Source organism: Jannaschia formosa (assembly GCF_003340555.1).
GTDB lineage: Bacteria > Pseudomonadota > Alphaproteobacteria > Rhodobacterales > Rhodobacteraceae > Jannaschia > Jannaschia formosa.
In genome coordinates, this window is sequence record NZ_QPLJ01000010.1 from 1 (window position 1) to 108,814 (window position 108,814).

At 69.9% G+C, this 108,814-nt stretch carries 113 protein-coding genes and 2 tRNA genes (1 of these 115 cut by a window edge); 51 read left to right on the plus strand and 64 right to left on the minus strand.

What is annotated here, in order from left to right:
• Positions 1 to 456: 456 nt before the first annotated feature.
• Positions 457 to 531, minus strand: a tRNA-Val gene (locus DR046_RS11860).
• A 121-nt stretch (positions 532 to 652) separates the two neighbouring features.
• On the opposite strand from DR046_RS11860, the gene DR046_RS11865 reads away from it, so the two are divergent.
• Positions 653 to 1,537 (plus strand): 5'-methylthioadenosine/S-adenosylhomocysteine nucleosidase, encoded by an 885-nt coding sequence (locus DR046_RS11865; RefSeq protein WP_115382607.1) that lies wholly within the window; start codon positions 653 to 655, stop codon positions 1,535 to 1,537.
• 79 nt (positions 1,538 to 1,616) lie between these two features.
• Here DR046_RS11865 and lon read toward each other — a convergent pair whose 3' ends face one another.
• A complete protein-coding gene (gene lon / locus DR046_RS11870; protein WP_115382608.1) occupies positions 1,617 to 4,016 on the minus strand; it encodes an endopeptidase La in 2,400 nt (799 codons plus the stop codon).
• Positions 4,017 to 4,313: 297 nt separating this feature from the next.
• Between lon and DR046_RS11875 the strand changes: the two genes are divergently transcribed.
• Entirely contained in the window at positions 4,314 to 5,300 is a 987-nt protein-coding gene (locus tag DR046_RS11875) for a hypothetical protein (protein WP_115382609.1), read from the plus strand.
• Between the two features lie 51 nt (positions 5,301 to 5,351).
• Here the strand turns inward: DR046_RS11875 and tgt are convergent, their stop codons facing one another.
• On the minus strand, positions 5,352 to 6,482 hold the full coding sequence (tgt, locus tag DR046_RS11880; protein WP_115382610.1) for a tRNA guanosine(34) transglycosylase Tgt: 1,131 nt from the start codon (positions 6,480 to 6,482) through the stop codon (positions 5,352 to 5,354).
• 302 nt (positions 6,483 to 6,784) lie between these two features.
• Between tgt and DR046_RS11885 the strand changes: the two genes are divergently transcribed.
• The 4 genes from DR046_RS11885 to DR046_RS11900 all read left to right on the plus strand — a co-directional run bounded on the left by DR046_RS11885 (position 6,785) and on the right by DR046_RS11900 (position 11,615).
• Positions 6,785 to 7,162, plus strand: a complete 378-nt coding sequence (locus DR046_RS11885) for an SUF system Fe-S cluster assembly protein (protein WP_115382611.1) — start codon at positions 6,785 to 6,787, stop codon at positions 7,160 to 7,162.
• A gap of 60 nt (positions 7,163 to 7,222) precedes the next feature.
• Complete coding sequence (locus tag DR046_RS11890; RefSeq protein WP_115382612.1) at positions 7,223 to 8,911, plus strand: mechanosensitive ion channel family protein; 1,689 nt, start codon at positions 7,223 to 7,225, stop codon at positions 8,909 to 8,911.
• 91 nt (positions 8,912 to 9,002) lie between these two features.
• Entirely contained in the window at positions 9,003 to 10,232 is a 1,230-nt protein-coding gene (locus tag DR046_RS11895) for a glycerophosphodiester phosphodiesterase family protein (protein ID WP_115382613.1), read from the plus strand.
• Positions 10,233 to 10,442: 210 nt separating this feature from the next.
• Positions 10,443 to 11,615 carry an FAD-dependent monooxygenase gene (locus tag DR046_RS11900; RefSeq protein ID WP_115382614.1) on the plus strand — a complete coding sequence of 391 codons (1,173 nt, stop codon included), beginning with the start codon at positions 10,443 to 10,445 and terminating at the stop codon, positions 11,613 to 11,615.
• A gap of 49 nt (positions 11,616 to 11,664) precedes the next feature.
• On the opposite strand, the gene DR046_RS11905 is transcribed toward DR046_RS11900, so the two are convergent.
• The 3 genes from DR046_RS11905 to DR046_RS11915 all read right to left on the minus strand — a co-directional run bounded on the left by DR046_RS11905 (position 11,665) and on the right by DR046_RS11915 (position 13,927).
• Positions 11,665 to 12,795: an aminotransferase class V-fold PLP-dependent enzyme gene (locus DR046_RS11905; protein ID WP_370816211.1), complete on the minus strand. Its 1,131-nt coding sequence runs from the start codon at positions 12,793 to 12,795 to the stop codon at positions 11,665 to 11,667.
• 126 nt (positions 12,796 to 12,921) lie between these two features.
• Positions 12,922 to 13,368, minus strand: coding sequence for an Lrp/AsnC family transcriptional regulator (locus tag DR046_RS11910; RefSeq protein ID WP_115382615.1), 447 nt, complete (start codon positions 13,366 to 13,368; stop codon positions 12,922 to 12,924).
• A gap of 103 nt (positions 13,369 to 13,471) precedes the next feature.
• Complete coding sequence (locus DR046_RS11915) at positions 13,472 to 13,927, minus strand: Lrp/AsnC family transcriptional regulator (RefSeq protein ID WP_115382616.1); 456 nt, start codon at positions 13,925 to 13,927, stop codon at positions 13,472 to 13,474.
• Positions 13,928 to 14,053: 126 nt separating this feature from the next.
• Between DR046_RS11915 and ilvC the strand changes: the two genes are divergently transcribed.
• The 3 genes from ilvC to DR046_RS11930 all read left to right on the plus strand — a co-directional run bounded on the left by ilvC (position 14,054) and on the right by DR046_RS11930 (position 16,777).
• Positions 14,054 to 15,076 carry a ketol-acid reductoisomerase gene (gene ilvC, locus DR046_RS11920; RefSeq protein WP_115382617.1) on the plus strand — a complete coding sequence of 341 codons (1,023 nt, stop codon included), beginning with the start codon at positions 14,054 to 14,056 and terminating at the stop codon, positions 15,074 to 15,076.
• A gap of 169 nt (positions 15,077 to 15,245) precedes the next feature.
• Positions 15,246 to 16,466, plus strand: coding sequence for a S8 family serine peptidase (locus DR046_RS11925; protein WP_115382618.1), 1,221 nt, complete (start codon positions 15,246 to 15,248; stop codon positions 16,464 to 16,466).
• 68 nt (positions 16,467 to 16,534) lie between these two features.
• Positions 16,535 to 16,777 (plus strand): hypothetical protein, encoded by a 243-nt coding sequence (locus tag DR046_RS11930; RefSeq protein ID WP_115382619.1) that lies wholly within the window; start codon positions 16,535 to 16,537, stop codon positions 16,775 to 16,777.
• 15 nt (positions 16,778 to 16,792) lie between these two features.
• On the opposite strand, the gene DR046_RS23645 is transcribed toward DR046_RS11930, so the two are convergent.
• Positions 16,793 to 16,963 carry a hypothetical protein gene (locus DR046_RS23645; RefSeq protein WP_167767087.1) on the minus strand — a complete coding sequence of 57 codons (171 nt, stop codon included), beginning with the start codon at positions 16,961 to 16,963 and terminating at the stop codon, positions 16,793 to 16,795.
• A gap of 86 nt (positions 16,964 to 17,049) precedes the next feature.
• On the opposite strand from DR046_RS23645, the gene DR046_RS11935 reads away from it, so the two are divergent.
• Both DR046_RS11935 and DR046_RS11940 read left to right on the plus strand, forming a co-directional pair.
• Complete coding sequence (locus tag DR046_RS11935) at positions 17,050 to 17,961, plus strand: DMT family transporter (protein ID WP_115382620.1); 912 nt, start codon at positions 17,050 to 17,052, stop codon at positions 17,959 to 17,961.
• A gap of 32 nt (positions 17,962 to 17,993) precedes the next feature.
• On the plus strand, positions 17,994 to 19,442 hold the full coding sequence (locus DR046_RS11940) for a TrkH family potassium uptake protein (protein WP_115382621.1): 1,449 nt from the start codon (positions 17,994 to 17,996) through the stop codon (positions 19,440 to 19,442).
• 72 nt (positions 19,443 to 19,514) lie between these two features.
• Here DR046_RS11940 and DR046_RS23650 read toward each other — a convergent pair whose 3' ends face one another.
• The 3 genes from DR046_RS23650 to DR046_RS11950 form a co-directional block, all read right to left on the minus strand.
• A complete protein-coding gene (locus tag DR046_RS23650; RefSeq protein ID WP_167767089.1) occupies positions 19,515 to 19,664 on the minus strand; it encodes a hypothetical protein in 150 nt (49 codons plus the stop codon).
• A gap of 67 nt (positions 19,665 to 19,731) precedes the next feature.
• Entirely contained in the window at positions 19,732 to 20,202 is a 471-nt protein-coding gene (locus DR046_RS11945; protein ID WP_115382622.1) for a DNA polymerase III subunit chi, read from the minus strand.
• On the minus strand, positions 20,195 to 21,667 hold the full coding sequence (locus DR046_RS11950) for a leucyl aminopeptidase (protein WP_115382623.1): 1,473 nt from the start codon (positions 21,665 to 21,667) through the stop codon (positions 20,195 to 20,197). Before DR046_RS11950 ends, DR046_RS11945 begins: the two co-directional genes overlap by 8 nt.
• Before the next feature lie 136 nt (positions 21,668 to 21,803).
• Here DR046_RS11950 and lptF point away from each other — a divergent pair, with 136 nt between their 5' ends.
• The 6 genes from lptF (at position 21,804) to rsmA (ending at position 29,280) form a co-directional block, all read left to right on the plus strand.
• Positions 21,804 to 22,925, plus strand: a complete 1,122-nt coding sequence (lptF, locus tag DR046_RS11955) for an LPS export ABC transporter permease LptF (protein ID WP_167767090.1) — start codon at positions 21,804 to 21,806, stop codon at positions 22,923 to 22,925.
• Complete coding sequence (gene lptG, locus DR046_RS11960) at positions 22,922 to 24,019, plus strand: LPS export ABC transporter permease LptG (RefSeq protein WP_115382624.1); 1,098 nt, start codon at positions 22,922 to 22,924, stop codon at positions 24,017 to 24,019. The genes lptF and lptG overlap by 4 nt, the downstream gene beginning before the upstream one ends.
• A complete protein-coding gene (locus DR046_RS11965; RefSeq protein WP_115382625.1) occupies positions 24,019 to 26,145 on the plus strand; it encodes an LPS-assembly protein LptD in 2,127 nt (708 codons plus the stop codon). Before lptG ends, DR046_RS11965 begins: the two co-directional genes overlap by 1 nt.
• A gap of 22 nt (positions 26,146 to 26,167) precedes the next feature.
• Positions 26,168 to 27,388, plus strand: coding sequence for a peptidylprolyl isomerase (locus DR046_RS11970; RefSeq protein WP_167767091.1), 1,221 nt, complete (start codon positions 26,168 to 26,170; stop codon positions 27,386 to 27,388).
• Positions 27,381 to 28,340 (plus strand): 4-hydroxythreonine-4-phosphate dehydrogenase PdxA, encoded by a 960-nt coding sequence (gene pdxA, locus DR046_RS11975; protein ID WP_115382627.1) that lies wholly within the window; start codon positions 27,381 to 27,383, stop codon positions 28,338 to 28,340. The genes DR046_RS11970 and pdxA overlap by 8 nt, the downstream gene beginning before the upstream one ends.
• Before the next feature lie 103 nt (positions 28,341 to 28,443).
• The gene (rsmA, locus tag DR046_RS11980) at positions 28,444 to 29,280 is read left to right on the plus strand and encodes a 16S rRNA (adenine(1518)-N(6)/adenine(1519)-N(6))-dimethyltransferase RsmA (RefSeq protein WP_209313576.1); all 837 of its coding nucleotides are present in this window, start codon (positions 28,444 to 28,446) and stop codon (positions 29,278 to 29,280) included.
• A 21-nt stretch (positions 29,281 to 29,301) separates the two neighbouring features.
• On the opposite strand, the gene DR046_RS11985 is transcribed toward rsmA, so the two are convergent.
• The 5 genes from DR046_RS11985 to DR046_RS12005 all read right to left on the minus strand — a co-directional run bounded on the left by DR046_RS11985 (position 29,302) and on the right by DR046_RS12005 (position 32,918).
• Positions 29,302 to 30,108, minus strand: a complete 807-nt coding sequence (locus DR046_RS11985) for a DUF4167 domain-containing protein (RefSeq protein WP_115382629.1) — start codon at positions 30,106 to 30,108, stop codon at positions 29,302 to 29,304.
• A gap of 132 nt (positions 30,109 to 30,240) precedes the next feature.
• Entirely contained in the window at positions 30,241 to 31,038 is a 798-nt protein-coding gene (prmC, locus tag DR046_RS11990; RefSeq protein WP_115382630.1) for a peptide chain release factor N(5)-glutamine methyltransferase, read from the minus strand.
• Positions 31,035 to 32,090 carry a peptide chain release factor 1 gene (prfA, locus tag DR046_RS11995; protein WP_115382737.1) on the minus strand — a complete coding sequence of 352 codons (1,056 nt, stop codon included), beginning with the start codon at positions 32,088 to 32,090 and terminating at the stop codon, positions 31,035 to 31,037. Before prfA ends, prmC begins: the two co-directional genes overlap by 4 nt.
• A 52-nt stretch (positions 32,091 to 32,142) precedes the next feature.
• Complete coding sequence (locus DR046_RS12000; protein ID WP_115382631.1) at positions 32,143 to 32,538, minus strand: DUF6314 family protein; 396 nt, start codon at positions 32,536 to 32,538, stop codon at positions 32,143 to 32,145.
• Positions 32,535 to 32,918: a diacylglycerol kinase gene (locus DR046_RS12005; protein WP_209313577.1), complete on the minus strand. Its 384-nt coding sequence runs from the start codon at positions 32,916 to 32,918 to the stop codon at positions 32,535 to 32,537. The genes DR046_RS12000 and DR046_RS12005 overlap by 4 nt, the downstream gene beginning before the upstream one ends.
• Before the next feature lie 61 nt (positions 32,919 to 32,979).
• On the opposite strand from DR046_RS12005, the gene purB reads away from it, so the two are divergent.
• From purB to DR046_RS12020, 3 genes are all read left to right on the plus strand, one after another.
• Entirely contained in the window at positions 32,980 to 34,284 is a 1,305-nt protein-coding gene (gene purB / locus DR046_RS12010; RefSeq protein WP_115382633.1) for an adenylosuccinate lyase, read from the plus strand.
• Between the two features lie 141 nt (positions 34,285 to 34,425).
• Positions 34,426 to 34,596, plus strand: coding sequence for an adenylosuccinate lyase (locus DR046_RS12015; RefSeq protein WP_115382634.1), 171 nt, complete (start codon positions 34,426 to 34,428; stop codon positions 34,594 to 34,596).
• 59 nt (positions 34,597 to 34,655) lie between these two features.
• Positions 34,656 to 35,030, plus strand: a complete 375-nt coding sequence (locus DR046_RS12020; protein WP_115382635.1) for a DoxX family membrane protein — start codon at positions 34,656 to 34,658, stop codon at positions 35,028 to 35,030.
• On the opposite strand, the gene guaD is transcribed toward DR046_RS12020, so the two are convergent.
• On the minus strand, positions 34,946 to 36,283 hold the full coding sequence (guaD, locus tag DR046_RS12025; protein WP_115382636.1) for a guanine deaminase: 1,338 nt from the start codon (positions 36,281 to 36,283) through the stop codon (positions 34,946 to 34,948). The two genes, DR046_RS12020 and guaD, sit on opposite strands and share 85 nt — an antisense overlap.
• A gap of 179 nt (positions 36,284 to 36,462) precedes the next feature.
• Between guaD and mgtE the strand changes: the two genes are divergently transcribed.
• Both mgtE and DR046_RS12035 read left to right on the plus strand, forming a co-directional pair.
• Positions 36,463 to 37,854 carry a magnesium transporter gene (gene mgtE / locus DR046_RS12030; RefSeq protein ID WP_115382637.1) on the plus strand — a complete coding sequence of 464 codons (1,392 nt, stop codon included), beginning with the start codon at positions 36,463 to 36,465 and terminating at the stop codon, positions 37,852 to 37,854.
• A gap of 59 nt (positions 37,855 to 37,913) precedes the next feature.
• Positions 37,914 to 38,099, plus strand: coding sequence for a hypothetical protein (locus DR046_RS12035; RefSeq protein WP_115382638.1), 186 nt, complete (start codon positions 37,914 to 37,916; stop codon positions 38,097 to 38,099).
• 12 nt (positions 38,100 to 38,111) lie between these two features.
• On the opposite strand, the gene recN is transcribed toward DR046_RS12035, so the two are convergent.
• From recN to DR046_RS12130, 20 genes are all read right to left on the minus strand, one after another.
• Entirely contained in the window at positions 38,112 to 39,764 is a 1,653-nt protein-coding gene (gene recN, locus DR046_RS12040; RefSeq protein ID WP_115382639.1) for a DNA repair protein RecN, read from the minus strand.
• 73 nt (positions 39,765 to 39,837) lie between these two features.
• Positions 39,838 to 40,875: a hypothetical protein gene (locus DR046_RS23255; RefSeq protein WP_135227296.1), complete on the minus strand. Its 1,038-nt coding sequence runs from the start codon at positions 40,873 to 40,875 to the stop codon at positions 39,838 to 39,840.
• A gap of 73 nt (positions 40,876 to 40,948) precedes the next feature.
• Positions 40,949 to 41,779 carry an outer membrane protein assembly factor BamD gene (locus tag DR046_RS12050; protein WP_115382641.1) on the minus strand — a complete coding sequence of 277 codons (831 nt, stop codon included), beginning with the start codon at positions 41,777 to 41,779 and terminating at the stop codon, positions 40,949 to 40,951.
• A 93-nt stretch (positions 41,780 to 41,872) separates the two neighbouring features.
• Positions 41,873 to 42,787 carry a UDP-3-O-acyl-N-acetylglucosamine deacetylase gene (gene lpxC / locus DR046_RS12055; protein WP_115382642.1) on the minus strand — a complete coding sequence of 305 codons (915 nt, stop codon included), beginning with the start codon at positions 42,785 to 42,787 and terminating at the stop codon, positions 41,873 to 41,875.
• Between the two features lie 403 nt (positions 42,788 to 43,190).
• Positions 43,191 to 44,789 carry a cell division protein FtsZ gene (ftsZ, locus tag DR046_RS12060; RefSeq protein ID WP_115382643.1) on the minus strand — a complete coding sequence of 533 codons (1,599 nt, stop codon included), beginning with the start codon at positions 44,787 to 44,789 and terminating at the stop codon, positions 43,191 to 43,193.
• A 257-nt stretch (positions 44,790 to 45,046) separates the two neighbouring features.
• Positions 45,047 to 46,375 (minus strand): cell division protein FtsA, encoded by a 1,329-nt coding sequence (gene ftsA / locus DR046_RS12065; protein WP_115382644.1) that lies wholly within the window; start codon positions 46,373 to 46,375, stop codon positions 45,047 to 45,049.
• The gene (locus DR046_RS12070; protein WP_115382645.1) at positions 46,372 to 47,247 is read right to left on the minus strand and encodes a cell division protein FtsQ/DivIB; all 876 of its coding nucleotides are present in this window, start codon (positions 47,245 to 47,247) and stop codon (positions 46,372 to 46,374) included. Before DR046_RS12070 ends, ftsA begins: the two co-directional genes overlap by 4 nt.
• Entirely contained in the window at positions 47,235 to 48,113 is an 879-nt protein-coding gene (locus DR046_RS12075; protein WP_245190922.1) for a D-alanine--D-alanine ligase, read from the minus strand. The genes DR046_RS12070 and DR046_RS12075 overlap by 13 nt, the downstream gene beginning before the upstream one ends.
• 138 nt (positions 48,114 to 48,251) lie before the next feature.
• Entirely contained in the window at positions 48,252 to 49,178 is a 927-nt protein-coding gene (gene murB, locus DR046_RS12080; protein WP_115382647.1) for a UDP-N-acetylmuramate dehydrogenase, read from the minus strand.
• A gap of 162 nt (positions 49,179 to 49,340) precedes the next feature.
• Positions 49,341 to 49,580 (minus strand): DUF2484 family protein, encoded by a 240-nt coding sequence (locus tag DR046_RS12085; RefSeq protein ID WP_115382648.1) that lies wholly within the window; start codon positions 49,578 to 49,580, stop codon positions 49,341 to 49,343.
• Position 49,581: 1 nt separating this feature from the next.
• Complete coding sequence (murC, locus tag DR046_RS12090; protein WP_115382738.1) at positions 49,582 to 50,982, minus strand: UDP-N-acetylmuramate--L-alanine ligase; 1,401 nt, start codon at positions 50,980 to 50,982, stop codon at positions 49,582 to 49,584.
• A gap of 14 nt (positions 50,983 to 50,996) precedes the next feature.
• Positions 50,997 to 52,085, minus strand: a complete 1,089-nt coding sequence (murG, locus tag DR046_RS12095; RefSeq protein ID WP_115382649.1) for an undecaprenyldiphospho-muramoylpentapeptide beta-N-acetylglucosaminyltransferase — start codon at positions 52,083 to 52,085, stop codon at positions 50,997 to 50,999.
• Complete coding sequence (locus tag DR046_RS12100) at positions 52,082 to 53,251, minus strand: peptidoglycan glycosyltransferase FtsW (RefSeq protein WP_115382650.1); 1,170 nt, start codon at positions 53,249 to 53,251, stop codon at positions 52,082 to 52,084. Before DR046_RS12100 ends, murG begins: the two co-directional genes overlap by 4 nt.
• Positions 53,252 to 53,460: 209 nt before the next feature.
• The gene (locus DR046_RS12105) at positions 53,461 to 54,048 is read right to left on the minus strand and encodes an SCO family protein (RefSeq protein ID WP_115382651.1); all 588 of its coding nucleotides are present in this window, start codon (positions 54,046 to 54,048) and stop codon (positions 53,461 to 53,463) included.
• 4 nt (positions 54,049 to 54,052) lie between these two features.
• Positions 54,053 to 54,223: a hypothetical protein gene (locus DR046_RS23655; RefSeq protein WP_167767092.1), complete on the minus strand. Its 171-nt coding sequence runs from the start codon at positions 54,221 to 54,223 to the stop codon at positions 54,053 to 54,055.
• A gap of 90 nt (positions 54,224 to 54,313) precedes the next feature.
• Complete coding sequence (locus tag DR046_RS12110; RefSeq protein ID WP_115382739.1) at positions 54,314 to 55,762, minus strand: TRAP transporter large permease; 1,449 nt, start codon at positions 55,760 to 55,762, stop codon at positions 54,314 to 54,316.
• Positions 55,762 to 56,628, minus strand: coding sequence for a TRAP transporter small permease subunit (locus DR046_RS12115; RefSeq protein ID WP_115382652.1), 867 nt, complete (start codon positions 56,626 to 56,628; stop codon positions 55,762 to 55,764). Before DR046_RS12115 ends, DR046_RS12110 begins: the two co-directional genes overlap by 1 nt.
• 126 nt (positions 56,629 to 56,754) lie before the next feature.
• A complete protein-coding gene (locus tag DR046_RS12120; protein WP_115382653.1) occupies positions 56,755 to 57,804 on the minus strand; it encodes a TRAP transporter substrate-binding protein in 1,050 nt (349 codons plus the stop codon).
• A gap of 197 nt (positions 57,805 to 58,001) precedes the next feature.
• Positions 58,002 to 58,787: an N-acyl homoserine lactonase family protein gene (locus tag DR046_RS12125; RefSeq protein ID WP_115382654.1), complete on the minus strand. Its 786-nt coding sequence runs from the start codon at positions 58,785 to 58,787 to the stop codon at positions 58,002 to 58,004.
• Positions 58,784 to 59,071, minus strand: coding sequence for a putative quinol monooxygenase (locus tag DR046_RS12130; RefSeq protein WP_115382655.1), 288 nt, complete (start codon positions 59,069 to 59,071; stop codon positions 58,784 to 58,786). Before DR046_RS12130 ends, DR046_RS12125 begins: the two co-directional genes overlap by 4 nt.
• A gap of 59 nt (positions 59,072 to 59,130) precedes the next feature.
• Here DR046_RS12130 and DR046_RS12135 point away from each other — a divergent pair, with 59 nt between their 5' ends.
• Together DR046_RS12135 and DR046_RS12140 are read left to right on the plus strand one after the other, a co-directional pair.
• Complete coding sequence (locus DR046_RS12135) at positions 59,131 to 60,198, plus strand: isocitrate/isopropylmalate dehydrogenase family protein (protein ID WP_115382656.1); 1,068 nt, start codon at positions 59,131 to 59,133, stop codon at positions 60,196 to 60,198.
• Positions 60,195 to 61,214, plus strand: a complete 1,020-nt coding sequence (locus DR046_RS12140) for a Gfo/Idh/MocA family protein (RefSeq protein WP_115382657.1) — start codon at positions 60,195 to 60,197, stop codon at positions 61,212 to 61,214. Before DR046_RS12135 ends, DR046_RS12140 begins: the two co-directional genes overlap by 4 nt.
• Before the next feature lie 568 nt (positions 61,215 to 61,782).
• On the opposite strand, the gene rpe is transcribed toward DR046_RS12140, so the two are convergent.
• Together rpe and DR046_RS12150 are read right to left on the minus strand one after the other, a co-directional pair.
• Positions 61,783 to 62,478 (minus strand): ribulose-phosphate 3-epimerase, encoded by a 696-nt coding sequence (gene rpe, locus DR046_RS12145; protein ID WP_115382658.1) that lies wholly within the window; start codon positions 62,476 to 62,478, stop codon positions 61,783 to 61,785.
• Positions 62,479 to 62,496: 18 nt separating this feature from the next.
• Positions 62,497 to 63,060, minus strand: a complete 564-nt coding sequence (locus DR046_RS12150) for a 5-formyltetrahydrofolate cyclo-ligase (protein WP_115382659.1) — start codon at positions 63,058 to 63,060, stop codon at positions 62,497 to 62,499.
• On the opposite strand from DR046_RS12150, the gene DR046_RS12155 reads away from it, so the two are divergent.
• Both DR046_RS12155 and DR046_RS12160 read left to right on the plus strand, forming a co-directional pair.
• Positions 63,059 to 63,661, plus strand: coding sequence for a VOC family protein (locus DR046_RS12155; RefSeq protein WP_115382660.1), 603 nt, complete (start codon positions 63,059 to 63,061; stop codon positions 63,659 to 63,661). The two genes, DR046_RS12150 and DR046_RS12155, sit on opposite strands and share 2 nt — an antisense overlap.
• The gene (locus DR046_RS12160; protein WP_115382661.1) at positions 63,658 to 64,044 is read left to right on the plus strand and encodes a metallopeptidase family protein; all 387 of its coding nucleotides are present in this window, start codon (positions 63,658 to 63,660) and stop codon (positions 64,042 to 64,044) included. Before DR046_RS12155 ends, DR046_RS12160 begins: the two co-directional genes overlap by 4 nt.
• 91 nt (positions 64,045 to 64,135) lie before the next feature.
• On the opposite strand, the gene DR046_RS12165 is transcribed toward DR046_RS12160, so the two are convergent.
• The 5 genes from DR046_RS12165 to DR046_RS12185 all read right to left on the minus strand — a co-directional run bounded on the left by DR046_RS12165 (position 64,136) and on the right by DR046_RS12185 (position 69,337).
• Positions 64,136 to 64,648: a CarD family transcriptional regulator gene (locus DR046_RS12165; RefSeq protein ID WP_115382662.1), complete on the minus strand. Its 513-nt coding sequence runs from the start codon at positions 64,646 to 64,648 to the stop codon at positions 64,136 to 64,138.
• 211 nt (positions 64,649 to 64,859) lie between these two features.
• A complete protein-coding gene (gene fdxA, locus DR046_RS12170) occupies positions 64,860 to 65,195 on the minus strand; it encodes a ferredoxin FdxA (RefSeq protein WP_115382663.1) in 336 nt (111 codons plus the stop codon).
• Between the two features lie 125 nt (positions 65,196 to 65,320).
• Entirely contained in the window at positions 65,321 to 65,698 is a 378-nt protein-coding gene (locus DR046_RS12175) for an RNA-binding S4 domain-containing protein (protein WP_115382664.1), read from the minus strand.
• Positions 65,695 to 68,595, minus strand: a complete 2,901-nt coding sequence (locus tag DR046_RS12180) for a helicase-related protein (RefSeq protein ID WP_115382665.1) — start codon at positions 68,593 to 68,595, stop codon at positions 65,695 to 65,697. The genes DR046_RS12175 and DR046_RS12180 overlap by 4 nt, the downstream gene beginning before the upstream one ends.
• A gap of 166 nt (positions 68,596 to 68,761) precedes the next feature.
• A complete protein-coding gene (locus DR046_RS12185) occupies positions 68,762 to 69,337 on the minus strand; it encodes a tetratricopeptide repeat protein (protein ID WP_245190923.1) in 576 nt (191 codons plus the stop codon).
• A 54-nt stretch (positions 69,338 to 69,391) separates the two neighbouring features.
• Between DR046_RS12185 and DR046_RS12190 the strand changes: the two genes are divergently transcribed.
• Entirely contained in the window at positions 69,392 to 69,676 is a 285-nt protein-coding gene (locus DR046_RS12190) for an SCP2 sterol-binding domain-containing protein (protein ID WP_115382666.1), read from the plus strand.
• Positions 69,677 to 69,756: 80 nt separating this feature from the next.
• Positions 69,757 to 70,602: an alpha/beta fold hydrolase gene (locus DR046_RS12195; RefSeq protein WP_245190924.1), complete on the plus strand. Its 846-nt coding sequence runs from the start codon at positions 69,757 to 69,759 to the stop codon at positions 70,600 to 70,602.
• Here the strand turns inward: DR046_RS12195 and DR046_RS12200 are convergent.
• Together DR046_RS12200 and DR046_RS12205 are read right to left on the minus strand one after the other, a co-directional pair.
• Positions 70,599 to 71,273 (minus strand): ABC transporter ATP-binding protein, encoded by a 675-nt coding sequence (locus tag DR046_RS12200; protein ID WP_115382668.1) that lies wholly within the window; start codon positions 71,271 to 71,273, stop codon positions 70,599 to 70,601. The two genes, DR046_RS12195 and DR046_RS12200, sit on opposite strands and share 4 nt — an antisense overlap.
• Positions 71,266 to 72,534, minus strand: a complete 1,269-nt coding sequence (locus DR046_RS12205) for a lipoprotein-releasing ABC transporter permease subunit (RefSeq protein WP_115382669.1) — start codon at positions 72,532 to 72,534, stop codon at positions 71,266 to 71,268. Before DR046_RS12205 ends, DR046_RS12200 begins: the two co-directional genes overlap by 8 nt.
• A 163-nt stretch (positions 72,535 to 72,697) precedes the next feature.
• Here DR046_RS12205 and DR046_RS12210 point away from each other — a divergent pair, with 163 nt between their 5' ends.
• Positions 72,698 to 73,348: a hypothetical protein gene (locus DR046_RS12210; protein ID WP_115382670.1), complete on the plus strand. Its 651-nt coding sequence runs from the start codon at positions 72,698 to 72,700 to the stop codon at positions 73,346 to 73,348.
• 91 nt (positions 73,349 to 73,439) lie between these two features.
• Here DR046_RS12210 and proS read toward each other — a convergent pair whose 3' ends face one another.
• The gene (gene proS, locus DR046_RS12215; RefSeq protein ID WP_115382671.1) at positions 73,440 to 74,780 is read right to left on the minus strand and encodes a proline--tRNA ligase; all 1,341 of its coding nucleotides are present in this window, start codon (positions 74,778 to 74,780) and stop codon (positions 73,440 to 73,442) included.
• A 150-nt stretch (positions 74,781 to 74,930) separates the two neighbouring features.
• Between proS and DR046_RS12220 the strand changes: the two genes are divergently transcribed.
• The 10 genes from DR046_RS12220 to DR046_RS12265 all read left to right on the plus strand — a co-directional run bounded on the left by DR046_RS12220 (position 74,931) and on the right by DR046_RS12265 (position 84,991).
• Positions 74,931 to 75,437, plus strand: a complete 507-nt coding sequence (locus DR046_RS12220; RefSeq protein ID WP_115382672.1) for a fasciclin domain-containing protein — start codon at positions 74,931 to 74,933, stop codon at positions 75,435 to 75,437.
• A 107-nt stretch (positions 75,438 to 75,544) separates the two neighbouring features.
• Positions 75,545 to 75,817 carry a hypothetical protein gene (locus DR046_RS12225; RefSeq protein ID WP_135227297.1) on the plus strand — a complete coding sequence of 91 codons (273 nt, stop codon included), beginning with the start codon at positions 75,545 to 75,547 and terminating at the stop codon, positions 75,815 to 75,817.
• On the plus strand, positions 75,814 to 76,179 hold the full coding sequence (locus DR046_RS12230) for a response regulator (protein ID WP_115382674.1): 366 nt from the start codon (positions 75,814 to 75,816) through the stop codon (positions 76,177 to 76,179). The genes DR046_RS12225 and DR046_RS12230 overlap by 4 nt, the downstream gene beginning before the upstream one ends.
• A gap of 5 nt (positions 76,180 to 76,184) precedes the next feature.
• Complete coding sequence (locus tag DR046_RS12235) at positions 76,185 to 78,146, plus strand: chemotaxis protein CheA (protein WP_115382675.1); 1,962 nt, start codon at positions 76,185 to 76,187, stop codon at positions 78,144 to 78,146.
• Positions 78,143 to 78,655, plus strand: coding sequence for a chemotaxis protein CheW (locus DR046_RS12240; protein WP_115382676.1), 513 nt, complete (start codon positions 78,143 to 78,145; stop codon positions 78,653 to 78,655). Before DR046_RS12235 ends, DR046_RS12240 begins: the two co-directional genes overlap by 4 nt.
• Positions 78,652 to 80,820 (plus strand): HAMP domain-containing methyl-accepting chemotaxis protein, encoded by a 2,169-nt coding sequence (locus tag DR046_RS12245; protein WP_115382677.1) that lies wholly within the window; start codon positions 78,652 to 78,654, stop codon positions 80,818 to 80,820. The genes DR046_RS12240 and DR046_RS12245 overlap by 4 nt, the downstream gene beginning before the upstream one ends.
• A gap of 29 nt (positions 80,821 to 80,849) precedes the next feature.
• Positions 80,850 to 81,374 (plus strand): chemotaxis protein CheW, encoded by a 525-nt coding sequence (locus tag DR046_RS12250; protein WP_115382678.1) that lies wholly within the window; start codon positions 80,850 to 80,852, stop codon positions 81,372 to 81,374.
• Positions 81,374 to 82,279 (plus strand): CheR family methyltransferase, encoded by a 906-nt coding sequence (locus DR046_RS12255; protein ID WP_115382679.1) that lies wholly within the window; start codon positions 81,374 to 81,376, stop codon positions 82,277 to 82,279. The genes DR046_RS12250 and DR046_RS12255 overlap by 1 nt, the downstream gene beginning before the upstream one ends.
• Positions 82,273 to 83,364 carry a protein-glutamate methylesterase/protein-glutamine glutaminase gene (locus DR046_RS12260; RefSeq protein ID WP_370816228.1) on the plus strand — a complete coding sequence of 364 codons (1,092 nt, stop codon included), beginning with the start codon at positions 82,273 to 82,275 and terminating at the stop codon, positions 83,362 to 83,364. The genes DR046_RS12255 and DR046_RS12260 overlap by 7 nt, the downstream gene beginning before the upstream one ends.
• On the plus strand, positions 83,357 to 84,991 hold the full coding sequence (locus tag DR046_RS12265; RefSeq protein WP_115382681.1) for a coiled-coil domain-containing protein: 1,635 nt from the start codon (positions 83,357 to 83,359) through the stop codon (positions 84,989 to 84,991). The genes DR046_RS12260 and DR046_RS12265 overlap by 8 nt, the downstream gene beginning before the upstream one ends.
• Before the next feature lie 253 nt (positions 84,992 to 85,244).
• Here DR046_RS12265 and DR046_RS12270 read toward each other — a convergent pair whose 3' ends face one another.
• Complete coding sequence (locus DR046_RS12270) at positions 85,245 to 86,795, minus strand: Ppx/GppA family phosphatase (protein ID WP_115382682.1); 1,551 nt, start codon at positions 86,793 to 86,795, stop codon at positions 85,245 to 85,247.
• 122 nt (positions 86,796 to 86,917) lie between these two features.
• On the opposite strand from DR046_RS12270, the gene DR046_RS24640 reads away from it, so the two are divergent.
• Together DR046_RS24640 and DR046_RS23660 are read left to right on the plus strand one after the other, a co-directional pair.
• Complete coding sequence (locus tag DR046_RS24640) at positions 86,918 to 87,052, plus strand: hypothetical protein (protein ID WP_280652836.1); 135 nt, start codon at positions 86,918 to 86,920, stop codon at positions 87,050 to 87,052.
• A gap of 18 nt (positions 87,053 to 87,070) precedes the next feature.
• Positions 87,071 to 87,232 (plus strand): hypothetical protein, encoded by a 162-nt coding sequence (locus DR046_RS23660; protein WP_167767093.1) that lies wholly within the window; start codon positions 87,071 to 87,073, stop codon positions 87,230 to 87,232.
• 15 nt (positions 87,233 to 87,247) lie between these two features.
• Here the strand turns inward: DR046_RS23660 and DR046_RS12275 are convergent, their stop codons facing one another.
• The 4 genes from DR046_RS12275 to DR046_RS12290 all read right to left on the minus strand — a co-directional run bounded on the left by DR046_RS12275 (position 87,248) and on the right by DR046_RS12290 (position 91,322).
• On the minus strand, positions 87,248 to 89,422 hold the full coding sequence (locus DR046_RS12275; protein WP_115382741.1) for an RNA degradosome polyphosphate kinase: 2,175 nt from the start codon (positions 89,420 to 89,422) through the stop codon (positions 87,248 to 87,250).
• Positions 89,423 to 89,538: 116 nt separating this feature from the next.
• Positions 89,539 to 89,994: a DUF1499 domain-containing protein gene (locus DR046_RS12280; RefSeq protein WP_135227298.1), complete on the minus strand. Its 456-nt coding sequence runs from the start codon at positions 89,992 to 89,994 to the stop codon at positions 89,539 to 89,541.
• Between the two features lie 31 nt (positions 89,995 to 90,025).
• Entirely contained in the window at positions 90,026 to 91,213 is a 1,188-nt protein-coding gene (locus DR046_RS12285) for a glycerate kinase type-2 family protein (RefSeq protein ID WP_115382684.1), read from the minus strand.
• A 24-nt stretch (positions 91,214 to 91,237) separates the two neighbouring features.
• Positions 91,238 to 91,322: transfer RNA gene (locus DR046_RS12290), tRNA-Leu, on the minus strand.
• A 124-nt stretch (positions 91,323 to 91,446) separates the two neighbouring features.
• Here DR046_RS12290 and DR046_RS12295 point away from each other — a divergent pair.
• Both DR046_RS12295 and DR046_RS12300 read left to right on the plus strand, forming a co-directional pair.
• Complete coding sequence (locus tag DR046_RS12295; RefSeq protein WP_167767094.1) at positions 91,447 to 91,950, plus strand: Hint domain-containing protein; 504 nt, start codon at positions 91,447 to 91,449, stop codon at positions 91,948 to 91,950.
• Between the two features lie 93 nt (positions 91,951 to 92,043).
• Entirely contained in the window at positions 92,044 to 93,237 is a 1,194-nt protein-coding gene (locus tag DR046_RS12300) for a PQQ-dependent sugar dehydrogenase (RefSeq protein WP_115382686.1), read from the plus strand.
• A gap of 626 nt (positions 93,238 to 93,863) precedes the next feature.
• On the opposite strand, the gene tig is transcribed toward DR046_RS12300, so the two are convergent.
• The 4 genes from tig to DR046_RS12320 all read right to left on the minus strand — a co-directional run bounded on the left by tig (position 93,864) and on the right by DR046_RS12320 (position 96,909).
• Positions 93,864 to 95,225, minus strand: a complete 1,362-nt coding sequence (tig, locus tag DR046_RS12305; protein WP_115382687.1) for a trigger factor — start codon at positions 95,223 to 95,225, stop codon at positions 93,864 to 93,866.
• A 468-nt stretch (positions 95,226 to 95,693) separates the two neighbouring features.
• Positions 95,694 to 96,191: a MarR family winged helix-turn-helix transcriptional regulator gene (locus tag DR046_RS12310; protein WP_115382688.1), complete on the minus strand. Its 498-nt coding sequence runs from the start codon at positions 96,189 to 96,191 to the stop codon at positions 95,694 to 95,696.
• Positions 96,192 to 96,265: 74 nt separating this feature from the next.
• Positions 96,266 to 96,526, minus strand: coding sequence for an FAD assembly factor SdhE (locus tag DR046_RS12315; protein WP_115382689.1), 261 nt, complete (start codon positions 96,524 to 96,526; stop codon positions 96,266 to 96,268).
• Positions 96,523 to 96,909 (minus strand): helix-turn-helix domain-containing protein, encoded by a 387-nt coding sequence (locus DR046_RS12320; RefSeq protein WP_115382690.1) that lies wholly within the window; start codon positions 96,907 to 96,909, stop codon positions 96,523 to 96,525. The genes DR046_RS12315 and DR046_RS12320 overlap by 4 nt, the downstream gene beginning before the upstream one ends.
• A gap of 75 nt (positions 96,910 to 96,984) precedes the next feature.
• Between DR046_RS12320 and DR046_RS12325 the strand changes: the two genes are divergently transcribed.
• The 3 genes from DR046_RS12325 to DR046_RS12335 are packed head-to-tail and all read left to right on the plus strand — an operon-like array spanning position 96,985 to position 99,109.
• On the plus strand, positions 96,985 to 98,187 hold the full coding sequence (locus DR046_RS12325; RefSeq protein WP_115382691.1) for a pyridoxal phosphate-dependent aminotransferase: 1,203 nt from the start codon (positions 96,985 to 96,987) through the stop codon (positions 98,185 to 98,187).
• Positions 98,184 to 98,717: an EF-hand domain-containing protein gene (locus DR046_RS12330; RefSeq protein WP_115382692.1), complete on the plus strand. Its 534-nt coding sequence runs from the start codon at positions 98,184 to 98,186 to the stop codon at positions 98,715 to 98,717. The genes DR046_RS12325 and DR046_RS12330 overlap by 4 nt, the downstream gene beginning before the upstream one ends.
• Entirely contained in the window at positions 98,714 to 99,109 is a 396-nt protein-coding gene (locus tag DR046_RS12335; protein WP_115382693.1) for a hypothetical protein, read from the plus strand. The genes DR046_RS12330 and DR046_RS12335 overlap by 4 nt, the downstream gene beginning before the upstream one ends.
• Positions 99,110 to 99,221: 112 nt before the next feature.
• Here DR046_RS12335 and DR046_RS12345 read toward each other — a convergent pair whose 3' ends face one another.
• Positions 99,222 to 99,443: a hypothetical protein gene (locus tag DR046_RS12345; RefSeq protein ID WP_115382694.1), complete on the minus strand. Its 222-nt coding sequence runs from the start codon at positions 99,441 to 99,443 to the stop codon at positions 99,222 to 99,224.
• A gap of 230 nt (positions 99,444 to 99,673) precedes the next feature.
• Between DR046_RS12345 and xth the strand changes: the two genes are divergently transcribed.
• A complete protein-coding gene (xth, locus tag DR046_RS12350; protein WP_115382695.1) occupies positions 99,674 to 100,459 on the plus strand; it encodes an exodeoxyribonuclease III in 786 nt (261 codons plus the stop codon).
• A 209-nt stretch (positions 100,460 to 100,668) separates the two neighbouring features.
• On the opposite strand, the gene DR046_RS12355 is transcribed toward xth, so the two are convergent.
• Complete coding sequence (locus DR046_RS12355) at positions 100,669 to 101,151, minus strand: GNAT family N-acetyltransferase (RefSeq protein WP_115382696.1); 483 nt, start codon at positions 101,149 to 101,151, stop codon at positions 100,669 to 100,671.
• Positions 101,152 to 101,196: 45 nt separating this feature from the next.
• Here DR046_RS12355 and DR046_RS12360 point away from each other — a divergent pair, with 45 nt between their 5' ends.
• Complete coding sequence (locus tag DR046_RS12360; RefSeq protein WP_115382697.1) at positions 101,197 to 101,394, plus strand: DUF6324 family protein; 198 nt, start codon at positions 101,197 to 101,199, stop codon at positions 101,392 to 101,394.
• 11 nt (positions 101,395 to 101,405) lie between these two features.
• A complete protein-coding gene (locus DR046_RS12365) occupies positions 101,406 to 102,215 on the plus strand; it encodes a serine hydrolase domain-containing protein (protein WP_280652837.1) in 810 nt (269 codons plus the stop codon).
• On the opposite strand, the gene DR046_RS12370 is transcribed toward DR046_RS12365, so the two are convergent.
• The 4 genes from DR046_RS12370 to DR046_RS23665 all read right to left on the minus strand — a co-directional run bounded on the left by DR046_RS12370 (position 102,184) and on the right by DR046_RS23665 (position 105,185).
• Positions 102,184 to 102,639, minus strand: coding sequence for an MmcB family DNA repair protein (locus DR046_RS12370; RefSeq protein ID WP_115382699.1), 456 nt, complete (start codon positions 102,637 to 102,639; stop codon positions 102,184 to 102,186). The genes DR046_RS12365 and DR046_RS12370 overlap by 32 nt on opposite strands.
• 84 nt (positions 102,640 to 102,723) lie before the next feature.
• Positions 102,724 to 103,539 carry a MauE/DoxX family redox-associated membrane protein gene (locus DR046_RS12375; RefSeq protein WP_245190925.1) on the minus strand — a complete coding sequence of 272 codons (816 nt, stop codon included), beginning with the start codon at positions 103,537 to 103,539 and terminating at the stop codon, positions 102,724 to 102,726.
• Between the two features lie 339 nt (positions 103,540 to 103,878).
• Positions 103,879 to 104,598: an alpha/beta fold hydrolase gene (locus DR046_RS12380; protein ID WP_167767096.1), complete on the minus strand. Its 720-nt coding sequence runs from the start codon at positions 104,596 to 104,598 to the stop codon at positions 103,879 to 103,881.
• Positions 104,595 to 105,185 (minus strand): 2-hydroxychromene-2-carboxylate isomerase, encoded by a 591-nt coding sequence (locus tag DR046_RS23665; protein WP_167767097.1) that lies wholly within the window; start codon positions 105,183 to 105,185, stop codon positions 104,595 to 104,597. The genes DR046_RS12380 and DR046_RS23665 overlap by 4 nt, the downstream gene beginning before the upstream one ends.
• Before the next feature lie 152 nt (positions 105,186 to 105,337).
• Between DR046_RS23665 and DR046_RS12385 the strand changes: the two genes are divergently transcribed.
• The gene (locus DR046_RS12385) at positions 105,338 to 106,372 is read left to right on the plus strand and encodes a ribose-phosphate pyrophosphokinase (protein WP_115382701.1); all 1,035 of its coding nucleotides are present in this window, start codon (positions 105,338 to 105,340) and stop codon (positions 106,370 to 106,372) included.
• Between the two features lie 10 nt (positions 106,373 to 106,382).
• Here the strand turns inward: DR046_RS12385 and DR046_RS12390 are convergent, their stop codons facing one another.
• Positions 106,383 to 106,625, minus strand: a complete 243-nt coding sequence (locus DR046_RS12390; RefSeq protein ID WP_115382702.1) for a hypothetical protein — start codon at positions 106,623 to 106,625, stop codon at positions 106,383 to 106,385.
• Between the two features lie 106 nt (positions 106,626 to 106,731).
• Here DR046_RS12390 and DR046_RS12395 point away from each other — a divergent pair, with 106 nt between their 5' ends.
• Positions 106,732 to 107,832, plus strand: a complete 1,101-nt coding sequence (locus DR046_RS12395; RefSeq protein ID WP_115382703.1) for a THUMP domain-containing class I SAM-dependent RNA methyltransferase — start codon at positions 106,732 to 106,734, stop codon at positions 107,830 to 107,832.
• A 1-nt stretch (position 107,833) separates the two neighbouring features.
• On the opposite strand, the gene DR046_RS12400 is transcribed toward DR046_RS12395, so the two are convergent.
• Both DR046_RS12400 and DR046_RS12405 read right to left on the minus strand, forming a co-directional pair.
• The gene (locus DR046_RS12400) at positions 107,834 to 108,625 is read right to left on the minus strand and encodes a hormone-sensitive lipase (RefSeq protein ID WP_115382704.1); all 792 of its coding nucleotides are present in this window, start codon (positions 108,623 to 108,625) and stop codon (positions 107,834 to 107,836) included.
• A 62-nt stretch (positions 108,626 to 108,687) separates the two neighbouring features.
• Positions 108,688 to 108,814, minus strand: partial view of a F0F1 ATP synthase subunit B gene (locus DR046_RS12405; RefSeq protein ID WP_115382705.1) — the final stretch only. Its footprint extends 434 nt past the window's final position; only the last 127 of its 561 coding nucleotides appear in the window; the start codon falls outside the window, past its right edge — the gene reads right to left on this strand; its stop codon occupies positions 108,688 to 108,690.

Genomic DNA, 108,814 nt, shown 5'->3' on the forward strand with positions numbered 1-108,814 from the left:
GTGGATCGAGGACTACAACGACAACCACCCGCACTCAGGGCTGAAGATGCGCTCGCCACGCGAGTTCATCCAAGCTCAAAACGCAACCGCCTGAGTGTCCGCTGAAACGGGGGCAAGACCACCTGCATGCGGTCTCTCCCCCGTTCTTGAGGCTCGGCGCCGGCCAATCCGGCGCAACCCTCGAATGCAGAATGCCGCGGGAGAGGCCGCCGGCCCAGTCAGCTCACATCCCGATCATGGGGTCTAATGGTCGTCTGGACCCCTGGGTCCCTCGTAGCGGTGGATCGAGCCGATCATCTCCCCAGGGCACATAGCCAGCACCGAGGCATGGAAACGGGAGGAGAAGGCATCTTATCTCGCGTCCGGTCCACAATCCTGTACGGAAATAGCTAGACTCCTCTCCGTCGAGCCTCGCAGATTGCCACGAACGCATTCATAAAACTGAAGAAAGGCTGGTGGTGGGTGATGAGGGATTTGAACCCCCGACATCTTCGATGTGAACGAAGCGCTCTACCACTGAGCTAATCACCCGATCCGTGCGCGGTCCTTAGACGGTCCGCGAGAGGGGTTCAAGTCCATGCGCATCGCTTCTGGACGCAGGCACGGGCCGTGTCACACTCTCCGCATCGCACTCACCGACAGGAGCCTTGCCATGCGCCCCCTCGCCCTCGCCCTCTGCCTGCTCCCCGGCCTTGCCTCAGCCGAGCCGCGCCTTGTGGTCATGTCCGCCTTCGCGCCCGAATGGGTCGCCCTGCAGGAGGGGCTCACAGATGCCGAGACCGAGACCGTCAATGGCAACAGCTTCGTCACCGGCACGCTGGAGGGGCAGCCCGTCGTTTTGGCCCTGTCTGGTATCAGCATGGTCAACGCGGCGATGACGACGCAGATGCTGCTCGACCGCTACGAGGTCGAGGCGATCGTCTTCTCGGGCATCGCGGGCGGGGTCGATCCCGACCTCTCCATCGGCGACGTGGTCGTGGCCGACCGCTGGGGCCAGTATCTCGACGTGATCATGGCGCGCGAGACGGCGGACGGCTTCGCCATCCCGCCCTGGATGAGCACGGACTTCCCGCCCTTCGGCATGATGCATGTCCGCAACCAGACCGTGCAGTCCGCCCGCGCGGCGGAGCCCGAGACGAAATTCTGGTTCGAGACCGATCCCGGCCTGCTGGCCCTCGCCGAGACGGTCGCGGCCGAGCTCGACCTGCCCGCCTGCGCCGAGGACGGCACCTGCCTGTCGGAGCCGCCCCGGGTGGTCGTCGGCGGCAGCGGGGTATCGGGCGCGGCCTTCGTCGACAACGCGGACCTGCGGGAGTGGGCCTTCGACACGTTCGACGCCCGCGTGCTCGACATGGAGAGCGCCGCCGTCGCCCATGTCGCCTACGCCAACGAGGTCCCCTTCATCGCCTTCCGCTCCCTGTCGGATCTGGCCGGCGGGGGCGACGAAGCCAACGAGATGGGCACCTTCATGGGCATCGCGGCGGGCAACGCGGCGACGGTCGTGCGGGCCTTCCTGGGCGCCTACGCAGCGGAGTAAGCGCGCGCTCCGGCTTGCCGGACATGAAAAGGGCCGCGCCCCGGGGGGACGCGGCCCGATCTGCCGACGGGGCTGCGGATCAGTGCGCCACGGCGCCCCGCCCGTCGTCGCTGCGCTGGCGCGCGGCGAGGGCGGCGGCCTCTTCGGCCGCCTCGTCCCATTCGATGGGCTCGGGCTTCGCCACCAGCGCCCGCTCCAGCACCTCCGAGACGTGCTTGACCGGAACGATCTCCAGCCCGTCCTTGACGGTATCGGGAAGCTCCGCGAGGTCCTTCTCGTTCTCCTCGGGGATCAGCACCGTGGTGATCCCGCCGCGCAGGGCGGCAAGCAGCTTCTCCTTCAGCCCGCCGATGGGCATGGCGTTGCCGCGCAGCGAGACCTCGCCGGTCATCGCGATGTCGCGGCGCACCGGAATGCCGGTGAGGGCCGAGACGATGGAGGTCACCATCGCCAAACCCGCCGAGGGCCCGTCCTTAGGCGTCGCCCCGTCCGGCACGTGGACGTGGATGTCCATCGTGTCGAACTTCGGCGGCTTCACCCCGATCTCCGGCGCGATCGAGCGGACATAGGACGAGGCCGCGTCGATCGACTCCTTCATCACGTCGCCCAGCTTGCCCGTGGTCTTCATGCGGCCCTTCCCGGGCAGCTTGATCGCCTCGATATGCAGCAGGTCGCCGCCGACGCTGGTATAGGCCAGTCCGGTCACGACACCGACCTGATCCTCGAGCTCGGCCAGCCCGTAGCGGTACTTCTTGACGCCGAGGAAGTCGTCCAGATTGTCCTCCGTGATATCGACCGCCTCGGCCTTCTTGCCGACGATCTGCGTCACGGCCTTCCGCGCCAGCTTGGCGATCTCCCGCTCCAGGTTCCGCACCCCCGCCTCGCGGGTATAGGTGCGCACCATCTCGGTCAGGGCGCCGTCGCTCAGCGAGAACTCCGCCTTGCGCAGCCCGTGATCCTTGATCTGCTTGGGCAGAAGGTGCCGCTTGGCGATCTCGACCTTCTCGTCCTCGGTGTAGCCGGCCAGCGGGATGATCTCCATCCGGTCGAGCAGCGGCCCGGGCATGTTGTAGGAGTTGGAGGTCGTCAGGAACATCACGTCCGACAGGTCGTATTCGACCTCAAGATAGTGGTCCACGAAGCTGTTGTTCTGCTCCGGGTCCAGCACCTCCAGCATGGCCGAGGCCGGGTCGCCGCGGAAGTCCTGGCCCATCTTATCGATCTCGTCGAGCAGGATGAGCGGGTTGGACGTCTTCGCCTTCTTGAGCGCCTGGATGATCTTGCCGGGCATGGAGCCGATATAGGTCCGCCGGTGGCCGCGGATCTCGGATTCGTCGCGCACGCCTCCGAGCGAGATGCGGATGAACTCGCGCCCCGTGGCCTTGGCGACCGACTTGCCCAGGCTGGTCTTGCCGACGCCCGGAGGGCCGACGAGGCAGAGGATCGGCCCCTTCAGCTTGGCCGAGCGCGCCTGCACGGCGAGATACTCGACGATCCGCTCCTTAACCTTCTCCAGACCGTAGTGGTCGCGGTCGAGGATTTCCTGCGCCTTGCCGATATCCTTCTTGACGCGGGACTTCGTGTCCCACGGGATCGACAGCATCCAGTCGAGATAGTTGCGCACGACGGTGGCCTCGGCCGACATCGGCGACATGTTCTTGAGCTTCTTGAGCTCGCCCTCGGCCTTGTCGCGGGCCTCCTTCGAAAGCTTGGTCGCAGCGATGCGCTTCTCCAGCTCGGCGACCTCGCCCTCGCCGTCCTCGCCGTCGCCCAGCTCCTTCTGGATCGCCTTCATCTGCTCGTTGAGGTAATACTCGCGCTGCGTCCGCTCCATCTGCGACTTGACGCGGGACTTGATGCGCTTCTCGACCTGCAGGACGCTCATCTCGCCCTGCATCATGCCGAACACCTTCTCGAGCCGCTCGCTGACGACCAGCATCTCCAGCAACGCCTGCTTCTCGCCCACGTCGACGCCCAGATGGCCCGACACCAGGTCGACCAGCTTGGCCGGGTCCTGCGCCTCGGCCACGGCGCCCATCGCCTCTTCGGGGATGTTCTTCTTGACCTTGGCGTAGCGCTGGAACTCGTCGGCGACCGACCGGATCAGCGCCTCGATCGTCTCGTCGTCGCCCCGCCTCTCGTCCAGGGCCTCGGCCTCGGCCTCGAAGAACTGGTCGTTGTCGACGAAGCGCGCGATCTTCACCCGGCGACGGCCCTCGACCAGCACCTTCACGGTGCCGTCGGGCAGCTTGAGCAGCTGCAGCACGTTGGCCAGCACGCCGACGCGGTAGATGCCCTCGGCATCGGGCTCGTCCACGGCGGGGTCGATCTGGCTCGACAGCAGGATCTGCTTGTCGTCCTGCATCACCTCCTCGAGGGCGCGGACCGAGCGGTCCCGACCCACGAAGAGCGGGACGATCATGTGCGGGAACACCACGATGTCGCGCAGCGGCAGGACGGGATAGGTAGTGGCGGTCATGTCGATCTTTCCTTTCGCAAAGGTCACGGGCCCCGCAATCGGCAGCCAGCGGACCTTCCGGTTGTGTCCCCTCAAGTGGGGTCCCTGCCGCGCCGCGTCAACGCAGGGCCGGCGGCCGCCGGATCGAGCGCACTCTGACCGGCCCACCCGGACGGCGCAAGGGGCGCTGAGGGAAGGACGCCGACCGGTGGCCAATCCTCAGTTTCGCGCCGCATCGACCCCCGAGATACCCCGATCCGACCCCATCCCTGCCCCGATTGGCTGCGAAGGCGGAGGGACGATCCCCTTGGACCCGAAATGCTCAAGACCATCCGCCTCCAGTCCCGTCGGTTCGGCCTCACCTTCGCCCTTCTGGCGGTCGCGACGCCGGCCTGGGCCCTGTCGCTCGTCGGCGAAGGATACGATCCGGTTAGCGCGCTCACGATCGCGGGGGCGGCGTCCTTCGCGCTCTACCTGATGCTCTGCGGGCTGATCCTCGGGACGATCACGGTGCCGGCGCTGCGGGGCTGGCGGGTCGCGGCCGAGACCACGGGAATGGCCTCGCTTCTCCTGTCTGCAATGGCGCTGGTCCTTCCCGGCACAGCGCAGCAATACGCGCTCTGCCTGCCCTCGGCCAGCGCGGCGATCTGGATCGGGCTCTATGGCCCGCTCGCCCGGCTGGTGCCGCAGCGCATCACGCAGGTCGACACGGCGCGCATCCATATCCCCCTGCCCCACCAGATGGTCTGGCGCATGGCCCTGCCGACGCGGCCGTCCGAGCATTGGGACCCGCTACTGCGCGCCAGCGTTCAGGATTGCGAGGATGCCGACACCTTCCATCTCGACTACGCCCGCGGCAACGGAGAGACGGATTCGGTCTGCATCACCATGCTCGAGATCGAGCCCAACCGCGGCTACCGCTACCTCTTCCAGGGCGAATCCTCGGGCGTCGGCCGGGCCTTCGCGCAGGGCTACCACCAGGTTCTGCTGATCCCCGACGGGGAGGATGCGACCTGGGTCGAGCTGTCGCGCAAGACCGAGGACTGCTTGCCCGCGCAGCGCCTCCTCTCCTGGCTCGACCGCGCGCCCGAGGACTATGCCGAGTTCCTGCGCGCCAGCACCCTGGGCGAGCCGATGACGGGCACGCTGACGGGTCTGCACCGGCTCGCCGTGCTGCGCGAGGAGCTCGACCGCAAGCGGCGGCGCCCGAAGATGTCGGCCAGCAGGTCGCTCGCCCTGCTGCAGGTCGCCGCGCAACGGACCTGGGCGCTCCTGATCCGCGCGCCGTCGATGATCTCCTGGTAGTCGCGGGAGGGCGGGCGGGGCGATCCGCGACAGCGGGAGCGTCGTCCGACCTCACACCGGCTCGATATCGCCCTCGGCGCGGGCGGCGTGGAACGCGGCCTCCCAGGCCACAAAGCGCCCCTCGGCGATGGCGGCGCGCATGCCGGCCATGAGGTCCTGGTAGTAGTGAAGGTTGTGCCAGGTCAGCAGCATGCCGGCGATCATCTCCTTGGCGCGGCTGACGTGGTGCAGGTAGGCGCGGGAATAGCCGCGGCAGGCCGGGCAGCCGCAGGCCCCGTCGAGGGGGCGCGGATCGTCGGCGTGGCGGGCGTTACGGATGTTGACCTGCCCGCGCCGCGTCCAGGCCTGCCCGGTCCGGCCCGAGCGCGTCGGCAGGACGCAATCCATCATGTCGATGCCGCGCGCCACCGCGCCGACGATGTCGTCGGGCTTGCCCACCCCCATCAGGTAGCGCGGCCGGTCGGCGGGCAACTGCTCCGGCGCGTAGTCGAGGCAGGCGAACATCGCCTCCTGTCCCTCGCCCACGGCGAGCCCGCCCACGGCATAGCCCTCGAAGCCGATGGCGCGCAGGGCCCCGGCGCTTTCGGCGCGCAGGTCCTCTTCCAGCCCGCCCTGCTGGATGCCGAACAGCGCATGGCCCGGCCGGTCGCCGAAGGCGTCGCGCGACCGCGCGGCCCAGCCCATCGACAGCCGCATCGAACTCGCGATCCGGTCGCGGTCGGCGGGCAGCGCGGGGCATTCGTCGAAGGCCATCACGATGTCCGAGCCGAGCAGGCGCTGGATCTCCATCGACCGTTCCGGCGTCAGCCGGTGCTTCGAGCCGTCGATATGGCTGCGGAACGTCACCCCGTCCGGGTCGAGCTTGCGCAGCGCACCGAGGCTCATGACCTGGAACCCGCCCGAGTCGGTGAGGATCGGCCCGTCCCAGTTCATGAAGCGGTGCAGCCCGCCCAGCCGGGCGACCCGCTCCGCCCCCGGACGCAGCATCAGGTGATAGGTGTTGCCCAGCAGGACGTCCGCCCCGGTCTCGGCGACCGAGCCGGGCAGCATCCCCTTCACCGTCGCCGCCGTGCCCACCGGCATGAAGGCGGGCGTGCGGATCGTGCCGCGCGGCGTGGCGATCCGGCCGGTGCGGGCACGCCCGTCGGTGGCGTCGAGGGCGAAGGCGAAACTCTCTGTCATCGGGCGGCTCCGGCACTGGGCGAGAGCGGCGCCCTAGCATGACGGGGCCGAGCGGGAGAAGAGGGTGGGGGTCGCGTCACTCACACCGCGCCCCCCGGGGGCGCCGGAACGCCGGCACGCTGAGGGGAAATGGATGTCGCTCAATGATCCCATCCCTATGCCGATCCGGTCCGTGGCGCACTCCCCCGAACAGGGGGGTACGCCACGGTCCCCCGCCCCCTTTACCCCGCGCGGCCCAATCCTTATGTTTTCGGTCAGCCAAAGCGGCCCGCGCCGCAGCCTGCCAAACCGGAGAGCCCCGCATGAGCGCCGATGCCTCGACCCGCAGCGACGGTCCGATGGAGGGCACGCCCCTCATCGCCCCCTCGACCACCGAACACGAACTGCACGAGCCGGTCGTCGAGGCCTGTCGCGGCGTCTTCGACCCCGAGATCCCCGTGAACATCTTCGACCTGGGCCTCGTCTACACGATCGACATCAATCCTGAGAATGACGTGCGCGTGATCATGACCCTGACCGCGCCCGGCTGCCCCGTCGCGGGCGAGATGCCGGGCTGGGTCGCCGATGCCGTCTCGGCCGTGCCCGGCGTGCGCACCGTCGACGTGGACCTCACCTGGGAGCCGCCCTGGGGCATGGAGATGATGTCCGACGAGGCGCGGCTGGAACTCGGCTTCATGTAACGCCCCCGCCGGCCCGCGGCCCCGGGGGAACCCGATCCCGTTACTGCGGGTTCCTGCGGCATGGGTCGGACATTCCCAAACCGCATCGCGCTGCTCCTCCTGCTCGGCGTGCTCACCTTGCTGTCGCTGGTCGGCCCCGCCCGCGCGCAGGAAGACCCTTGGTTCGAGATCGATGCGCTGAACGAGGGCCTTCCCGCCCCCGGCCCCGATGTCGACCGCCGCACCCCGCGCAGCGCGATGCAGAGCTTCCTCGAAGCCGCTGAGGCGCGTGACTGGGATCGCGCCGCCCATGTGCTCGACCTCGGGGATATCCCGGTCGCGGAGCAACGCCGGGAAGGTCCCCTGCTTGCGGCAGAGCTTCATTCCGTGCTGGCCCGCAACGTGGCCCTGGACTGGACCGCGCTCAACGACCGGCCCGACGGCCTTCAGATCATCGGAGGCTCGACCCAGGCGCAGGCCGGAGAGCCGCGCCGGTCGATCCTGCTGCGCGACATCGACCTCGACCCGGTTCCGGCAGCCGTCCGTCTCTCGCGGGTGAAGCCGGCGGGCGAGGAGGGCGAGGCCGCCTGGGTCTTCGACCGTGCCACCGTCGCCGACATCCCCGCGCTCCACGCCGCGCATGGGCCGTCCCTCTTCGAGAGCAGCCTGCCTGACGGCCTGCGGGATGAGGCGTTCTGGAACCTGATGTGGTGGGAGGTCCTGGGCGTCCCGCTCCTGCTGGTCGCGGCGCTGGCGCTGGCGATCGGGCTGCGGCGCCTGTTCGACCTTCTGGCCCGGCGGACGGATCGAGCGCTGACGGGAAACATCCTCCTCAGCCTGCGCGCCCCCGTGATCGTCGCGGCGATCACCGGGCTCGTGGCCCGGGTGAATGCGGACCTGTTCGTCTTTTCCGGCACGATCGACGTCTTCCTCGACCCGCTCATCGCCATCGGCTACGTCTCCGCGGTCCTGCTGCTGATCGTGAACCTGATCGAGACCCTGCTCGACCACGTGATCGGCCCCGGCCCGGATACCGACCTGACGCATGCACCAAACGCCCGGTCCCGGTCCATCGCGACCAAGCTGAACGCCGCCAAGCGCATCCTTCTGGTCCTCGTCGTCGTGATCGGCACGGCGGTCGTGCTGTCGACGGCGGACGTGTTCCGCGGGATCGGCCTGTCGCTGCTGGCGTCGGCCGGGGCGCTGACGCTGATCCTGGGCTTTGCGGCGCGCGACGTGCTGGGAAACGTCATGGCGTCGCTGCAGATCGCGATGAACCAGTCGGCGCGGGTCGGCGACCGGATCGTCTACAAGGACGAGCTCTGCCACGTGGAGCGAATCAACATGACCTTCATCCAGCTGAAGAACTGGGACAACACCCGCGTCGTCGTGCCGGTGAAGGAGTTCGCGGCCGAGCGGTTCTCGAACTGGACGCTGGAAGAGGCGCCCATGATCCGCATCCTGAAGCTGAAATTCGCGCCCACCGCCGATGTCGAACGCCTGCGCGCGGCCTTCATGGAGGTGCTCGAGGAAGTGTCGCAAAGCGAACTCGGCTCCGAGCTCGACGATCTCGACGGGGCTTCGGTCAGCGTCGCCGAACAGGATGTGTTCGGGATGGATGTCTGGTTCTTCACGCCCTGCACCGATCCCAACACCTCGTGGGAGGTCGCCTGCACCGTCCGCGAAAAGCTGCTCGCCCGCGCGGTGGAGATCGAGAAGCAGGGCGAGTTGCCGGTCTTCCCCGACGCGGTGGCGGGCCAGGCCGCCTGACGCGGGCGCGGTAACCCAAACGTCACGCAATCGTCACCTGAGCGATACGAGACGGGGCGACCGGAATGCATCCCACAACAGGAGACCCGCGATGATCCTTCGCTCCCTTGCCGCCCTGCTCTGCACCGCCGCGCCGGTGCTGGCCGAGACCCATGCCGCCGCCGAGGCGCTGACCTACGGCACGCGCCCCGCCTTCCTCGTTTCGAAGATGGAGGAGGGCGAGCTCAAGTCGAAGCTGCAGTCCTGCCTCGCCCAGGCGCCCGCCCGAACGAAGTTCTCGATCGGCCATCGCGGCGCGCCGCTGATGTATCCCGAGCATACGGTCGAGGCGAACGTCGCCGCCGCGCAGATGGGCGCGGGCATCCTCGAATGCGACGTGACCTTCACCGAAGATCATGAGCTGGTCTGCCGCCACGCCCAGAACGACCTGCACACGACGACGAACATCCTGACGACCGACTTGGCCGAGACCTGCGTCACCCCATTTACGCCGGCCTCGGGCGACACGAACGCCACCGCCGAATGCCGCACCTCGGAGCTCACGCTGGCCGAGTTCCGGACGCTGTCGCCCAAGATGGACGCCGCCGACGCCTCGGCCACGACGCCCGAGGAATACCAGGGCGGCACCGCCGACTGGCGGACCGACCTCTACGCGGACGGGGCGACGCTGATGACCCATGCCGAGTCAATCGCGCTGTTCGACGCGCTGGGCGCCGACTTCACCCCCGAGCTGAAGAGCCCCTCGGTCGAGATGCCCCATGACGGCTTCAGCCAAGAGGACTATGCCCAGAAGCTGATCGACGAGTACAAGGCCGCCGGAATCGACCCGAGCCGCGTCTGGGCGCAGAGCTTCGACCTCTCCGACGTGCTCTACTGGATCGAGAACGAGCCCGAATTCGGCGCGCAAGCCGTCTATCTCGACGACCGCTACGAGGCGTGGGACGAGGACGAGGGCGAGATCGACCCGATGGACGCCTCGACCTTCGAACCGACGATGCAGGAACTTGCCGACATGGGCGTGAACTACATCGCGCCGCCCCTGTGGATGCTGGTCACGGTGCAGGACGGCGAGATCGTTCCCTCGGTCTATGCCGAGGAAGCCAGGGCCGCGGGTCTCGGCCTCATCACCTGGACGCTGGAACGTTCCGGCCCGCTGGCGAATGGCGGCGGCTGGTACTTCCAGTCGGTCGAGGAGGTGACGGATAACGACGGCGACTATTTCGAGCTGCTCGACGCGCTGGCGCAGGACGTGGGCGTCGTAGGCGTCTTCTCGGATTGGCCCGCCACGACGACCTTCTACGCGAACTGCATGGGCCTCTGAGGCCCCGGAGCTTCGTCCTTCGCAGGCGGCCCCCCGGGGCCGCCTGTTCCGTTTCGGGGCGCCGCTCGGCCGGTCGCAGGGGCTCGGACCGGCCTCGGAGACGGCCCCGCCCGCGGCTCCGCAGGGGCGGAGCGGGTCGATCCCGTCGCGCGGCCGGCCTGCGACCTCGGGAACATTTCACTCGCCCGGCAGATGCCCTAGGTCCGCGTCATGGACACCGATATTCTCATCTCCGGCGCAGGCCCTGCGGGGCTCGCCGCGGCCTGCGCGCTGGGCGCCGAGGGCCATCGCGTCACGCTGGTCGATCCGGCGCCGCCGGTCACGGGCGAGGACGCGCCCGGCGCCGACCTGCGCACCACCGCCCTGCTGCAACCGGCCCGCAGCCTGCTGGAGCGGGCAGGCGCCTGGGACGGCCTGGCCGGCCACGGCACACGGCTCGACGTCATGCGCATCGTCGACGCCTCGACCGGCGCCGTCGCCTCGCGCGACTTCGCCGCCGGCGATATCGGGCAGGAGAGCTTCGGCTGGAATTTCCCCAACTGGCTGCTGCGGCGCGAACTGCTCGCCCGCGTCGAGGCGCTGCCCAATGTCCAGACGCGGTTCGGCCTCGGCGTCTCCGGCCTCTTCACCCGCTCGACCGGCGCCCGGGTCACGCTGTCGGACGGCGCCCGGCTCACCGCGGCGCTGGTCCTGGCCTGCGACGGGCGGGACAGCCCGCTCCGCGAGTTGGCCGGGATCGGCGCGCGGACGGTCCGCTACGGCCAGACCGCCCTGGTCTTCGCGGTGGCGCACGAGGTCCCGCACGACCACGTCTCCACCGAGATCCACCGGAGCGGCGGCCCCTTCACCCTGGTCCCCCTGCCCGACCGCGACGGCGCCCATCGCTCCGCCGTCGTCTGGATGGACGAGGACGCGGAGCAGGCCCGGCGCCTCGCGCTGGACGAGGACGCCTTCGCCGCAGAGTCCAATGCCCGCTCCGCCGGGGTCATGGGCCCGCTGCGGGTCGTGAGCCCCCGCGCCGGCTGGCCGATCCTGAGCCGCCTCGCCGACCGGCTGACCGCCCCGCGCCTGGCGCTCGCGGCCGAGGCCGCCCACGCGATGCCGCCGATCGGCGCGCAGGGGCTGAACACCTCGCTCAAGGACATCGCCGCGCTGCGCGACCTGGCGGAACGGCACCCCCTCGGCGGGCCCGAGATGCTGGCCGCCTACCAGCGCCGCCGCTGGCCCGACATGGCGGCGCGGATGGCGGGCATCGACCTGCTCAACCGCACCTCCATCGCTGGCGGAGCGCCGGTGCAGGCCCTGCGCTCGGCAGGGATCCGTACCATCCACGACATCGCGCCGGTCCGGCGCACGCTGATGCGGATGGGGTTGGGAAGCTGATGTCGCGGGATCGCGGCGCCCGCCGCGATCCGCCCCGGACGAAGGCGCGTCAGGCGGGGAAGACCCGATCCACGACCCGCCCCAGCCGCGCCACCGTGCCGTCCACGTCCTTCAGCTTGTCGAGCCCGAAAAGCCCGATCCGGAAGGTCGCGAAATCCGCCGGCTCGTCGCATTGCAGCGGCACGCCCGCCGCGATCTGCATGCCATGGGCGGCGAAGGCCTTGCCGGTCTTCACCTCTTCCGACGGCGCATAGCTGACGACGACGCCGGGCGCCTCGAAGCCTTCGGCGGCGACCGACCGCACCCCCTTCCCGGCCAGCATGGCGCGGACGCGGGTCCCGAGCTCCCACTGCGCTTCCTTCAGGCGCGCGAAGCCGTACTCTCTCGTCTCCAGCAGGGTATCGCGGAAGGCGCGCAGCGCATCGGTCGGCATCGTCGCGTGGTAGGCATGGCCGCCCGCGAGATAGGCATCCATGATCGCCGACCACTTGCCCAGGTCGATCGCGAAGCTGTCCGACTTCGTCTCGGCCAGCCGCGCGCGCCCCCGCTCCGACAGCATCACGAGGCCCGCGCAGGGCGAGGCGCTCCAGCCCTTCTGCGGGGCGGAGATCAGGACGTCGACGCCGGTGGCCTTCATGTCGACCCAGACGCAGCCCGAGGCGATGCAGTCCAGCACCATCAACGCGCCGACCTCATGCGCGGCCTCGGCCAGGGCGGCGACATAGGCGTCGGGCAGGATGACGCCCGCCGACGTCTCGACATGCGGGGCGAAGACGATGTCGGGCCTCGTCTCGCGGATGCGCGCCGTGACCTCGTCGATGGGCGCAGGCGCGAAGGGCGACCGGGTGTCGTTGCCCGCCTGACGCGCCTTCAGCACCTCCACGCCGCCGGTGAAGGCGCCCGCCTCCATGATCTGCGACCAGCGATAGCTGAACCAGCCGTTGCGCACGACCAGCGCCCTGGCGCTCTGCCCGAACTGACGGGCGACGGCCTCCATCCCGAAGGTTCCCCCGCCTGGAACGATCACCGCGTGATCGGCGCCGTAGACCTCGCAGAGCCCGGCATGCAGGTCGCGCATCACCTGCTGGAACGCCTGGCTCATGGAGTTGAGCGAGCGGTCGGTGAAGACGACCGAGAATTCCTCGAGCCCCTGCGGGTCCACATTGTCGAGCAACGCCATGATCAACCTCCTCGCTGTCGCCCGCGGACCATTTCACGGGCGACGGCGCGCGGCAAAGCCTATCTGGGCGCGGCGCGGCCGGATCGGGTGCGGCACGGTTTCCGATGCGCGACGGCGCGTCCCGGCTCAGAGAGGCCCGGGTCGCCGCTCCTCGGACAGGAGGACATTGGCCTCGACCTCGCCGACCCCGGGCAATCCCATGATCCGGCGCCGCAACACCCGTTCGAAATCGGCGAGGTCCCGGGCCACGACGCGCAGCCGGTAGTCGTAGCGGCCCAGGACATGCTCGACGCGGCGCACCTCGGGGATGGCGCTGACCGCGCGCTCGAACCCCTCGAGATCGACGCGGCCCCGCGTGGCGAGCTTCACCCCGAGGAACACCGTCACCCCGAAGCCCAGCCGCTCCAGGTCCAGCGACAGCTCCCGGCCGGCGAGGATGCCGGCCTTGCGCAGCCGGTCCAGCCGCCGCCAGGCCGCCGCCTGGCTGAGCCCCACCGCACGCCCCACCGCGCCCGCCGAGAGCGAGGCGTTCGCCTGCACCACCTTCAGGATCGCCCGGTCGAGATCGTCCATCCTGCCCCCTTCCTGTGGCCGCAAATACTCCGGAGAGCGCGAGAGGCAGAGCCTCTCTCAGGCGCGTGCGGGGCTCGATGCCCCGCGCGCGCCTTCCTCCCCCTCAGACGGGAAGCACCGCATCCGTCTTCACCCGAGCGACATGCATAAGCGCCTCGATGTCGGCGATATGCGGCAGGGTCAGGATGCGGTCCCGGTAGAGTTCCCGCCAATGCGCAAGATCGCGGGCGATCACCTGAAGCCTCGCGTCGACCCGACCCAGGAAAGTCTGGATCTCGATCACCTCCGGCACCTCGCGCGCCGCGGCGAGGAAGCGGTCGAGCGCCTGCGGCTCGGCCTTGTCGAGCGTAAAGCGCAGTGAGACCTCGACCCCGTAGCCCGCCGCCTTCCAGTCGATCACGCCATGGACGCCGCGCAGGGTGCCGTCCTCGCGCAGCCGCTCGATCCGGCGGGAGACGACGGATTGCGCGAGGCCCAGTTCCGCGGCGAGCTCTGTGACCTGCAGGTCGGGCTCCGCCTGCCAGCGGCGCAGGAGGGCGCGGTCGGTGTCGGTGAGCATGGTCCATCCGCCTATCGGGGAATTCGCGCATGGATACGTCGCTTCGGACGCGAAGGGAACCGGGTTCCGCATGGCCCCCGCGCCGCGCCTCCCCTAGACCCCGCCCCAGGAAACGAGGAGGCGAAGATGCGCGTTTACTACGATCGCGATTGCGACGTGAACCTGATCAAGGACATGAAGGTGGCGATCCTGGGCTACGGATCGCAGGGCCACGCCCATGCGCTGAACCTGCGCGATTCGGGCGCGAAGAACGTGGCCGTCGCGCTGCGCGAAGGCTCGCCCAGCCGCAAGAAGGCCGAGGCCGAGGGGCTGCAGGTCATGGGCATCGAGGAAGCCGCCGCCTGGTGCGACCTGATCATGTTCACCATGCCCGACGAGCTGCAGGCCAAGACCTATCGCGACCACGTCCACGACAACCTCAGGGACGGCACGGCCATCGCCTTCGCCCACGGGCTCAACGTCCATTTCGGCCTGATCGAGCCGAAGGCGGGCGTCGATGTCATCATGATGGCGCCGAAGGGCCCGGGCCATACGGTCCGCGGCGAATACCAGAAAGGCGGCGGTGTGCCCTGCCTCGTGGCCGTGAACAACGACGCCTCCGGTCGCGCGCTGGAGATCGGGCTTAGCTACTGCTCCGCCATCGGCGGCGGGCGCTCGGGCATCATCGAGACCAACTTCCGCGAGGAATGCGAAACCGACCTCTTCGGCGAGCAGGCCGTGCTCTGCGGCGGCCTCGTCGAGCTGATCCGCATGGGTTTCGAGACGCTGGTCGAGGCGGGCTACGCCCCCGAGATGGCCTATTTCGAGTGCCTGCACGAAGTGAAGCTGATCGTCGACCTGATCTACGAGGGCGGCATCGCGAACATGAACTACTCGATCTCGAACACGGCCGAGTATGGCGAATACGTCTCCGGCCCGCGCGTGATGCCCTATGACGAGACAAAGGCGCGGATGAAAGCGATCCTGACCGACATCCAGACCGGCAAGTTCGTGCGCGACTTCATGACCGAGAACGCGGTGGGCCAGCCCTTCTTCAAGGGGACGCGCCGCATGAACGACGCCCACCAGATCGAGGAAGTGGGCGAGAAGCTGCGTGGCATGATGCCGTGGATCAGCGCCGGCAAGATGGTGGACAAGTCCCGCAACTGAGCCGGACGCGCATCGACAAGCGGCCTCCCGGACCGGTGTCTGGGGGGCCGATTTCGTCTTGAAGGAATCCCGGTTCGTATCGGCCGGGATGTGGTAGGATCGGGACGCGCCGCCCGGCATTTCGCGGCTCCGGCGTTCCGCTAGACATTCCTGTTGAAAGACATTTCCCATGACCGACGTGCTTCTCGACGCGATGCGTCCGCAACCGACCGGGCGGATCCTGACCACCTTCCATCCTGGCGCCGCCCTCTCGGACTGGAGCGCGGCGATGCGCAACGCCGCGGGGACCGGGCTGCGCAGCCTCGGCGCCGGGGACCTCCGCTCCGACTCGATCGCGCTCGAATCGCTGTCCGGCGAGGAGGGCCTGCTGCTCGAGGATATCGGCGTCGCGATCTGCTCGGGCGCGGACGAGGCGGCCGGGCTCTCGGCCCGGCTGCGCAACGAGGCGGCGGTCGAGGACGCGCGGCCCGAATTCTACATGTTCGACGTCTCGGCCCCCTGGGCCGACGACGCGCAGCGGACCTGGGGTGTCGCCGCCACCGGGGCGGAGGCCTCGCCCTTGACCGGCGCCGGGATCAGGCTCTGCGTGCTCGATACCGGGCTCGATTTCGGCCATCCCGATTTCGCCGGGCGCAACGTGACCTCGCGCAGCTTCGTCGAGAATTCTCCGGCGCAGGACGTGCAGGGCCACGGCACGCATTGCGCGGGGACGGCCGCGGGCCGGACGGCGGCCGGGAACCTGCCGCGCTACGGCGTGGCGCCGAATGCCGATCTGGTGGTCGGCAAGGTGCTGAATGACAGCGGTTCGGGCCGCGAGGGCGATATCCTCGTGGCGATGCTCTGGGCGGTGGTCACCGGCTGCGAGATCGTGTCGATGTCGCTCGGCCGCTCCGTCCGGCAGGGCGAGACCTTCTCGATCGAGTACGAGCGTGCGGCGCGCTATGCGCTTCGGAACGGGACGCTGGTCATCGCTGCGGCGGGCAACGAAAGCCGCCGGGATCTGGGCTTCATCGCGCCGGTCGGCGCGCCGGCGAACTCTCCCTCGGTGATGGCGGTCGCGGCGCTCGACCCGTCGCTGGGCGTGGCGGAGTTCTCCTGCGGGGGCGTCAACGGGGACGGCGGCGCGGTCGATATCGCGGGCCCCGGCGTCGGGGTCTTCTCCAGCGTGCCCCGGCCGCGGCTCTACCGCACGCTGCAGGGCACCAGCATGGCGACGCCGCATGTCGCGGGGCTGGCCGCGCTCTGGGCGGAAAGCGACCCGGCCCTGCGGGGGCAGGCGCTCTGGGACAGGCTGGTCGCGGAGGCGCAGGATCTGGGCCTGCCCGCCCGCGACGTGGGCGCCGGTCTGGCGAAGGCGCCGGGCGCGGGCCGCGGCGCGGCAGTGGCCTAGATCCGCACGCGTTCCTATCTTTCGGGGTGGCGGGATCGGCCCGCCGCCCCACGGGTCAGGAGAAGCAGATGTCGGATGTCGGAGTGAAGGTCGTCGTCGACGACGCGCATCTAGAGCGCCTGTCGGAGGTCGCCGACATGCTGACGGCCAGGGGCATGCGCATCGCCACGACGCTCGAGCCGCTCGGCGTGATCCTTGGCGAAGCGGAAGAGACCTCGCTCGGAAGTCTCGGCGAGGTCGAAGGCGTCCTTCGGGCGGAACGGGAGGGAACGGTGCGGCTGCCGCCGATGGACGACGACATTCCGCAATAACCCTCTCCGGCCGGCTCAGACGTCCGCGGGCTTGCCGTGGGGGTCGCCGTCGGCGGCGAGCGTCGATTTCGGCGCGTTCGGATCGTGCTTCCTGTTGATCGTCTTCTGCTGCGAGATGAGGGCGAAGATGATGCCCGCCAGCAGCGTGCCGAAGGCGAGGGCCGGGAGAAGGAATTCGGTGAGCATGGCAGTCTCCTGTTGCGAGTATGGAAGGGGAACGCCGGGACGAATTCCTTGTTCCTCTCACGCGCTGCGCGGGATAGTCGCGGGCCATGGCACACACGACTGACACGCCGGTCTCGGCGCCCACGCCCGCGAACTGGGCCTCGATCCTCGCGCTCGGGCTGATCTGGGGCGGCACCTTCGCCATCGTCTCGGTCGCGCTGCGCGGCTACGGCCCGGTGACCGTGGCGGCGGCGCGCACGGCCCTGGGCGCGCTGGCACTGCTGGCGCTGGTCGCCGCGACGGGACGGCCACGGCCGCGCTGGGACCCGGTGCTGGCGGGTTTCGTCCTGGCCCTGGGCGTGCTGACCGCGGCAGCGCCCTTCCTGCTGCTGGCCTGGGGGCAGCAGCACGTGCCCTCGGCCTTCGCGGGACTGTCGATGGCGGTTCTGCCGCTGTTCCTGCTGCCGCTCGCGCATCTCTTCGTGCCGGGGGACCGGCTGACGGCACGCAAGGCCGGCGGCTTCGCGATGGGGCTCGCCGGCGCGACGGTCCTGCTCGGCCCCGGCATCTTCGAGGCCGGGAGCGGCGATCTCGCGGCGCTGGGCCGGATCGCCTGCATCGGCGCGACGGTCTGCTATGCATTCGGGTCGATCCTGACCCGACGCTGCCCCGAGATCGACGGCATGTGGCTCTCGGCCCTGTCTCTGGTGGTGGGCGCGATCCTGCTCGTGCCTGCGATGCTGCTGGCCGAGGGTCTGCCGGGCGCGGCCGATCCGGCCGTGATGGCGGCGATCGTCTTCCTCGGTCTCGTGCCTACCGGCTTCGCCGCGCTCCTGCGGGTGCAGGTGATCCGAAGCGCCGGGCCCAGCTTCATGACGCTGGTCAACTATCAGGTTCCGGTCTGGTCGATGGCCTTCGGCGCGCTGCTTCTGTCCGAGGTCCTGCCTGCGCGGTTCTACCTCGCGCTCGCGCTGATCGCGGGGGGCCTCACCGTCAGCCAGTGGCGTCGCGGCCATTGACAGGGCGGGTCCAGCGCCGGACACCCGGCATCATGATCGACATCCGCCCCGTCGGCTACGTGATCGGCCTGCTGCTGACGGCGCTGGGCGCCTCGATGGCGTTGCCGATGGCCGCGGACTTCATGCAGGGCAACGGCGAGTGGTTCGTCTTCCTCGAAAGCGCGATGTTCACGATCCTCGTGGGGATGTGCCTGTCGCTCAGCTGTTCCAATGCGGTCCGGGACCGGCTGTCGCTGCAACAGACCTTCCTTCTGACCACAAGCGTCTGGGTCGCGCTTCCGATCTTCGCCGCCCTGCCCTTCGTCTTCGGCGCGACGCAGGTCAGCTATACCGACGGCTTCTTCGAGGCGATGTCGGGGCTTACGACCACCGGCTCGACGGTGCTGACCGGGCTCGAAACCCTGCCGCGCGGGCTGCTGCTGTGGCGGGGCATGCTGCAGTGGTTCGGCGGGATCGGGATCATCGTCGTCGCGATGGTCTTCCTGCCCGAGCTACGGGTCGGCGGCATGCAGATCTTCCGCTCCGAGGCGTTCGAAACGATGGGCAAGGTGCTGCCCCGCGCGGCCGAGATCGCTTCGCAGATCAGCACCATCTATGTCGGCATCACCCTGGCCTGCGCGCTGGCCTACTATGCCGGAGGGATGCAGCCCTTCGACGCCATCGTCCATGCGATGACGACCCTCTCGACCGGGGGCTTCGCCAATTACGACGCGAGTTTCGGGTATTTCTCGGGCGTGCTGGAATACGTGGCGACGGTGTTCATGCTCTCGGCGGCGCTGCCCTTCGTGCTCTATGTCCAGCTCCTCAACGGAAGCGCACGTCCGCTGCTGATCAACAGCCAAGTCCGGGCCTTCTTCGGCGTGGCCGGCGTGCTGACCGTCGTCATTGCGGGCATCCTGATGGTCCGCGAGGGCTTTCCGGTCGAGCAGGCGATCCGCGAGGCGATGTTCAACATCGCCTCGATCCTGACCGGCACGGGCTATGCCAGCGTCGACTACATGGGCTGGGGCGCCTTCGTGATCGGGCTGTTTTTCTTCATGGGCCTGATCGGAGGCTGCGCCGGCTCGACCTCCTGCTCGATAAAGATCTTTCGCTACCAGATCCTCTTCGCGGCGATAAAGGCGCAGATCCGGCGGGTCCATTCGCCGCACGGCATCTTCCACGCGCGGTATGAAGGCCGCCGGGTGTCCGAGGACGTGCTCTCCTCAGTCATGGCCTTCTTCGTCCTCTTCGTCGTGACCCTGGGCCTCTTCGCGGTGGCGCTGGCGATGACGGGGCTGGACTTCCTGACCTCGGTGTCCGGGGCGGCGACGGCGATCGCGAATATCGGGCCGGGCCTCGGCCCAATCATCGGACCGGCGGGCAACTTCGCGCCGCTCAGCGACACGGCGAAATGGCTGCTTTCGGCGGCGATGCTGATCGGCCGGCTAGAGGTGATGGTTGTGTTCGTGCTGTTTACTTCACGGTTCTGGCGCGGCTGAGGCGACACGGATCGCTGGCAGCTCCTGCTGAGGGATGACGGCCTCGCGACTCCCCCGGCGGAAGTCACGCGGTCAGAGCCGCGCGTCGCATGGCTCCGGCGTGCAGGGCTCCGGCGCGGGCGCGGCGGGTTCCGCCACAGGCAGGCCCTGGATGACGGGCACGATCACCGGCGTGGCAGACGCAAGGCTGGGGACGAGGAGCAGGGGAAGGATCAGTCGCATGCCGAGCGAACGCCGCGGGTCCACCGGGGTTCCCTCGGCCCCGCGATTTTTTCTGGGACAGGCGGCGTTACGTCGGGTCCACGTTCTTCGTCGCCTTCTGTTCCCACTTGCCGCTTTCCTCGGACCAGTAGCGCGCGGGCAGGCCGGCCTCGGTCAGGGCGCGCCACTGCGCCCGGGCGCGCGAAACCGCCTCGCCGTCGAGACCGTCGAAGATCACGCAGGTGCGATCATGGGCACGCACCTCCTCGGGCGCGGCTTCGGCGCCGTCGAGGATCATCAGAACCTGCGCCCCGTTCGCGGCCGTCCCGGTCGTCAGCAGGACCGGCTGCGCCGCGTCATGCGGCCCTCCGGCCAGCCCGTGCGGCAGGAAGCCGTCCGCCGGCCCCTGCCAGAGCGCGTCGTCCAGCGCGCGGAGCCGCACTTCGTCGGGCGAGCGGATGGCGACGCGCCACCCGTTCGCAAGGCAGCGCGGCAGCAGCGTGTGGAGCGTCTCTGCCGGCGAGCGGCGGGTGAGGTGGTAGAACCAGGCCTCACCCATTCTCGTAGGCGTCGCGGACCAGCCGGTCGAGCGCCCGCACGCCCCAGCCCGTCGCGCCCGCGGGCGAAAGCTGCGTCCCCTTCTCGATCGAGGCGACGCCCGCGATGTCGAGATGGATCCAGGGAGTGCCGTCCTTGACGAAGCGCTGCAGGAACTGCGCCGCCGTGATCGAGCCCGCGGGACGCCCGCCCACGTTCTTCATGTCGGCCACGCGCGACTTCAGTAGCTTGTCGTAGGACTTGCCCAGGGGCATCCGCCAGGCGCCCTCGTTCTCGGCCTTCGCGGCGGACAGGAAGGCGTCCGCCAGCGCGTCGTCGTTCGAGAAGACGCCCGCGTTGTCGTTGCCCAACCCGATGATGATCGCGCCGGTCAGCGTGGCGAGGTCGATCATCGCCTTGGGCTGGAAGCGGTCCTGCGCGTACCACATCACGTCGCAGAGCACGAGCCGCCCCTCGGCGTCGGTGTTGATGATCTCGACCGTGTCGCCCTTCATCGAGGCGACGACGTCGCCGGGCCGGGTCGCGTTGCCATCCGGCATGTTCTCGACGAGGCCGACGAGGCCCACGACGTTCGCCTTGGCCTTGCGCCGGGCGATGGCGTGCATGGCGCCGGCGACGGTGCCCGCGCCGCCCATGTCCATCGTCATGTCCTCCATCCCGGCGGCGGGCTTGAGCGAGATGCCGCCGGTGTCGAAGACGACCCCCTTTCCGATCAGCGCCAGCGGCGCCTCGTCGCCGCCGCCGGTCCAGCGCATGACGACGACCTTCGAGGGCGAGCGCGAGCCCTGCCCCACGGCCAGCAGGCAGCGCATGCCGAGTTCGGCCAGCGCGTCCTCCTCCAGCACCTCGACCTCGACGCCGAGGTCGCGCAGCGCCTCCAGCCGCATTGCGAACTCGGTGGTGGTCAGGACGTTTGCGGGCTCGTTCACCAGGTCGCGGGTCAGGAACACCCCTTCGGCCTGCGCGGCGCGGTCGGGCCAGGCGGCGGTCAGCTCGTCGGGCCGGGCGCAGAGCACGGTGATCTTTGCGGCGGGCTTCGCCTCGTCGCCCGTCTTGTGGTCGGTGAAGTCATAACCCCGCAGCGCCGCCCCCAGCGCAATGTCGAGCGCCGCGCCATGCGAGCCGGCGATCAGCGTCAGCGGCCGGTCCCCGCGCGCCGCCGCCAGCGCGGCGCCCGCGGCCATCGCCGTCTCGAAGTCGGACTTCCGCTCGAGCCGGACGAGCACGACCGCGCTCGCCTCGATGCCGGCCGGATAACCGAGCGTCAGCGTCTCGCCCGGCTTCAGCTTGCCCCAGGCCTCCGACTCCGTGGCGCGCGCGACCGCGCCCTTCGTCAGTCGGTTCAGCCGCCGCGCGCCCTGGTCGAGCTTGCTGTCCTCGGGGACGAAGGCCGCGACGACCCCCGTCGCGGAGGCGAGCGCGTCCGGCTCGAAGGGGGCGAATGTGACGGCGGCAGGCGTGGTCATAGAAGACTCCGGACGGTTGAGTTCGGCGGAGCCTAGTCCGCGGGAAAGGGGTTTTCCAGACGGCATCAGCGCGGGGGGTTTGCCGCCGCCGCGCCCCGCGTCTAGAGAGGGGGGAGTGAGGCCCCGGGGGAAAGATTTGGGCACGTTCGACCGATATCTGGCGGGCCAGCTGCTGACCTATTTCGGCTTTTTCAGCCTGGTGCTGGTCGCGGTCTATTGGGTCAACCGCGCTATCGGCCTGTTCGACCGGCTGATCGAGGGCGGGGCCGGGATCGGCCTGTTCCTCGAATTCACCGCGCTGGCCCTGCCCAACGTGATCTTCATCGTGCTGCCGGTCTCGGCGCTCGTCGCGGTGCTCTACGGCATCAACCGGCTCAGCGCCGACAGCGAGATGATCGTGGCGCAGACCACCGGCCTCGGCCCCTGGGTGCTGGCGCGGCCCGTCGCGCTGTTCGGGCTTATCGTGGCGCTGATGGTCACCGGGCTGGCCCATGTCCTCGTCCCCGCCTCGCGCACCGCCCTGGCCGAGCGCGGCGCGGCGCTGAGCCAGGACGTCACGGCGCGTTTCCTGACCGAGGGCGAGTTCCTGCATCCGGGCGACGGCGTCACCGTCTATGTCCGCGAGATCACCGAGGCGGGCGAGCTGCTGGGCCTGTTCCTGCAGGACCGGCGCGCCGGCGAGACCCGCACCTCCTACACCGCCGAGCGGGCGCTGCTGGTGCGCGGCGACGCGGGCACGCGGCTCGTGATGTTCGACGGCATGGCGCAGACCCTGACCGTCGCCGACCGGCGCATCGTCACCGTGCGCTTCGACGACTTCGCCTACGACCTGGCCGATCTGTCGGAGCCGGGCGGCGCCCGCCAGCGCGACGCGCGCGAGCTGCCGACGCCGGACCTGCTGCGCGCCGACCCCGCCGCGCAGGCCGAGACGGGCGAGGGCCCCGCCCGGCTGCTGGCCGAGGGGCATGTCCGGATCGTCGAGGCGCTCTTCGCCTTCGCGGTGCCGCTCCTGGCGCTGGGCTGCCTGCTTCAGGGCGGGTATTCCCGGCTCGGGCTCTGGCGCCAGATCATGGCGGCGGTGATGCTGGCCATCGTGCTGAGGATGCTGATCAACGTGGCCGAGAACGCCGCGCGCGAGGATGCCGCGCTATGGCCGCTGCTCTATCTCTCGCCGCTTCTCGGCCTGGTCCTCTCGGCGGCTCTTCTGGCGCGGGCGACGCTGGGCGCGCGGCCGTTCCGCAGGGGCGTGGCGGCATGATCCTGAACCTCTACCTCGCCCGGCGCTTCACAGGGCTGGTGGCGATGGTGACGCTCGTCTTCGTCGGCCTGCTGCTGCCCATCGACCTGATGGAGCAGCTGCGCAGGCTCGACGACGACGGCGCCGGGATCGGCGACGGGCTCCGGCTTGCGGCGCTGAACCTGCCTGCCGCGCTCTACCAGATCCTGCCGCTGATCGTGATGCTGGCGACGCTGGCGCTGTTCCTCTCGCTCGGCCGCTCGTCGGAGCTGGTCGTGATCCGCGCGGCGGGGCGGTCGGCGGCGCACGCGGTCTTCGCCCCCGTCGGGGCGGCGCTGGCGCTGGGCGTCCTTGCGCTGCTGGTCGTCAACCCGATCGTGGCCGCGACGCAGGATGCCTACGAGAGGGAGCGTGACCGCTTCCGCACCGGCCTCTCGTCGGTCCTGTCGGTCAGCGAGGAAGGGGTCTGGCTGCGCCAGGGCGACAGCGAGGGGCAGACCGTGATCCGGGCGGCGCGCTCGTCGCTCGACGGCACAGTGCTGTTCGAGGCGACTTTCCTCGCCTTCGACGCCGAGGGCTCTCCGGTGGAGCGGATCGACGCCGCCCGGGCAGAGCTGTCGGACGGCGCCTGGCTTCTGCAGGACGCCAAGCGCTGGCCCCTCGGCACCTCCGACAATCCCGAGCGGGACGCGCAGTCGGTGGCTTCCACCTCGATCCCGTCGACGCTGACCGAGAACCAGATCCGCGACAGTTTCGGCGTGCCCTCCTCGGTCCCGATCTTCGAGTTGCCGGGCTTCATTCGCCAGCTCGACGCGGCGGGCTTCTCGGGCCTCACCCACCGCGTCTGGTTCCAGATGGAGCTTGCCAATCCGGCGATGCTGGCGGCGATGGTGCTGATCGGCGCCGCCTTCACGATGCGCCATGCCCGTGCGGGCGGCACCGGGCCTCGGGTCCTGCTGGCGCTGCTTCTCGGCTTCGGCGTGTTCTTCCTGCGCAGCTTCGCGCAGACGCTGGGCGAGACCGGGCAGCTTCCGACCTGGCTCGCCGCCTGGGCGGCGCCGCTGGCGGCGATCCTGCTCGCCATGGGCGTGATCCTGCAACTGGAGGATGGGTGATGCTGCGCTGGCTCGTCTTCCTCCTTTGGCTGCTGCCCGCCGCGGCTCTCGCGCAGGCCACGCCCGCCACGCTGGTGGCCGACCGGATCGACTTCGATCCGACCCGGCTGGTCGCCTCGGGCGATGTCGAGATCTTCGCCGACGGCCGGATCCTTCGGGCCGAGCGCGTGACCTATCTGCGCGACGAGGACAGGGTGCTGGTCGAAGGTCCGCTGGTGCTGGTGGACGCCGACGAGGCGGTCCTCGTCGCGGATTTCGCCTCGCTCTCCGCCGATCTGCGCGGCAGCGTCCTGCAAGGCGCGCGGCTGGTGCTGGCCGACCGGCTGCAGATCGCCGCCGCCGAGATCGCGCAGGGCGAGGAAGGGCGCTATACCCAGCTCTACAACGCCGTCGCCTCCTCCTGCACGATCTGCGAGGAGGGCGAAGTGCCGGTCTGGCAAATCCGCGCCCGCCGGATCGTTCACGACCGGGAGGAGCGGCAGATCTATTTCGACCAGGCCCGGTTCGAGGTCGCTGGCGTGCCGGTCGCCTGGCTGCCGCGCCTGCGCCTGCCCGACCCGACGCTGGAGCGGTCGACCGGCTGGCTCGCCCCCCGCTTCTCGTCCGACGACCTGCTCGGCACCGGGGTGACGGCGCCGTATTTCATCACGCTCGGCCCCTCGCGCGATCTGACGCTGGCACCCTTCGTGACCAACCGCGAGGCGCGCAGCCTGGGCTTCCGCTATCGGCAGGCCTTCAACCGGGGTCGGCTGGAGGTGACGGGCGCCGTGGGCGAGGACGAGATCCTCGACGGTGAGACGCGGGGCTATGTCTTCGTCGAGGGCGTCTACGCCCTGCCCCGCGACTACCGCCTGGTCTGGGACCTGGAGGCGGTCAGCGACGACGACTACTTCGTTCAGTACTCGATCACCGACCGCGACCGGCTCGATAGCCGTGTCGCTATCGAGCGCGTCGACCGCGACAGCCGCTTCGTCGCCGAGACCATCCTCTACGAGTCCCTGCGCGCCGGCGAGAGCAACCGCTTCATCCCCAGCCGCGTCGTCACGATCGAGCGTCAGGGCCGCACCCGCCCCGACCTGATCGGCGGCCAGGCGCTGTGGACGCTGCAGGCCCATGGGCGCCAGCGCATCGCGAGCCGCGTCCCCCCCGGAGAGCCGAGCAATTCCGCCCGCGACGTGCTGCGCGCCTCTGCCGCGGTGGACTGGCAGCGCAGCTGGGTCGCAGATAGCGGGCTGGTCTGGACAGGGATCGGCGGACTGCATCTCGACGCCTACAACGTGCGCCAAGACCCGACCTTCGATGACCAGACCTTCGCCCGGGCCGTGCCCTATGCCGGGCTGGAGCTGCGCCTTCCGATGACGCGCAGGACCGGCGCCACCCGGGAGGTGCTGGAGCCGGTGCTCCAGTTCTTCTTCGCGCCCGACAACGATCCGCGCACACCGGACGAGGATAGCCTCACGCCCGAATTCGACGAGGGGAACCTCTTCGCCCCGTCGCGCTTCGCGGGCCGCGACACGCGCGAGTTGGGCAGCCGGATCAATCTCGGCGTCGGCTATACCCGCTACGACGCCTCCGGCTGGGAGATCGGCGGCCTGGTCGGACGCATCATCCGGGCGGACAGCCTGGGACAGTTCCGCCCGGGGACGGGCCTCGATGGCGACACCTCGGACTGGCTGCTTTCGGTGGGCGCGTCCTACCGGGACCGGTTCCACCTGCTCACCCGCTCGACCTTCGACGACGGGGGGACGGTCTCGCGATCCGAGACCTCGCTGGTCTTGTTGGGCGAGAACCACAGCCTCGACACGCAATACACCTTTCTGGAGGGCGACGCGACGGCAGGGCGCCCCATCGACACGTCGGAATGGACGCTGGACGCCTCGATCGGCCTGGGGGGCGACTGGACGGGCCGGGCGAACTGGCAGTATGACTTCAACACCAACGACGCCAGCCGCGCCGGGCTGGGCCTGACCTACCGCTCGGACTGCGTGACGGTTGATTTCGACGTGAGGCGCCGCTTCACCTCGACGACGACGCTGCGGCCCTCGACCAGCTTCGGGCTGGCCGTCGGTCTGGCAGGATTCGGGGCCGAGGACCGCGCGAGACGGGCGCGCAAATGTGGGCTGTGAGAGGGCCGGGCAGCAGATGAGAATGAGAGTATTTCGCGCCGGCATCCTGGCGCTGGCGGTAGCCCTGACCCCGGGGCTGGCCGCGGCGCAGGCCCAGCCCTTCGCCCCCGCGGTGATCGTGAACGGCCAAGGCATCACCAACTGGCAGGTCGAGCAGCGCGCGCGCTTCTTCGCGCTTCTGAACGCGCCCAACGCCACGCCGGAGGGGGCCGAGCAGGTGCTGGTCGACGAGACGATCCAGGTCCAGGCCGCGCGCGCGGCGGGTATCGAGCTCACCCCGGAGGAGCTCGATGCCGGCATGGTGGAGTTCGCCGCACGCGGGGGGCTGGAGCCCGACCAGTTCGTGCAACTGCTGGAGCAGCGCGGCATCGCCGCCGAGACCTTCCGCGACTTCGTCCGCAACGGGCTCTTCTGGCGCCAGCTGGTGCAGCAGCGCTTCGGCCCGCAGGCGCGACCGACCGATGCCGAGGTCGCGCGCGCGGTCGCACGCGGCACCGGCGGCGCGGGCGGGGTGCGGGTGCTGATCTCGGAGATCGCGATCCCGCAGACGCCCGAGACCCGCGACGAGGTCGCCGCCCTGGCCGAACGCCTGTCGGAGGAAGTCTCGGGCCAGGCCGCCTTCGAGCAGGCGGCGCGGCGCTATTCCCGTTCGGGCAGCGCAGGGCGCGGCGGGCGGGTGGACTGGCTGCCGCTGTCCCAGCTTCCCCCGCCGATCGCGGGCCGCGTTCTGGCGCTGGCGCCGGGCGAGGTATCCGAGCCGATTGACCTCGGCAATTTCGTCGGGCTCTTCCTGCTGCGCGACCTGGACGAGAGCGGGGCGGTGCCGCCCGACCCGATCTCGGTGGAGTATGCCGAATACCTCATCCCCGGCGGCCGCTCCGAGGCGGCGCTGGCGCGGGCGGCGCAGGTCGATGCCGTAACCGACACCTGCGACGACCTCTATGGCGTGGCACAGGGTCAGCCCGAGAGCGTGCTGCGCCGCGAGACCGTCGCCGTCGAGGCGCTTCCCGCCGATTTGCGGCAGGTGCTGGCGACGCTCGACGAGGGCGAGGCCTCGACCCTGCTGACGGCGGGCGGCAACCTGCGCTTCGTGATGCTGTGTGGCCGCGTGGCCGAGGTGCCGGAGGACCCCGAGGGCGCGCTTCAGGCCGCCGGGCAGGCGATCCTGAACCAGCGGCTCAGCAGCTATGCGCAGGGTTATCTGGACGAGCTTCGGGCCGACGCGATCATCTCCGATGGCTGAGCGCCCGATCGCCGTCACCTGCGGCGAGCCCTCGGGCGTCGGCCCCGAGGTGGTCGCCGCCGCGCGCGCGGCGCTGCCGGAACTGCCGTTCTTCGTTCTCGGAAATCCAAGCCATTTCGAAGGTTTGGGGACAGATCTTCATGTCATCGAGACGCCGGAGGCGGCGCGGACCGACGTGCTCTCGGTCCTGCCGCACGACATCCCCGGCCCGCGCCGCCCCGGCCTGCCGGATGCGGGCCAGGCGGCGGGCGTGATCTCCGCCATCGCGCGGGCGGTCGATCTGGTGCGCGACGGCGCGGCCTCGGCGCTCTGCACCGCGCCGATCCACAAGAAGGCGCTGAAGGACGGGGCCGATTTCGCCTGGCCGGGCCACACGGAATATCTCGCCGCTCTGGCGGGCAGCGCCGAGGTCGTGATGATGCTCGCCTGCCCCGAGCTGCGCGTCGTGCCGGCCACGATCCATATCGCCCTCGACGAGGTGCCCGCCGCGCTGACGCCCGAGGCGCTGGAGACCGCGTTGCGGGTCACCCATGCCGGCCTGCGCCGCGACTTCGGCATCGCCCGCCCCCGCATCGCGGTCGCGGGGCTGAACCCACACGCCGGCGAGGGCGGCACGATGGGCCGGCAGGAACGGGAGTGGATCGACGCGCTGGTCACGCGGCTCGGCCCCGACCTCGGCTGCTTCGGTCCGCTGCCCGCCGATACGATGTTCCATGCCCGCGCCCGCGCGAGTTATGACGCGGCGGTCTGCATGTATCACGACCAGGCGCTGATCCCGATCAAGACCATCGACTTCGCGGGCGGCGTCAACGTGACGCTGGGCCTGCCCTTCATCCGCACCTCGCCCGATCACGGCACCGCCTTCGACATCGCGGGCAAGGGGCTGGCCGACCCGACCTCGATGATCGCGGCGCTGCGCATGGCCCGGGACATGGTGGAGCGCCGCGGATGAGCCTCCCCCTTCGATGCTCCGCAAATATGCCGGGGGGTGCGGGGGGCTGGCCCCCCGCTTCCGGCCCGTTGCGCACCGCGGCGCCGATTCGACGCTCCGAACCATGATCGACGCTCTGCCGCCCCTGCGCGAGGTGATCGCCACGCATGACCTGCGGGCGAAGAAGTCGATGGGGCAGAACTTCCTTCTCGACCTGAACCTCACCGCGCGGATCGCGCGCCTCTCGGGACCGCTGGAGGGCGCGCAGGTGCTGGAGGTCGGCCCGGGGCCGGGCGGCCTCACGCGCGGGTTGCTCGCAGAAGGGGCTGGCCATGTGCTCGCCGTCGAGAAGGACGCGCGCTGCCTGCCCGCTCTGGCCGAGATCGCCGCGGCCTATCCCGGTCGCCTGACCGTGCTGAACGGCGACGCGCTGGAGGTGGACGCCGCCGCCCATCTGTCGGCGCCGTGGCGCGTCGTGGCCAACCTCCCCTACAACGTGGGGACCGAGCTTCTGGTCCGCTGGCTCACCCCGGCGTCCTGGCCGCCACCCTGGCAGAGCCTGACGCTGATGTTCCAGAAGGAGGTGGCGGAGCGGATCGTCGCGGCGCCGGGCAACAAGGCCTACGGTCGGCTCGCCGTGCTGGCGCAATGGCGCTGCGACGTGCGGATCGCGATGACCCTGCCGCCGGAGGCCTTCAGCCCGCCGCCCAAGGTGCATTCTGCCGTCGTGCATCTGACCGCCCTTCCCGCGCCGCGCCACGAGGCCGATCCGGCCGTGCTGGAACGCGTGGTGGCGATGGGCTTCAACCAGCGCCGCAAGATGCTGCGCGCCGCGCTGAAGGGGCTTGGCCCGGATATCGAGGACCGGCTGCGCGCCGCCGGCATCCCGCCCACGGAACGGGCGGAGCGGGTCGGGCTGGAGGCCTGGTGCGCGCTGGCCCGCTCGGTGGCGCAGGCCTGAGGCCTTCGCCCGGGCGGCGGCTCAGGCCTCTTCGGACGGGTGCTCGACGGCAGGGGCCGACTGGGCTTCGTCCTCGGCGGGCGCCTTGCGCCGGGTCCGGCTGCGCTTGGGCTTATCGGCGGTCTCAGCCGGGGCCTCGCCCTGCGGCTCCTCGGTCGCGGGCTTGGCCTTGGCGCGGCTGCGCGTCCTTGCGGGCTTCGGCTGCTGGTCCGCGGCGGACGGCTGATCGGAGGCCGATTCGGGCGTCTCGACCAGCCCGGTCTCGGCCTCGCCACTGTCGATCACGTCACCCGTCTCGGGCTGACGCTCGGAAGACCGGTCGCGGCGCCGGTTACGGCCGCCCTGCGACCCCTGATCGCCGCCTTGGCTGCCCTGCTGGTTGCCCTGGCCACCCTGCTGGTTGCCCGGGTTCCCCTGCTGGTTGCCCTGATTGCCCGGCTGGCCGGTGTGCCCGCCCTGGTTGCCACCGCCCTGGTTCTGGCCGCCTTGGTTGCCACCGCCCTGATTGGCGCCACCCTGATTGGCGCCACCCTGATTCTGGCCGCCTTGGTAGCCTCCCTGCTGCTGACGCGCGTCGATCTCCTTCTGCGCGGCGGCGAGCATGCGGGTGTAATGCTCCGCGTGCTGCTGGAAGTTCTCGACGGCGACCCGGTCGCCGGAGAGCTGCGCATCGCGGGCGAGCTGGTTGTACTTGTCGATGATCTGCTGCGGCGTGCCGCGCACCTTGCCCTCCGGCCCCGAGCTGTCGAAGACGCGGTTGACGATGTTCCCGCCCTGGGGCCGGTTGTTGCGGTTCTTGTTGCGCGAGCGCGACTTGGAACTTCTCATGGAGGGATAATGTCCGCTTTGACTTTGCCGTGGACCTTGCCCGCGTCGGTGCGGGTCAGGGGGTCCGGGTTTCTCGGGCGTCGCACCCGGGGCGGAGGCCATGCCATCCGTCGTCCACTGGGTGCATAGGGGTTATGGGTGCCGGAACGGCCGGATACAAGTCGAATAATGCGCCTGTCGCGGGATTTTGCCGCAAACGACGCGGTTTCTGCCGTCGAGATCGGTCTGGACCCGAAGATCGGCCAGCCCGGCTTGCCGAAACAGGTCCTGGACGGGGTCTGCCTGCGTCGGGCCGATCTCGACCATCAGCCGTCCACCGGGCGCGAGTCGCGCAGGCGCGTCGCGGGCGATGACGCGGTAGGCGTCCAATCCGTCCCCGCCCGGGGTCAGCGCCGCATGCGGCTCGCGCAGGACTTCGGGGGAAAGCCCGGCCATCTCGGCGGCGGCGATGTAGGGCGGGTTGGAGACGATCAGGTCGAAGGCCCCGTCGATACCCGACAGCCAGTCGGCCCGGCGGAAGGTCGCGCGGGCGGCGAGGCCCAGGGCTTCGGCGTTGCGCCGCGCGACCGCAAGCGCCGCCTCGGAGATGTCGGTCCCCAGCCCCTGCGCCTCGGGCCGCGCGGCCAGCAGCGACAGCAGGATACAGCCGGACCCGGTGCCGAGATCGAGCACGGTCGTAAGCTCGCCTTCCAGCGCCGCCTCGACCAGCGTCTCGGTCTCGGGGCGGGGGTCGAGCACGTCGGGCGTGACCTCGAACTCATGCGCCCAGAAGGCGCGGCGGCCGAGGATGTGCGACACCGGCTCCCGCGCGGCGCGGCGGGCGACGGCCTCGTCCAGCCCGGCGCCGTCGAAGGCGCGGCGCAGGCGGCGCAGGTCGCCTTCGGGGTCGGGGACGCCCGCGGCCCGCAGCCGCGCGAGCGCGTCGCTCACGCGCCCATCTCGGCCAGCAGCGCCGCCTGCCGGTCGGCGATCAGCGCGTCTATGATCCCGTCGAGATCGCCCTGCATCACCTGCCCCAGCGAATAGAGCGTCAGGTTGATCCGGTGGTCGGTCATTCGCCCCTGCGGGAAGTTGTAGGTCCGGATCCGCTCCGACCGGTCGCCGCTGCCGACCTGGGCGCGGCGGTCGGCGGAGCGCTCGGCATCGGCAGCGGCGCGCTGCGCGTCGTAGAGTCGCGCGCGCAGCACCTGCATGGCGATGTCGCGGTTGCGATGCTGGGACTTCTCGGACGAGGTCACCACGATCCCGGTCGGCAGGTGGGTGATGCGCACGGCCGAATCGGTGGTGTTGACGTGCTGGCCGCCTGCCCCGCTGGACCGCATCGTGTCGATGCGGATGTCGCTGGCCGGAATGTCGATGTCGACCGCCTCGGCCTCGGGCAGCACGGCGACGGTCGCGGCCGAAGTATGGATGCGGCCGCCCGATTCGGTGGCGGGGACGCGCTGGACGCGGTGCACGCCGCTCTCGAACTTGAGGCGGGCGAAGACGTTCTCGCCCTCGATCCGGGCGACCAGCTCCTTCACGCCGCCCAGGTCCGTCTCCTGCCGCTCCACCACCTCCATGCGCCAGCCGCGCGCCTCCGCGTAGCGGCGATACATCTGCTCCAGGTCGCCGGCGAAGAGCGCGGCCTCCTCGCCCCCGGTGCCGGGCCGGATCTCGAGGATGGCGGGGCGGGCATCGGCCTCGTCGCGGGGCAGCAGGGCGATCTGCAGGTCCGCCTCGGCGCGCTCCAGCCGGTCGTCGAGGTCGGCGATCTCGGCCCGGGCCAGCGCCGCCATCTCCGGGTCGGCGAGCAGCGCCTCGGCCTCGTCGCGCTGGATGCGCAGCGCGCGCCAGGCGCGGGCCTGCTCTGCCACGGGGCGGGCCTCGGCATATTCGCGCGTCAGCTCGCCGATCTCGCTTGGCCCCGGCCCGGCGTTGAGCCGCGCTTCGAGATACTCGAAACGCGCGAGAATCTGGTCGAGACGGTCGGCGGGGATCATCGTGCGGCAATGGGGCCAGACGGGCAAAGGGTCAAGAGCGGGCCGCGTCCGGTCAGGGCCGCCGGTATCGCGTCAGCGCCCGGTAGTCCTTGCGCGGCCCCGTCACCCGCCAGCGCACCGACCAGCAGGGCCAGGCCGAGACGTCATAGCGCAGGCGGTAGTCGTCGGGCGGGCAATCGTGCCGGGCCTCCCGTTCCGGCCAGAACCGGTGGAACGGCCGCCCGTCGCCGAAGGCGACCATGATGGCCGCGCCGTCCTGGTGCCAGAGCGTCTCGCGCCGCGCCTCGAATCCCGTCCCGCCCTGCGTGAGCCGGCCGGCCTCGATGCAGCGCATCCCGCTGCCCTCCGGGTGCCAGAGCGCGGTCCCCCGGAACCGCGCCACCACGCCGTCGGCGTGGCGGATGACCCGGGCGACGGACCAGGGTCCGGCGAGGTCCGCGACCCTCATTCCAGAAGCGCGTCGACTACCGCCCAGACCGCATGCCCGCCGAAGATCAGAAGCGCGCTGAACACCGCGAAGGAGCCGAGGTCCTTCGCATGCTTCGCGAACTCGCTGATCTCGGGCGAGACGCGGTCGACGATCAGCTCGATCGCGGTGTTGAGCGCCTCGATCCCCAGCGAGGCCAGCCACAGCGCAATGGCCACCGCCCACTGGATCGCCCCGACCCCGGAAAGCGCGAAAGCCAGCGCCGTCGCCCCCATCATCGCCGTCTGCAGCCGCGCCGCGCGCTGGGTCATCAGGTAGCGCCCCCCGGCCAGCGAGTAGCCCAGCGTGTCCCAGACATGCGCCGCGACGGGCTTCGTTCCCTTCGGCGGCGGCTGGGTCATGGGCGTTCCCTTTCGGGCCGGGTCGGCGTAACAGGCGCGCGTCCGCAAGAGAGGCCCGCGCATGATCCCCCGCTACTCCCGCCCCGAGATGGTGTCCATATGGTCGCCCGAGACGAAGTTCCGCATCTGGTTCGAGATCGAGGCCCATGCCTGCGACGCCATGGCCGAGCTGGGGGTCATTCCGAAGGAGAATGCGGAAGCCGTCTGGAAGGCGAAGGACGTGGAGTTCGACGTCGCCCGGATCGACGAGATAGAGGCCGTGACCAAGCATGACGTGATCGCCTTCCTGACCCACCTAGCGGAGCATGTGGGGGCCGAGGAGGCGCGCTTCGTCCACCAGGGCATGACCTCGTCGGACGTGCTGGACACCTGCCTCAACGTGCAGTTGACCCGCGCCGCCGACATCCTGATCGCCGACCTCGAGGCGCTGCTCGCCGCGCTGAAGCGCCGCGCGATGGAGCACAAGGACACGATCCGCGTCGGCCGCAGCCACGGCATCCATGCGGAGCCGACGACGATGGGCCTGACCTTCGCCCGCTTCCACGCCGAGATGGACCGCAACCTGCGCCGGATGAAGACCGCGCGCGAAGAGGTGGCGACGGGGGCCATCTCCGGCGCGGTGGGGACCTTCGCCAATATCGACCCGCGCGTCGAGGAGCATGTCTGCGCGCAGATGGGCCTCACGCCCGAGCCGATCAGCACGCAGGTCATCCCGCGCGACCGCCATGCCGCCTTCTTCGCGACGCTGGGCGTGATCGCCAGCAGCATCGAGAACGTCGCCACCGAGATCCGGCACATGCAGCGCACCGAGGTGCTGGAGGGGGCGGAGTTCTTCTCGCTGGGCCAGAAGGGATCGTCGGCGATGCCGCACAAGAAGAACCCGGTCCTGACCGAGAACCTGACCGGTCTCGCCCGGCTGGTTCGCGGCATGGTCGTGCCGGCGCTGGAGAACGTCGCGCTCTGGCACGAGCGCGACATCTCCCATTCCTCGGTCGAGCGGATGATCGGGCCGGACGCCACGATCACGCTGGACTTCGCGCTGGCCCGGCTGACCGGCGTGATCGACAAGATGCTGATCTTCCCCGACAACATGCGCGCCAACATGGACACCTTCCCGGGGCTCGTGATGTCGCAGCGCGTCCTTCTGGCGCTGACGCAGGCAGGCGTTTCGCGCGAGGACGCCTATGCGATGGTGCAGCGCAATGCGCTGAAGGTCTGGGAGGAGCGGGTCGACTTCCGCGAGCAGCTTCTGGCGGACGAGGCGGTGGTCGAGGCGCTGGGACGCGAGGCGATCGAGGCGCAGTTCGACGAGGGCTACCATACGAAGCATGTCGACACGATCTTCGCGCGCGTCTTCGGCGAGTGAGCGGATAGCACTTTCTTGCGGCAGGGGCGCGGAATCTTCGTCGAAGACGCCGCATTTCGCACCCCTGCGACAGAATGGTGTTTTGCCTGCCGCGCCGGCCACGCTACCGTAGCGTCACGCAACAATCTGACGGAGACGACGATGACCAAGATGAAGACGATCCTCGCCGCCGCCGCCCTCGTGGCCGCGCCCGGGCTGGCCTCTGCCCAGTGCAACTGGGGCAAGATGGAGCAGCAGGTGACCATGTCCTGCGCGCCAGGCACGACCTGGGACGCGACCGCCGGGACCTGCGTGCCCGAAGCGACCAGCTGATCCCCCGGACAAGCGATCGGGAACGGACGGGCCCGGCGGGAACGCCGGGCCCGTTCGCGTTGGCGACCATCTTGACGACCTTCGGGCGGGCCGGCCTCGCCTCCCTCTTCCTGCTCGGCGCCTTCTACAAGGCGACCGATCCCGCCGGCTGGAGTGCGGAGTTGCAGTCGGTCGGCCTGCCCGGCGCCCTGATCTGGGGCGTGATCGCCTTCGAGGCACTGGGCGGCGCGGCGCTATTGCATGGAGGACGCCCGGCGGTCGCGGCGGGGCTGGCCTTTGCCGTCTACATCCTGCCGATCAATGCGCTGTTCTATCCCTTCTGGGCCACGGAGGGCGACATCGCGCGGCTTCAGGCGTCGGCCTTCTTCAAGAACGTCGCGCTGATCGGCGCCCTGCTCCACGTCGCAGGGCGCGAGGCGACGCCGGCCAGATAGACCTCGGCCACGGCGCGGTCGTCGCCCATCATGATCGTCGGGAAGACCGCTTCCCAGATCGTTTCGGCGCGCGCCGCGCGCTGGGCGATGGCGGGCGTCGAGGCGAGGTCCAGCACCACCAGATCGGCGGCGGAGCCGATGGCGAGCGTCCCGACCTCCGCCTCCGCGTGCAGCGCACGGGCCGAGCCCTCGGTCGCCAGCCAGAGCAGCTGCGCGGGATGCAGCGCCGTGCCGCCGAGCTGCGCCACCTCGTAGGCGGCCGCCATCGTCCGCAGCATCGAGAAGGATGACCCCCCGCCCGTATCGGTCGCGAGCCCGACGCGGTGCGAGACGAACAGGCCGGGGTCGAACAGCCCCGACCCGATGAAGGTGTTCGAGGTCGGGCAGTGGACCAGCGCGGCCCCGGTCTCGGCCAGCCGCGCCCGCTCCCGCGGGGTCAGGTGGATCGCGTGGCCGTAGAGAGCGCGCGCGCCGAGCAGCCCATGCGCCTCGTAGGTGTCGAGATAGTCGCGCGCCTGGGGGTAGAGGCCCGCAACCCAGGCCAGCTCGTCCACCTGCTCCGACAGGTGGGTCTGCATCAGGCAATCCGGGTTCTCGGACCACAGCGCGCCCAGCGCCTCCAGCTGCTCTGGCGTGGAGGTGGGCGAGAACCGCGGCGTGATCACGTAGCGCGCCCGCCCCCGCCCATGCCACCGCGCCAGCAGCGCCGCGCTGTCGTCATGGGCCGAGACGGCCGTGTCGCGCAGGTCGTCGCGGGCGTTGCGGTCCATGCAGGTCTTGCCCGCCCAGACCGCCATGCCCCGCGACTCGGCCGCGCCGAAGATCGCGTCGACGCTCGCGGGATGGATGGTGCAGTAGCTCGCGACCGAGGTCGTCCCGTTCGCCAGCACGAGGTCCAGCGTCCGCTCCGCGATACCGGCGGCATAGTCCGGGTCGGCGAAGCGCGCCTCCTCGGGGAAGGTGTAGCTGTTGAGCCAGTCGATCAGCCGCTTCCCCCAGGAGGCGATGATCGCCGTCTGCGGGTAGTGCATGTGCGCGTCCACGAAGCCCGGCAGGATCAGCTTGTCGCCGTGGTCGACCTCGGCCGCGCCCGGATGCGCGGCGCGGATCGCCTCGGCAGGTCCATGGCCCAGGATGCGGCCGTCCGCCACGGCGACGGCGCCGCGCGTCTCGTGGCGGGCGGCATCTTCGGGGGGCGTGGCGAAGGGATCGGCCGGGAAATCGAGCAGCTGGCCCAGGATGAGCGTGGTCATGTGGCGGGGCGGCCCGGCCGGCCGGCGATGGCCTCCGCCGGCATTCTGCTTTGCGAAAACATTGCGCTGCGTCCTGGCTCGACCCTGTCGCCGGACGCTTTAGCTGACCGATGAAATCGCCGCTACCCCTCGTGCCGGGCATTCGCTAGTCCCGGCGCGAGCAGTGAGGGACGCCCGCCATGACCGACGCCCAGACCGACCCGACCCCGCGCGAAGAGGACGAGGAAGTCGAACTCGACGAGGCACGGCTCTCCGCGATTCGGGACGCGATCTCCGAGCGCGACGGCACCGCGCTCGACGACCTGCTGGAGCCGCTGCACGGCGCCGACATCGCCGACGTGCTGGAGCAGATCGACGGACAGGAGCGGATGACGCTGATCTCGCTCTGGCACGGCCAGATCGACGGCGAGATCCTGTCCGAGCTGGACGAATCCCTGCGCCAGGAGGTGCTGCAGGCCCTGCCCGCCGAGGACGTGGCCGAGGCGGTGCGGGAGCTCGACACCGACGACGTGGTCGACCTTGTCGAGAACCTGGAGGATGCCGACCAGGCCTCCGCCATCCTCGGCGCGCTGGAGGACAGCGACCGGGTCGCGGTGGAACGGGCGCTGACCTATCCGGAATATTCCGCCGGGCGCCTGATGCAGCGCGAGGTCGTGGTCGCGCCCTCGTTCTGGAACGTGGGCCAGACCATCGACTTCCTGCGAACCTCCGAGGACCTGCCGCAGCAATTCTATCACGTCGTGCTGGTCGATCCCCGGATGCGGCCAGTGGGCCACGTGACGCTTGGCAAGATCCTGTCCTCGCCCCGCGACACCGCGCTGAGCGAGATCGAGGAGGACAGCTTCCGCACCTTCGTGGTCACCGATTCCGAGACCGAGGTCGCCTATGCGTTCAACCAGTATCACCTGATTTCGGCCGCGGTGGTCGATGCGAACGACCGGCTGATGGGGATGATCACCATCGACGACGCGATCCGCATCCTCGACGAGGAGGCAGAGGAGGACATCCTGCGCCTCGCCGGCGTCGACCCGGAGGAGGCGATCTCGAACCGCACGCGTGACGTCGTGCGCCGCCGCTTCCCCTGGCTCGCCGTGAACCTCGTGACCGCGATCGTCGCCTCGCTCGTCATCGCGCAGTTCGACGCGGTCATCGAGCAGATCGTCGCGCTGGCCGTGCTGATGCCCATCGTGGCGTCGATGGGTGGCAACGCGGGAACCCAGTCGCTGACGGTCGCGGTCCGGGCGCTGGCGACCCGTGACCTGACCGGCGCGAATGTCTGGCGCGTCATCCGGCGCGAGATTATGGCCGGGGCGATCAACGGCGCGGCCTTCGCAGTGCTAATGGGGGTGGTCGGTATCGTCTGGTTCGGGTCGCCGATGCTGGGCGTCGTGATCGCCTCGGCGATGGTGATCAACCTTTCGGTGGCGGGGCTCGCAGGCGTCGCCGTCCCGGTTGCCCTAGAGAAGCTCGGCTTCGACCCCGCGCTCGCCTCCGGCACATTCGTGACGACGGTGACGGACGTGGTCGGCTTCTTCGCCTTCCTCGGGCTCGCCACCATCTGGCTGCTCTGACGCGGGACCAGATCAGGCGTTCGGACGTTGGATCAGACAACCTCCAACGGAGACTCGCCATGAACCGCAAGACCGACCCCACCCGTGACGACCACCGCGCCCCCGGGCGCGAGGACAAGACCCCCAAGTCCCCCGCGGCCGCCGCGATGGACGCGGCGACGACCGGCCTGAACATCGGCGCGCGTCACGCGCCCGAGCAGACCGAGGACCATGCGGACGAAAAGCCGAAACGCGAAAAGCGGTAGCCGGGTCCGGCCCTACGCCGCCGCGTCGAGCAGCGCCCGCGCGGCCCCCCGGGCCGCGTCGGTGACCGTATCGCCCGCCAGCATGCGGGCGATCTCGTCCACCCGGTCGGCCTGCGCGACAGGGACGACGGTCGAGGTAGTCACCTCGCCCACGACCCGCTTCTCGACCCGCCAGTGCCGCGCGCCCAACGCCGCGACCTGAGGCGAATGGGTCACGACCAGCACCTGCCCGCCCTCGGCCAGCGCCTTCAGGCGACGCCCCACAGCGTCCGCCGTGGCCCCGCCGACCCCGCGGTCTATCTCGTCGAAGATCAGCGTCATGGAGCGGTCGCCCCCGGTCAGGCAGACCTTCAGCGCCAGCAGGAAGCGGCTGAGCTCCCCGCCGGAGGCGATCTTGTTGAGCGGCCCGGAAGGCGCGCCGGGATTGGTCGCGACCTCGAAGGCCGCCTCGTCGACGCCGAGCGGTCCGGGCGTGCCGGAGCCGAGCAACGTCGTGAAGGTCGCGCGGTCCATCTTCAGCGGCGCCAGTTCGGCGGCCATCGCCCGATCCAGCCGTTCCGCCGCCTCCTGCCGCAGCGCGGTGAGCGCGGCGGCGGCGGCGTCGAACTCGGCACGGGTGCTTTCGACGGCGGCACGGAGGGTGCCCAACTCCCCGCCCGAGGCATCGAGCAGGTCGAGCCGCGCGCGCAGGTCGGCGGCGAAGGCGGGCAGGTCGTCGGGCGCGACCCCGTGCTTGCGCGCGGCGGCGCGGATCGCGAAGAGCCGCTCCTCGGTTTCCTCCAGTTCGCGCGGGTCGAAGGAGAGCCGGTCGAGACAGGCCTCGACCCCGGCCTGCGCCTCGGTCAGCTCGATCATGGCGCGCCCCAGCGCGTCGAGCGCCGCGCCAAGCGCGTCGCCCGCCGCCTCGGCGGCACCGTCCAGCCAGCGGGTCGCGTCCATCATCTGCCCCTCGGCGCCCTGTGGGCCGATCGCCTCGAAGGCGCGGGCGACGTCGCCCCGGATCCGCTCGGCGTTCTGCATCAGGCGGCGCGCGGCATCGAGCTCCGCATCCTCGCCCGGCTGGGGGCCTAGCTTGTCGAGCTCGTCGGTGGCGTAGCGCAGGAAATCCTCCTCGGCGCGGGCCTCCTCGGCCCGGGCCTCGGCCGCCTTCAGTGCCTTCTGCGCGGCGGAGAAGGCCTTCCATGTCCGCCGCGTCTCGGAGGTGTCGGCGTCCGCAAAGGCGTCGAGCAGCGCAAGATGGCCGCGCACGTCCAGAAGCCCCCGGTCGTCATGCTGGCCGTGCAGCTCCAGCAGGCGATCCGACAGCGCGCGCAGCACCTCGCCGGTCACGCGGGTGCCGTTGACCCAGGCGGTCTTGCGCCCGTCGCGGGTGTTGACGCGGCGCAGGATCACCTCGCCGTCCTCGGCCTCGATCTCGTACTCGGCCAGCACCGCACGCGCGGGATGCTCGGGCGGCAGGTCGAAGACGGCCGTGACCTCCCCCTGCTTCGCACCCTGCCGGACCAGCTCCGCCCGGCCCCGCCAGCCGAGGACGAAGCCCAGCGAATCGAGCAGGATGGACTTGCCCGCCCCCGTCTCGCCGGTCAGCACGTTGAGCCCGCCGCCGAACTCCAGGGTCAGGCGGTCGATGATGAGCATGTCGCGGATGTCGAGCGTGCGGAGCATGAACGATCAGTTAATTCGGGGCGCCGCTCTTGACGAGAGGGATAGGCGGAGCGTCGCAACTTCCACGGGGCCGTCAGGCGAGGAACAGGTCGTCGTAGTCCAGCTTTGTGTTGGGCGCCAGGCGGGCGACGATCTCAAGTTGACCGTCATCGTCGTAATCGATGCGGATTTCGCCCGTCTCTCGCGTCCACTCGGCCTTGCCAGACGCGAGCCAGCCATCGACCTGCGCCCGCGTCATTGGCCGGATGTCGTAGTCCTCCCGACCAACGCCCAGCATCTGATCGTTAAAGATCAGAACGTCCTCGTCATCGAAATCGGTGATGAAAGCCTTGTTGTGGTGGCTCGGTTCGGCCGTGATGCCGAAACGGTCGCGCCCACCACCGCCGGTCATGATGTCGGTTCCGCCCCAACCGACAATGAGGTTATTGCCTTCATTGCCGATCAGCTCTTGGCCGAGGTACTTGAAGCGAAGGGGGTCGATTGCCTTCTCCGCCATGACGAACAGGTTGCCCATGCCTTCCGCGGCGATGATCCGCTCTATGCCGATGAAGCCTTCGATCGGCATTCTGTCGTAGACGTAGACCGTATCGACACCGCCGGACCGCGCCCGAGCAAAATGCCCGCCATCCTCATCTAGTATTTGGTCGTTTCCGCGCGAAGGACTGAGTTCACGCGCTTCCATTGAGCTATCAAAAAGATGATAGACGTCATCGCCTGGCCCCCCACGCATGACTGCTCGCCCGTCGTACCGATCGTTCCCGAACAGTGTGTCATTTCCTTCCCCGCCATACAGGTCGGCCGTCCCATTATCTCCAGCACCTTCGCCCCGGGAACCGATCAGGACATCGTTACCATCTTCGCCATAGAGGTCGTTGACAGACGGCCCAGCGACAAGGGTGTCGTTTCCATACCCCCCGTATATGATAGCCATTGCAGAACCAGATATGAGGACATCGTCGCCTCCTTTCCCATCCAAGAACTGGAAGCTAGCGAAGGTCTCTCCCGAAATGGACAGGCGGTCTGGCCCATCGGTCGCGTCCGCCCAATCGTCGGAGAACGGTGCAAAGTCAAAGGCAGCGCGGGGATCGGTGAAAGTCGTGTCTTCAGTCATTTAGTGGGCTTTTCCAGCTGTTGCGAGTCCGGGAGTACTATCCGGAACAGCCGTAACACACCATAGAACAAGCCTACAGCCAGCGGCCCCGGATCGTCCGGTCGTAGACCGACCGGAGCCAGCCCGATCCTGCCGCCTCCGGCGCGAGGCCCCGGCCCGTCAGCTGGCGGAAGGCGTCGTCGTAGAAGGGCGAGGACTGGAAGTTGTAGCCCAGGATCGCGCCCGCGGTCTGCGCCTCTTCGGTCAGGCCGAGGGCGAGATAGGCCTCGACCAGCCGCATCAGCGCCTCGGGCGTGTGAGTCGTGGTCTGGAACTCCTCGACGACGGCGCGGAAGCGGTTGATCGCGGCCGGGTAGTGGCCCCGCTTCAGGTAGTAGCGGCCGATCTCCATCTCCTTCGAGGCGAGATGGTCGAAGGCGAGGTCGAACTTGAGGATGCTGGAGCGGGCATACTCGCTCTCGGGATAGCGCTCGATCACGGTGCGCAGGGCCGAGAGCGCCTGGAAGGTCAGGCCCTGGTCGCGGCCGACCTGGTCGATCTGATCGTAATAGCTGAGCGCCAGAAGGTACTGCGCATAGGCCGCGTCCTCGTCGGCGGGATAGAAGTCGATGAAACGCTGCGCGGCAGCGCGCGCGTTCTCGTAGTCGCGATCCGAATGATAGGCGAAGGCCTGCATGATCAGCCCGCGCCGGGCCCATTCGGAGAAGGGATAGAGCCGCTCGATCTCGGCGAAGAGCTGGGCCGCGTCTTCCGCGTCGCCCTCGTTCAGTTCCCGCTCGGCCTGCTGGAAGATGACCTCGGGCGCGGTGTCCTCGATTGCCGGGCCCTCGTCGCTGCCACAGGCGGCGAGCAGAAGCGCGCCGCAGAGCGCGATCACCGGCCTGCCCGTCCGACATGTCGTCATGGTCGCGTCTCCCGCCCGATCTGCCCGTTCGGGCTTGCCGAGGGTATAAGCGGGACGGGCGGGGGTGTGAAGCATGGCAAACCGCACCGACGGTCAGAGATGCGAGAAGACATCCTTCTCGAGTCCGGCGCCCGGCAGCACGTCGCATTCGCCTTCGGTCAGGGTGCGGATGCGGTAGGCCAGCGGGTCCGAGAGCAGCGCGTGCAGAAGCCGGTTGGTCATCTCATGCCCCGCGCGGATACCGGTATAGCGGCCGAGGATGGGCGCACCGGCCAGCGCCAGGTCGCCCAGCGCGTCCAGCATCTTGTGGCGCACCGCCTCGTCCCGGTGGCGCAGGCCGCCCGGGTTGACCACGCGGTCGCCGTCGATGACGACGGCATTGTCGAGCGAGCCGCCCAGCGCCTTGCCCGCCGCGTGCATCGCGACGACGTCCTGCTGACGGCAGAAGGTCCGGCTGTCGCAAAGCTCGCGCACGAAGGTGCCGTTCGACAGGCGCAGCACCTTGTGCTGGCTGCCGATGGCGGCGTCGGCGAACTCGATGCGGAAGTCGATCTCCAGCTCTCCGGCAGGCTCCAGCACGGCGGTGCGGTCGCCGTCGGTGACGGCGACGCGGCGCAGCACCTCGATGGCGTGGACCGGAACCGACTGGCGGCGGATGCCGGCCTTGAGGATCGCGCGCACGAAATCGGCGGCCGAGCCGTCGAGGATCGGCACCTCCGGCCCGTCGATCTCGACGATGGCGTTCAGAACGCCGCAGCCCGACAGCGCGGCCATGACATGCTCCACGGTCGAGACGGAAACGCCCGCCTCGTTCACGAGCAGGGTGCAGAGCGGCGAGGTCCGGACGGCGTTGTGGCGCGCCGGGATCATGTTGTCGCCCTCGACATCGGTGCGGCGGAACCAGATGCCGTGATGGGCGCTGGCGGGCTGGATCGCGATGCGGGCCGGCTGGCCGGAATGGAGACCCACGCCGCTGAGCCGGATCACGGATTTGACGGTAGTTTGCATCTGCGTCGTCCTCGCCGTTTCTCACGAGAAGGTCGTGACGCCTTCCCTGCGAAGATCAGCTACGAACGGACGGGGTTCGACACAATTCAACCGTGGTTACGGCTTGAAACCTGCTCCCGAGGCGCTTGGCGGAAAAGCGCCGATGCGGAAAAGGCCAAGGGATTACGTCGCGATATCAGCACCAAATCCCGACACGCGGACGTGAAGATCGCAGGGGTGGCCATACAGGTGTGAACGACGGATCGCGGGAATCGCAGGCTCCGGGCCTTCGAAACGTTGGTGGCGGGGCGGAGGCGGCAGCGTCCGACCCGGCGGACGCCGGGCCGCCTCCCCAGTCACCACGAAATACGGCGGCCCCGAAGGGGGCCGCCGCGGTCGGCTTGGGTTGCAGGTCTGCGTCCGGTCAGTTGGCCTGACGGCGCAGGAAGGCCGGGATCTCGATCCGCTCCTCCTCGGGCTCGGCGGCGGCGGCCGGGCGCTTCGGGGCGTGCTGCTCGGCCGGGGCTGCCGCGTCGCCATGGCCTGTCATCCGGTTGATGAGCGAGCCGATGCCGAAGCGCTGGCCGTGATCGCCGACCGGGGTCGAGGCGCGCGGCGCGGGCTTGGCCGGGGCATGGCCGTCGCGCTCACCGCGCAGGACGGCGGCGCGCAGCCGGTCCATCGTCTCGGGCGAGGGTGCGCCCGGACGGGGGGCGGTGAAGCTGGCCGCCGGCTCCGCCGCCTGATGGCGCGGGGCGGGCGGCGCCGGGCGGAAGGCGGGCGCCTCGACCGGCTGGGGTTGCGGCTGAGCCGTCTGGGGGGCGCGGCGGTGGCTGAAGAAGTCCTCGACCTCGACCTCCTGCTCCTCGGCCTCGACTGCGTCGAAGAAGTTGCGCTCGGCCGGCTCCTCCCGCTGTTCGCGGGCGGCGATGGGGGCCGGCTCGGGCTGGGGCTCCGGCTTCAGGGTCGCGGCGGCGGCCGCCTGGGTCTCGACCGGGGCAGCCGGCTCGGACAGGCGGCGGCGCGGGACCGGCGTCTCCTTGCTGGCGACGGCGTCGATGCCGGTGGCCACGACCGAGACGCGCATCATCCCTTCCATGTCCGGATCGAGCGTGGAGCCGACGATGATGTTGGCGTCCTCGTCCACTTCCTGGCGGATGCGGTTCGCGGCCTCGTCCATCTCGAAGAGGGTCAGGTCGTAGCCGCCCGTGATGTTGATGAGCACGCCCTTCGCGCCCTTCAGCGACAGCTCGTCCAGAAGCGGGTTGGCGATGGCCTTCTCGGCGGCCTCGACGGCGCGGTCCTCGCCCTCGGCCTCGCCGGTGCCCATCATCGCCTTGCCCATCTCGTCCATGACCGAGCGGACGTCGGCAAAGTCGAGGTTGATCATGCCGGGCCGGACCATCAGGTCGGTCACGCCCTTCACGCCCTGATAGAGCACGTCGTCGGCGAGGCTGAAGGCCTCGGTGAAGGTGGTCCGCTCGGTGGCGAGGCGGAACAGGTTCTGGTTCGGGATGATGATGAGCGTGTCGACGACCTTCTGGAGCGCCTCGACGCCCTCCTCGGCCTGGCGCATGCGCTTGGCGCCCTCGAACTGGAACGGCTTGGTGACGACGCCGACGGTCAGGATGCCCAACTCGCGGGCGGCCTGCGCGATGATCGGCGCGGCGCCGGTGCCGGTGCCGCCGCCCATGCCGGCGGTGATGAAGCACATGTGGGCGCCGGCCAGACGGTCGACGATCTCCTCGATAGTCTCCTCGGCGGCGGAGGCGCCGACCTGCGGCCGGGCCCCGGCGCCCAGACCTTCCGTCACGCGGACGCCGAGCTGGATGCGGGCCTGCGCGTGGTTCTGCGCCAGCGCCTGAGCGTCGGTATTGGCGACGACGAACTCGACCCCCTCCAGGTCCTTCTGGATCATGTTGTTGACGGCGTTTCCGCCGGCCCCGCCGACCCCGAACACGGTGATCCGCGGACGCAGGTCGAGCTCGGCGGTCCCGCCGGGCATGGAGAGATTCAATGTCATCGTTGGTCCACCTGTATTACGGGCCCGCCAGAGGCCACTGCTCATGTTCCGACACGGTCTGTCGCCGCCTTGATTGGGTCACAGTTTAGCGACCGTCTTGCCGCACGTCATCCAAAAAACGAATCGCGACGGAGAGAAACGGCAGATCGGCAACGGGCCGCAATCCGTGGCGCGGGGGACACAGCAGGGCGTCGGGGAGGGCCGAGCCGAAAGGCCCGGCATGACCCACCGCCCGGGGCGGCGGGCGCCGGATCGGCCTACCAGTTGTCCTTGAACCAGCGGACCGCGCGGCGCAGCGGCGCGCCATGGGCGCGCTGGGGGATGTAGTCGAAATCCCAGAACTCGTCCTGGGGCTCGGCCCCCTGCATGCAGAGGCCGACGCAGGCCGCGAAGGCCGGCCCCTTGGCCGCCTCGGGCAGGCCGTGGACGCGGAGCGGGCGGCCCAGACGGACCTGGTTGCCAAGGATGCGCGCCGCCAGCGCGTCGAGCCCCGGAAGCTGCGAGGCCCCGCCGGTCAGCACGATCCGCTGCGAGGGCAGATCGCGGAAGCCCGCCGCGTCCAGCCGGATGCGCGCCTCCTCAAGGATCTCCTCGACGCGGGGGCGGATGACGCCGATGAGGTCGGTGCGGGTGATCGTGCGGCGGTCGTGATGCCAGTCGCCGGTATCGCCCTCCAGCGCGATCTGCTCGCGATCGTCCATGCCGGTCGCGACGACGCCGCCGTAGCGGGTCTTGATCATCTCGGCCATCTCGCGCGGGACAAGGAACGCCTGGCTGATGTCGGAGGTGACGTGCTCGCCCCCCATCCGCACCGTGTCGGCGAAGACCATGTGCTTGCGCATGAAGATCGAGATGCCGGTCGTGCCGCCGCCCATGTCGATGCAGGCCGCGCCCAGCTCCTTCTCGTCCTCGACCAGCGCCGAGGTCGCCGCGGCATAGGGCGCCGAGGCGAGGCCGGCGAGCTCCAGGTCGCAGCGGTGGATGCAGGTCAGCAGGCTTTCGACGGCGAAGGCGTCGACGGACAGCAGGTGGACATCGGCGCGCAGGATCTCGCCGGTCTGGCCGCGCGGGTCGCGCAGCGTGGTGCGGTGGTCGATGCCGAAATTGACCGGCTGCGCGTGCAGCACCTCGCGCCCCTCGCCCAGGTCCGGCGTCTCGACCGAGGCCAGGACCCGGCCCACGTCGTGGACGGTGCAGGGCCCGTTGTCGAGAACGATCTCGCCCGACATGCCGAGGCTGCCCGGACGCCCGCCCGAGAAACAGGCGATCACGTGGTCGACCCGCACGCCCGCCATCTTCTGCGCGCCCTGCACGGCGGTGCGGATGGCGCGCTCGGTCTCGGGCATGGCGTCGACCTCGCCCATGCGGATGCCGCGCGACCGCGTGGTGGTGGCGCCGATGACGCGGAAGTTGGACTGGCCCGCCATGTGGCCCACGCCCTCGCCCTGGGGCGTGTTCTCCTCAAAGCGCAGCACGAGGCAGGCCGTCTTGTGCGTGCCCACGTCCAGGATGGCGACGACACCACGCTGCAGCGCGGCCTGACGTTTGCGGCGCATCGCCCGCTGGGCTTGGAACACACGGCTCATTCGTCGTCCTTCTCGTAGCTCAACCGTTCGAGGTCCTGCAGGCGCTCAAGCTCCTCGCGCGCAGGCTCCGACAGGCGGAGGGTGGGGCGGTCTCCGAGCCGCATGTCGACGACGGTGACATCGCGCGACAGCAGATCGGTGGCGGAATGCATGGCCAGCACGCGGTCGAGCGCGGCGGCAGGCGCCTCCTCCGGCAGGAGGATGCGCTGGTCGCGGGTCAGCACCACGTCCCAGCGGCGGGTGCCGACCCGGGTCAGGCCGACCAGTCGGTCGGCCACAGGGGCGGCGGCCTCGATCAGCGCCAGCGCCTGCGCGGCCTCGCGGTCGGCGCCCTCGCCCGCGATCAGCGGCAGCGCCCCGGCCATCGAGATGTCCTCTAGCTGCGCCACGTGGTGCCCGTCGGCGTCGAGGGCGGTGATCCGGCCCTCGTGGGACCAGGCCAGCGCCGGCTCCCGTTCCGTTACCTTCAGCAGCAGGACGCCGCCCGCCTTCACCCGGACCTCGGCGCTCTCGACCGGGTCGAGCTCCTCCAGCTTGCGGCGCAGCGCCTCCATGTCGAGCTGGAACTGCGACAGCGGCAGGTCGACGGGCAGCACCTCCTGGATGTCTTCCTGAAGCTGCTCGGACGCGCCCTCGATACGCAGCAGCGTGACCATGAACTCGGGCCGGTCCTGCACGGCGCGGACCATGCTTTCCCAGCGGTCGACGATGGCGGTCTGCCGCACCTCGTCGTCGATATACCAGACGGCCATGGCGATGACGGCGAAGCCGGGCAGCCCCCAGCGCACCAGCCAGCGGAACATCGGCGTCAGCCAGAGTCGCTGCATCCGGTAGTCGAGCTTCGACGGCGCGGGGTCCTTCACCGGTCGCATGACGCCTCCTCCACGAGCCGGGCGCAGAGCTGGCCGAAGGTGATCCCTGCATGATGCGCCTGCTCGGGGCTGAGCGAGGTCGGCGTCATCCCGGGCTGGGTGTTCGTCTCGAGCAGGATCAGCCCGTCGAGGCCCCGGCTCTCGTCCCAGCGGAAATCCGTCCGGCTGATCGAGCGGCAGCCTAGGGCGCGATGGGCCCGCATCGCGAAGTCCTGGCAGGCCGCGAAGATCTCGGCCGGGATCTCGGCCGGCAGGATATGGGTCGATCCGCCGGCGCTGTATTTCGCCTCGTAGTCGTACCAGCCCCGGGTGACGATCTCGGTCACGGTCAACGCCGCGTCGCCCAGCACCGTGCAGGTCAGCTCCCGCCCCGGGGCATAGGTCTCGACCATCACCTCGGCGGGCATCGTATCGGCCAGCGCCGGCGGGGCGTTCGCGCCCTCGGGCACGATGTAGATGCCGACCGAAGAGCCCTCGGCATTGGGTTTCACGACATATGGGGGGGCCATGACATGCGACGCCATGGCGGTCTCGCGGGGGACGATCCGGCTCTCGACGACCGGCAGGCCGTGGGCGCGGTAGATGTCCTTGGTACGGGTCTTGTCCATCGCCGTGGACGAGGCCAGCACTCCGGAATGGGTATAGGGCAGGCGCAGCCATTCGAGCATGCCCTGCACGCAGCCGTCCTCGCCCCAGCGGCCGTGCAGCGCGTTGAAGACGATGTCCGGCCGCAGCTCGCCCAGGCGCTCCGCAAGGTCGGGTCCCGCGTCGACTTCGAAAACGCGATAGCCTTCCCCGCGCAGCGCTTCGGCGCAGCCACGGCCGGTGGAGAGCGAGACCTCGCGCTCCGAGGAGGGACCGCCCATGAGGACGGCAATGGTTGAGGATGCCCTGCCCGACATGCCTGCTTTCCTGCACCTTGCCGGGTCGTGCCCGACTTATCGTTATATCCCGGGCCCTTCTGGGCGGCCTCTGACGGGCCTTGCCGGGGGTTTTGGAGAGCCTCAGACCTCTCCGGCGGGTTCTCCGACCCGCTTGATTTCCCATACTAGCGATATTCCGCTCGTCTCGTGAACCCTCTTTCTCACCTCTTCGCCAAGTGATTCGAGATCGGCCGCCGTGGCGCCGCCCGCATTGACGAGGAAGTTCGAATGCTTGGGCGACATGATCGCCCCGCCGCGGGTCGCGCCGCGCATGCCGGCGTCGTCGATCACCTTCCAGGCCTTCAGGTCGTGGACGTCGTCCGCCCGTCCGGTGGAGCTGTAGCCGGCGGGGTTGCGGAAGGTACTTCCGGCGCTGCGCTCCCTGGTCGGCTGGGTCGCGTCGCGGGTGGCGAGCTGCTCCTCCATGCGCAGCTCCAGCTCCTCCGGATCGCCCTCGGGCGCGCGGAACGTGGCGCGGGTGATGACGGCGCCGTCGGGCAGGTCCGAGGAGCGGTAGGCGAGGTTCAGCGCCTCGGCCGGCAGGGTCAGGCTGTTGCCCTCGCGACTCACCGCGCGGATTTCGACCAGCCGGTCCGCGACGTAAGTCCCGTAGCAGCCCGCGTTCATCGCCACGGCGCCGCCGACGGAGCCGGGGATTGTCCTGAGGAAGGTCAGGTCCCTGCCCTGCTGCGCGGCCTTCCGCGCGACATGGGCGTCGAGCGCGGCGGCCCCCGCATGGACGAGATCGCCGTCGAACTCGATCCCGTTGAACCCCCGCCCCAGCCGGACGACGACGGCGCGCAGGCCGCCATCGCGCACGATCAGGTTGGAGCCGACGCCCATCGGAAAGACCGGGATGCCCGGGTCGAGATCCCGCAGGAAGGCGGCAAGGTCCTCCTCGTCGGCGGGCTGGAACAGCGCGTCGGCCGGCCCGCCGACGCGGAGCCAGGTGAGGTCCGAAAGCGGACGGTTCGGGGTGAGGGCGCCACGGGTGGGAGGGTAGGTCATGGGAGGTTGGTAGAGCCTTTCACGGCTGTCAGGAACCGCGTTGAGGGCGTCGTCCCCGGACTCGACCCGAGGATGACGCTTCGTGGATCTGGCTTGGGTCGCGGAGAGCGGCGCACCGACGACGCGACGGTTTCCGGACCTCTCCGTATCGAGACACGACGCTCAACCGATCCGCGTCCGGACCCACCGCCACGCATAGCGCACCGGCCAGCGGAGCACCGTGCCCATGACCAGCGCGCCGGCCAGCGTCCAGACCCAGCCCTCGGTCCAGCCGAGCCAGCCAAGAAGCGGCAGGCCCAGGGCGATCAGGCCGTAGGCGGCAGGCCAGGACTGTCTCGCGGTCAGGGTCACCATCAGCAGCCAGGCCAGGACGACCCAGAGGCAGAGGGCGACCAGCGCCATCTCAGCCCGCCAGCGTCTCGGGCAAGGCGTTCGCCCAGGCGGAGATCGTGCCCGCGCCGAGGCAGACGACGATGTCCCCCGGACGCGCCTGCTCGCGCACCAGCCGGGCCAGGTCGGCCTCGTCGGTCACGGCGCGGGCGTGGCGGTGGCCGGTCCGGATCAGCCCGCTGACGAGGTCGTCGCGGGACGCGCCGGGAATCGGATCCTCGCCTGCCGCGAAGACCTCGGCGATGCCGACCACGTCCGCCTCCGAGAAGCAGCCGCAGAAATCGTCGAAGAGCGAGGACAGCCGCGAATAGCGGTGCGGCTGGTGGATGGCGATGACGCGGTGGCCCTGCTCGATGCTCTGCCGGGCCGCCTTGATGACGGCGGCGATCTCGACCGGGTGGTGGCCGTAATCGTCGATGATCGGCACGCCGTTCCACTCGCCGACGCGGGTGAAGCGTCGGTTGACGCCTCCGAACTTCGCCAGCGCCTCGCGGATCACGTCCTTGGGCACCCCGAGCTCCCGTGCGACGGCCACAGCCGAGAGCGCGTTCGAGACGTTGTGGTCTCCCGGCATCGGCAAGGAGCAGCCCTCGATCACCTCACCCTCGACCTGGAGCTGGATATCGAAATGGGCAACCCCGGCCTCGTAGCGCAGTCCCGTGGCCCGCACGTCGGCCTGGGCGTTGAAGCCGAAGGTGACGACGCGGCGATCGGTGACGCGGCCGACGAGGCTGCGCACCTCAGGGTGATCGGTGCAGCAGACGGCCAGCCCGTAGAAGGGGATGTTCGAGACGAAGTCGGTGAAGCCCTTCCGCAGGTTCTCGATCGTGCCCCAATGCTCCATGTGCTCGGGGTCGATATTGGTGACGATGGCGATCGTCGCGGGCAGGCGGTTGAAGGTGCCGTCGCTTTCGTCGGCCTCGACCACCATCCACTCGCCCTGCCCCATATGGGCGTTGGAATCGTAGGCGTGGATGATGCCGCCGTTGATGACGGTCGGGTCCATCTCGCCGGCGTCGAGCAGGGCCGCCACCATGGTCGTCGTGGTCGTCTTGCCATGAGTCCCGGCGACGGCGACGTTGGACTTCAGGCGCATCAGCTCCGCCAGCATCTCGGCGCGGCGCACCACCGGCAGGCCGCGCGCGCGGGCGGTGTCGAGTTCCGGGTTGCCCGGCTTGATCGCGGAGGAGATGACGACGACCTCGGCCCCGTCGAGGTTCTCGACCTGTTGACCCTCGAAGACCTTTGCGCCCAGCGCCTCCAGCCGCTTCGTGATCTTGGACGATTTCAGGTCCGATCCCTGGACCGAATACCCGTGCGACAGAAGCACCTCGGCGATGCCGGACATCCCGATCCCGCCGATGCCGACGAAATGGATCGGACCCATCTGGGTCGGAAGCTTGGTGGCGTTCATCTGTAAGATCGCGTTCATTGTTGGCTCAGGTGCTGGACGAGGTCCGCGAGCCGGATAGCCGCATCCGGTTTCGCGGTCGAGTGCGCGGCACGGGCCATGCGCGCGGCCCCGTCAGGGTTGGAGAGGATCAGCTCGACCTGTTCGGCGAGGCTGGCGGCCGTGAGTTTCGATTCGGGTGTCATGATCGCCGCCCCCGCCTCGACCAGACCGCGGGCATTGGCGGTCTGGTGGTCGCCGGCGGCGGCGGCATAGGGGATCAGGATCGCGGGGCGGCCGATGACCGACAGGTCGGCCACGGTCGACGCGCCGGAGCGGCAGATGACAAGCTGGGCGTCGGCCATGCGGTTGGGCACGTCATCGAAGAAGGGACGCACCTCGGCGTCAATCCCGGCTTCGGCGTAGAAGGAGGTCACGCGGGCCTCGTCCTCGGGACGGGCCTGGTGGGCGACGCGGATGTTGCGAAGAATGTCCTCGGGCAGATGGGCCAGCGCCTCGGGGACAGTGTCCGACAGGACGCGTGCGCCCTGGCTGCCGCCGATGACGAGGATCGACATCGGGTGGTCGCCCGGCGCGATATAGGGGGCGTTCTCGCGCCGCAGGATCGCGTCGCGGACCGGGTTGCCGACATGCACGCCCTCGACCCCCGACGGCAGGTCGGTGGGCCAGATGCCGCAGGCGAAGGCGTCGACGCGCGGGGCGAAGACGCGGTTGACGCGGCCGGGGACGCCGTTCTGCTCGTGGATCAGGCGGGGCAGCTTCATCAGGACCGCCGCCGCAAGCGCCGGGATCGACGGGTAGCCGCCGAAGCCGGCCACGGCTGTCGGCCGGTCGGCGCGGAAGGCCCGCATCGCCGCCATGACGCCGCGGGTCAGCTTCAGCGGCACCTGCAACTTCGCGGATAGCCCCCCGCGCGCGAAGGTGGCCGAGGGGACGATCTCGATATCCACGTCCTCGGGGAAGTTGCCGGCATAGCGGGCGCCGCGCTCGTCGGTCGAGAGCTTCACGCGCCAGCCGCGGCGGAGCATCTCCTCCGCGGTGGCCTGCGCGGGAAACATATGGCCGCCGGTCCCCCCGGCGGCGATGACGAGCAGCGGCCCGCTCATCGGTAGCCGTTCGACAGCAGATGGTCGCCGATCTCGGCCTGCGGGCGCTGGCGCGTGAAGCAGAGCAGCATCCCCATCAGCAGCCCCATCGCGATCAGCGAAGAGCCGCCGTAGCTGACGAAGGGCAGCGTCATGCCCTTGGCGGGCAGAAGCCGGACCGCGACGCCCAGGTTGATGAAGGCCTGGCTGGCCAGCAGCACCGTCAGCCCGGTGCCCGCGAGGCGGATGAACACATCCCGCTCGACGCAGAGCCGCAGCAGCGAGCGGTAGGTGATCGTCGCAAAAAGCGCGATGACCGCGAGGACGAGGATCATCCCGTATTCCTCGGCCGCGACGGCGATGATGAAGTCGGTATGGGCGTCGGGCAGCGTCCATTTCACCCGGCCCTCGTTCACGCCGGTGCCGAGGAAGCCGCCCTCGCGGATCGCGTCGATGGCATAGCCCATCTGGGTGCGCGGATCGACGTCAGGGCTGAGGAAGCCGTCGATGCGACGGGCGAAATGCTCCGAGTTGTTGTAGGCGATGATGCCGGCCAGGCCGACCGCCCCGACCACCCCGGTCAGCAGCACGATCGGCGCGCCGGCGACGAAATAGACTGCCGACCAGGCGACGATGATCAGCATCGCCTGCCCGAAATCGGGCTGGAGCGCGAGGAAGATCGTGATCAGGCCCAGAAACGCGAAGCTGATGGTCTTGCCCGGCGGGCCGTTCGGCTCCGCCCCGGCGGCCATGAGCCAGGCGGCGGTGGTGATGAAGACGGGCTTCAGGAATTCGGACGGCTGCAGCGAGGCGAAGCCCAGCGAATACCAGCGCGTCGCCCCCTTGCCGAAATCGGTGCCGAGCACCGGCAGCAGCATCAGCGCCACGAGGGCGAAGGCGAAGCCGAAGACCGCAAGGCGGCGCACCAGCTGAGGCGACATCGCCGAGACCGACAGCATGACGACGAAGGCCATCGCGCCGAAGATCACCTGCCGCTCGACATAGTAGAACGGGGACTGTCCGTTGCGCTCGGCCAGGGGGACCGAGGCGGCGAGCCCCAGCACGATGCCGATGGCGAACAGCATCGTGACCGAAAGCAGGACGCCCTTGTCCAACGTCCGCCACCACCTGGAAAGGATGGCCTCGCCCGGAAGGACGACGACCGCGCCGTGCGCGATTTCTGTCATTGGTCTGCCTGTCCGACTGCCCGCCCGGTTGTCCGGGTCTGATTTGGGGACTGTAGCCGAGCGATTCGCCTCACGCTACCCTTCTCGCGCAGGACGGGGGTCCGACGGCGGCTCCGCTCCGATGCGTCGCGCTCCGGCCGGGTTGTTCGTCGATGATCGAAGGGTGCGGGCGCGTCAACCTTCTGAAATGTCTCAAAAAAGAGGCGCCGTCAGAGCACGCGGGCGATCTTGGCCTTCGCCTCCTCGGCGGGGGTGCCGTAGGGGATGAGGTCGACGACCTCGCCGTTCCCGTTGAGGACGAAGACCGACGCGTAGTGGTCCATCGTGTAGTCGCCCTCGCCCAGGGGGCGCTTCTGGAAGTAGACGCGCCAGGACTTCGCCATCTCCCGGACCGCGTCCGGCTCGCCGGTGATGCCGACGATCCGGTCGCTCTGCGGCTCGAGATAGTCCCTGAGGAACTCGGGCGTGTCCCGTTCGGGGTCGATCGTGACGAAATAGGCGCCCAGCGCCTCGGGCGCGACCTCCATCTCCGAAAGCCAGGTTTCCATGTCGTAGACCGTGGTCGGGCAGATCTCGGGGCAATGGGTGAAGCCGAAGAACAGCAGCGAGGGGCGGCCCTGGAAGGCCGCCTCGGTGATCGGCGCGCCGTTGTGGTCGGTCAGCGTGAAGGGCGCGCCGAGCGCGGTGCCGGTGACGGCGCTGCGGCCCTCCATCACCTGCCGGACGGCGAAGCCGGAGCCGAGCGCGAGCAGCGCGACGCCCGCGCCGAGGCCGATGGTCAGGGTGCGGCGGTCCATCCCGTCAGTTCCCGGCGACGGCGCGGATCGCGGCGAAGATCAGGACCGGCTCGTCCGTCGCGGCCTCGCCCGCCGAGGTCGCCACGTCGAGGCCGGACCGTTCCGTCCAGAGCGGCGAGGTCAGCGCGGCGGTCGCGAAGACCGCCAGGGCTGCGGCGGCGAGGTATCTCTGCATCGGTCCGGCTCCTCTCGCGTGGATCGGGGCCGGGATGCCACCCGGCGCGCGGAATGCCAAGCGTGACACCCCGTCGCGCGGGTTCCGCGCTCAGTTGCCGTAGGCCACCGAAGGCAGCCAGGTCGTCAGCGCCGGGAAGACGAAGACGATGGCAAGGCCGGTGAGCTGCAGCAGCACGAAGGGAACGACGCCCCGGTAGATATGCCCGAGGGTCACACCCGGCGGGCAGACGCCTTTCAGGTAGAACAGCGCGAAGCCGACCGGTGGTGTGAGGAAGCTTGTCTGCAATGTCACCGCGACGAGGATGGCGAACCACACGACCGACGGGTTCTGGACCTGGCCGAAATCCGGCACCGCCAGTTCGAGGCCCGAGATGATCGGCAGCATCAGCGGCATGATGATGATCGTGATCTCGATCCAGTCGAGCAGGAAGCCCAGCAGGAAGACGATGAACAGGATGAACAGCACGATCATGTAGGGGTTCTCGAAGAAGCCCACGACATGGCTCTGCACGATCTCGTCCCCGCCATAGCGGCGCAGCACCAGCGCGAAGAAGTTCGCGGCGAGGAAGATGCCGACGATGTAGCCCGCGGTGTTGAGCGTGGAGCGGGCGACCTCGACGAAGACCCTGAAGCTGAGCCTGCGGTTGGCCAGCGCCAGCAGGGTCGCGCCCAGCGCGCCGAGCCCCGACGCCTCGGTCGGCGTCGCGAGGCCCGCGAAGATCGACCCCAGCACCAGCAGGATCAGGAATAGCGGCGGCACGACCGCGATCAGCACCTCCTTCACGATGGGCCAGTTCACCTGGCCGGCATTGGGCGGGACCGGCATCGCGCCCGGCTTGACGAGGCCGAAGACGACGATGAAGGCGATGTAGAGGCCGCCGAGGATCAGACCCGGGAACAGCGCGCCCATGAACAGGTCGCCCAGCGAGATGGCGAGCTGGTCGGACATGATGACCAGCATGATCGAGGGCGGGATCAGGATGCCCAGCGTGCCCGCGGCGGCGATTGTCCCGGTCGAGACCTCCTTCGAGTAGCCCTGCTGCATCATCTGCGGCAGCGCCATCACGCCCAGCAGCGTGACCGAGGCGCCGATGACGCCGGTCGAGGCGGCGAGGATGATGCCGATCAGCAGCACCGTCAGCGCGAGGCCGCCGCGCAGGCCTCCGAACAGCTTCTGCATCGAGATCATCATCCGCTGCGCGACGCCCGACTGGTCGAGCATCAGGCCCATGTAGATGAACATCGGCAGCGCCACGAGAACCGGGTTCTGCACGACGTTGCCGAACAGCCGGGCCGACAGCACCGACAGCCGCTGATAGTCGATGCCGGTGCGGTCGAACGCGATCACGTCCTCGAAGGCCCGGCGGTAGGGGTCGAGGAAGATTTCGGCAAAGAGCGCGTAGATCAGCGACACGCCGACCAGCGCGAAGGCCACCGGGATGCCGCGGAACAGCATCCAGATGAAGGTCAGGAACATGACCAGCACGACAAGCTCGTTGAGGGTCATGACCTGCCCGATGACGCCGAGCACGCCCATCATGGGGCCCCCCGGTCATCGGCCGAGCGGTCGCGCAGCACGTAGGCGGCAGCGATCAGGATCACGGTCAGGACCAGCGCGACCAGGACGGTGATCTTCATCTCCTGATTCAACGGCAGCTCCAGCGAGTCGAAGAACCACGTCCGCGAGGCCTGGCGCGCATCGGTCCCGGGTTCCGACAGCAGGAGCGCAAGGCCGAGGCCGATGTAGTAGACCGCCAGGTTGACCGCGAAGGCCACGGCCGGGAAGGCGTAGAGCAGCTTGCGCCACCAGAGCGGCCGCACCAGCTTTGCCAGCATCCGCACATAGGCGAACCAGGTCGCCACCGCGATAAACAGGAAGGCGACGTTGACGAAGGTCTTGAGCACATAGAGCGCGTGCAGGCCGTTCGGGCTGCTCGATCCCTCGCGCGCGCCGATGGACTGGACCGCATAGCCCAGCGTGACGTCCCAGCACAGGATGATGAAGGGCAGGAACAGCCAGGCCAGCCCGAAGACGTCGATCCGGCGCTGCTTCCGCTTGGGGAAGTGGTCGTAGAAGATGTCGACGCGGACATGGCTGTTGGTCGTCACGGCATAGGCCACGCCGACCAGAACGGCGGCGCCGTAGAGCCACCACTGAAGATCGTCCATCCAAGCCTGATTGCCGGGGCCGATGCCGATGCGCCCGAAGTTGCGCAGGAAGACCTGCGCCACGATGACGAGCATCAGGATCGGGAAGAGCCAGGCGAAGAGGTTCGACACGGCCACGACGAAGCGGTCGCCGCGGTTGTGCTCGGCCCGCCCGATCTCGCCCGGGTCGGTGATGGCGACGATCGGACCGTCCAGCCCGCTCCCGCCGACGGTTTCCTGTGGTGTCTGGCTCATCGAAATCCCCCTGCCCGGCCCCGCTTCTCGGGGGCCTACGTCAGAGGGCCGGGCGGTTTTCATCCGCCCGGCCCGGTCGTGCCCTTGCCGAGGCGGCCCGCGCAGGGCGGACCGCCGACGCTCCGGTCAGTCGCGCGGACGCGGCAGGTAGATGTTGTCGCCCCAGAGCGCGTAGCCTTCGCGGAACTCCTGCAGGTCGTCCCAGACCTCCTTGAAGAACGGGTCCTCGGCGGCGAGTTCGGCGGCGACCTCCTCCCAGGCGGCCTCGAAGGCGTCGAGCTGCTCGGGCGTCCAGTTCTTGATCTCGACCCCGTACTCCTCGACGTTCTGCTTCATCGCCGGGAAGTTCTTGGCCTCGCCCTCGGCGAAGTTGTCGGCGAGGTTGGCCATGCAGGCGATCTCGATCTGGCGCTGCGAGCGCTCGTCGAGGTCGTCCCAGCGGTCCTTGTTGATCAGGAGCTCGAACAGGGTCGAGGGCTGGTGCCAGCCGGGGAAGTAGTTGTACTTCGCGATGTTGTAGAAGCCGAGGTTGGCGTCCACGAGCGGCATGGAGAACTCGGTCGCGTCGATGGCGCCGCGCTCGAGCGCCGGGAAGATGTCGCCACCGGCCAGCAGCGAGGTCGAGACGCCAAGCTTCTCCATCACCTCGGCACCGAGGCCGAAGAAGCGCATGTTGAGGCCCTGGAGCTGGTCGAGCGAGGTGATCTCCTCCTTGAACCAGCCGGAGGTCTCGGGCGCGTACATGCCGCAGACGAGCACCTTCACGTTGTAGCCGCCCTCGTCGTACATGCGCTGGAACAGCTCCATGCCGTCGTCATACATCATCCAGGCCAGCATTTCGCCCGGCTCCGGCCCGAAGGGCACGGCGGCGAAGAGACCCGCGGCGTTGAACCGGCCCTGCCAGTAGCCCGCCGTCGAATAGGCCGCGTCGATCGAGCCGTTGGAGGTTGCGTCAAGCACCTCCAGCGCCGGGACCAGTTCGCCCGGGTTGAAGTGCTCGAACTCGACCGACTCGGAGATGCCGTTGATCTTCTCGACGAAAGCGACCGAGGCCGTGCCGAGAATCGGCAGGTTCTGGGCATAGGTCGAGGAGAGCTCGAAGACCTCCTGCGCCTGCGCGGCGCCTGCGATGCTGACCGCCGCCGTGGTGGCGAGCGCGATGGACCTGAGTTTCATGGCTGTGGTTCCTCCCTACTGAACCGTTCGCGGGGTCGTTGCCCCTGCGCGCCGACCTCTCCCCGACGCGCTTGGTAAGATTTCTTTACCGATTAACCTTTGATGGGGCCAGCACGAATCTGCTCCTCCCGCGCGTCCTGCGGCAACTTCCTGTCCCTGTGATGCCCATGGCTCGCGTTTCGCTTTGCGGAGAGGTGTCAGGCCATTGGCAGCGGCCCCGACGAGAGCCGCCACGCCTCCGGCGCCTCCCGCGGGAACAGGCGCCGCACCAACGGGTCGTGGCCCGGCACGACCAGGCCCGGCGCCGAGGCCAGCGCCTGGATCCGGGCGAAGCCGTCCAGCATCTCGGTCACGTCGGCGACGATCGGGAAGGGCCTGGCCTTCTGGAAGTTCTCGTAGAAATGCGCGGCGTCGGACGCGAGGCAGAGCCAGCCGGCCTGCGTCTGCACCCGGACGGCCTGAAGCCCTTTGGAATGCCCGCCGATGCGATGGACGGTGACGCCCTCGGCGACCTCTCCGTCGCCGTCGTGGAACTGCACCCGACTCTGGTAAAGCCGCCGCACCGCCTCGCAGACATGGTCGCCGGTGAACGGCATCCGCAGCAGATCGTGGCACATGCAGGGCCCGGTGGCATAGGCCATCTCCCTTGCCTGCAGGTGCAGCCGCGCGTTCGGAAAGAGATGCAGCCCGCCCGCGTGGTCATAGTGCAGATGGGTCACGATCACCGTGTCGACCGCCTCGGGCGCGAGGCCGAAGGGGGCGAGCGCCGCGCGCGGATCGGTCAGGATCGGCCGGCCGCGCCGCTCCGCCTCGGGCGCGTCGTAGCCGGTATCGACCAGGATCGTCCGGGCCCCGCGCCTGAGCAGCCACATGAAGTAGTCCATCGGATGCGCCGCCGCGTGGTCGTCGTCCATCATGAAGCTGTCGCCCCGCACCCGCGCATTGCGCTCCGCGTAGCGCAGCGCAAAGACCTCCCAGGTCATCCCTCGACCTTCTCCCAGGTCCGGACCCGCTTCGCCGCGATCATCGGCCCCACCGCCGCATCGAAGGTCCGGTAGTGCTGCGTCCGGCGATGCGCGTCGAAGCCCGCCGCGTCGTCGTAGATCTCGTAGAGGAAGACCTCGTCCGGCCGCGCCGGGTCGGTCAGCACGTCGAAGCGCAGGCAGGCCGGCTCGCCCAGCGAGGCGCGGGCGTTCTCCATCAGCGCGGGCAGGAAATCGGGCATCCTTCCGGGGGTCACCTCGACGGTGACGGTGACAGCGAACATCCTTCCCCTCCCAGGTCGGTTCTGCCTATCTGGGCGCGACTGTCGCAGGGGGCCCCCGGATGTCAAAGCGTTTTCAGATCGCGGTCTTCCACGGCGACGGCATCGGGCCGGAGATCATGGCCCCGACCCTGCGCCTGCTGGACGGCCTGTCGCCGGACTACGACTTCGACTGGCAGGACTGCCCGGCGGGCGCGGCCAGCTATCTCGATTGCGGCTCGGACCTGCCGGAGACGTCGCTCGCCACGGCGCGGGCGGCGGACGCGATCCTGCTATCGGCGCTGGGCGATCCGGCGGTGCGCTATCCCGACGGGACCGAGATGACGCCGCAGATCGACATCCGCATCACCCTGGACCTCTATGCCGGGGTGCGCCCCGTCCGGATCGTTCCGGGAATGCGCACGCCGCTCGCCCTGCCCGAAGGCAAGAGGGTCGACTTTGTCCTCGTGCGCGAGTCGACGGAGGGGCTGTTCCACACTCAGGGCAAGGGCCTCGTGACCGAGGACATGGCCGAGGAGACCCTGCGCCTGACCCGCCGCACCACCACGAAGGTCTGCCGCTTCGCCTTCGACCTCGCCCGCGCGCGCAAGGCCGAGGGCCACCGCGGCCGCGTGACCAGCGTGGACAAGGCCAACGTCTTCCGCGCCTTCGCCTTCTGGCGCAACGTCTTCGACGGGGTCGCCAAGGACTATCCCGACCTGGCCGCCGACCACGCCTATGTCGACGCGATGGCCCTGTGGTTCGTGCTGAAGCCTTGGGACTGGGACGTGATGGTGACCGAGAACATGTTCGGCGACATCCTCTCGGATCTCGGCGCGGGGCTGATGGGCGGGCTTGGGCTCGCGCCCTCGGCGGATATCGGTGACGAGCATGCGGTGTTCCAGCCCTGCCACGGCTCGGCGCCCGACATCGCGGGAAAGCGCATCGCCAATCCCTTCGCGATGATCCTCTCGGCAGGGATGATGCTGGACTGGCTGGGGCGGCGGCATGAAATGCCCCCGATGATCGCCGATGCGGCCCGGGTGCAGGCCGCCGTCGACGCCTGCCTCGCCGCCGGAGAGACGACGGGGGACCTCGGCGGCCCGCTCGACACCGAAGGCGCGGCGAATGCCGTGATCGCGCGGTTGTGACGCCGCCGGCCTCGTCCGGGGCTCCGCTGCGGGTCGGGCTTCTCGGGCTCGGCTACTTCGCGCGGTTTCACCGCGAGGCCTGGGGCCGGATCGAGGGCGCGACGCTGGTGGCTACCGCCGATGCGGACCCGGCGAAGGGTGCCGATCACGCCGATCTCGACGGGCTGCTTGGCGCCGGAATCGACCTGCTGGACATCGCCACGCCACCGCCGAGCCATGCCGCGGCGATCCGCGCCGCCCTGCCCCGCGGCCTGCGCGCGATCATCTGCCAGAAGCCCTTCTGCACCTCGCTCAACGAGGCTCGCGCCGTTACCGCCGAGGCCGAGGCCGCGGGCGTCCCGCTGATCGTGCACGAGAATTTCCGCTTTCAGCCCTGGTTCCGCTGCTTCCGCGCGGCACTCGACGCGGACCGGATCGGCAGGACCCTGTCGCTGACCTTCCGCCTGCGCCCCGGCGACGGCCAGGGCGAGGACGCCTATCTCTCCCGCCAGCCCTATTTCCGCACAATGCCGCGCCTGCTGATCCACGAGACCGGCGTGCACTACCTCGACGTGTTCCGCTACCTGTTGGGGCCGCCCGACGGGATCTATGCCGATCTACGACGCCTGAACCCCGCCATCCGGGGCGAGGATGCAGGGCTCGTCGTGCTCGACTACGGCGGCGGGGCGCGGGCGGTGCTCGACGGCAATCGCCTGCTCGATTTCGAGACCGACGACCCGCGCCGCACCTTCGGGACCGCGCTGCTGGAGGGGACGGAGGGCACGCTGCGCCTGACCGGGGACGGTGCCGTCACCGTACGCCGATCCGGCACACAGGCGGTCGAGACCCTGCTGGAGCCGCGCGACTGGCCGGGCTTCGCGGGTGACAGCGTGCACGCGCTGCAATCCCATGTCGTGCGCGCCCTTCAGGGCGACACCGCGCTGGAGAACGAAGCACGCGCCTATCTGGACGTCATGGCGCTGGTCGAGCTGGCCTATGCCGCGTCGGAGGCCCGCACGCGCCTGCCCGTCGGGTGAGGCGGGTCGCTAAACTTCGAACCGCTTCCTGCGCGGCGTTATCGAAGCCTTCACCTCCGGGAGCCACAAGACGGGGCACACCCTTCATGTGAAACATGAGCAACCGAGGCGAAGATGACTCCGAAAACGATCTTGGCGCGGCGGAACGCTCGCGCCGGTGCGGGAAACACCCAGGTGGTGCTGGTATTGATGCTTCTCTTCCTGGCCTTCGTCGGGCTTCTGCCCGTCGCCAGCCAGGCGGAGAACGACTGCAAATCGGCCCGGACCGATTGCGCCCTCTCCTACTAGATGCGGGCACGAGACCCCCGAGATCCGCGCTGCCGGACCATTCCACCGAAAGGATCCTCAGAAGGTCCCGAATGGGCGAAGATCGGCGAAGTCCCGTCGGATCGATCTTGGCGTCCGGCACTTTAGCGAAACGGTCCTGGCGGCATGGCCGCCGGAACCCTGCCGACATGGCGCCGGACCCGAACCCGTCCGGGCGGCAGGTCGGTCCCCCCCCATCGAGACGGCCGAGGACGGGCGAAGCCCGCCAAGGCCGATGCGAAGACGGCGACCCATCCGCGGCCTAGCGGGTTCGCGCCGCTTCGGCGGCCGAGCGGATCTCCCGGATCGCGCGGCCATAGCCTTCGGGCGCGTCGCGCGAGCCATGCTTGAACACCGCGGATCCGGCGACCAGCACGTCCGCTCCAGCCTCGGCCACCAGCGGTGCTGTGGACGGGTCGATGCCGCCGTCGATCTCGAGATGCACCGGCCGGTCACCGATCATCTCGCGTAACCGACGGATCTTGGCGACCTGCGAAGCGAGGAACTTCTGCCCTCCGAAACCGGGATTGACCGTCATCACCAGGATCAGGTCGATATCGTCGAGCAGCATCTCTGCCGCTTCCGCCGGCGTGCCCGGGTTCAGCGCCAGCCCCGCCTTCACCCCCGCTCCCCGGATCGTCTGAAGCGTGCGGTGCACATGTGGACCGGCCTCGGCATGCGCCGTCAGGATGTCGGCCCCGGCTTCGACAAAGCCGTCGATATAGGGATCTATCGGCGCGATCATCAGATGGACGTCCATAACCCCCCGGATATGCGGGCGGATGGCGGCACAGGTCGCGGCGCCGAAGCTGATGTTCGGGACGAAATGTCCGTCCATCACGTCGACATGGACCCAGTCGGCGCCCTGCGCCTCGATCGCCTCGCATTCGGCACCGAAGGCGGCGAAGTCGGAGGCGAGGATCGACGGGGCGATCTTGATGGAACGGTCGAACGTCATGAAAACCCTCCGGTTGGTTCAGGCATCGCGGCCGACGACGCCGTGGTCGGTCACGATGAACGGCAAGGGAACGTCATGCGGCCCGCGCGGCACCTGCGGAAGGCGCTGCGCCTCCAGGGCGAGGCCCACGACCAGCGCCTCCTGCATGCCGGCGAGCGTCCGGTCGTAGTAGCCGCCGCCGTAGCCCAGCCGCGCGCCCGAGGCGTCGAAGCCGCACATCGGCACGATCACGACGTCCGGCACGCGCCAGCCGCCCTCGACGGGGACGGGCACGCCGAACACGCCGGGCTCGGTCGCGCAGCCCGGGGTCCATTCGCGGAACCGCAGCGGCGCGCCCTTGGCCATCACGACGGGGACGCAGATACGGTTGTCGCGCGAGAGCGCGCGCATCGTCCTGACCGGGCTGACCTCGGACCCGATCGGCAGGTAGCCTGCGATCGTCCTGCCGCGCAGATGCATCAGCCGGGCATAGAGCCGTGTCGCCGCCGCCGCGCGTGCCGTCCGGGGCGCGGCGTCGCGCGCGGCCAGGCACCGCTTGCGCAGTTGCGCCTTCATCTCCCGAAGCCTAGCGTCCGCGTCCATGGCCACCTTCGATCACTTCGCCGTCTCCGCCGCAACGCTAACCGAAGGGGCAGCCCATGTCGCGGCGGCCCTCGGCCACGCGATGGGGCCTGGGGGAAAACACGCGCTGATGTCCACCCATAATCGCCTGTCGGGCCTGGGCCCCGGGGAATACATGGAGGTCATCGCCATCGACCCCGACGCCCCCGATCCCGGCCGCCCGCGCTGGTTCGACCTCGACCGGCGCGCGGGGCCGCCGCGAATCGGCAACTGGATCGCGCGCGTGGACGACCTGGACGCCACCCTCGCCCGCTGGCCCCGGGCGGGGCGCCCGCTCGCCTTCGAGAGGGGGCCCTTCCGCTGGCGCATGGCCGTGCCCGACGACGGCATCCTGCCCTTCGACGGCTGCTTCCCTGCACTGATCGAATGGCAGAGCGACGCGCCGGAGTTCCCCGACAGCGGCCTGCGCCTGACGGGCCTGACGCTTCGGCACCCGGAGGGCGAGGCGCTCGCGGCGACGCTCGACGGTCTGATCGACGACCCCCGGATTGCGGTCGCGACCGGTCCGCGCCGCATCGAGGCGCGGCTCGACACGCCGGACGGCCCCCGGACGCTGTCGTGATCGCCCCCGATCTCGACGCCATCGAGGCGCTGGCCCGTGCCACCCGCGATGCGCTTCCCGCGCCCTTCGCGGGCCTCGCCGCCGAGGTGCGGCTGGTGGTCGAGGACTGGCCCTCCGACGACGTGCTGGACGAGATGGAGATCGAGGATGCCTACGACCTGACCGGGCTCTACGAGGGCGTGCCCCTGCCCGACCGCTCGGTCGAGCACCCGGAGCCGCCCTCGACCGTCACGCTCTTCCGCCGGCCGATCCTGGACGAATGGGCCGGGCGGGGCGACGTGACCCTGGAGGAGCTGGTCGCCCATGTCACGATCCACGAGTTCGCCCATCATTTCGGCTGGTCCGACGAGGAGATCGCCCGAATAGACCGCTGGTGGGAGTGAGGCGCGACATGAAGATCGCCGCGTAACCCATCGCCCGAAATGCAGAACGCCCCCGAACCGGGGGCGCGTGCAAACCTTCGGGCCCGACGTGTCAGGCGGCGGCGCGGGACGACAGGATCTCGTCGACCGCCTTCAGCGCGCCGTCCTCGTCCATGTCGTTGACGGCGGCCAGTTCCCGGGTCAGGCGGTCCAGTGCGGCCTCGTAGAGCTGCCGCTCGGAATAGGACTGCTCCCGCTGCTCGTCGTTGCGGTGCAGGTCGCGGACGACCTCGGCGATGGCGATCAGATCGCCGGAATTGATCTTGGCCTCGTATTCCTGCGCGCGGCGGGACCACATGGCGCGCTTGACGCGGGCCTTGCCCTTCAGCGTCGCCATCGCCTTGGTCACGATCTCGGGCGAGGACAGCGAACGCATCCCCACATCCGACGCCTTGTGGGTCGGGACGGACAGCTTCATCTTGTCCTTGGTGAACTGGACGACGAAGACCTCCAGCTCGTATCCGGCCACTTCCTGCTTCTCGACGGCGACGATCTGGCCCACGCCGTGAGCGGGGTAGACGACGAAATCGTTGGGACGGAACTCGGACTTCTTGGCCATGGGCATCCTCATAATAGGTCGCGCCCGCCGGGGATCGGCGACAGAAACCCGCCCCGGAGCGATACCCCGGGCGGCGGATTCGGCGTGACGATGTCGATCCTGCGGCCGGGTGGGCGTGTGGATCAGGTCGGCAGACGAGCTCCGGCCAGAACCGGAGATCGGGACGACCATACCATATTTCAAGACGTCACGGAAGCGCCATGCGTGTTCCGATGCGTCAGCCGCCCTCGCCCGGCGCCTCCGAGAAGAACTCCATCTTGCCCGGTTTGCCGTCCATCTCCTCCGCGTTCGGAAGGGGGTCCTTCTTGGTGATGATGACCGGCCACATCTCGGAATACTTGCGGTTGAATTCCACCCATTTGTCCATGTCGGGCTCGGTATCGGGGCGGATCGCGTCGGCCGGGCATTCCGGCTCGCAGACACCGCAATCGATGCACTCGTCCGGATGGATGACGAGCATGTTCTCGCCTTCGTAGAAGCAGTCGACGGGGCAGACCTCGACGCAGTCGGTGTACTTGCAGGCGATGCAGGCGTCGGTGACGATGTAGGTCATGGGCGCTGTCCTTTCGGGTCTTGGGCAGGGCTTAGCGGGCCGATACCGGCGGTGCAAGATCGACCCTTCGGCCATGCCCTTCACGGCTGCGCGACGGATCGACCCTGCCTCCGGTGCATGCCGCCTCACTCCTCCAGCCGGTCGCGCTCCTGGTCGAGCCGGCGGCGGTCGCGACCCGTTGGGCGCGGGCCGACCCGCGGGACCGGCGCGGGCGAGTTGTCGGCATAGGCCACCTGCGCCTCGGGCGCCGGCCCGCGGCGTTCGAGCAGCGCGACGACCTCGACCACCCGCACCCGCGATCCGGCAGGGAAGGTCAGCATGTCGCCCGGGCCGATGCCGTGCGCGGGCTTCGTGACCCGCGCGCCGTTCACGCGGACATGGCCATCGCTCACTGTTCGCGCGGCGAGGCTGCGGGTCTTGAAGAACCGCGCCTGCCAGAGCCACTTGTCGAGGCGCTGCCGTCCCCCGCCAGTCGGCCGGTCAGGGAGCGGAGCCTCGCTCACTTGCCCTTCAGCGCCGCCAGGGCCGCGAAGGGGTTGTCCGGGTCGATCGCCTTCTCGCGCTTGGGCTTCGCCTCGTAGGTGCGGGGCCCCTGCTCCTTCGGCGGGCGTTTGCTTTTGGGCCCCTGCCCCTTGGCCCCCTTGGCCGGCGGCTTGCCCCGCCCGCGCGGCCGCTCGCCCTGCACTTCTCGGCGGGGGCCGCGTCCGGCCTGACGGCGCGGGGCCCAGGTGAAGGTGTAGAAGGTCTCGGTCTCGGTGGAGCCCTCTGCCTCCGCCTCGGGCTGCTCCGGGGTCTTTTCGGCGGCAGCGCCGTCGGAGGCAGGGTCCGGAACCGTCATGCCGGCCTCCTCGGGCGCCGGGGCGGGCGCGGACTCGACAGCGGGCTCCTCGGCAGCGGGCTCCTCGGCCGCCGCTTCGGACGCGACACCGGCCTCGGACGCGGCGTCGGGATCGGTCTGCGTCTCGGAGGGCTGCGGCTCATCGGAAGCTTGGGTCCCGGCCTCGACCTTCGGCGCGGGTCTGGTCTTGGGACGCTCGCCCTTTTCGGCGTTGTAGCCCAGACCCCCCATCAGGTCCGCGAACTGCTCCAGCGTCATGCCGGTGATCGACAGCATGTCGGGCGTCGCCTCGAACCCGCCACGGCTGTCCAGCGGGCGGATCATGTCGGCCAGCCGTTCCAGCATGTCGATGCGAATCGCCCGCTCTCCGGCCAGCCGGTAGCCCGCCATCGGGTAATAGCCCTCGGGCGCGCCCTTGACGGCGGGCACGGTAACCAGCCCCGGCGGCGGCGCTTCGGGAAACTCGTCCAGCCCCTGCCAGAGCGACCAGAGCACCAGTCGCATCCGCGTCGGCGCGGGCTTCAGAAGCAGCTGCTGGAAGATCGTGAACTGGCCGAAGCGGACGCCGTGGCGGCGAAGCTGGCCCCGTGCCTCCTGGTCGAGCTCCTTGACCTCGGCGGCGACCTCGCTGCGCGGAATCACGCCGATCCCTTCCAGAAGTCGGAAGGCGAAGCCGCGGGCGAGGCCGGTGACCGTCTCGTCCCTCGACAGCGCAAGCAGCGGCTCGAAGGCGCCGGCGATCTTGCGGTCGATGAAGTGCTGCAGCCGGCGCTGGACCTTCTGCATCACCTCGGGCCCGGCCTCGTCGTCGACGAAGGGCTCCACGGCGGGTTTCAGAAGCTCGGACCCCTTGACCAGCTTGCCCACCGCCTGGTCGCCCCACATCAGGCCGCCCTGCTCGGTGAAGTCCATCTCGGTATCGGGCGCGTTGTAGAAGCGGTCGGCCCGCAAGTGAAACTCGGGCCGAAGCGCCTGGGTCGCGGCCTGGCGCACGGTCCTGGCTTCGTCCGGCGAGGTGGTCCCGGTCTGGTGGAAGCGGAAGCCCTCGAGCCGGCCCAGGGTCTCGCCCTCGACCGTCACCTGTCCCTTGTCGTCGATCTCGGCCAAGAGGCCCTCCTTCATCTTCAGCCGCCGGAGCAGCACGCTGGTCCGCCTGTCCACGAACCGGTTCGTCAGCGCCTGGTGCAACGCGTCCGACAGGCGGTCTTCTACCTTGCGGGTCGCCTCGCGCCAATGGTCCTCGTCCTCAACCCAGCCCTTGCGCTGCGCCACGTAGGTCCATGTGCGGATATACGCCAGCCGTTTCGACAGCGTGTCGATATCGCCCTGCACCTTGTCGATGCGCTTGATCTGACGCGCGAACCAGTCGCGGTCGACCCGCCCCGCCCCGTGCAGGAAGTCGAAGATGCGGGCCAGCATGCTGGTATGCTCGCCATGGCTGATCCCCTGGAAGTCGGGAATGCGGCACACGTCCCAGAGCAGGCGCACGTCGCGCGCGTCGCGGATGCGGGACGCCACGGATTCCAGCTGCCACAGCGTCTTGAGCGATTGCAGGTCGTCCGCCTCGCGCCCCTTCACCAGCATCTGCTCCACGGACGGCGCCTCGAGCGAGGCGATCAGCGCCTCGGGCGTGCCGAAGTCGAGCCTGTCGTTGCGCCAGCAGAGCCGGTCGATGGGCTTGAAGCTGTGGTTCTCGATCGCCTCGGCCAGCCCCTCGTCCAGCGGCGCCGCCTCTCCGGTCGTGCCGAAGGTGCCCGGCTCGGTATAGCGGCCCGCGCGGCCCGCGATCTGCGCCAGCTCGTGCGGCATCAGCGGCCGCATCCGGCGCCCGTCGAACTTGGAGGTGGCCGAGAAGGCGACGTGCTTGATGTCGAGGTTCAGCCCCATGCCGATCGCGTCGGTCGCCACGAGGTAGTCGACGTCGCCGTTCTGGTACATCGCGACCTGCGCGTTGCGGGTTCGCGGGCTGAGCGCCCCCATCACCACGGCAGCACCGCCTTTCTGGCGGCGCAGAAGCTCCGCGATGGCATAGACGTTCTCGACGCTGAAGCCGACGATGGCCGTGCGGCCGGGCATCCGGCTGATCTTCTTCGAGCCGGTATGGGTCAGCGCGCTGAATCGGTCCCGCCGGGCGAACTGCGCCTCGGGCACCAGATGCGCGATGGCGGGTCGCATCGTGTCCGAGCCCATGAACAGCGTCTCGTGCAGCCCCCGCATGTTGAGCAGCCGGTCGGTGAAGACATGGCCCCGGTCCGGATCGGCACAGAGCTGGATCTCGTCCACCGCGACGAAATCGGCGCCCATGCCCTGCGGCATCGCCTCGACGGTGCAGACCCAGTAGGCGGTGCGCGGCGGCACGATCCGCTCCTCCCCGGTGACCAGCGCCACGACCGAGGGGCCGCGCGCGGCGACGAGCCGGTCGTATACCTCCCGCGCGAGCAGGCGGAGCGGCAGGCCGATGACGCCGGTGCGATGCGCCAGCATCCGCTCCAGCGCATAGTGGGTCTTGCCGGTATTGGTCGGGCCGAGGACCGCCGTGATGCGGCCTTTCGTCGAAGTCATGAAGGGTCCTTGGCGCTGTTGCAGGGGCCGGTGCGCCTTCCGCCGCGTGGCGCCTGAGGCGGCGTCGGATCCGGGGGCCAGCCCCCGGACCCCCGGGATATTTGTGGAGGGAAGAAGATGGGGCGCGTTAACCTTGACGAAGGGTGAAGCCGTGGGGCTCGGGGCGTCAGAGCGCGCGGTCGCCCAGCTCGCGCTCCAGCCGCTCGATCGCGGCGTTGACGTTCTCCTCGGCGGGGAAGACCTGCTGCGCGCGGCGGAAGGCCTCCAGCGCCTTCTCCTGCTCGCCGAGCTGGTCCATGATGATGCCCAACCCGGCCAGCGCGCCGAAATGGCGCGGCTCGAGGATGAGCGCCTGCTCGATATCCGAGATGGCCGGTCCATAGCGGTCCGTCAGGAAGAAGGCCGTCGCCCGCAGGTTCCAGGCGGCCGCCCAGTCCGGCGCGTGGTCCGTCAGCGCGGTCAGATGCGCGATGGCCCGGGGCCAGTCCTCCGCCTCGATGGCGTCGCGCCCGCGCTCCAGCAGCAGGTCCATCGCGGCGGAGCCGGAATGCGACCAACGCTCCTCGATCTCGCGCGAGAGGCGCCGGGCCTCGACCGCATCCTCGGGCGCGGTCAGCGTGCCGAGCCGGTTGAGCAGGACGTCCGGATCCTCGGACAGGACCTCCTGCGCGGGGGCCGACGTCGCGTAACCGATCGCGAGGGCCATCACGAAGGCGTTGAAGGTGACGCGCAGGTCAATCATCTGTGGGGTCATCCTTCCTGCCGCAGCCTGCGGCCCCCAACCCTTGAGGACCACATGAGCGATATCGTCAACGAAGCCGTCACCCAGCTCTCCCGGAAGATTGGCACCTTCGACGGCAGCGTCAAGTTCGTCATCGAAGACGAGGGCTGCGTCATGGTCGACCAGGCCGGCGTCCGCGAGGGCGACGAGGAGGCCGACTGCACCATGACCGCCGACGCCGAGACCTTCGAGGGCATCCTCTCGGGCGACATCAACCCGACCGCCGCCTTCATGTCGGGCAAGCTGAAGGTCGACGGCGACATGGGCACCGCGATGAAGCTGGGCGGGGCGCTGTCCTGAACCTCGACGCGCCGTTCCTGAAGGCCGCCGCCGGCGGTCCCGACGACGGCCATGCCGTCTGGCTGCGCGCCCCGGACGGGGTGCGGCTGCGCGCCGGCATCTGGCCCGAGGGCGAGGCGGGGACCGTCTTCCTGTTCCCGGGCCGGACCGAATGGGTCGAGAAATACGCCGACGCCGCCGCGCATCTGCGGCGGCACGGCTTCGCCTCGGTCGCGGTCGACTGGCGCGGCCAGGGGATGACCGAGCGGCCGAAGCACAATCGGCGCATCGGCCATGTCAACGATTTCAACGACTACCAGCGCGACGTTCAGGCGCTTCTCGCCCATGCGGAGACGGCCGGCCTGCCCCGGCCCTGGCACCTTCTGGCGCATTCCATGGGCGGGCTGATCGGGCTGCGCAGCCTGATGGACGGCGCGCCGTTCGGCCGCGCCGCCTTCTCGGCGCCGATGTGGGGCCTGCCGCTGGTGCCGCGGACGCGGCTGCTGGCCTGGACGGTCTCCTCTCTGGCCCACTGGGCCGGCCTGGGCGAGCGCGACACCCCCTTCGCGGGCAAGGTCGCCGATCCGACGATGGCGCCCTTCGAGGGCAACCTGCTGACCCGGGACCGCGAGATGTTCGCCTGGATGCAGTCGCATCTGAAGGCCGATCCCGACCTCGCGCTGGGCGGGCCATCGCTCGGCTGGCTCAACGCCGCTTTGCGGGAGATGCACCGCCTTGCCCGCCGCGCGGCGCCCGAGCAGCCCTGCCTGACCCTCCTGGGCACCGACGAGCGGATCGTCGACGAGGACGCCATCCATGTCCGGCTCGCCTCCTGGCCCGATGCGCGGCTGGAGCGCGTGGAGGGCGGGCGCCACGAGGTGCTGATGGAAGACGCCGCCCTGCGGACGCGGCTCTACGACCTCGTCGCGGCGCATCTGCTGGGCTAGGCCAGCTTCCCGGCGTCGAGCCTCAGCACGCGGTCCATCCGCGCCGCGAGCTCCAGATTGTGGGTCGCGATCAGCGCGCCCATCCCGGTCTCGCGCACCAGCGCGACGAGCGCATCGAAGACCGTGTCGGCGGTGCCGGGGTCGAGGTTTCCCGTCGGCTCGTCGGCCAGCAGGAGCGCCGGCGCGTTGGCGAGCGCGCGGCAGAAGGCGACGCGCTGCTGCTCGCCGCCGGACATCTCGGCCGGGCGGTGGTCGAGCCGGTGAGACAGGCCCACGCGGCCCAGAAGGTCCACCGCGCGGGCACGCGCCGCGTCCGGCGCCGCACCGTCGGCCAGTTGCGGCAGGACGATGTTCTCGGTCGCGGTGAACTCCGGCAGCAGGTGGTGGAACTGGTAGACAAAGCCGATCCGCTTACGCCGTGCCCGGGTCCGCGCGCGGTCGCCCTTGCCGGTCATGTCGTCGCCGCCGACGATCACCCGGCCCGCATCCGGCGCGTCGAGCAGCCCCGCGATATGCAGGAGCGTCGACTTGCCCGCGCCGGAGGGCGCGACCAGCGCGCAGACCTCGCCCGGCGCGACCGTCAGGTCGATGCCCGACAGGACCTTGATCTCGTTGGGCTTGCCGAGGTGGTAGCCCTTGGCGATGCCGTCGAGCCGCAGCGCGTCACTCATAGCGCAGCGCCTCGACCGGGTTCATCCGCGCGGCCCGGCGGGCGGGGAAGATCGTGACGACGAAGCTGAGGGTCAGCGACAGGGCGACGGCGGTCAGAACGTCGTCCAGCTCCAGCCGGGCGGGCAGTTGCGAGATATGGCGGAACTGCGGATCCCAGACGCCGCCCCCGGCGATCCAGTTCACGACGTTGAAGACCTGGTCGATGTAGATCGCGAAGAGACAGCCCAGCACGACCCCGATCACCGTGCCCACCACGCCGATGGAGGCGCCGCAGAGAAAGAAGACCCGCAGGATCGTCCCCTCGGTCAGGCCCATCGTACGCAGGATACCGATGTCGCGGCCCTTGTTCTTGACCAGCATGACGAGGCCGCTGGTGATGTTGAGCGTCGCGATCAGGACGAGGATCGAGAGGATGACGAACATGATGTTGTCCTCCATCGTCAGCGCCCTGAGGAACGCGCCCGATGAATCCTGCCAGGTCCAGAGATAGGTCCCCTCCCCCGCCGCATCGATCAGGGCGGGGCCGTAGGCGGCGACCTGCTCCGGGTCCTCCACGGCGACCTGCACCTCGTCGGCCACGCCGACGCGGTTGAAATATTCCTGCGCCTTCTCGAAGGGCATGTAGATGCGGGTCGAGTCGATGTCGTAGCGCCCGACCTGGAAGATGAAGGTGACCGGGTAGGCCACGATGCGGGGGCTGGTGCCGAAGGCCGTCCGCACCCCGTCCGGAGAGATCAGCCGGATCGTGTCGCCTACATCAACGCCCAGATTGCGCGCGATCCCGGTGCCGATGGCGATGCCGGCGTCGAAATCCTCCAGCGAGCCCCGCGCCTCCTCGGGGTTGGCGATGCGCGGCACGCGGGCGAGGTCCTCCCCCTGCATCCCGATCACCTGCACCCCGGCGTTGCGCCCGTTGGCCGTTGCCATCACCTGCCCAGAGACGACCGGAACCGCGCTCTGCACGCCCTCGACCCGGGCGACGGCGGCAGCGACCTCCTCGTAGTTCGCCATTGTGCGGGTCAGCGCGCCGTTGGGCAGCACCTCGCCATAGGCCAGCACACTGACATGGGGGTTGGCGCCGATGATCGTGTCGACGAACTCGTAGCGGAAGCCCGATCGCACGGCGAGCGTCGCGATCAGAGCGAAGACGGCGAGCGCGATGCCGACGAGGCTGATCCAGGTCATGACCGAGATCCCGCCCTCCGAGCGCCGCGCCCGAAGGTAGCGCCAGGCGATCATCCATTCGAAGCGTCTGAACATGGGGCCTCCGCACCGGTTGAGCGTGTAGGTGCGGGGTCCGTAGCGCGGGGTCAAGGCATGGGCGCGAGGCTAGAGGATATCGGGCGAGCCCGCGTGAGAAGAGATTGGGCCCTTGCGGGCGAACGTGCTATGGGCAGGTGGGGGATCAAATGGTGATGGACGAATGAATTACATCTACACGACGCTGACGGCGCTTGCTGTCTTCACACTCGCCGCAGTGGGGCCAACGGTTCAGACCCACGCGGCGACGCAGACCCTCGATGTCGGAACCCAATCGGGCACATATTCGGGGGAGGTTCGCGGCTTCTGGTTCACGGCGCCAACGGACTTCTGGATCACGGGCATCGACGTACCTACGGATGCCTCCACCGGAACCATGGACGTGGCGATCCTGCGTCTGCCGTCGGTTCCGCCCACTTACGCTTCGACAACGACGACGTTCAATATCCTCTTCGAAGCGCTTGACGAGGCGAGCGCGATCGACGGCCTGTCGATCGGGATCGCGACTGGCGACATCATTGGTGTGCTCGGCTACAGGGGCGGAGTGAACTCCTACCGGACCGGTCCGTACGCATCGGACATTTTCGGGAATTCGGTGCAGCTCAACCGCTTCGGCACGCAGAACACGCTAGATGGCGGCGTCGCTGGCTTGCCGGTGTGGAGCGAATCGGGTGGCTCCATCAGCCGTGTCTTCCTCGAGATGTCGGACATCGCCCCGACGGCTTCTCCGATACCGGTCCCGGCTTCGCTGCCGCTGGTCCTGGGTGGATTCGGCGCCCTTCTGGTTCTGCGGCGGAGACGCCGCGCCGCCTGAGCCACCAGACTGCGACAAGACATACGAAGGGCGGCGTCAAGGTTGCGCCGCCCGTTCGGGTTCGCGTCGAAAAGCGATACGTCGACGGCTCTCAGCGATGTGCCGCGTATACCTCCCGCAACCGGCGGATGGCCCCTTCCGGCGACATCTCCACGCTCTCGCCCGTGCGCCGGGACGTCAGCTCCACCTTTCCGTTCGCCAGCCCCCGCGGCCCGACCGTGATCCGCCAGGGCAGGCCAATCAGGTCCATCGTGGCGAACTTGGCGCCCGGACGCTCCTTCGTGTCGTCGTAGAGTACGCTCAGACTCGCCTTCGCGAGCTCGGCATAGATGCCCTCGCAGGCCGAACCGGTCGTGGCGTCGCCCGGCTTCAGGTCGACGAGGCCGACATGGAACGGCGTCACGCCCTCCGGCCAGATGATGCCCTTGTCGTCGTGGTTCGCCTCGATGATCGCGCCGAGCAGCCGGGACACGCCGATCCCGTGCGAGCCCATATGCAGCGGCACGGGCTTGCCGTCGGGACCCTGCACCGTGGCGCCCATCGGCTCCGAATACTTGGTGCCGAAGTAGAAGATCTGACCGACCTCGATTCCGCGGGCCGTGCGCCGCCGCTCCTCCGGGATTTCGGCGAAGACGGCCTCGTCATGGGTCTCGTCGGTGCGGGCGTAGCGCGACGTGAACTCCTTCAGGATCGACTGGCACTGCTCCACGCTGTCGTAGTCGATCTCCCGGTCGCCGAAGGTCAGGTCGGTGACGGCGGAATCGTAGAATACCTCCGACTCGCCCGTCTCGGCCAGCACCAGGAACTCGTGCGTGTCCTCGCCGCCGATGGGGCCGCTGTCGGCGCGCATCGGGATCGCCTGCAGGCCCATCCGCTCGTAGGTGCGCAGGTAGCTGACGAGGTGGCGATTGTAGGCGTGGAGCGCGTCCTCCTTCGTCAGGTCGAAATTGTAGCCGTCCTTCATCAGGAACTCGCGCCCCCGCATGACGCCGAAGCGGGGCCGCATCTCGTCACGGAACTTCCACTGGATGTGGTAGAGCGTCAGCGGCAGGTCCTTGTAGCTGCTGATGTTGGACCGGACGATGTCGGTGATCATCTCCTCGTTGGTCGGCCCGTACAGCATGTCCCGGTCCTGCCGGTCGCGAATGCGCAGCATCTCGGGCCCATAGGCGTCGTAGCGCCCCGACTCGCGCCAGAGATCGGCGGGCTGCAGCGTCGGCATCAGCATCGGGATGTGGCCGGCGCGCTGCTGCTCCTCGTGGACGATCTGCTCGATGCGCTGGAGCACGCGATATCCCAGCGGCAGCCAGGAATAGATGCCGGCGGAGGACTGCTTGATCATGCCCGCACGCAGCATCAGCCGGTGGCTGACGATCTGCGCCTCGGCGGGGGTTTCCTTGAGGACGGGCAGGAAATAGCGGCTCAGGCGCATGAAAGTGCTCCGGGGTCTTGGGTCGCCAGAGCGATAGAGGCCACGCCCCGGCGCCGCAAGCGATCACATCGCCGAGAGCAGGGCGCTTCGCCTTGCCGCACAGGCGCACAGCGGCCTATCTGGTCCGGCCTGCACGGAAGGATCACGCGGATGACCCTGAAAGCCCTCGCCGCCCTGCTCTGCCTCGCGGCGCCGGCCTCCGCCTCCTCGCTCGCCGAGGTGGTGCGCGAGGATGGGCGGTTCACCACGCTGCTCGCGGCGCTCGACGCCGCCGGGCTGACCGAGACCATCGCGGGGGACGGGACCTTCACGCTTTATGCGCCCTCCGACGAGGCTTTCGCGGCACTTCCCTCCGGCACCGTCGAGACGCTGCTGCTGGAGGAAAATCGCGCCCGGCTGGTCGAAGTGCTGACCTATCATCTAGACGACCGCATCCTGACGACCCGCCAGCTGCCCGAGCAGGTGATCCGCGTCCGCACCGTGCTGGAGGGGACCGGCATCTGCATCGCCCGCGTCGCGGACGGGGTCACGGTGACCGACGCGACCGGCGCCGTCGCACGGGTGACCGAAGCGGACATCCGGGCCGAGAACGGGGTGATCCACGCGCTCGACCGGGTGTTGCTGCCCGGGGGCCTGCCGCGCTGCCAGCGGATGTGACCGCGGCAATCGAGGCGAATTGTCCGCGTTCGGGGCACGGGTCCTTACGTTAGATTAAGACCTGCCTGCCAAGACCTCTCGCGAACCAAAGCGAGAGGTGCATGGCGATGTCCATATCCCCCCCCGGCTTCACGATCCCTGCCGCGGTCGCGCTTGAGGCTGCGGAAGACGCGCGTCGCATCCTTGCGGCGCAGGTTGCGGGGCTCGCGGAGGGGGCCGACTGCCTGCTCGACTTTGATGGCGATACGCCAGGCGTCCTCTCGATCCAGCTCGCCGCGTCGGCCCGCCGCACGCTGCTCGACGCCGGTCGGGCGGTCAGCTTCGGTCCGGTGGCGGCCCAGGTCTTCACCGGCGCCCGCGACGGGGACGCACCCGCATGACCAGGTCCGTCCTCACCGTCGACGACAGCGCATCCATCCGCGAGACGATCGCCTTCACGCTCGAAGCCGAGGGGTTCGAGGTGGTCGGCGCCGCCGATGGCAGCGAGGGCCTCTCGCAAGTGCAGAACCGGCGCTTCGACCTCGTGATCACGGATCTCAACATGCCCGTCATGAACGGGTTCGACTTCATCCGCGGTGCACGCGCGACACCGAACGGGGCGGGCGTTCCGATCGTCATGCTGACCACCGAATCGAAGCCCGAAGCCAAGGCCGAGGGCAAGGCCGCCGGCGCCACCGGATGGATCAACAAGCCCTTCGATGGCGAGAAGCTGGTCACCATCGTCAAGAAGCTGGTGGGGTAACGCCGATGTCAGACACCGCCACGACGATGTTCGTCCAGGAGGCGCGGGACCTTCTGGAAGGGCTCGAGGACATGCTGCTCGACCTCGAGGCCGACCCGCGACCCGAGAAGGTCGACGCGGTCTTCCGCGCGCTGCACACGATCAAGGGATCGGGGGCGATGTTCGGCTTCGACGACCTGTCGCAGTTCACCCATCACTTCGAGGACGCCTTCGACAAGGTCCGCGAAGGCAGGCTGGCGGTCGACGGCCGCCTCGTCGACCTGTCTCTGCGGGCGCGCGACCTGATGCGCTCCCTGCTGGAGGACGCGGAGGGCGCCCGCACGCGCGAGGCCGAGGCCCGCGCCGTCCTCATCCGCGCCACGGCCGATCTGACAGGCCCCGGAACGCAGGCGGATCGCGCCACCTCGGCCCAAGCGGCCGCGCCGCCGAAGGAGGCGACGCGGTTCGACATTTTCTTCCGTCCCGCGCCCGACGACCTGATCAACGGCATGCGCCCTGACCTGCTGATCGAGGAGATCGGGGCGCTCGGCCCGATCTCGGTCGCGCTCGACCTCGGCCGCGTCCCGCCGCTCGACGATCTCGACCCGACGCGCTGCTGGCTCGGCTGGCATATGTCGTTGACCACATCGCAGGGCGAGGATGCTCTGCGCGACGTCTTCATCTTCGCCGACGAGGCGGAGCTGACAATCACCCCGCATACCGCCATGGCCGCGCCGGAGCCGGACAGTCCCGCCCCGGACGACCCCGCGCCCGCCAGGGACGCGGCAGTCACGCGCGGCGGCGGCAGCATCCGGGTCGAGAGCCAGCGGCTCGACGACATGATGGACCGGCTGGGCGAGCTGGTCATCGTCCAGGCCCGGCTCGACCAGATCTCGCGCCGGATCGGCGATCCGATGCTCGAGACCGTGGTCGAGGAGATCGACCGCCTCGTCACCGGCCTGCGCGACACCACGCTCTCGACGCGGATGCTGCCCATCGAGATGGTCTTCGGCAAGTTCCGCCGCGTCGTCCGGGATCTCTCGGGCGAGCTCGAGAAGACGGTCGCGCTGGTCACCGAAGGCGGCGAGACCGAGATCGACAAGAGCGTGATCGACAAGCTGAGCGAACCGCTGGTCCACATGATCCGCAACGCGATCGACCACGGCATCGACGATGCCGAGACGCGCAGGAAGGCGGGCAAGCCGGCCGGGGGCACCGTGCGGCTCTCGGCCACGCAAGAGGGCGGCGAGGTCCTGATCACCATCGCCGATGACGGCCGCGGGCTCGACGCCGACGCGATCCGCGCCCGCGCGGTCGAACGCGGTCTGATCGAAGAAGCCGCGGTCCTGTCCGAGGCGGAGCTCCATCAGCTGATCTTCGCGCCCGGCTTCTCGACCGCGAAGGAACTGACCAGCATCTCGGGCCGCGGTGTCGGCATGGACGCGGTCAAGACGACCGTCGACGCCCTGCGCGGCCAGATCCAGGTCGCCTCGACCGCCGGGCGCGGCACCGCGATCACCCTGCGCCTTCCGGTCAGCCTGGCGATCATCGATGGTCTGCTGGTGCGCCTTGGCGACGCGGTCTACGTCATCCCGCTTTCCAGCGTGGAGGAATGCGTCGAGCTCGACCTGGCCGAACGCCACCGCGAAAGCGGCCGGACGATGCTCCAGATACGCGAGACGCTGGTGCCTTTCCTCGATCTCGCCGACATCTTCAACCAGCCGGCCAGCACCGAGCCGCGCCGCCGCGTCGTCATCGTGCGGGCGGACGGTGCCCGGCTGGGCCTCGTGGTCGACGACATCCTCGGCCAGAACCAGACCGTCATAAAGACGCTGAGCGTCTTCCACCGCGACGTCGCAGGCTTCGCCGGCGCCACGATCCTGGGCGATGGCGCCGTAGCGCTGATCCTCGACGTCGCCGTCATGATCCGCACCGCGCTCGAGGCACGGGACACCCCCAGCGTCCGGCTGCGGAGGCAGGCCCGATGAACGGCGGGGCCCGCATCGCCGGGACGCCCGCCTCCCGCAGCTCGGAGATGCTGCTGCTCTTCAGCCTGTCGGGCGAGACCTTCGGCATCACCGTCTCGAATGTCAGCGAGGTCCTCGACCCGATCCCGCCGACCGAGATCCCCAATGCCGACCCTTTCGCGGCGGCCGTTGTCAACGTGCGCGGCGCCATCGTGCCGCTGATCGACATCCGCCGCCGCCTGCGCATCCGCGTCACGACCGAAGACGGCGACACCCGGATCGTCGTGCTCGACCTCCCGATCGGCGGCGTGCCGACCAAGATCGCGATGATCGCGGATGCCGTGACGAAGGTCATCGAGACCGATCTCGGCGCGCTGGAGCCGATCCCCGAGCTCGGCGCCCGCTGGCCGAAGAAGTTCGTCGAGGGCGTCGCCCGACATGACGGCGATCTCGTGGTCCTGCTCGACCCGCAGACCCTCTTCGACCCCGACGAACCGACCGCCCCGGACATGCAGGAGACGACGACATGAGACTATCCATCAAGACCAAGCTTGGGGGCGCCTTCGGGGCCATCCTGCTTCTGCTCTCGGCGCTCGTCTACGTCGCGATCAGCAGTCTGTCGCAGACAAACGCCACCGTTGACCGGCTGGTCGACGAATCCGCCGAGGCAGTCCGGCTCGCCGCCGCCATCCGCGAACCCGTCGCGCTCGTCTTCGCCAACGCACGCGGAGTCGTCATGTCGGACACACCCGAGTTGCTGGAGAGGCGCTACGAGGCGTCGGAGGAGAACTTCGCCGAAATCAGGGCGCTTGAGGCAGAGCTGGAACCTCTGCTTGCGCCGCAGGAAGCCGAGACCCTCGCCCGGTTCCGGGAGAGCTGGGAAACGTTGGAAGCTCATCTCGAAGAAGTCCACACGCTGACGCAGGACAACTCGAACGTCCGTGCAAGGAACCTCGCCTTCGAGCGGCTCACACCGCTGGCAGAGAATATCGGCGCCGCGATCGACGCCCTCGATGCCCGGGTGGCTTCGATCCCGGCGATCGACAGGGAGGCGGTTCTGCAGATTGAGCTCAAGGTCATGGACGATCTTCGCGACATCGAGACGATGCTGCTCTCGACGATCCTTGCGCAGACCGACGAGGACATGGAGCGATTCATGGCCGAGGCCGCGACGTCGCTCGCCGAGGCGGAGACTGCGCTGGACGACCTCCAGGCCGCACTGGGCAGCTATGCGTCTCGGGAACTCGAAGCCGTCCTGTCCGCCTGGGGCGAACTGGCCGCGCTGAGCGGCGAGATCAAAACCCTGGCGACCGAGCGGACGAACCTCATAGCCTGGGACATCGTGGAGACGACGTCGCAGCCGGTCCGGCTGGAAGCGACGGCGGCAATCAACGAACTGAGCGACTCGCTGAAAGCCGACATGGCGGCCGCGAAGGCGGCCGCGGCCGCCGCCTACGGCACCAGCCGCTCGGTCCTGATCGGGGTCGCGGTGACCGCCCTTCTGGTGGGGCTCTCGGCGGCGGCGTGGATCTCTCTCTCGATCAGCCGGGGCCTCGGCCGCGCGGTCGATGTGGCGCGCAAGGTGTCGATCGGCGATCTCGACGTGGATACGCGCCATTCTGCCCGAGACGAGATCGGCGACCTGCTAAGGGCCATGGGTGAGATGACGGGCACGCTCGGCAAGATGTCGGCGGTCGCGGAAGCCATCTCGCGCGGGGATCTGACGGTCGAGGCCAGGCGTCGCTCGGATGCCGACGCCCTCGGCATCGCCTTCGAACGCATGCTCAGGAAGCTGCGCGAGGTGGTCCGGGACGCCGACCGCTCCTCCGACGGGGTCGCCGAAGGGGCCAACGCCATGAGCGCGGCGGCAGAGCAGCTGAGCCAGGGCGCGACCGAACAGGCCGCCGCCGCGCAGCAGGCCAGTTCCGCCATGGAGGAGATGGTCGCCAACATCCGGCAGAGCGCCGACAACGCCAGCCAGACCGAGAAGATCGCAACCCAGTCCGCCGAAGAGGCCACGAAATCCGGCCAGGCGGTCGCCGATGCCGTGAAGGCGATGAGGACGATCGCCGAGAAGATCAACATCATCCAGGAGATCGCGCGCCAGACCGACCTGCTGGCCCTGAACGCCGCCGTCGAGGCCGCCCGCGCGGGACAGCACGGCAAGGGCTTCGCCGTCGTCGCCTCGGAGGTGCGCAAGCTGGCCGAACGGAGCCAGCAGGCCGCGCAGGAGATCGGCGAGCTGTCTTCGACGACGCTGGAGGTCAGCACGCGGGCGGGCGAGATGCTCCAGGCGCTCGTCCCCTCGATCCGCCGCACCTCCGACCTCGTCGAGGAGATCTCGGCGGCCACCCAGGAACAGAATACCGGGGCGGAGCAGATCAATCAGGCGATCCGCGAACTGGATGCGGTCATCCAGCAGAACGCCGCCTCCTCAACCGAAGCGGCCTCGGTCTCGGCCGAACTGGCGACGCAGTCCGACGAGCTGCGCAAGGTCATCGGCTTCTTTCACCTGGAGGCCGCGACGAAACCCCGGAACTCCCCACAGGCTCCGCTGCCCGCATCTTCCGGGCCCATCGACGCGGTGCCCGGAACCCGGACGATTCCGAAGGCGAAATCCGCCTTGATCCCGAACGGGCATGCCGACGGCGTGGAGCTGGATCTCGGCTCCGACGCGGAGTTCGAGGCCTACTGACGCCGACCTGACCACAAGGACCAGCCGCCATGAGCGCCTTGACCGCTTCCTCGACCCGCGCCGCCCCCGACCCCGACGAACTGGCCGAGGAGGCGGTCGCCGACACCTACCTCACCTTCGTCCTCGCGTCGCAGATCTTCGTCGTGCCCGTCGCTAACGTCCGGGAGATCCTAGACCTGCAATCCATATCGCGGCTGCCGAACGCGCCGGGCGACCTGGTCGGGATGATCGACGTGCGCGGCCAGGGGATCGGCGTGGTCGATCTGGCAAGCCGCCTGGGGCTTCGCCTCGAAGGCGGTGCGCAGAGCCGGATCGTCGTCCTCGAGCTCGGCGACGGGCCGGAACGAGCGCCGCTGGGCATCGTCGCCGACCGCGTGCTCAGCGTCGCCGAGATCGACCCGACGACGGTCGAGGCCGCGCCCAGGACCATGTCCAGCTGGGAGGCGCGCGAGGTCCGCGGCATCACGCGGCTCGATGGCCAGATCGCGATCCTGCTGAACCTCGGGGCGATCTTCTCATCCGATCCGGCGCTCGATCCGGCCTTCGTCTTCTGATGGCCCGCGCCGATAGTCCACCGCGCGCTGCGGGCGTCGCGCCGGCCGTGATGGGGCCGCCACCGATCTCGGACCGCCAGGCCCGCCTGCTCGCCGAGCGGGCGAGCCGGGCCGCGGGCATCCTTTCGGGCACCGACAAGCCGGATTTCGTGCGCACCCGGCTCGCCCGTCGCCTGAGCGCCCTGCACCTGACCGACTTCGACGCCTATATCGCCAGGCTCTCCGGGGCGCAGGGCTCGGAGGAGCTGCCCCATCTGATCGAGGCGCTGACGACCCACACGACCAGCTTCTTCCGCGAGCCCGGCCATTTCGACTGGATGCGCGAGACGGCGCTGCCTGCCCTCGCAGCCGAAGGACGCGGCACGCGCCACGACCTCACGATCTGGAGCGCGGCCGTTTCCACCGGGGCGGAGCTCTGGACCGTCGGGATGACCGTCGAGGAATATGCGCGCACCACCGGGACCCCCCTGACCTACCGTCTGATCGGGACCGACATCTCCCGCCCGATCCTCCGAAAGGCGGCGCAGGCCGTTTTCTCGGAGGCCGATATCAGGAGCATCCCTGAAGCGTTGCGCCCGCGCTACCTGCTTCGGTCCAAGCGCATCGTCGGCCCGGACGAGGCCCGCGCCTACCGCATCGTGCCCGCGTTGCGGAACCGCACGCGGTTCGCCTATGCCAACCTGATCGACCTGACCCGCGCACCGGCCTTCACCGCCGATCTCGTCCTGCTGCGCAACGTCTTGATATACTTCAGCCGCGAGGATCAGGCCCGCGTCGCCAGCGCCGTCGCCGCCCGCGTCCGCCATGGCGGCCATGTCGTCTTCGCCCATAGCGAGACGCTGCGCGATCCCGTTCCCGGGCTGGTGCCGCTCGGCCGGTCGATCTACCGCAAGGAGGCATCATGACCCGGCGTCGCAGCCCGATCCGGGTGCTGATCGTCGACGACAGCGCCGCCGTCCGTGAGGCGATGGCGCAGATCGTCTCCTCCGACCCGGCGCTCGAGGTGATGGCGACTGCGGGCGATCCGATCATCGCGGCGCAGCGGATCCGCGCCGAGAAGCCGGATGTCATCACCCTCGACGTCGAGATGCCGCGGATGGACGGGGTCACCTTCCTGCGGCGCCTAATGTCGCAGCATCCGATCCCGGTGGTGATGTGCTCCTCGCTCGTCTCGGACAATTCCGAGACGTTGCACCAAGCCCTGCAGGCCGGCGCGGTGGAAATCGTCTGCAAGCCTCGGATGGGGGTGAAGACCTTCCTCGACGAATCGCGGACCCGCATCTGCGACGCGATCAAGGCAGCCGCCTCGGCCAGGCTGCACCTGCTGCGCAACCCGCCGCCCGAGCCGAAGCTGACCGCCGACGCCGTGCTGCACCCGGCCGGGTCCAGGGCGATGGTGCGCACCACCGAGAAGGTGGTCGCCGTCGGCGCCTCGACCGGCGGGACCGAGGCGCTGCGGATCTTCCTCCAGGCGATGCCCGCCGACAGCCCGCCGATCGCGATCGTCCAGCACATGCCCGAGACCTTCACCGCGGCCTTCGCCCAACGGCTCGACGGGATCTGCCGGATCTCGGTCCGCGAGGCGCGGGATGGGGACCGGCTGCTGCGCGGGCAGGCGCTGATCGCGCCAGGCAACCGGCACATGCTGCTGTCGCGCAGCGGCGCGGCGTATTCCGTGACCTTGCGCGACGGTCCGCTCGTCTCGCGCCACCGCCCCTCGGTCGACGTGTTCTTCCGTTCGGTCGCGAAGTTCGCGGGCAGGAACGCGGTGGGGGTCATCATGACCGGCATGGGCGACGACGGCGCCAAGGGCCTGAAGGAGATGCGCATGGCGGGAGCGGCGACGCTGGGCCAGAACGAGGCGACCTGCGTCGTCTACGGCATGCCGAAGGAGGCGAGGCGCGCCGGCGCCGTCGAGGAGGAGCTGCCACTGGAGCGGCTCGCTCCCGCGGCGCTCCGGATCTGCGCGGGGGCCGTGTCTCATGGCTGATCCGCGCGCCACCCCTGCCGAGATCCCGGGCGGTCCGGCCGCCCGGCTCGACGCCGCGCGGCGTGACGGCGTCGCCGCCTTTGAGGCCGTCGTCGATGAATTGCGTTCGGTCCGAGGCGCGGCCTCGGACCTGACCGAGACGCTCGACCGGCTCGGCGCCTGCTGCCGCAGCGCGGCCTCCGCCGATGCGGACGTCGCGACGCTGGTCGCGCGGATCGCAGCGCTGGAGACGGCGGGCGCCGCCGGGCTCGCGCGCCTCGGCGACGGGGCCGCCAGCCGTGGCCTCGCCGCGGCTCGGGTGTCGCTGGGCCAGCTCAAGCAGGATTCGTCGGGCTTCTGGTCCCTGGCCTGCCTGACCGCCGTCTCGGCCGGTTCCCTGGGCACGACCGCGTTCGACCGCCATGTCCGCCTGGTCCGCGACCTGTCGGGAAAGCTGGCGCAGAATTGTGACTCCGCCCTGACCCAACTCAACCTCGTCGAGGGGGCGCTAGGCGAGATGCGCGGCGCCGTCCAGAACGGCACCGACGTCGCCGCCGGGCTGCGCCGGGGCCTCGCCGCGGCGCTGACGGGCGCGGGCGAAGGGCGGACGCTGGACGCGCTGGGCCAGCGCTTCTCGGCCTCGGCCACCGATCTGACGGCGCGCGCGCGCGAGGGGCTGCGCGACCTCGTCAGCTGCCTGCAGTTCTCGGACGCGTTCAGCCAGCGGCTGGAGCATGTGATCGCCATCCTCCAGATTACGCAGTTGCCGCCCGCCGACCGCGCCGCCCTGGTCGCGGCGCAGCTCGACGCGCTGGCCGCGGACCAGCAGGCGACGCGCGCCAGCATCGCCCGCGCCCTGGCGGGCCTGTCGGAGACGGCGCGGACCGCGCGCCGCTCCTTCGCCGAGGGCATGGGGCCGACGGCGCGGTCGGCGATCGAAATGCGGCGGGGCATGATCGGCCACGCCGCCGACGCGGGCGCGCGGATCGAGCGGGAGGTTCGGGCCGCCGAGGCCGTCATCGAAGAGACCGGCGCCGCCTTCGAGGCCGCGTCGCGCGAATTCCACGCGCTGCGCGCGACGGTCAAGCAGATCAGCCTCTCCGCCTCGAATGTCACCCTTCTCGTGCAGAACAAGGACAGCGATTTCGCCCCCTTGATCGTGCTGGCGCGCGAGGCCTGGCAGATGGGCAGCCGGACCAGCAGCGTCATCGCCGCCTTCGAGACGCAGATCGGCGCCGTCGCCGGGGTCTTCGACAGCGCGCCCTTCGCCCCGCTGTCCGATGCGGTCGCCGCCTTCGGCGTGCAGCGCGACGCCTGCGCCGCGACGCAGGCCGAGATCGAACTCATCGACGCGACCCGCCTCGAGGCCGGGTCGCGGGCCGACAGGCTGCGCCAGGCGGTGGACAAGGCAAACGCTGCAATGGAGAGCATCGACCGGTCGCTCGCGCAGCTCGACTGGCATCGCGATGCGCTTTCCGCCCCACCGCCTGCCGCGTCCGAACCATCCGAGGCGCGCGCCGCGCTCCTCAACGTCTACACCATGGAGCGGGAGCGGGAGGTGCATCGCGCGCTCTTCCCCGAGGACGGTCCGCAGCCGTCGGGCGCCGCCGAGGAGGAGGACGCGATGGACGGTCTGGAGATGTTCTGAAGCGCCGGACGATGGATGTTGGCCCGAGAAGGTCGCGCCGGAAAGCGTTTGGTCAGGACCCGGTGCGCTCCCCCGACCGAATGAGGTCGCCCGGTGCGGAGAGGGGCGGCGATGCCCGCGTCGCCCAGATCGACGGGGACCCGTGTCGGCAGCGATCCGGCGCCCGTCCGCCAGACGTGGAGGAGCCGTTCGCTCGGGCCGTCCCCCGGCGGATGCGCAATCCCGAGGCGCCCCTAGACCGGCTGCGACGGGCCTATTCCCGCAGGACCTTCACCGTAGGCGTGCAGCCGAGCGACGAGGCGAGCGACTTGAACCGCGCGTCCGCCACCTCGCCGAAGAGTGCCTCGCCGTCGCCCCGGGGCAGCGACAGCTCCAGCTCGGCCTTCTTGGGATAGAGCTTCATGGACCCCATCAGCCCCGGATCCTGCGCCGAGAACATAGCGCCGAAGCGCATCGCCTTGCCGACAACCTCGGCCTGCCGCGTGTCGGCCTCCCCCAGAAGCGGCGCCAGCGCCATGAACGGCGTGCCCTCGCGCTTGTTGCGGTAGCGGTGCAGCAGGGCGAGACCCAGATAGACGCGCTCCGAATGCGTCAGGCCGCCCAGGTTGGCACGGGTGGCGTTGTCGAAGCAGATCTCGGCGCGGTAGTCGGGATGCGCGCGCCACGACACGTCGTGCAGCAGGCAGCAGGCCCGGATCAGCCGCAGCCGCCGGTCGCCCACGCGCGAGAACAGCGGCGAGATGAACCTGTAGAGCACCCGGCCGAAGCCCGGCAGCCGGGCCGAGGCGGCCTCGGACGCGCGACAGGACTCGATCAGCGGATCGCGGGCGCGCAGCACCTCCGGCATCCGTTCGTAGAGAAGCCCCTCGCGGATGCCGTAGGACGAGACGGCGATCTCCTTCGGGCGGAAGGTCTTGACCACGCGGCTGAGCACCTCGGCCGCGATCGGGACCAGCGACATCCGCGCCTCGCTCGTCCCCGTCTCCTGCCGCAGGGCGTCCATGTCGGCAGACTCGATCAGCTTGATCGTGGCGCGCAGGTCGTTGGGCGTCATCGTGTATTCGTGCAGGACATGCAGCGGATAGTTGCGGCGCTGCATGTCGATCCGGGCGATCGCCCGCCAGGATCCGCCGACGAGGAACAGCTTCTCGGTGCGGTCCTGGCCCAGCGCCTCGGCCATGGCTCGAACGCCGGCATCGATCTCGTCCCGGCGCGCGCTCTTGGTCTTCACGTCCTGCAGCTTCAGCGGTCCGAGCTTGCCCGACACGGTCGCGCCGACCCGGCCCTCGCCCGGCAGCACCGCCAGCTCCATCGACGAGCCGCCGATGTCGCAGATCAGCCCCTTCGCCTCGGGCCATCCCAGCAGCACGCCCTGCGCCGACAGCCGCGCCTCCTCGGCGCCGTCGATGACCCAGAGCTTCAGCCCCGTCGACTGCTCCACCTCGGCCTCGAAAGCGGGGCCGTCCCTGGCCTCGCGCACGGCGGCGGTCGCGACGGCGGTGAGCGAGTTGACCTCCATCCCGCGCGCCAGGATGGCGAAGCGGCGGAGCGCGACGAGCGCCCGTTCGCGGCCCCTGGGGTTGAGCAGGCCGGTCTCGGCCAGCCCCGCGCCCAGTCCGCAGAGGATCTTCTCGTTGAAGAAATACGCCGGAGAGCGCGCCGCCCCGTCGAAGACGACCAGCCGGACGGAGTTCGACCCGACGTCGATCACGCCGACCCGCCGCAGCGCCCGCGCCTCGGGACCGTCGAAGAGGGGGGCGCCGAACGGCCCGTACTCCTCGGCCTCGGCTGCGTCGAGTTTCATGGCCGTTCTCCCGGTTCTTCATCGGTCAAGGCGGTTTGGCATGCAGGGCGCGCCGCGGTCAACGCGCACGCCCGGAACCGATCGTGTCCGCCGGGGTTGATCGGCCAACGAAAGGAAACATCATGCCGCCCCGCAGCAGCTATGCCTTCCTCGCCATCGGTCCGGCGATGCTCGCCATCGCGACCTGGCTCGCCGCGCCCGACACCACGCCGCGCCCATCGCCCACGCAGACGGCGACCGCCATCGTCGACTTCTGACCTCGAAGGGAATCTCGAATGATCTTCCGTCGCCTCGCCGCCCTCACCGCGCTCGGCCTGCTCGCCGCCTGCCAGAGCTCCGACCCGACGCCCTACAGCACTCAGTCGCAGGAACGTCCCGCCGGCGTCCCGCAAGCCGTCGTCAGCGACGGGGACATCGACGGCGACGACGGCATCTGACGCGGGCCTGCGCCCTCACTCGGCGGAATGCGTCAGCTCCGGCACGTCCTTCGCCCCTGCGCTGCCACGCCCAGACAGGGACGGGTTCTCCATGAAGAACCGGTGGCAGTTGAACGGGTTGTCGAGCGCCGAGACATCGGCGCGGGTCCATTCCCCCTCCGGCCCCAGCACCCAGGACTGCGCCACGTCGGCAAGGTTGGCTGCCATGATCTGGCTGACGATCTGCGCCTTCACGGTCGGGTTGGTGCATTCCACCAGCGTCTCGATCCGGCGGTTCAGGTTGCGACCCATCCAGTCCGCCGACGAGATATGGACCCGCGCCCGTTTGGACGGCAGGCCGTGGCCGTTGCCGAAGCAGACGATGCGCGAATGCTCCAGGAAGCGGCCGACGATCGACTTGACGCGAATGTTCTCGGACAGGCCCTTCACGCCCGGACGCAGGCCGCAGATGCCCCGGATGATCAGGTCGACCCGCACGCCCGCCTGGCTCGCCACATAGAGCGCGTCGATCACGTCCGGGTCGATCACGGAGTTCATCTTGGCCCAGATGACCGCCGGACGCCCGGCCTTGGCATGCTCGATCTCGGCCGAGATCGACTCGAGCAGCGTCGATTTAAGGGAGATCGGCGAGATCGCCAGCGCCTCCAGCCCCTCGGGCGGGGCGTAGCCCGAGATGTAGTTGAACACCTTGGTCGCGTCGCGCCCCAGCGCCTCGGACATCGTGAAGAGCGACAGGTCCGTGTAGATGCGCGCCGTGATCGGATGGTAGTTGCCCGTCCCGAAATGGGTGTAGGTCACCAGCTTGTCGCCCTCGCGCCGGACCACCGTGCTGATCTTGGCGTGGGTCTTGTAGTTGGTGAAGCCGTAGACGACATGGGCGCCCGCCCGCTCCAGCCGGCGGGACTGGCGGATGTTGGCGGCCTCGTCGAAGCGCGCCTTCAGCTCGACCAGGGCCGTGACCTGCTTGCCCGCCTCCGCCGCCTCGCAGAGCGCGGCGACGATCGGGCTGTCGCGCGACGTGCGATAGAGGGTCTGCTTGATCGCCAGCACGTTCGGGTCCAGCGCCGCCTGCTGCAGGAAGCGGATGACCATGTCGAAGGTCTCGTAGGGGTGGTGCAGCAGCATGTCCTTCTGGCGGATCGCGGCGAACATGTCACCGTCATGATCCTGCACCCGCTCGGGAACCCGGGGCGTGAAGCTGGGCCAGAGCAGGTCCTTGCGGTCGCCGACGACCAGCTCCTTCAGGGCGGCGAGACCCAGGAGACCGTCCACCTCGATGATCTCGTTCTCCTCGACGCCGATCTCCTCGACGATCTCGCGGCGCAGGCCCGCGGGCGCGTTCGCGGTGATCTTCATGCGCACGATCTCGCCCCGGCGGCGGCGCTTGAGCGCGGTCTCGAACTCGCGGACGAGGTCCTCGGCCTCCTCCTCCAGTTCCAGGTCGCTGTCGCGCAGCACGCGGAAGGCGCAATGGCCCTTGAGGACGTAGCCGGGGAAGACCCGCTCGATCTGAAGCAGCAGCAGCGCCTCCAGCGGCAGGAACCGGATCGTGGACCCGTCGCCGGGCAGGCGCACGAAGCGGTCGATCTGCGCCGGGATCGGCAGCAGCGCCCGCAGCAGGCGCTTGTCCGCCTTGCGCTCCAGCTCGACGGCGAGGGCGAAGCCCTCGTTCGGGATGAAGGGGAAGGGGTGGGCCGGGTCGATGGCCAGCGGCGAGACGACCGGGAAGACGTTGCGCAGAAAGTAGTCGGCCATCTCGGCCTTCTCGGCCGCGGTCAGGGCGTCGGCCGTCAGCAGGCACAGCCCGGCCGCCTCCATCTCGGCGCGTATCGTCTTCCAGACGTCCTGCTGCTCGCCCAAGAGCCGTCCCGCATCCTCGTCGATCAGGACAAGCTGCTCGGCCGGCGTGCGCCCGTCGGCGGCGGGAGAGACGTTGCCGGCGCGGGCCAGCTCGCGCAGGCCGGCAACGCGGACGGTATAGAACTCGTCCAGGTTGGCCGCGCTGATCGACAGGAAGCGCAGCCGCTCCAGCAGCGGCAGGCGCGGGTTCGCGGCTTCGTCCAGGACGCGCCAGTTGAAGGCCAGCCAGGACCGCTCGCGGTTGAAGAAGCGGCGCGGGCCGGTCCGCCGATCCTCGTCCAGCTCGACGGGGGCGGGCAACGGCGCCCGCAGGAAGTCGGCGGCGGGGATCTCGGGACGGTCCAGCATGACGGGCGCCTATCGTGAAGGAATGACGAACGGATGACAGGGTATCCGCCGGGCGCAGGACGGTCCAGAACGCGCAATCCCTCTTGGCGCGACGCTGCCTAGCTCCGCGTCTCCAGCGCGGCGAGCCAGCGCTCGACCCGGGCGCGGTTCACCCCCATGTCGGAATGGCCGTAGCGCGACCGGCTCCAGACGCTGACCCGCGCGCCGCCGCCTTCGGGCGAGATCCTGACCGAGACCGCGTCGGGAAAACCGACCAGGCGTGAGCGTTGGACATAGGTGACGTGGCCCTCCTCCGGCGATCCGGCGAGGCGCTCGACCCCCGGCTCGGCCATCGCGATCGCGTCGAGATCGGCGGCCACCGCCTGCGGCGCCCGGTCGAGGATCAGCGCGGGGCGGTCGCCACCCTCGGCAACCAGATAGTCGTTGGGTCTGCCGGTGCGGGTGCGCGCCTCGGGGTCGGCGTGCCACGTCTCGGGATCCATCGGCGTGGTGCGCACGAAGCCCGCGCCGGCGGCGGCGGCCACCCCGCCCGCAAGAAGAAGTCGTCTGAACATGGGGATCACATAGAGATACCGCGGCCCCGCGTCACCCCACCTTCAGGATCTGCAGGTCGGCGACGTTGGTGCCGGTGCCGCCGGTGATCAGAAGATCGCCGGTCGCCTGCAGGAGGGGATAGCTGTCGTTGTCGGCAAGCCGCGCGGCGACGTCCATCCCGGCGGCCCGCGCCCGTGCCAGCGTGCCGCCGTCGACCAGCGCGCCTGCCGCGTCGGTCGGCCCGTCGCGCCCGTCGGTGCCGCCCGACAGGAAGGCCCAGGGCCGGTCGACGCCCTCGAGCGCCAGCGCGACGCGCAGCGCCAGCTCCTGGTTGCGCCCGCCCCGACCGGACCCGCGCAGCACCACCGTCGTCTCGCCGCCCCAGAGCCGGATGCCAGGCGCGAAGGCCCGGGCGACCCGCGCCGCCGCCTCGGCCACGTCGCCCTCCAGCGGGACGGGATCGAGCACCGCGCCCGGCGCCGCCGCCGCCATCGCCTCGGCCGAAAGGCGGTTCGACCCGATCAGCCGCGTCTCCACCGGCGGCGTCGGCAAGGGCTCCGCCCGCTCCAGCGCGGCGCGGCAGGCGGCGGGCATCCGGTCCCAGAGCCCGGCCCCGCGCAGCAGCGCCGCAGCCTCGGCCGGCGTGCCGAGCGGCGGGACGCAGGGGCCCGAGGCAATTGCCGAGAGGTCGTCGCCCACCACGTCCGACAGGATCAGCGCCACCGCCTCGGCAGGCGCCAGCGCGCGCGCGAGCCCGCCGCCCTTCAGCCGGCTCAGTGCCTGCCGGACCAGGTTCATCGCCCGGATGTCGAGCCCGGCCCCGAGCAGCAGGCGCGACACCTCCGCCTTGTCGGCGAGGCTCACCCCCGGGACGGGCGCGACGGCGAGCGCCGAGCCACCGCCCGAGATCACGACAAGCGCGCGCTCGCCCTCCCCAAGTCGCGCAGCCCGGTCGAGCAAGGCCTGCCCCGCCCGCTCCGACCCCGCATCGGGCACCGGATGGCCGCCGAGGATGACCTCCGCCCCCGGGATCTCGGCCGCGTTCTCGGGGTTGGTCACGACCAGGCAGGGCACGCCCGGAAAGCGGGCCAGCGCCGCGCGCGCCATCGCGGCGGCCGCCTTGCCGAGCGCAAGGATAGCGTCAGGGCGCGCCGCATCCGCCAGGGCCGCCGTCACCGCCGCCTCGGGATCGGCGCGTCGCACGCCCGCCATGAAGATATCGATCAGACCGTCCCGCATCGCGCCCCCTGCCCCGGGCGCGGATGGTGCGGGTGAAGGGACTCGAACCCCCACGCCTCGCGGCGCCAGAACCTAAATCTGGTGCGTCTACCAGTTCCGCCACACCCGCCCGGAGCCCCCTTAGCACCCGTCGAATCGAACGGGAAGGGCCACCAGGAGTCCGCAAGCCTGCCCCCGTCGCGCCATATTCCGCGCGCATGCAGAAGATTGTCCGCCACCTCGAGAGGTTCGCCATGACCGTCCAGCTCCGCATGAACGCAAGCGAGTTGATCCGCCGCGCCGCGCGACCGGTCGGCGGCACCGCGCAGGGCGGCATCGCGCGGGGCACCGAGATCCTGACCGCGCGCGGCCCCGTCCGCGTCGAGATGCTGCGCCCCGGCGACCGCGTCATCACCCGGGAGAGCGGGATGCGGCAGATCCGCGCGATCTCGCCGGTCGAAGTCCCGGTCCTGCGCGTCGCGCCCGACAGCCTCGGCCTTGCCCGACCCGAGCGCGAGACGGTCGTCGCCGCCGACCAGCACCTCGTCCTGCGCGACTGGCGCGCCGGCGCGCTGTTCGACGCCGAGCGCGCACTCGTCCCCGCCGCGCGCCTGCAGGACGGCTGCCAGATCACCGCCGCGGGCCGCGGCGAGGTCTTCCGCCTCGATTTCGGCCGCCCCGCGACGATCTGGGCCAACGGGCTGGAACTGCCGACCGGGCGCACCGAGACCGGCGTCATCGACGACGCGACCGCCTGACGCAGCGCCCCCGGTCTCTCGGACGCGTGAGGTGACGGGCGCGGGCGGCGCCCTAGTCTCTGAGGTCAAGATCCATGACCTGCGGAGAAAACCATGCGTATCCTGACCCTTGCCATCCTGATGGTCCCCGCCGCCGCGACTGCCCAGAGCTTCGAGCGGGGCGAGCGGAACACCGATCTGGCCCCCGCCTTCCCCGAGCAGTTCCGCGCACCCTTGGTCGAGTCGGATGTCGAGCTCGATACGGAGACCCTGGTCGAGGGCCTCGTCCATCCCTGGGGCATCGCCACCCTGCCGGACGACGATGGCTGGCTCGTCACCGAACGGCCCGGCCGTCTGCGCCATGTCGCGCCCGACGGCACCCTGTCCGAGCCGATCTCGGGCGTGCCCGAAGTGTGGAACCGCGACCAGGGCGGGTTGCTGGACGTCGCGCTCGGCCCGGACTTCGCCGAGACGCGGATGGTCTACATCACCTATGCCAAGCCCATGGGCGACGGGCTGTCGGCCACCGCCGCCGCGCGCGGCGTGCTGTCCGAGGACATGACCGCGCTCAGTGAGGTCGAGGACATCTTCGTGCAGGACCCGCCCGACGACACGGCCATGCATTACGGCAGCCGCATCCTGTTCCCCGGGGACGGCACGGCCGTGATCACCACCGGCGAGCATTCCTCGCTCGAGACGCGGGTCTATGCCCAGGACCTCGACAAGACCTACGGCAAGGTGATCCGGGTCAATCTCGACGGCTCGATTCCCGAGGACAATCCCTTCGTGGGCCAGGAGGGGGCCATCGACAGCATCTGGTCCTACGGCCACCGCAACATCCAGGGCGCGGCCTACGACGCGGACGGCACGCTCTGGACGATCGAGCACGGCCCCGCGGGCGGCGACGAACTCAACCGGCCCGACCCGGGGCTGAACTACGGCTGGCCCGTCATCTCCTACGGTGAGCGCTACGGCGGCGGGCCGATCGGGTCGGGCGATGCGCAGCAGGAGGGGATGGAGCAGCCCGTCTACTTCTGGGACCCCGTCATCGCGCCGGCCGGAATGACCTTCCACGACGGCGAGGCCTTCTCCGAGTGGAACGGCGACGCGTTGATCGGGTCGCTCTATCCCGGCGGCGTGGTGCGATTGTCGCTGAACGAGGAAGGCCTCGTCACCGAGGAGGAGCGCCTGCTGCGCGATATCGGCCGCGTGCGGGACGTCGAGCTTCAGGAGGACGGGACGTTCTTCATCCTGACCGATTTCGAAGACGGTGCCATGATCCACGTCACGCCCGCGTCGTCGTCCTGACAAGGAGGTTCGGACCGGCTGGCGCCGGTCCGACCGGCCGGGGGGCTGCCGCCCCCCGGACCCCCCGCGCGCTGACCCGAGGCGGGGTTTGGGTCAACGGGCGGAGGGGGCTCTGCCCCCGCCCTTCGGGCCCCCCGGAGTATTTTCAGCCACAGGAAATGGACGGGTTCGGCGGCGGGGTGCGTCACGGTATGCTGTTTCGGCATGGGGCCGTCAGCCCACCGGCGGTCGATGTCGCCGAGCGCGGTCCTGGTGGACAGGGCTGCAAGCGGCGTCTGGTCGGGCGTCGCCAGCGGACCCGAATCCCCGCCCGAAGGCAGGGCCTCGGCTGGTTCAGGGCGATGGCGGCCTGAACCTTCTGCGTGAAGCCGAGGGGTTTTTCGTGCGGGTCGTCCATCCCTCTGCGCGGCCAAGGCGCGCAACTCGGTTGATCGAAGACCCCGCTGGGCGGCGACTCCGACCGGGAAGGGCGCGACGGCGCCGTCATGACCCTGGGGGCGGGATGGAAGCTCTTCCGCGCCACCCGCGCCGTCCGGGCCCTGCCGTGGCAGCGGCGCCATGCGCGTCTCCGAAATGCAGGGGGCGCCCCACCAGGGCGCCCCCGCTTCTTCATCGTGGTCCCGCGCTCAGGCGTCTTCGGTCGAGCCGGCGGCCTCGGTCTTGTCGAGCTCCTCGAGCTTCTCCATCTCGGCCTGCAGCTCCTCCTTGGTGACCGTCTTGTCGGTCACCTGGGCCCGCTCCAGCACGAGGTCGACGACCTTGTCCTCGAAGAGCGGGGCGCGCAGCTGCTGCTGGGCCTGCTGGTTCTGCTGGATGAACTGGAAGAACTCCCGCTCCTGGCCCGGGTACTGGCGGGCCTGGGTCATGATCGCCTGGGTCATCTCGGCATCTGTGACCTGGACGCCTTCCTTCTGGCCCAGCTCGGCCAGCAGCAGGCCGAGACGCACGCGGCGTTCGGCGAGCTTGCGATGCTCCTCGGTGGGCTCGATCTTCGGGTGATCGTGACCGTGGACGTCCGGATGCTCCTCGTGCCAGAGCTGGTGGGCGATCTGCTGGGCCTCGGCGTCGACGAGGCTGGGCGGCAGGTCGAAGCTGACGAGGTCATCGAGCTGGTCGAGAAGCTGGCGCTTGACCACCTGGCGGGCGGCGCCCTGGTATTCCTGCGCGAGCCGGCCGGAGATCTGCTCCTTCAGTGCATCGAGGCTCTCGGCGCCGTACTGCTTGGCCAGCTCGTCGTCGATCGTGGCCTCGGCGGGCTTCTTCACCTCCTTGACCTTGCATTCGAAGACGGCGGCCTTCCCGGCCAGGTGCTCGGCCTGGTACTGCTCGGGGAAGGTGACCTCGACCTCCTTCTCCTCGCCGGCCTTCAGGCCGATCAGCTGGTCCTCGAAGCCCGGGATGAAGCTGCCGGAGCCGAGCTCCAGCGGGAAGTCCTCGGCGGCGCCGCCCTCGAAAGGCTCGCCATCGACCTTGCCCAGGAAGTCGATCACGACCTGGTCACCCTTGGCGGCCTTGCCCTTCTTGGTCTTGAAGGTCTTGGCGTTGGAGGCGAGGCTTTCCAGCGCCTCCTGCACGTCGGCCTCGGCGGGCTCGACCACCAGGCGCTCGATCTTGACGCCGGAGAAGTTGACATCGGGGATCGTGGGCAGCGCCTCGTAGGAGAGCGCGACCTCGACGTCGTCGCCTTCCTTCCACTGCTGGTTGGTCATCTCGATCCGGGGCTGCATCGCGGGGCGGTCGCCCGATTCCTCGAAATGGCGGGTCGAGGCGGCGTCGATCGCCTCCTGCATGGCCTCGCCGAGAAGGCGCTGGCCGAACTGCTTGCGAAGCAGCGCCATCGGAACCTTGCCCTTGCGGAAGCCCTTCATCTGAATCTCGGGCTGCGCCTCGGTCAGCTTCTCGTTCACCTTGGCGTCGAGTTCGGCGGCGGGGACCGTGATGGTGTAGCCGCGCTTGAGGCCTTCGTTCAGGGTCTCGGTCACCTGCATGTCGGGTCGTCCTTCGATGGTGGATCCAGGGCGCGCGCGCCGGCGGCCCCATAGGTCAAAGGCCCGCCAGGGGGCGGGCCGAAATCGAGCGCCTGTCTAGGGAGCGCGCCCGAGGGGCGCAAGGGGATTTCCGGCGGCCGGGTCCACGCGCCGCGCCCTGCCCGCCTTGGTGAGCGCGATCCCCCGCCGGGATCGCCCCACATGCTGACGCGGACGGTCAAGCCACCGCCTCGCGAGACGGAGCGCGTCGCCGTCATGAGCGGTCCGCCGGTCTTGCGGCCGCTGAGCAGTCACGCGGGGGTGGCATGGGCCCGAGGGGCGGTAAGGTCGGAGCGGCATGCGCCCGAGGCGCGGTCACACCCGAGCGAGGCGGGGCCGGACGCCCGGCTCCCGGGCGTTGCCCCGCTACCCGCATCCCACAGCCGGAGACCAGTCAAGCCGATCCGGCTCGGCCTCCCGGACCGGCGGTCAGTAGATGTAGCGGATCTGGTCGCTCCAGTACCGCTCGACGCGGCGGAGCGTGCTCACGATCTCGATCAGGCCCGCATCGGACAGGACGCCGGTATGGCGGATGCCCTCGGCATGGCGGGTGAACAGCGCCTCCAGCGCGTTGCGCACCTCGCGCCCCTTCTCGGTCAGGCGCACGCGGACGGCGCGGCGGTCGATCTCGCAGCGCTGGTGGTGCATGTAGCCCATCTCGACCAGCTTCTTGAGGTTGTAGCTGACGTTGGAGCCCTGGTAATAACCGCGGCTCTTCAATTCGCCCGCCGTCACCTCATTGTCGCCAATATTGAAGAGCAGAAGACCCTGGACGGCGTTGATCTCCAGGATGTCCAGACGCTCGAACTCGTCCTTGATGACGTCGAGGAGCAGGCGATGCAGCCGCTCCACCAAGGTCAGCGAGTCGAGGTAGCCGGACATGAAGTCCGTCGTCTTCCTAGGCTGGAACTTCTCGAGTCTGCTCATCCCATCTGACCCCGGCTTGTCTCGCTACACCGGGGGTTCTCGCCGAGAAATGCAAATAATCCGTTAAGGGGCGATCACCTCGCGGTCGCGGCGCGCTTCGACAGGGTCGCCATCAGCGGCGCGTAGCGTGTCGGCGGCGTCCCCTGCCCCGTCACCCACTGGAACAGGTCGTGGTCGTTCTCGCCCAGCACCGCCTCGAACAGCGCGAGGTCCGCCGCGTCCATCTGCTCCAGCTCGGCATCGGCATGGCCGCCCAGGATCAGGTCCATCTCCTTGATGCCCCGGCGCCAGGCGCGGATCCGGGCGCGCTTCCGGCGGGCCTCCAGCTCGGTCATGGCCGGGCCAGCCGCGCGCGGAGCCGCGACTCGAGCAGGCCCAGCCGGTCCGACAGGACCGAGGCCTCGCGCCGCAGCGCCTCGACCTCGGCCAGCAAGGCGCCGTCGCCCTCATCCGCGGGCGCGGGCGTCTGGCCCACCGCCGCCCCGGTCAGAAGCCAGACGAGAGACACGTTCAGAAGGCCGCAGAGCATCGACAGCCGGTTGGCGCGCGGCTCGGACTGGTCGTTCTCCCAGGCGCGCAGGGTCTTGACGTTTATCCCCAGCCGGCGCGCCAGCTCCGCCTGGTTCAGCCCTGCCGCCTCGCGCGCGCCGGTCAGCCGGTCGCCGAAGGTGGTCGCATCCGGATCGTACCAATTCTCGTCCGTCTGGTCGTCGGGCATCGCCACGCTCCTTGCTTTCGGGGTCCCCAGCCTTTTAGGACGGAGAGTGCCGCCATGCCAACCGGAGACGACCCAATGGCCTTCCTGTCCGACACCCTCGCCCGCGTGAAGCCCTCGCCCACGATCGCGGTGACGACAAAGGCGGCCGAGCTGCGCGCGGAGGGGCGCGACGTCATCGGCCTCGGCGCAGGAGAGCCGGATTTCGACACGCCCGAGAACATCCGCCGGGCGGGCATCGCCGCGATCGAGGCGGGCAAGACCCGCTACACCGCCGTCGACGGCATCCCCGAGCTGAAGCAGGCGATCTGCGCCAAGTTCAGGCGCGAGAACGGGCTCGACTACACGCCCGCGCAGGTCACCGTCGGCACCGGCGGCAAGCAGGTGATCTACAACGCGTTGATGGCGACGCTCAATCCCGGTGACGAGGTCGTGATCCCCGCGCCCTACTGGGTCAGCTACCCGGACATGGTGCTGCTCGCCGGGGGCGAGCCGGTGATCGCCGAGGCCGGGATCGAGACCGGCTTCAAGCTGACGCCCGCCGCGCTCGAGGCCGCGATCACGCCCAAGACCAAGTGGCTGATCTTCAACTCGCCCTCGAACCCCACCGGCGCCGCCTATACCGCGGACGAGCTGAAGGGCCTGACCGATGTCCTGCTGCGCCATCCGCATGTCTGGATCCTGTCGGACGACATGTACGAGCATCTCGTCTTCGACAATTTCGTCTTCGCCACACCCGCGCAGGTCGAGCCCGCGCTGATCGACCGCACGCTGACGATGAACGGCGTGTCCAAGGCCTACGCGATGACCGGCTGGCGGATCGGCTATGCGGCGGGTCCGGAAGAGCTGATCCGCGCGATGCGCAAGATCCAGTCGCAATCGACCTCCAACCCCTGCTCGATCTCGCAATGGGCCGCGGTCGAGGCGCTGGAAGGCTCGCAGGAGTTCATCCGCCCCAACCAGGCGCTGTTCAAGGGCCGCCGGGATCTGGTCGTCGCCGGGCTGAATGCCTGCCCCGGGATCGACTGCCCGGTGCCGCAGGGTGCGTTTTACGTCTATCCCTCCATCGCGGGCTGCATCGGCAAGACGAGCGCCGGGGGTGCCGAGATCACCGATGACGAGGCCTTCGCCACCGCCCTGCTGGAGGAGGAGAACGTCGCCGTCGTCTTCGGCGCGGCCTTCGGTCTCTCACCGCATTTCCGGGTCAGCTACGCGACCTCGGACCAGCAGCTCACCGAGGCCTGCGCCCGGATCCGGCGCTTCTGCGAGGGGCTGACTTGAGAGCCGTCCTCCTTGCCCTGGCGCTGGCCCCGCCCGCCTGGGCGGGGGACCCGGCCGACGCGCCGATGACGCCGCAGCTGGAGCGGCTACTCGCCGAGGCGCCCGAGGAGGCCATCGCCATGGTCGCCGCGCTGATGGAACGGATCGGCCGAGCCGACGGCCTCGTCCTCGCCACCCTGGCCGAGGACCGCGCCGCCGCGCGCGACGCACGCATCGCCGAGGCGATCGACAGCCTCGTCACGCTCGACAGGAACGGGGACGGCGTCCTCACCCGGCTGGAGGTCGCGCGCCAGCGCGACGACTGGAGCGCCAGCCATCTGGAGACCTTCTTCACCGAGTTCGACACCGACGGCACCGGCCGGGTCGACCGGACCGAGATCGAGACCGGCGTGCGACTGCGCGCCGAAGAGGTCGGCAGCGACGCCCTGCTCGAAGATCTGGCCGGCTGGGACCTCGACGGCGACGGGGTCGTGACGCCCGCCGAGATCGAATCCGTGATCCGCGCCAATCCGCGCGGCGAGACCGGGTGACCTTCCCGCCCTACTACTTCCGGGTGAAGGAGAACGGCGCGACCGTGTTCCGCGTCGACTCCGAGAACCGGCAACGACGGCTGGAGCTCGAACAGATCGCGACCGTCAACACCGGAAACGGCACCGTCCGCCCGCATGGCGACCGGCGCCTGACCGAGGAGGACCGCGCCGCCATCGACGCCTGGCTCGCGGAGCGTCAGGCCGTCCTCGCCGCGCGCGAGGCCGAGGCCGCGCGCCGCGCCGTGGAGACGCTGAACCTGACCGCGCAATGGGCGCAGTCCCGCGCCTCCGCCGAAGAGGTTGAGGCCGCGACCGACGCACTGCTTCTGGCGATGCACGACCTGAGGACGGTGCTGGTGAAGAAGCGCGCAGACCGGCTCGCCGGGGACTGAGCCGGCCCGGGAGGGGGCCCACGGCGCGCCCCTGGCCCCGGAGGACGGGGCGGCCGCCCGGGGCCTTGGCGGCGACGGCCCGGCTCCCTGGCCGGACCGGCGCGCCCGCTCCTCAGTAGCCGCGGGGGCGGGCGCAGCCGCCCAGATCGTCGCAGAACACCCCGGCCAGGCCGCCGATCATCGCGCCGCGATCGCCGTTGCCGTCGACCGCCTTCGCGATCCCGTAACCGGCCGCGGCGCCGGCGAGGCCACGCTCCACGTCGCTGTCGATGAAGCCGGTCTGGCAACCGGACAGGAGCGCGGCGGCGAGCGCGAGGGGCAGGAACTTGGTCATGGGGTCGTCTCCGAAAGAGGGCCGAGTTTCGGTCGGCGGAACTGGGTGGGTGCGGAACATGGCGGGGCGTTGTGCGCGTCGCCCCGCCGGCACTCGCTACACGGGCCGAGCCTTGGCGCAAGCGGCTTCGGTTATGCGATCACGCTTCGGCCGGAGGTGGCGTTATCCGATGACAGGCGCGCGCGAATGCCTGCGTGACAAGGGCCGGGCGACCGCCTAAGCCGGGCGCCATGAGGATCGCGACCTTCAACGTGAACGGCATCAAGGCCCGGTACCAGACCGTCTCGGACTGGCTGCGCGAGGATGCTCCGGACGTGGCCGTCCTGCAGGAGATCAAGTCGCTCGACGACGCCTTCCCCCGCGAGATGGCCGAGGATGCGGGCTACGAGCTCCACACCCACGGGCAGAAGGGCTTCAACGGCGTGGCGCTGCTGTCGAAGACCCCGCTCGAGGACGTGACCCGCGGGTTGCCCGGCGAGGAGGTGGACGACCAGGCGCGCTACATCGAGGGCACGGTGATCGGCGAGGGCGGAGCGGTTCGCATCTGCGGGCTCTACCTGCCGAACGGCAACCCGGCGCCGGGGCCGAAATACGACTACAAGCTCGCCTGGATGGCCCGGCTCGAGGCGCGGGCGCGGGAGCTGCTCGCCGCCGAGGAGCCGTTCCTGATGTGCGGCGACTACAACGTGCTGCCCGAGGACATCGACGTCGCCCGCCCCGAGGTCATGGCCACCGACGCCCTGATGCTGCCGCCGACCCGTGCCGCCTGGCGCCGGCTGGTCAACCTCGGGCTCACCGAGGCGTTCCGCGTCCGCCATCCCGGCCAGCCGGGACATTACAGCTACTGGGACTACCAGGCCGGCGCCTGGGACCGGAATCACGGCCTGCGCATCGACCACTTCCTGCTTTCGCCCGCTGTGGCCGACCGGATGACGGCCTGCACGATCCAGTCCGAGCTGCGCGGGCGGGAGAAGCCGTCGGACCACGTCCCGGTCTGGCTGACCCTCGACGGCTGAGGGGGCGCAGACGTCACGGCGCCGGGGCGCCCGAGGTGCAGGCTCCGTCGGCAGGCGGGATCGCCTGGGACAGGCGTGCGCCTCCGGCGGGGATATTTGGAGAGGGAAGAAAGCGGGAGCCCCTTGCGAACGGGATGTGCCCGGGCAAGCGTCCGAAAGGGGCGCTCCGGCACGAAGCCGGGGGTCCGGGGGGCGTCCCCCGGCCCTGCTCAGAGGTCGAGCGCCCAGTTCTGTTCGCGGGTGGGCTGGCCGAAGGCCACGACAGGCTTCTGGTCGAGCAGCCTGAAGCCGCTGCGCGCATAGAGGCGGCCGGCCGCGCGATGGCTCTCGTGGGTCCAGAGCACGAGGCGGCGGGCGCCGGTCTGGCGCGCATGGGTGACGACCTTGCCGAGCAGCGCCGGAGCGAGGCCGCTGCCGCGCCAGTCGGGCTCCACCAGGAACATCCGCAGGCGGGCGTCCTCGGGCGTGTCGCGGGCGCAGAAGACGCAGCCGATGCGGCGGCCATCGGCATCCGCCGCGATCCAGGCGCGCTCCGCCTCGGTCCGCGTCTCGATGAACCCCGACAGCAGGCGCGCGACCAGCGCCTCGAAGCGCAGGTCGTAGCCCTCGTCCCGCCAGTAGAGCTCTCCGTGGCGCTGGATCACCCAGCCCGGGTCGCCCGGTTCCAGGTCGCGGAATGTGACGCCGTCCATGGGGCCGAGCTTGCACGGATCGCGCCCCGGGTCTAGGCAGGGCGCATGGGCATCAACGACGAAAGCGACCTCTCCGCGAACCTGCAGATCGGGCCGACCGATGCGGGGATGGTGCGGCTCTATATCGAGGGCGACGGGATCGAGATCCCGATGGATTTCGACCCCGACGAGGCGCTGGAGATCGCCGAGGAACTGCGCGCCGCGGCCGCCATCGCCCGGAAGGCCGGAAAGGCCCGCCGATAGCGACGCTGTCGGTGCACGACCGGCGCCGGGGCGACCTCCGCGTCTGGCCGTGGTGGAGCGTGACCAAGACCGCCATCGCCTGCGCCGTGCTGCGGCTGGCGCGCAGGGGCGCGGTCGAACTGGACGCGCCTCTGCCCGGTTACGGGCACAGCCTTCGCACGCTGCTGCGCCACGAGGCGCGCCTGCCCTGCTACAGCGCCCTGCCCGCCTACCGCGCCGCCGTCGCGGCGGGCGAGGCCGCCTGGCCCGCCGACGACCTGATCGCCCGCTGCGCAAGCCTGCCTCGGCCCGACGGCTGGGCCTATTCCAACCTCGGATATCTGCTGGCCCGCCGCACGCTGGAGGAGGCGACCGGCCTGCCACTGGCGGAGCTGCTGCGGCGCGAGGTGCTGGCGCCCCTGAGCCTTTCGGCGCGGCTGGCGGAGGGGTGCGAGGCGCTGCCCATGACGCCGGGCTACGATTTCGGCTGGGTCTATCACGGCTGCCTCATCGGCCCTGCCGCCGAGGCGGCGGCGATGATGCGAGGCATTCTCGGTGGGGCGCTGCTGGAGCCCAGCGAGCTCGCGCAGATGACGCGCCCCACGCTGCTGGGCGATGCGCTGCCGGGGCGGCCCTGGACGCGGCACGGCTATGGCCTGGGACTGATGATCGGCGAGATGCGCGGGCGCCCGGCCGCCGGTCATTCCGGCGGGGGACCGGGCGCGACCTGCGCGGTCTTCCGGGTCGGCGGCACCGTCGTCGCGGCCTTCGCGACCGACGCAAGGCCCGGCGTGACCGAGCGGGCCGTGGTCAGAGCAGCCCCAACCCCGGATCGCGGCTGACCTGCAGCCGCAGCGCCGCGCAGCGGGCGAAGCGCAGGGTCAGCGCCTTGCGGCGGGCGGGGGCGAGCGGCGTGGGCTCGGGCATGCGCACGACCTCCGCCCCGAAGCCGTCGGCGAGGATCAGGCCGCTCTCAGGCGGCAGGATCCCGGTCGGGAAATCCGTGTCGACGGCCCAGAAGAAGCGGTCGCCCCAGTCGAGATAGCCCTCCCACTTCGCGTCAGACACGTAGTCGGCGCGGGACGACTTGCACTCGACGATCCAGAACTCGCCCTTCGGACCCAGCGCCATGACGTCGAGGCGGCGCCCGCGCTCGGGCGAGAACTCCTCGAGGCAGGTGAAGTCATGGGCGCGCAAATGGCGGGCGACGCCGCGGGCCAGAAGCTGGCCTGGCTGGAGGCTGGGAGCGCAGGTGTCGAGCGTCATGCGCCGCAGTGTGAACGGAGCGCGAACGCCCGTCCAGCCCGAAACCGGCGCTCGTGGCCTGAGTCACGCCGTCGCAGCCGGGCCTCAGACCGCCAGCAGCGTCCCCAGCATCCACAGGCCCATCACCAGCATGGCGAGGTTCTCGCTGAGCGAGATCGCCCCCAGCGGCACCTTCGATCCGCCGCCGACGCAGGCGCAGGTCAGCTCCCGCTTGTCGACATAGACGGCCTTGATCACCGAGACGGCGCCGATGGTGCCGATGAAGATGCCGACCGGCGCGACCAGCCAGATCAGCAGGCTGCCGGTGCCGATCAGGGCCATCATGCCAATGCCGGCATAGAGTTCGAGAAACGGATAGGCGTAGCCGTAGGGCACATGGCGCCGCGCCAGCAGGTCGTAGCCGAGGAAGCCGTTCACGAAGCCCTCCACGTCCTGCAGCTTCTGGATGGCGAGCGCGACCATCGACGTGGCGAGGAACCACTTCACCCACGTCAGGATCGGGAAGCCGTCGTAGAGGTTCAGCACGATCGCCGCCGCCATCAGCGCGGTGGACGAGAAGATCGCGATGACGGGGGCGTAGGTCGTGTCGCCCTCGTCGAGGACGCGATAGCCGAAATGGCGCTTCAGATCGGAATAGCCGCCGATCCGGTCGCCGTCGATGAAGGTGATCGGCGTGGTCTTCACGCCATGCGCCTTCTTGAAGGCGTCGACCTCCTCGCGCGAGGTGAGCAGGTTGTCGTCGATCTCGTAGCCCTTGCGCTTCAGTATGGAGAGGGACTTCAGACCGAAGGGGCAGAGATGGCCGGGCATCGCCATCCGGTAGAGCGAGGCGCGCTTGCCTGTCCCCTCGCTCTTGTCGCGCGCCGCGCGGGGTCCGTCGATCTCTGCCGTGGCGGTCATCGCGGGTCTCCTTCTCGCCTGTTGCCAGGGTCTTGCAACCAAACGCCGCACCCGCGCGGGCGGGTTCCCGAAACTCTCCGCATGAAGCCCTGTTGTCACGGCGCCGGGCCGCGCCTATCTCCTGTCTCGGCGATGCTTCTGCGCTTCCCGTCATCCCGGCATAATTCCGGTGGCCTTAAGCAAATCCGAGGGAGCTGGCTCTGATATGGCCCTGGTCATGTTACCTGGCGCCCACCTGTATATACAGGTCCTCGGGAAGATATGCCCGACGGTCGCCGCGGTTCATCGCCGCCTCAGCGCCCGGCTCCGGCCGGGCGCTATGCGTTTCCGGGTATGGCCTCAGGTCGAAAGGTCGAGCTGTTCCCGCAGCAGGCCCGCAAGCGCCTCGGGATGCGTCATAGGGATCATGTGACCGTCGCCGGTCTCGGCGCGGCGCAGGCGGGGCATCCGTTCCGCCAGCCCGTCCGCGATGCGCGCGACCGGTCGTGGCGGGCTGCGCCGGGTGACGAGCAGCGGCGCGGCCTCGGGCGGCAGCCCGGGCAGGATGCGATGACAGTCCCCGACCAGCGCCCCGGCGCTCTCGGCGATCAGGTGGATGCGGTCGCGGATGTAGCGCCGGGCACCCTCCGGAAGCCCGTCCCAGGATCCGGCGCCCCAGAGCCCGTGGAAGTATCGCGCGGCCGCCGCGCGGTCGCCCGCCGCCAGGGCTTCCCGGAAGGGGGCCATGGCCTGCGCGTCCCAGTCGCGCGCCTCGGGATGGGCGGCGAAGAGCACCGGCTCGACCAGGGTCAGGCTGCGGACGCGGCCCGGATGCTCCGCCAGCAGGCGCAGCGCGACGACGGCGCCGTAGCTGTGGCCGACGATGTCGACGGGCCCTGCGGGCGCCGCCTCCAGCGCGCGGGCGAGCGCCGCGTCCATCATCGCCCCCTCCGCCTCCGGCGCCCTGCCGTGGCCGGGCAGATCCGGCGCGATGCCGTCCACCCCCGGCAAAGCCGCGAAGAGGCCGTTCCAGGCCGCGCCGGAGGCCAGCGCGCAATGCAGCGCCAGCAGCGGCCTCAAAGGGAGGCCAGATACGTGTCCAGATCCTCGATCCTGTCCTGGCCGAAGAACCGCTCGTCGCCGACGACGTAGAAGGGCGCGCCGAAGACACCCGCCGCCACCGCGTCCTCCAGGTTGCGGGCGTAGATTTCTGCGCCCTCCATCATTCCCCTGTTCACCAGAGACCTGTCGAAACCCGCCGCTTCGAGGCAATCGCCGATCACCTCGTCCTCGGCGATGTCGCGCTCCTCGGCCCAGCAGGCGCGGGTGATCCCGGCCACCAGTTCACCGACATCGCCCGACCCGTCCTTCGCCGCCGCGATGATCGCGTAGGACGAAGGTGCGGGGTTCGTCGGCCAATGCGCGGGCTGCAGGTTGATCGGCATGCCCAGCTTCGCGGCCGCGCGGCGCAGTTCCTGCAGGCGGTATTCCCTGCGGCTCTCGTGCCGGTCCTTCGGTGGCGTGCCGCCGGTGCGCGCGAAGAGATCCATGATCGACAGGGGCTTGTAGGCCACCGTCGCGCCGTGGCGGGCGGCGACCTCCTCCATCCGGGTGCCGGTCAGGTAGGTGAAGGGCGAGATGGTGGCGAAGTAGTAGTCGATATGCACGGGCGACGCTCCTGCGGCTCGGGGACGGGCTTGGCGGAAGGGCTATCCCGCCGCGCCGCGCGGGGCAATCGCGCGGGACGCTTTGCCCCCGCGGTCCACGGTGCTAGGGCGGCCCCACCCCGACCCGGCAGCGATTCGCGAGGCCCGCCCCGATGCCCAATACCGATCCCAAGCTCATGTCCGGCAATGCGAACCGCCCCCTGGCGCAGCAGATCGCCCGGCGGATGTCCCTGCATCGCGGCATGAAGGTCGGGCTGGTCGACGCGCGGGTCGAGCGGTTCAATGACGGCGAGATCTTCGTGGAGGTGTTCGAGAACGTCCGCGGCGAGGACATGTTCGTCGTCCAGCCGACCTCGAACCCCGCCAACGACAACCTGATGGAACTGCTGATCATGACCGACGCGCTGCGGCGCAGCTCGGCCGGGCGGATCACCGCGGTCATTCCCTATTTCGGTTATGCCCGCCAGGACCGGCGCACCAAGTCGCGATCCCCGATCTCGGCCAAGCTGGTCGCGAACCTGATCACCAATTCCGGCGTCGAGCGGATCCTGACGATGGACCTGCACGCCGCGCAGATCCAGGGCTTCTTCGACATCCCCGTCGACAACCTCTACGCCTCGCCCATCTTCGAGCTCGACATCCGCTACCACTTCCGCGACTCGATGCAGGACCTGATGGTGGTCTCGCCCGATGTCGGCGGCGTGGCCCGCGCGCGCGAGCTGGCCAAGCGCATCGACGCCCCGCTCTCGATCGTGGACAAGCGCCGCGAGAAGGCGGGCGAGGTCTCCGAGATGACCGTCATCGGCGACGTGGCCGGCAAGAAGGTCATCATCGTCGACGACATCTGCGACACGGCCGGAACGCTCTGCAAGGCGGCCGAGGTGCTGGTCGGGGCAGGTGCGACCGAGGTCCATGCCTACATCACCCACGGGGTGCTGTCGGGTCCGGCGGTGGGCCGGATCACCGAGTCGCGGCTGAAGTCGCTGGTCATCACCGACTCGATCGCGCAGCCGAGGCCGGTGCTCGACTGCGCCAACATCCGGGTGGTGCCGACCGCGCCGATGCTGACCCAGGCGATCCTGAACATCTGGAACGGCACCAGCGTCTCGTCCCTCTTCGAGACCGCGACGCTGGAGCCGATCTACGAGCCGCTCTATCCCGGTCTCGCCCTCGACCAGGTCGGCTGAGCGGCGCGCGTCAGTCCCAGAGGGTGACGAACAGGACCACCGGGGCGATCATGGCGAACCAGATGCACAGGAAGAACGCCGCGTTTCCCGCCTTGTGGTAGAGACGCATCTCGGCGTCATCCTCCTCGCGCGGCGGCATCTTCGCGCCGGTCTCGCGCGCGTGCTGCGTCGCCGCGCGCGCGCGTTCCCACGCACGGTCGATCTCCTCGTCCAGGCGCGCGCGGCGGACCGGGGTGAAGGCCTGTTCTTGCATCGGTGTCTCCCTCGTTTTGACTGTCGGGCAGATGGGGCTCGCCCGTGCCGCGTCCAGTGCGGAAAGGACTGTTTCGCCTCTCTGCGGAACGGATTAGTCAGGCGCGATGGCGTTCGAGATACATCTGATGGCCCCTCCGGGGCTGGAGCCCGTTCTGGCGGACGAAGCGCGCGCCGCGGGCTTCGCCGATCCGCAGGTCGTGCCGGGCGGCGTGACCGTCCGGGGCGGCTGGCCGGAGGTCTGGCGCGCGAACCTGACCTTGCGCGGCGCCGGGCGTGTCTCGGCCCGGATCGGAGAGTTCCGCGCCTTCCACCTCGCCCAGCTCGACAAGCGTGCGCGCAGGTTCCCCTGGGGCGAGGTGCTGCGCCCGGACGTGCCGGTGCAGGTCGAGGTCGCGACCAACCGCAAGTCGAAGATCTACCACGCCGGCGCCGCGCAGGAACGCATCGCCCGCGCCATCCACGAGGAGCTTGGCGCACCTCTGGACGGCCCCGATCCGGTGACGGTGCGGGCGCGGATCGACGACAACCTCGTGATCCTGTCGGTCGACACCTCCGGCGAGCCGCTCCACAAGCGCGGCGCCAAGCAGGCTGTGGGCAAGGCCCCCCTGCGCGAGACGATGGCCGCCCTGCTCCTGCGCGCCTGCGGCTATGAGGGGAGGGAGCCTGTGCTCGACCCGTTCTGCGGCTCCGGCACCTTCGTCCTTGAGGCGGCCGAGATCGCCGCCGGCCTCGCCCCCGGACGCGCCCGCGACTTCGCCTTCGAGCGGCTGGCGACCTTCGATCCCTCCGCCTGGCAGGCGCTCCGCGCCGCGCGCCCCGCCGGCCTGCCCGACCTGCGCTTCCACGGCTCGGACCGCGACGCCGGCGCCTTCGCCGCCGCCCGTGCCAACGCGGAACGGGCGGGCGTCGCGGATCTCTGCCTCTTCGAAAAGCGCAGCGTCAGCGAGATCGTCCCGCCCGACGGCCCCCCGGGCCTCGTCATCGCCAACCCGCCCTACGGCACGCGGATCGGCGAGAAGAAACCGCTCTACGGCCTCTACGGCGCGCTGGGCGCCACGCTGCGGGAGCGGTTCGGGGGCTGGCGCCTCGGGCTGGTGACGAGCGACGCCTCGCTCGCCCGCGCCACCGGGCTGGACCTGACCGAGAGTGCACCCATTGCTCATGGCGGGCTCCGGGTGCGGCTCTACCGGAGCCGGGTGCTGTAGCTCAGCCGAGAATGTCCGCCATCAGGGCCGACTGCGGGTCCCTGAGCGCGTCGATGACGTCGAAATGGTGCCGCCCCCCGGCGACCCGCAGCGGCACGCCCCAAGCCCCCGCCAGCGCCTCCGCCTGCCACAGGAAGCTCGGCCGCTCCGCCCCGCCGACATGCACGGCGACCCTTGGTCCCGACAACGGCGCGCCCAGCGCCGGGCTCTCGGCCTCCGCCTCGGCGGGGTCGAGGCGCAACTCCGCATTCATCGTCTGCGGCACCATCGGGCGCAGGTCGGCGACCGGGCTGATCGGCACGCAGGTCCGGATGCGATCCGCACTCTCCGGCGCCGCGTCCGCCATCACCATGCGCGCGACCAGATGCCCGCCCGCGCTGTGCCCCGTCAGACGGATCGGCCCTGCGACATGCGCCGCAACCGTATCGACGGCGCGGGCGACATGGGCGGTGATCTCCGCGATGCGCGCTCCGGGCGCCAGCGGATAGCCCACCATCGCGACCGCGTGTCCGCGCGCCAGCCCGCCCTCGGCGAAATGCGACCAGTCCCGCCGCCCGAACAGATGCCAGTAGCCGCCATGGACGAAGACCATCAGCCCCTCGGGCTCCCCCTCGGGCCGGAACAGGTCGATAGCCGCCTGCCCCACCGGGATCACCTCGGGCGGGTTCGCGTCGCGGAACGCGGCGGCCTCCGCGGCCCAGCGGGTGGGGTAGTCGTCCCCGCCGGGGATGTAGGGCCGGTTCGCATAGGCGCCGTCCAGCGCCGCCGTGTCCATGTTCTGCCAGCCGTCCATCCAGTCCTCCCGGAACGAAAAAGGGCGCCCGAAGGCGCCCCATCCCAAGCCGATCGCGGCGGTCAGTGCAACCGCTCGCGCACCGTGTCGATCGAGCGGTCGATCATGGCATCGGCATCCGAGGCGGTGGTCTGCTTGGCCAGCACGTCGGCGGCGACGGCGGTGGCGACCATGATGGCCTGGTCGCGG

Excerpts from the sequence above, each read along its gene's own strand:
- DR046_RS11865 (WP_115382607.1), top strand. The coding sequence starts at position 653 with ATGCGCCCCCTCGCCCTCGCCCTCTGCCTGCTCCCCGGCCTTGCCTCA.
- lon (WP_115382608.1), bottom strand. The coding sequence starts at position 4,016 with ATGACCGCCACTACCTATCCCGTCCTGCCGCTGCGCGACATCGTGGTG.
- DR046_RS11875 (WP_115382609.1), top strand. The coding sequence starts at position 4,314 with ATGCTCAAGACCATCCGCCTCCAGTCCCGTCGGTTCGGCCTCACCTTC.
- tgt (WP_115382610.1), bottom strand. The coding sequence starts at position 6,482 with ATGACAGAGAGTTTCGCCTTCGCCCTCGACGCCACCGACGGGCGTGCC.
- DR046_RS11885 (WP_115382611.1), top strand. The coding sequence starts at position 6,785 with ATGAGCGCCGATGCCTCGACCCGCAGCGACGGTCCGATGGAGGGCACG.
- DR046_RS11890 (WP_115382612.1), top strand. The coding sequence starts at position 7,223 with ATGGGTCGGACATTCCCAAACCGCATCGCGCTGCTCCTCCTGCTCGGC.
- DR046_RS11895 (WP_115382613.1), top strand. The coding sequence starts at position 9,003 with ATGATCCTTCGCTCCCTTGCCGCCCTGCTCTGCACCGCCGCGCCGGTG.
- DR046_RS11900 (WP_115382614.1), top strand. The coding sequence starts at position 10,443 with ATGGACACCGATATTCTCATCTCCGGCGCAGGCCCTGCGGGGCTCGCC.
- DR046_RS11905 (WP_370816211.1), bottom strand. The coding sequence starts at position 12,795 with ATGGCGTTGCTCGACAATGTGGACCCGCAGGGGCTCGAGGAATTCTCG.
- DR046_RS11910 (WP_115382615.1), bottom strand. The coding sequence starts at position 13,368 with ATGGACGATCTCGACCGGGCGATCCTGAAGGTGGTGCAGGCGAACGCC.
- DR046_RS11915 (WP_115382616.1), bottom strand. The coding sequence starts at position 13,927 with ATGCTCACCGACACCGACCGCGCCCTCCTGCGCCGCTGGCAGGCGGAG.
- ilvC (WP_115382617.1), top strand. The coding sequence starts at position 14,054 with ATGCGCGTTTACTACGATCGCGATTGCGACGTGAACCTGATCAAGGAC.
- DR046_RS11925 (WP_115382618.1), top strand. The coding sequence starts at position 15,246 with ATGACCGACGTGCTTCTCGACGCGATGCGTCCGCAACCGACCGGGCGG.
- DR046_RS11930 (WP_115382619.1), top strand. The coding sequence starts at position 16,535 with ATGTCGGATGTCGGAGTGAAGGTCGTCGTCGACGACGCGCATCTAGAG.
- DR046_RS23645 (WP_167767087.1), bottom strand. The coding sequence starts at position 16,963 with ATGCTCACCGAATTCCTTCTCCCGGCCCTCGCCTTCGGCACGCTGCTG.
- DR046_RS11935 (WP_115382620.1), top strand. The coding sequence starts at position 17,050 with ATGGCACACACGACTGACACGCCGGTCTCGGCGCCCACGCCCGCGAAC.
- DR046_RS11940 (WP_115382621.1), top strand. The coding sequence starts at position 17,994 with ATGATCGACATCCGCCCCGTCGGCTACGTGATCGGCCTGCTGCTGACG.
- DR046_RS23650 (WP_167767089.1), bottom strand. The coding sequence starts at position 19,664 with ATGCGACTGATCCTTCCCCTGCTCCTCGTCCCCAGCCTTGCGTCTGCC.
- DR046_RS11945 (WP_115382622.1), bottom strand. The coding sequence starts at position 20,202 with ATGGGTGAGGCCTGGTTCTACCACCTCACCCGCCGCTCGCCGGCAGAG.
- DR046_RS11950 (WP_115382623.1), bottom strand. The coding sequence starts at position 21,667 with ATGACCACGCCTGCCGCCGTCACATTCGCCCCCTTCGAGCCGGACGCG.
- lptG (WP_115382624.1), top strand. The coding sequence starts at position 22,922 with ATGATCCTGAACCTCTACCTCGCCCGGCGCTTCACAGGGCTGGTGGCG.
- DR046_RS11965 (WP_115382625.1), top strand. The coding sequence starts at position 24,019 with ATGCTGCGCTGGCTCGTCTTCCTCCTTTGGCTGCTGCCCGCCGCGGCT.
- DR046_RS11970 (WP_167767091.1), top strand. The coding sequence starts at position 26,168 with ATGAGAGTATTTCGCGCCGGCATCCTGGCGCTGGCGGTAGCCCTGACC.
- pdxA (WP_115382627.1), top strand. The coding sequence starts at position 27,381 with ATGGCTGAGCGCCCGATCGCCGTCACCTGCGGCGAGCCCTCGGGCGTC.
- rsmA (WP_209313576.1), top strand. The coding sequence starts at position 28,444 with ATGATCGACGCTCTGCCGCCCCTGCGCGAGGTGATCGCCACGCATGAC.
- DR046_RS11985 (WP_115382629.1), bottom strand. The coding sequence starts at position 30,108 with ATGAGAAGTTCCAAGTCGCGCTCGCGCAACAAGAACCGCAACAACCGG.
- prfA (WP_115382737.1), bottom strand. The coding sequence starts at position 32,090 with ATGATCCCCGCCGACCGTCTCGACCAGATTCTCGCGCGTTTCGAGTAT.
- DR046_RS12000 (WP_115382631.1), bottom strand. The coding sequence starts at position 32,538 with ATGAGGGTCGCGGACCTCGCCGGACCCTGGTCCGTCGCCCGGGTCATC.
- DR046_RS12005 (WP_209313577.1), bottom strand. The coding sequence starts at position 32,918 with ATGACCCAGCCGCCGCCGAAGGGAACGAAGCCCGTCGCGGCGCATGTC.
- purB (WP_115382633.1), top strand. The coding sequence starts at position 32,980 with ATGATCCCCCGCTACTCCCGCCCCGAGATGGTGTCCATATGGTCGCCC.
- DR046_RS12015 (WP_115382634.1), top strand. The coding sequence starts at position 34,426 with ATGACCAAGATGAAGACGATCCTCGCCGCCGCCGCCCTCGTGGCCGCG.
- guaD (WP_115382636.1), bottom strand. The coding sequence starts at position 36,283 with ATGACCACGCTCATCCTGGGCCAGCTGCTCGATTTCCCGGCCGATCCC.
- mgtE (WP_115382637.1), top strand. The coding sequence starts at position 36,463 with ATGACCGACGCCCAGACCGACCCGACCCCGCGCGAAGAGGACGAGGAA.
- DR046_RS12035 (WP_115382638.1), top strand. The coding sequence starts at position 37,914 with ATGAACCGCAAGACCGACCCCACCCGTGACGACCACCGCGCCCCCGGG.
- recN (WP_115382639.1), bottom strand. The coding sequence starts at position 39,764 with ATGCTCCGCACGCTCGACATCCGCGACATGCTCATCATCGACCGCCTG.
- DR046_RS23255 (WP_135227296.1), bottom strand. The coding sequence starts at position 40,875 with ATGACTGAAGACACGACTTTCACCGATCCCCGCGCTGCCTTTGACTTT.
- DR046_RS12050 (WP_115382641.1), bottom strand. The coding sequence starts at position 41,779 with ATGACGACATGTCGGACGGGCAGGCCGGTGATCGCGCTCTGCGGCGCG.
- lpxC (WP_115382642.1), bottom strand. The coding sequence starts at position 42,787 with ATGCAAACTACCGTCAAATCCGTGATCCGGCTCAGCGGCGTGGGTCTC.
- ftsZ (WP_115382643.1), bottom strand. The coding sequence starts at position 44,789 with ATGACATTGAATCTCTCCATGCCCGGCGGGACCGCCGAGCTCGACCTG.
- ftsA (WP_115382644.1), bottom strand. The coding sequence starts at position 46,375 with ATGAGCCGTGTGTTCCAAGCCCAGCGGGCGATGCGCCGCAAACGTCAG.
- DR046_RS12070 (WP_115382645.1), bottom strand. The coding sequence starts at position 47,247 with ATGCGACCGGTGAAGGACCCCGCGCCGTCGAAGCTCGACTACCGGATG.
- DR046_RS12075 (WP_245190922.1), bottom strand. The coding sequence starts at position 48,113 with ATGGGCGGTCCCTCCTCGGAGCGCGAGGTCTCGCTCTCCACCGGCCGT.
- murB (WP_115382647.1), bottom strand. The coding sequence starts at position 49,178 with ATGACCTACCCTCCCACCCGTGGCGCCCTCACCCCGAACCGTCCGCTT.
- DR046_RS12085 (WP_115382648.1), bottom strand. The coding sequence starts at position 49,580 with ATGGCGCTGGTCGCCCTCTGCCTCTGGGTCGTCCTGGCCTGGCTGCTG.
- murC (WP_115382738.1), bottom strand. The coding sequence starts at position 50,982 with ATGAACGCCACCAAGCTTCCGACCCAGATGGGTCCGATCCATTTCGTC.
- murG (WP_115382649.1), bottom strand. The coding sequence starts at position 52,085 with ATGAGCGGGCCGCTGCTCGTCATCGCCGCCGGGGGGACCGGCGGCCAT.
- DR046_RS12100 (WP_115382650.1), bottom strand. The coding sequence starts at position 53,251 with ATGACAGAAATCGCGCACGGCGCGGTCGTCGTCCTTCCGGGCGAGGCC.
- DR046_RS12105 (WP_115382651.1), bottom strand. The coding sequence starts at position 54,048 with ATGGACCGCCGCACCCTGACCATCGGCCTCGGCGCGGGCGTCGCGCTG.
- DR046_RS23655 (WP_167767092.1), bottom strand. The coding sequence starts at position 54,223 with ATGCAGAGATACCTCGCCGCCGCAGCCCTGGCGGTCTTCGCGACCGCC.
- DR046_RS12110 (WP_115382739.1), bottom strand. The coding sequence starts at position 55,762 with ATGGGCGTGCTCGGCGTCATCGGGCAGGTCATGACCCTCAACGAGCTT.
- DR046_RS12115 (WP_115382652.1), bottom strand. The coding sequence starts at position 56,628 with ATGAGCCAGACACCACAGGAAACCGTCGGCGGGAGCGGGCTGGACGGT.
- DR046_RS12120 (WP_115382653.1), bottom strand. The coding sequence starts at position 57,804 with ATGAAACTCAGGTCCATCGCGCTCGCCACCACGGCGGCGGTCAGCATC.
- DR046_RS12125 (WP_115382654.1), bottom strand. The coding sequence starts at position 58,787 with ATGACCTGGGAGGTCTTTGCGCTGCGCTACGCGGAGCGCAATGCGCGG.
- DR046_RS12130 (WP_115382655.1), bottom strand. The coding sequence starts at position 59,071 with ATGTTCGCTGTCACCGTCACCGTCGAGGTGACCCCCGGAAGGATGCCC.
- DR046_RS12135 (WP_115382656.1), top strand. The coding sequence starts at position 59,131 with ATGTCAAAGCGTTTTCAGATCGCGGTCTTCCACGGCGACGGCATCGGG.
- rpe (WP_115382658.1), bottom strand. The coding sequence starts at position 62,478 with ATGACGTTCGACCGTTCCATCAAGATCGCCCCGTCGATCCTCGCCTCC.
- DR046_RS12155 (WP_115382660.1), top strand. The coding sequence starts at position 63,059 with ATGGCCACCTTCGATCACTTCGCCGTCTCCGCCGCAACGCTAACCGAA.
- DR046_RS12150 (WP_115382659.1), bottom strand. The coding sequence starts at position 63,060 with ATGGACGCGGACGCTAGGCTTCGGGAGATGAAGGCGCAACTGCGCAAG.
- DR046_RS12165 (WP_115382662.1), bottom strand. The coding sequence starts at position 64,648 with ATGCCCATGGCCAAGAAGTCCGAGTTCCGTCCCAACGATTTCGTCGTC.
- fdxA (WP_115382663.1), bottom strand. The coding sequence starts at position 65,195 with ATGACCTACATCGTCACCGACGCCTGCATCGCCTGCAAGTACACCGAC.
- DR046_RS12180 (WP_115382665.1), bottom strand. The coding sequence starts at position 68,595 with ATGACTTCGACGAAAGGCCGCATCACGGCGGTCCTCGGCCCGACCAAT.
- DR046_RS12185 (WP_245190923.1), bottom strand. The coding sequence starts at position 69,337 with ATGATTGACCTGCGCGTCACCTTCAACGCCTTCGTGATGGCCCTCGCG.
- DR046_RS12190 (WP_115382666.1), top strand. The coding sequence starts at position 69,392 with ATGAGCGATATCGTCAACGAAGCCGTCACCCAGCTCTCCCGGAAGATT.
- DR046_RS12200 (WP_115382668.1), bottom strand. The coding sequence starts at position 71,273 with ATGAGTGACGCGCTGCGGCTCGACGGCATCGCCAAGGGCTACCACCTC.
- DR046_RS12205 (WP_115382669.1), bottom strand. The coding sequence starts at position 72,534 with ATGTTCAGACGCTTCGAATGGATGATCGCCTGGCGCTACCTTCGGGCG.
- DR046_RS12210 (WP_115382670.1), top strand. The coding sequence starts at position 72,698 with ATGAATTACATCTACACGACGCTGACGGCGCTTGCTGTCTTCACACTC.
- proS (WP_115382671.1), bottom strand. The coding sequence starts at position 74,780 with ATGCGCCTGAGCCGCTATTTCCTGCCCGTCCTCAAGGAAACCCCCGCC.
- DR046_RS12220 (WP_115382672.1), top strand. The coding sequence starts at position 74,931 with ATGACCCTGAAAGCCCTCGCCGCCCTGCTCTGCCTCGCGGCGCCGGCC.
- DR046_RS12225 (WP_135227297.1), top strand. The coding sequence starts at position 75,545 with ATGTCCATATCCCCCCCCGGCTTCACGATCCCTGCCGCGGTCGCGCTT.
- DR046_RS12230 (WP_115382674.1), top strand. The coding sequence starts at position 75,814 with ATGACCAGGTCCGTCCTCACCGTCGACGACAGCGCATCCATCCGCGAG.
- DR046_RS12235 (WP_115382675.1), top strand. The coding sequence starts at position 76,185 with ATGTCAGACACCGCCACGACGATGTTCGTCCAGGAGGCGCGGGACCTT.
- DR046_RS12240 (WP_115382676.1), top strand. The coding sequence starts at position 78,143 with ATGAACGGCGGGGCCCGCATCGCCGGGACGCCCGCCTCCCGCAGCTCG.
- DR046_RS12245 (WP_115382677.1), top strand. The coding sequence starts at position 78,652 with ATGAGACTATCCATCAAGACCAAGCTTGGGGGCGCCTTCGGGGCCATC.
- DR046_RS12250 (WP_115382678.1), top strand. The coding sequence starts at position 80,850 with ATGAGCGCCTTGACCGCTTCCTCGACCCGCGCCGCCCCCGACCCCGAC.
- DR046_RS12255 (WP_115382679.1), top strand. The coding sequence starts at position 81,374 with ATGGCCCGCGCCGATAGTCCACCGCGCGCTGCGGGCGTCGCGCCGGCC.
- DR046_RS12265 (WP_115382681.1), top strand. The coding sequence starts at position 83,357 with ATGGCTGATCCGCGCGCCACCCCTGCCGAGATCCCGGGCGGTCCGGCC.
- DR046_RS12270 (WP_115382682.1), bottom strand. The coding sequence starts at position 86,795 with ATGAAACTCGACGCAGCCGAGGCCGAGGAGTACGGGCCGTTCGGCGCC.
- DR046_RS24640 (WP_280652836.1), top strand. The coding sequence starts at position 86,918 with ATGCCGCCCCGCAGCAGCTATGCCTTCCTCGCCATCGGTCCGGCGATG.
- DR046_RS23660 (WP_167767093.1), top strand. The coding sequence starts at position 87,071 with ATGATCTTCCGTCGCCTCGCCGCCCTCACCGCGCTCGGCCTGCTCGCC.
- DR046_RS12280 (WP_135227298.1), bottom strand. The coding sequence starts at position 89,994 with ATGTTCAGACGACTTCTTCTTGCGGGCGGGGTGGCCGCCGCCGCCGGC.
- DR046_RS12285 (WP_115382684.1), bottom strand. The coding sequence starts at position 91,213 with ATGCGGGACGGTCTGATCGATATCTTCATGGCGGGCGTGCGACGCGCC.
- DR046_RS12295 (WP_167767094.1), top strand. The coding sequence starts at position 91,447 with ATGACCGTCCAGCTCCGCATGAACGCAAGCGAGTTGATCCGCCGCGCC.
- DR046_RS12300 (WP_115382686.1), top strand. The coding sequence starts at position 92,044 with ATGCGTATCCTGACCCTTGCCATCCTGATGGTCCCCGCCGCCGCGACT.
- tig (WP_115382687.1), bottom strand. The coding sequence starts at position 95,225 with ATGCAGGTGACCGAGACCCTGAACGAAGGCCTCAAGCGCGGCTACACC.
- DR046_RS12310 (WP_115382688.1), bottom strand. The coding sequence starts at position 96,191 with ATGAGCAGACTCGAGAAGTTCCAGCCTAGGAAGACGACGGACTTCATG.
- DR046_RS12315 (WP_115382689.1), bottom strand. The coding sequence starts at position 96,526 with ATGACCGAGCTGGAGGCCCGCCGGAAGCGCGCCCGGATCCGCGCCTGG.
- DR046_RS12320 (WP_115382690.1), bottom strand. The coding sequence starts at position 96,909 with ATGCCCGACGACCAGACGGACGAGAATTGGTACGATCCGGATGCGACC.
- DR046_RS12325 (WP_115382691.1), top strand. The coding sequence starts at position 96,985 with ATGGCCTTCCTGTCCGACACCCTCGCCCGCGTGAAGCCCTCGCCCACG.
- DR046_RS12345 (WP_115382694.1), bottom strand. The coding sequence starts at position 99,443 with ATGACCAAGTTCCTGCCCCTCGCGCTCGCCGCCGCGCTCCTGTCCGGT.
- xth (WP_115382695.1), top strand. The coding sequence starts at position 99,674 with ATGAGGATCGCGACCTTCAACGTGAACGGCATCAAGGCCCGGTACCAG.
- DR046_RS12355 (WP_115382696.1), bottom strand. The coding sequence starts at position 101,151 with ATGGACGGCGTCACATTCCGCGACCTGGAACCGGGCGACCCGGGCTGG.
- DR046_RS12360 (WP_115382697.1), top strand. The coding sequence starts at position 101,197 with ATGGGCATCAACGACGAAAGCGACCTCTCCGCGAACCTGCAGATCGGG.
- DR046_RS12370 (WP_115382699.1), bottom strand. The coding sequence starts at position 102,639 with ATGACGCTCGACACCTGCGCTCCCAGCCTCCAGCCAGGCCAGCTTCTG.
- DR046_RS12375 (WP_245190925.1), bottom strand. The coding sequence starts at position 103,539 with ATGACCGCCACGGCAGAGATCGACGGACCCCGCGCGGCGCGCGACAAG.
- DR046_RS12385 (WP_115382701.1), top strand. The coding sequence starts at position 105,338 with ATGCCCAATACCGATCCCAAGCTCATGTCCGGCAATGCGAACCGCCCC.
- DR046_RS12390 (WP_115382702.1), bottom strand. The coding sequence starts at position 106,625 with ATGCAAGAACAGGCCTTCACCCCGGTCCGCCGCGCGCGCCTGGACGAG.
- DR046_RS12395 (WP_115382703.1), top strand. The coding sequence starts at position 106,732 with ATGGCGTTCGAGATACATCTGATGGCCCCTCCGGGGCTGGAGCCCGTT.
- DR046_RS12400 (WP_115382704.1), bottom strand. The coding sequence starts at position 108,625 with ATGGACGGCTGGCAGAACATGGACACGGCGGCGCTGGACGGCGCCTAT.